Source organism: Citrobacter enshiensis (genome assembly GCF_029338175.1).
GTDB lineage: Bacteria > Pseudomonadota > Gammaproteobacteria > Enterobacterales > Enterobacteriaceae > Citrobacter_D > Citrobacter_D enshiensis.
Map to the genome: position 1 here is coordinate 3,218,969 of NZ_CP119862.1, position 115,343 is coordinate 3,334,311.

109 protein-coding genes, 5 tRNA genes, 1 pseudogene and 1 riboswitch (2 of these 116 running past the window's edge) are annotated in these 115,343 nt (G+C 53.8%); of the genes and pseudogenes, 50 read left to right on the plus strand and 65 right to left on the minus strand.

The window, feature by feature from the left end:
* On the plus strand, window positions 1-812 hold the 3' portion of the coding sequence (ldtB, locus tag P2W74_RS15475) for a L,D-transpeptidase (protein WP_276292309.1). It extends 109 nt beyond the left edge of the window; the window shows 812 of its 921 coding nt (coding positions 110-921); its start codon lies beyond the left edge, outside the window; the stop codon is at window positions 810-812.
* Between the two features lie 72 nt (window positions 813-884).
* Here ldtB and P2W74_RS15480 read toward each other — a convergent pair whose 3' ends face one another.
* Both P2W74_RS15480 and mntR read right to left on the minus strand, forming a co-directional pair.
* Window positions 885-1,994: an anion transporter gene (locus tag P2W74_RS15480; protein WP_276292310.1), complete on the minus strand. Its 1,110-nt coding sequence runs from the start codon at window positions 1,992-1,994 to the stop codon at window positions 885-887.
* Window positions 1,991-2,464: a manganese-binding transcriptional regulator MntR gene (gene mntR, locus P2W74_RS15485; RefSeq protein WP_276292311.1), complete on the minus strand. Its 474-nt coding sequence runs from the start codon at window positions 2,462-2,464 to the stop codon at window positions 1,991-1,993. The genes P2W74_RS15480 and mntR overlap by 4 nt, the downstream gene beginning before the upstream one ends.
* Window positions 2,465-2,650: 186 nt before the next feature.
* Here mntR and mntS point away from each other — a divergent pair, with 186 nt between their 5' ends.
* On the plus strand, window positions 2,651-2,779 hold the full coding sequence (mntS, locus tag P2W74_RS15490; protein ID WP_276292312.1) for a manganase accumulation protein MntS: 129 nt from the start codon (window positions 2,651-2,653) through the stop codon (window positions 2,777-2,779).
* A 268-nt stretch (window positions 2,780-3,047) separates the two neighbouring features.
* The gene (locus P2W74_RS15495) at window positions 3,048-4,631 is read left to right on the plus strand and encodes a phosphoethanolamine transferase (protein WP_276292313.1); all 1,584 of its coding nucleotides are present in this window, start codon (window positions 3,048-3,050) and stop codon (window positions 4,629-4,631) included.
* A gap of 99 nt (window positions 4,632-4,730) precedes the next feature.
* Here the strand turns inward: P2W74_RS15495 and ompX are convergent, their stop codons facing one another.
* A complete protein-coding gene (ompX, locus tag P2W74_RS15500) occupies window positions 4,731-5,246 on the minus strand; it encodes an outer membrane protein OmpX (protein ID WP_276292314.1) in 516 nt (171 codons plus the stop codon).
* A gap of 354 nt (window positions 5,247-5,600) precedes the next feature.
* Here ompX and rhtA point away from each other — a divergent pair, with 354 nt between their 5' ends.
* The 6 genes from rhtA to ybiO all read left to right on the plus strand — a co-directional run bounded on the left by rhtA (window position 5,601) and on the right by ybiO (window position 12,261).
* Window positions 5,601-6,488 carry a threonine/homoserine exporter RhtA gene (gene rhtA / locus P2W74_RS15505; RefSeq protein WP_276292315.1) on the plus strand — a complete coding sequence of 296 codons (888 nt, stop codon included), beginning with the start codon at window positions 5,601-5,603 and terminating at the stop codon, window positions 6,486-6,488.
* 300 nt (window positions 6,489-6,788) lie between these two features.
* On the plus strand, window positions 6,789-7,292 hold the full coding sequence (gene dps, locus P2W74_RS15510) for a DNA starvation/stationary phase protection protein Dps (RefSeq protein WP_195296856.1): 504 nt from the start codon (window positions 6,789-6,791) through the stop codon (window positions 7,290-7,292).
* 365 nt (window positions 7,293-7,657) lie between these two features.
* Window positions 7,658-8,404 (plus strand): glutamine ABC transporter substrate-binding protein GlnH, encoded by a 747-nt coding sequence (gene glnH, locus P2W74_RS15515; RefSeq protein WP_276292316.1) that lies wholly within the window; start codon window positions 7,658-7,660, stop codon window positions 8,402-8,404.
* Window positions 8,405-8,530: 126 nt separating this feature from the next.
* Window positions 8,531-9,190 (plus strand): glutamine ABC transporter permease GlnP, encoded by a 660-nt coding sequence (gene glnP / locus P2W74_RS15520; protein ID WP_276292317.1) that lies wholly within the window; start codon window positions 8,531-8,533, stop codon window positions 9,188-9,190.
* Window positions 9,187-9,909 carry a glutamine ABC transporter ATP-binding protein GlnQ gene (gene glnQ / locus P2W74_RS15525; protein WP_276292318.1) on the plus strand — a complete coding sequence of 241 codons (723 nt, stop codon included), beginning with the start codon at window positions 9,187-9,189 and terminating at the stop codon, window positions 9,907-9,909. The genes glnP and glnQ overlap by 4 nt, the downstream gene beginning before the upstream one ends.
* A 120-nt stretch (window positions 9,910-10,029) precedes the next feature.
* On the plus strand, window positions 10,030-12,261 hold the full coding sequence (gene ybiO, locus P2W74_RS15530; protein WP_276292319.1) for a mechanosensitive channel protein: 2,232 nt from the start codon (window positions 10,030-10,032) through the stop codon (window positions 12,259-12,261).
* A 5-nt stretch (window positions 12,262-12,266) separates the two neighbouring features.
* Here ybiO and rlmF read toward each other — a convergent pair whose 3' ends face one another.
* Window positions 12,267-13,193, minus strand: a complete 927-nt coding sequence (gene rlmF / locus P2W74_RS15535; protein ID WP_203358392.1) for a 23S rRNA (adenine(1618)-N(6))-methyltransferase RlmF — start codon at window positions 13,191-13,193, stop codon at window positions 12,267-12,269.
* Window positions 13,194-13,480: 287 nt separating this feature from the next.
* Between rlmF and mcbA the strand changes: the two genes are divergently transcribed.
* The 5 genes from mcbA (at window position 13,481) to ybiJ (ending at window position 17,949) form a co-directional block, all read left to right on the plus strand.
* Window positions 13,481-13,741, plus strand: a complete 261-nt coding sequence (gene mcbA / locus P2W74_RS15540; protein ID WP_203358393.1) for a DUF1471 family periplasmic protein McbA — start codon at window positions 13,481-13,483, stop codon at window positions 13,739-13,741.
* Between the two features lie 304 nt (window positions 13,742-14,045).
* The gene (locus P2W74_RS15545) at window positions 14,046-16,331 is read left to right on the plus strand and encodes a catecholate siderophore receptor Fiu (RefSeq protein ID WP_276292320.1); all 2,286 of its coding nucleotides are present in this window, start codon (window positions 14,046-14,048) and stop codon (window positions 16,329-16,331) included.
* Window positions 16,332-16,376: 45 nt separating this feature from the next.
* The gene (gene ybiX, locus P2W74_RS15550) at window positions 16,377-17,054 is read left to right on the plus strand and encodes a PKHD-type hydroxylase YbiX (RefSeq protein WP_276292321.1); all 678 of its coding nucleotides are present in this window, start codon (window positions 16,377-16,379) and stop codon (window positions 17,052-17,054) included.
* An 82-nt stretch (window positions 17,055-17,136) separates the two neighbouring features.
* A complete protein-coding gene (locus P2W74_RS15555; protein WP_276292322.1) occupies window positions 17,137-17,403 on the plus strand; it encodes a DksA/TraR family C4-type zinc finger protein in 267 nt (88 codons plus the stop codon).
* A gap of 285 nt (window positions 17,404-17,688) precedes the next feature.
* Window positions 17,689-17,949 carry a DUF1471 family protein YbiJ gene (gene ybiJ / locus P2W74_RS15560; RefSeq protein WP_276292323.1) on the plus strand — a complete coding sequence of 87 codons (261 nt, stop codon included), beginning with the start codon at window positions 17,689-17,691 and terminating at the stop codon, window positions 17,947-17,949.
* A 110-nt stretch (window positions 17,950-18,059) separates the two neighbouring features.
* On the opposite strand, the gene ybiB is transcribed toward ybiJ, so the two are convergent.
* The 3 genes from ybiB to rhlE form a co-directional block, all read right to left on the minus strand.
* Window positions 18,060-19,028 (minus strand): DNA-binding protein YbiB, encoded by a 969-nt coding sequence (gene ybiB, locus P2W74_RS15565; RefSeq protein WP_276292324.1) that lies wholly within the window; start codon window positions 19,026-19,028, stop codon window positions 18,060-18,062.
* A 30-nt stretch (window positions 19,029-19,058) separates the two neighbouring features.
* Complete coding sequence (dinG, locus tag P2W74_RS15570; protein ID WP_276292325.1) at window positions 19,059-21,209, minus strand: ATP-dependent DNA helicase DinG; 2,151 nt, start codon at window positions 21,207-21,209, stop codon at window positions 19,059-19,061.
* 105 nt (window positions 21,210-21,314) lie between these two features.
* Window positions 21,315-22,706 (minus strand): ATP-dependent RNA helicase RhlE, encoded by a 1,392-nt coding sequence (gene rhlE, locus P2W74_RS15575; protein ID WP_276292326.1) that lies wholly within the window; start codon window positions 22,704-22,706, stop codon window positions 21,315-21,317.
* Between the two features lie 228 nt (window positions 22,707-22,934).
* On the opposite strand from rhlE, the gene cecR reads away from it, so the two are divergent.
* The 5 genes from cecR to P2W74_RS15600 are packed head-to-tail and all read left to right on the plus strand — an operon-like array spanning window position 22,935 to window position 28,576.
* Window positions 22,935-23,612 (plus strand): transcriptional regulator CecR, encoded by a 678-nt coding sequence (gene cecR / locus P2W74_RS15580; protein ID WP_276292327.1) that lies wholly within the window; start codon window positions 22,935-22,937, stop codon window positions 23,610-23,612.
* Window positions 23,609-24,604, plus strand: coding sequence for a secretion protein HlyD (gene hlyD / locus P2W74_RS15585; protein WP_276292328.1), 996 nt, complete (start codon window positions 23,609-23,611; stop codon window positions 24,602-24,604). The genes cecR and hlyD overlap by 4 nt, the downstream gene beginning before the upstream one ends.
* Entirely contained in the window at window positions 24,597-26,333 is a 1,737-nt protein-coding gene (locus P2W74_RS15590; protein ID WP_203358403.1) for an ATP-binding cassette domain-containing protein, read from the plus strand. The genes hlyD and P2W74_RS15590 overlap by 8 nt, the downstream gene beginning before the upstream one ends.
* Entirely contained in the window at window positions 26,326-27,459 is a 1,134-nt protein-coding gene (locus tag P2W74_RS15595) for an ABC transporter permease (RefSeq protein ID WP_276292329.1), read from the plus strand. Before P2W74_RS15590 ends, P2W74_RS15595 begins: the two co-directional genes overlap by 8 nt.
* 10 nt (window positions 27,460-27,469) lie before the next feature.
* Window positions 27,470-28,576: an ABC transporter permease gene (locus P2W74_RS15600; protein WP_192611653.1), complete on the plus strand. Its 1,107-nt coding sequence runs from the start codon at window positions 27,470-27,472 to the stop codon at window positions 28,574-28,576.
* Here the strand turns inward: P2W74_RS15600 and P2W74_RS15605 are convergent.
* Window positions 28,538-28,948 (minus strand): YbhQ family protein, encoded by a 411-nt coding sequence (locus P2W74_RS15605; RefSeq protein ID WP_276292330.1) that lies wholly within the window; start codon window positions 28,946-28,948, stop codon window positions 28,538-28,540. The two genes, P2W74_RS15600 and P2W74_RS15605, sit on opposite strands and share 39 nt — an antisense overlap.
* A 133-nt stretch (window positions 28,949-29,081) precedes the next feature.
* Between P2W74_RS15605 and P2W74_RS15610 the strand changes: the two genes are divergently transcribed.
* Genes P2W74_RS15610 through P2W74_RS15620 form a run of 3 tightly spaced genes read left to right on the plus strand, consistent with a single transcriptional unit; the run spans window position 29,082 to window position 32,043 of the window.
* Window positions 29,082-29,843: an endonuclease/exonuclease/phosphatase family protein gene (locus P2W74_RS15610; RefSeq protein WP_276295203.1), complete on the plus strand. Its 762-nt coding sequence runs from the start codon at window positions 29,082-29,084 to the stop codon at window positions 29,841-29,843.
* Window positions 29,840-31,081, plus strand: coding sequence for a cardiolipin synthase ClsB (gene clsB / locus P2W74_RS15615; protein ID WP_276292331.1), 1,242 nt, complete (start codon window positions 29,840-29,842; stop codon window positions 31,079-31,081). The genes P2W74_RS15610 and clsB overlap by 4 nt, the downstream gene beginning before the upstream one ends.
* Window positions 31,081-32,043: a lysylphosphatidylglycerol synthase domain-containing protein gene (locus tag P2W74_RS15620; protein WP_276292332.1), complete on the plus strand. Its 963-nt coding sequence runs from the start codon at window positions 31,081-31,083 to the stop codon at window positions 32,041-32,043. Before clsB ends, P2W74_RS15620 begins: the two co-directional genes overlap by 1 nt.
* 48 nt (window positions 32,044-32,091) lie before the next feature.
* Here P2W74_RS15620 and P2W74_RS15625 read toward each other — a convergent pair whose 3' ends face one another.
* From P2W74_RS15625 to moaA, 6 genes are all read right to left on the minus strand, one after another.
* The gene (locus tag P2W74_RS15625; protein WP_192611648.1) at window positions 32,092-32,796 is read right to left on the minus strand and encodes a Bax inhibitor-1/YccA family protein; all 705 of its coding nucleotides are present in this window, start codon (window positions 32,794-32,796) and stop codon (window positions 32,092-32,094) included.
* Window positions 32,797-32,847: 51 nt separating this feature from the next.
* Window positions 32,848-33,300: a molybdopterin synthase catalytic subunit MoaE gene (gene moaE, locus P2W74_RS15630; protein WP_203358410.1), complete on the minus strand. Its 453-nt coding sequence runs from the start codon at window positions 33,298-33,300 to the stop codon at window positions 32,848-32,850.
* A 1-nt stretch (window position 33,301) separates the two neighbouring features.
* Complete coding sequence (moaD, locus tag P2W74_RS15635; protein WP_276292333.1) at window positions 33,302-33,547, minus strand: molybdopterin synthase sulfur carrier subunit; 246 nt, start codon at window positions 33,545-33,547, stop codon at window positions 33,302-33,304.
* The gene (gene moaC / locus P2W74_RS15640; protein ID WP_276292334.1) at window positions 33,540-34,025 is read right to left on the minus strand and encodes a cyclic pyranopterin monophosphate synthase MoaC; all 486 of its coding nucleotides are present in this window, start codon (window positions 34,023-34,025) and stop codon (window positions 33,540-33,542) included. The genes moaD and moaC overlap by 8 nt, the downstream gene beginning before the upstream one ends.
* A 2-nt stretch (window positions 34,026-34,027) precedes the next feature.
* On the minus strand, window positions 34,028-34,540 hold the full coding sequence (gene moaB, locus P2W74_RS15645) for a molybdenum cofactor biosynthesis protein B (RefSeq protein WP_203358413.1): 513 nt from the start codon (window positions 34,538-34,540) through the stop codon (window positions 34,028-34,030).
* Between the two features lie 20 nt (window positions 34,541-34,560).
* Complete coding sequence (moaA, locus tag P2W74_RS15650) at window positions 34,561-35,550, minus strand: GTP 3',8-cyclase MoaA (protein ID WP_276292335.1); 990 nt, start codon at window positions 35,548-35,550, stop codon at window positions 34,561-34,563.
* Window positions 35,538-35,683, minus strand: a riboswitch (molybdenum cofactor riboswitch). Its footprint overlaps the gene before it by 13 nt.
* A 266-nt stretch (window positions 35,684-35,949) precedes the next feature.
* Here moaA and yvcK point away from each other — a divergent pair.
* Window positions 35,950-36,858, plus strand: coding sequence for a uridine diphosphate-N-acetylglucosamine-binding protein YvcK (gene yvcK, locus P2W74_RS15655; RefSeq protein WP_271443855.1), 909 nt, complete (start codon window positions 35,950-35,952; stop codon window positions 36,856-36,858).
* A gap of 56 nt (window positions 36,859-36,914) precedes the next feature.
* Here yvcK and uvrB read toward each other — a convergent pair whose 3' ends face one another.
* Complete coding sequence (gene uvrB / locus P2W74_RS15660; RefSeq protein WP_276292336.1) at window positions 36,915-38,936, minus strand: excinuclease ABC subunit UvrB; 2,022 nt, start codon at window positions 38,934-38,936, stop codon at window positions 36,915-36,917.
* A gap of 583 nt (window positions 38,937-39,519) precedes the next feature.
* Here uvrB and P2W74_RS15665 point away from each other — a divergent pair.
* Window positions 39,520-39,672: pseudogene (locus P2W74_RS15665) on the plus strand (ABC transporter ATP-binding protein); the annotation flags it as partial.
* On the opposite strand, the gene bioD reads toward P2W74_RS15665, so the two are convergent.
* From bioD to bioB, 4 genes are read right to left on the minus strand one after another with little or no spacing between them, the layout of a single operon-like run.
* Window positions 39,638-40,336 carry a dethiobiotin synthase gene (gene bioD / locus P2W74_RS15670; RefSeq protein WP_276292337.1) on the minus strand — a complete coding sequence of 233 codons (699 nt, stop codon included), beginning with the start codon at window positions 40,334-40,336 and terminating at the stop codon, window positions 39,638-39,640. The pseudogene P2W74_RS15665 and the gene bioD overlap by 35 nt on opposite strands.
* A complete protein-coding gene (bioC, locus tag P2W74_RS15675; RefSeq protein ID WP_276292338.1) occupies window positions 40,329-41,084 on the minus strand; it encodes a malonyl-ACP O-methyltransferase BioC in 756 nt (251 codons plus the stop codon). The genes bioD and bioC overlap by 8 nt, the downstream gene beginning before the upstream one ends.
* The gene (gene bioF / locus P2W74_RS15680) at window positions 41,071-42,225 is read right to left on the minus strand and encodes an 8-amino-7-oxononanoate synthase (protein ID WP_276292339.1); all 1,155 of its coding nucleotides are present in this window, start codon (window positions 42,223-42,225) and stop codon (window positions 41,071-41,073) included. The genes bioC and bioF overlap by 14 nt, the downstream gene beginning before the upstream one ends.
* Complete coding sequence (gene bioB / locus P2W74_RS15685) at window positions 42,222-43,262, minus strand: biotin synthase BioB (RefSeq protein WP_276292340.1); 1,041 nt, start codon at window positions 43,260-43,262, stop codon at window positions 42,222-42,224. The genes bioF and bioB overlap by 4 nt, the downstream gene beginning before the upstream one ends.
* An 86-nt stretch (window positions 43,263-43,348) precedes the next feature.
* Between bioB and bioA the strand changes: the two genes are divergently transcribed.
* On the plus strand, window positions 43,349-44,638 hold the full coding sequence (bioA, locus tag P2W74_RS15690) for an adenosylmethionine--8-amino-7-oxononanoate transaminase (protein WP_276292341.1): 1,290 nt from the start codon (window positions 43,349-43,351) through the stop codon (window positions 44,636-44,638).
* Window positions 44,639-44,703: 65 nt separating this feature from the next.
* Window positions 44,704-45,180 (plus strand): kinase inhibitor, encoded by a 477-nt coding sequence (locus tag P2W74_RS15695; protein WP_276292342.1) that lies wholly within the window; start codon window positions 44,704-44,706, stop codon window positions 45,178-45,180.
* An 87-nt stretch (window positions 45,181-45,267) separates the two neighbouring features.
* Here the strand turns inward: P2W74_RS15695 and hutH are convergent, their stop codons facing one another.
* The 5 genes from hutH to hutI all read right to left on the minus strand — a co-directional run bounded on the left by hutH (window position 45,268) and on the right by hutI (window position 51,550).
* Complete coding sequence (hutH, locus tag P2W74_RS15700; RefSeq protein ID WP_276292343.1) at window positions 45,268-46,788, minus strand: histidine ammonia-lyase; 1,521 nt, start codon at window positions 46,786-46,788, stop codon at window positions 45,268-45,270.
* Between the two features lies 1 nt (window position 46,789).
* Window positions 46,790-48,475, minus strand: a complete 1,686-nt coding sequence (gene hutU, locus P2W74_RS15705) for a urocanate hydratase (protein WP_276292344.1) — start codon at window positions 48,473-48,475, stop codon at window positions 46,790-46,792.
* A 136-nt stretch (window positions 48,476-48,611) separates the two neighbouring features.
* Window positions 48,612-49,349: a histidine utilization repressor gene (locus tag P2W74_RS15710; RefSeq protein WP_276292345.1), complete on the minus strand. Its 738-nt coding sequence runs from the start codon at window positions 49,347-49,349 to the stop codon at window positions 48,612-48,614.
* A 39-nt stretch (window positions 49,350-49,388) separates the two neighbouring features.
* Window positions 49,389-50,330 (minus strand): formimidoylglutamase, encoded by a 942-nt coding sequence (gene hutG / locus P2W74_RS15715; RefSeq protein ID WP_276292346.1) that lies wholly within the window; start codon window positions 50,328-50,330, stop codon window positions 49,389-49,391.
* Window positions 50,327-51,550: an imidazolonepropionase gene (gene hutI, locus P2W74_RS15720; protein ID WP_276292347.1), complete on the minus strand. Its 1,224-nt coding sequence runs from the start codon at window positions 51,548-51,550 to the stop codon at window positions 50,327-50,329. The genes hutG and hutI overlap by 4 nt, the downstream gene beginning before the upstream one ends.
* A 229-nt stretch (window positions 51,551-51,779) precedes the next feature.
* Here hutI and P2W74_RS15725 point away from each other — a divergent pair, with 229 nt between their 5' ends.
* A complete protein-coding gene (locus P2W74_RS15725; RefSeq protein WP_276292348.1) occupies window positions 51,780-53,063 on the plus strand; it encodes a putative acyl-CoA thioester hydrolase in 1,284 nt (427 codons plus the stop codon).
* An 87-nt stretch (window positions 53,064-53,150) separates the two neighbouring features.
* Here P2W74_RS15725 and pgl read toward each other — a convergent pair whose 3' ends face one another.
* Window positions 53,151-54,146, minus strand: a complete 996-nt coding sequence (pgl, locus tag P2W74_RS15730; protein ID WP_276292349.1) for a 6-phosphogluconolactonase — start codon at window positions 54,144-54,146, stop codon at window positions 53,151-53,153.
* A gap of 162 nt (window positions 54,147-54,308) precedes the next feature.
* On the opposite strand from pgl, the gene P2W74_RS15735 reads away from it, so the two are divergent.
* Entirely contained in the window at window positions 54,309-55,127 is an 819-nt protein-coding gene (locus P2W74_RS15735) for a pyridoxal phosphatase (RefSeq protein WP_276292350.1), read from the plus strand.
* Here P2W74_RS15735 and modC read toward each other — a convergent pair whose 3' ends face one another.
* The 4 genes from modC to P2W74_RS15755 all read right to left on the minus strand — a co-directional run bounded on the left by modC (window position 55,128) and on the right by P2W74_RS15755 (window position 57,967).
* On the minus strand, window positions 55,128-56,186 hold the full coding sequence (modC, locus tag P2W74_RS15740) for a molybdenum ABC transporter ATP-binding protein ModC (protein ID WP_276292351.1): 1,059 nt from the start codon (window positions 56,184-56,186) through the stop codon (window positions 55,128-55,130).
* Window positions 56,187-56,188: 2 nt separating this feature from the next.
* Window positions 56,189-56,878: a molybdate ABC transporter permease subunit gene (modB, locus tag P2W74_RS15745; protein ID WP_192611625.1), complete on the minus strand. Its 690-nt coding sequence runs from the start codon at window positions 56,876-56,878 to the stop codon at window positions 56,189-56,191.
* Window positions 56,878-57,651 (minus strand): molybdate ABC transporter substrate-binding protein, encoded by a 774-nt coding sequence (gene modA / locus P2W74_RS15750; protein ID WP_276292352.1) that lies wholly within the window; start codon window positions 57,649-57,651, stop codon window positions 56,878-56,880. Before modA ends, modB begins: the two co-directional genes overlap by 1 nt.
* A gap of 166 nt (window positions 57,652-57,817) precedes the next feature.
* Window positions 57,818-57,967, minus strand: coding sequence for an AcrZ family multidrug efflux pump-associated protein (locus P2W74_RS15755; protein WP_203358432.1), 150 nt, complete (start codon window positions 57,965-57,967; stop codon window positions 57,818-57,820).
* 128 nt (window positions 57,968-58,095) lie between these two features.
* Between P2W74_RS15755 and modE the strand changes: the two genes are divergently transcribed.
* From modE to gpmA, 7 genes are all read left to right on the plus strand, one after another.
* On the plus strand, window positions 58,096-58,884 hold the full coding sequence (gene modE, locus P2W74_RS15760) for a molybdenum-dependent transcriptional regulator (RefSeq protein ID WP_276292353.1): 789 nt from the start codon (window positions 58,096-58,098) through the stop codon (window positions 58,882-58,884).
* A 67-nt stretch (window positions 58,885-58,951) separates the two neighbouring features.
* Window positions 58,952-60,424 carry a molybdate ABC transporter ATP-binding protein ModF gene (modF, locus tag P2W74_RS15765; protein WP_276292354.1) on the plus strand — a complete coding sequence of 491 codons (1,473 nt, stop codon included), beginning with the start codon at window positions 58,952-58,954 and terminating at the stop codon, window positions 60,422-60,424.
* A gap of 205 nt (window positions 60,425-60,629) precedes the next feature.
* Window positions 60,630-61,646 (plus strand): UDP-glucose 4-epimerase GalE, encoded by a 1,017-nt coding sequence (gene galE / locus P2W74_RS15770; RefSeq protein ID WP_276292355.1) that lies wholly within the window; start codon window positions 60,630-60,632, stop codon window positions 61,644-61,646.
* A 9-nt stretch (window positions 61,647-61,655) separates the two neighbouring features.
* Window positions 61,656-62,702 (plus strand): galactose-1-phosphate uridylyltransferase, encoded by a 1,047-nt coding sequence (gene galT, locus P2W74_RS15775; protein WP_276292356.1) that lies wholly within the window; start codon window positions 61,656-61,658, stop codon window positions 62,700-62,702.
* A 3-nt stretch (window positions 62,703-62,705) separates the two neighbouring features.
* A complete protein-coding gene (galK, locus tag P2W74_RS15780) occupies window positions 62,706-63,854 on the plus strand; it encodes a galactokinase (RefSeq protein WP_276292357.1) in 1,149 nt (382 codons plus the stop codon).
* Entirely contained in the window at window positions 63,848-64,888 is a 1,041-nt protein-coding gene (gene galM, locus P2W74_RS15785) for a galactose-1-epimerase (RefSeq protein ID WP_276292358.1), read from the plus strand. Before galK ends, galM begins: the two co-directional genes overlap by 7 nt.
* Before the next feature lie 205 nt (window positions 64,889-65,093).
* A complete protein-coding gene (gene gpmA / locus P2W74_RS15790) occupies window positions 65,094-65,846 on the plus strand; it encodes a 2,3-diphosphoglycerate-dependent phosphoglycerate mutase (RefSeq protein WP_276292359.1) in 753 nt (250 codons plus the stop codon).
* A 45-nt stretch (window positions 65,847-65,891) separates the two neighbouring features.
* On the opposite strand, the gene P2W74_RS15795 is transcribed toward gpmA, so the two are convergent.
* From P2W74_RS15795 to aroG, 3 genes are all read right to left on the minus strand, one after another.
* Window positions 65,892-66,668, minus strand: coding sequence for an ABC transporter ATP-binding protein (locus P2W74_RS15795; RefSeq protein ID WP_276292360.1), 777 nt, complete (start codon window positions 66,666-66,668; stop codon window positions 65,892-65,894).
* On the minus strand, window positions 66,665-67,732 hold the full coding sequence (locus P2W74_RS15800) for a FecCD family ABC transporter permease (RefSeq protein WP_276292361.1): 1,068 nt from the start codon (window positions 67,730-67,732) through the stop codon (window positions 66,665-66,667). Before P2W74_RS15800 ends, P2W74_RS15795 begins: the two co-directional genes overlap by 4 nt.
* A gap of 166 nt (window positions 67,733-67,898) precedes the next feature.
* Window positions 67,899-68,951: a 3-deoxy-7-phosphoheptulonate synthase AroG gene (aroG, locus tag P2W74_RS15805; RefSeq protein ID WP_276292362.1), complete on the minus strand. Its 1,053-nt coding sequence runs from the start codon at window positions 68,949-68,951 to the stop codon at window positions 67,899-67,901.
* A 373-nt stretch (window positions 68,952-69,324) separates the two neighbouring features.
* Between aroG and zitB the strand changes: the two genes are divergently transcribed.
* Window positions 69,325-70,266, plus strand: a complete 942-nt coding sequence (zitB, locus tag P2W74_RS15810; protein ID WP_276292363.1) for a CDF family zinc transporter ZitB — start codon at window positions 69,325-69,327, stop codon at window positions 70,264-70,266.
* On the opposite strand, the gene pnuC is transcribed toward zitB, so the two are convergent.
* The 18 genes from pnuC to cydA form a co-directional block, all read right to left on the minus strand.
* Window positions 70,263-70,982, minus strand: coding sequence for a nicotinamide riboside transporter PnuC (gene pnuC, locus P2W74_RS15815; protein ID WP_276292364.1), 720 nt, complete (start codon window positions 70,980-70,982; stop codon window positions 70,263-70,265). The two genes, zitB and pnuC, sit on opposite strands and share 4 nt — an antisense overlap.
* Window positions 70,983-71,009: 27 nt before the next feature.
* The gene (gene nadA, locus P2W74_RS15820) at window positions 71,010-72,053 is read right to left on the minus strand and encodes a quinolinate synthase NadA (protein WP_276295204.1); all 1,044 of its coding nucleotides are present in this window, start codon (window positions 72,051-72,053) and stop codon (window positions 71,010-71,012) included.
* A gap of 246 nt (window positions 72,054-72,299) precedes the next feature.
* Window positions 72,300-72,375 (minus strand) — tRNA-Lys (locus tag P2W74_RS15825).
* A 49-nt stretch (window positions 72,376-72,424) separates the two neighbouring features.
* Window positions 72,425-72,500: transfer RNA gene (locus P2W74_RS15830), tRNA-Lys, on the minus strand.
* Window positions 72,501-72,646: 146 nt separating this feature from the next.
* Window positions 72,647-72,722, minus strand: a tRNA-Lys gene (locus P2W74_RS15835).
* A 3-nt stretch (window positions 72,723-72,725) separates the two neighbouring features.
* Window positions 72,726-72,801 (minus strand) — tRNA-Val (locus P2W74_RS15840).
* A gap of 127 nt (window positions 72,802-72,928) precedes the next feature.
* Window positions 72,929-73,004, minus strand: a tRNA-Lys gene (locus tag P2W74_RS15845).
* Between the two features lie 164 nt (window positions 73,005-73,168).
* Entirely contained in the window at window positions 73,169-73,963 is a 795-nt protein-coding gene (cpoB, locus tag P2W74_RS15850) for a cell division protein CpoB (RefSeq protein ID WP_276292365.1), read from the minus strand.
* A gap of 9 nt (window positions 73,964-73,972) precedes the next feature.
* A complete protein-coding gene (pal, locus tag P2W74_RS15855) occupies window positions 73,973-74,491 on the minus strand; it encodes a peptidoglycan-associated lipoprotein Pal (protein WP_162383422.1) in 519 nt (172 codons plus the stop codon).
* A gap of 34 nt (window positions 74,492-74,525) precedes the next feature.
* On the minus strand, window positions 74,526-75,818 hold the full coding sequence (tolB, locus tag P2W74_RS15860) for a Tol-Pal system beta propeller repeat protein TolB (protein ID WP_192611609.1): 1,293 nt from the start codon (window positions 75,816-75,818) through the stop codon (window positions 74,526-74,528).
* 132 nt (window positions 75,819-75,950) lie between these two features.
* Window positions 75,951-77,225, minus strand: coding sequence for a cell envelope integrity protein TolA (gene tolA, locus P2W74_RS15865; RefSeq protein WP_276292366.1), 1,275 nt, complete (start codon window positions 77,223-77,225; stop codon window positions 75,951-75,953).
* 64 nt (window positions 77,226-77,289) lie between these two features.
* Window positions 77,290-77,718, minus strand: coding sequence for a colicin uptake protein TolR (tolR, locus tag P2W74_RS15870; RefSeq protein WP_276292367.1), 429 nt, complete (start codon window positions 77,716-77,718; stop codon window positions 77,290-77,292).
* Window positions 77,719-77,721: 3 nt separating this feature from the next.
* Window positions 77,722-78,414, minus strand: a complete 693-nt coding sequence (gene tolQ / locus P2W74_RS15875; RefSeq protein WP_276292368.1) for a Tol-Pal system protein TolQ — start codon at window positions 78,412-78,414, stop codon at window positions 77,722-77,724.
* Entirely contained in the window at window positions 78,411-78,815 is a 405-nt protein-coding gene (gene ybgC / locus P2W74_RS15880) for a tol-pal system-associated acyl-CoA thioesterase (protein WP_192611606.1), read from the minus strand. Before ybgC ends, tolQ begins: the two co-directional genes overlap by 4 nt.
* 274 nt (window positions 78,816-79,089) lie before the next feature.
* The gene (gene ybgE, locus P2W74_RS15885) at window positions 79,090-79,383 is read right to left on the minus strand and encodes a cyd operon protein YbgE (RefSeq protein ID WP_276292369.1); all 294 of its coding nucleotides are present in this window, start codon (window positions 79,381-79,383) and stop codon (window positions 79,090-79,092) included.
* A complete protein-coding gene (gene cydX, locus P2W74_RS15890; protein ID WP_071828905.1) occupies window positions 79,383-79,496 on the minus strand; it encodes a cytochrome bd-I oxidase subunit CydX in 114 nt (37 codons plus the stop codon). Before cydX ends, ybgE begins: the two co-directional genes overlap by 1 nt.
* 14 nt (window positions 79,497-79,510) lie before the next feature.
* Window positions 79,511-80,650 (minus strand): cytochrome d ubiquinol oxidase subunit II, encoded by a 1,140-nt coding sequence (gene cydB / locus P2W74_RS15895; protein WP_276292370.1) that lies wholly within the window; start codon window positions 80,648-80,650, stop codon window positions 79,511-79,513.
* 15 nt (window positions 80,651-80,665) lie between these two features.
* Window positions 80,666-82,234 (minus strand): cytochrome ubiquinol oxidase subunit I, encoded by a 1,569-nt coding sequence (gene cydA, locus P2W74_RS15900; protein WP_276295205.1) that lies wholly within the window; start codon window positions 82,232-82,234, stop codon window positions 80,666-80,668.
* Between the two features lie 1,591 nt (window positions 82,235-83,825).
* Here cydA and glmS point away from each other — a divergent pair.
* From glmS to cobO, 10 genes are all read left to right on the plus strand, one after another.
* Window positions 83,826-84,275, plus strand: a complete 450-nt coding sequence (gene glmS, locus P2W74_RS15905) for a methylaspartate mutase subunit S (RefSeq protein WP_276292371.1) — start codon at window positions 83,826-83,828, stop codon at window positions 84,273-84,275.
* A complete protein-coding gene (gene glmL, locus P2W74_RS15910; RefSeq protein WP_203358450.1) occupies window positions 84,275-85,663 on the plus strand; it encodes a methylaspartate mutase accessory protein GlmL in 1,389 nt (462 codons plus the stop codon). Before glmS ends, glmL begins: the two co-directional genes overlap by 1 nt.
* Window positions 85,664-85,681: 18 nt before the next feature.
* On the plus strand, window positions 85,682-87,127 hold the full coding sequence (locus tag P2W74_RS15915; RefSeq protein WP_162382523.1) for a methylaspartate mutase subunit E: 1,446 nt from the start codon (window positions 85,682-85,684) through the stop codon (window positions 87,125-87,127).
* Window positions 87,127-88,368, plus strand: a complete 1,242-nt coding sequence (locus P2W74_RS15920; RefSeq protein WP_276292372.1) for a methylaspartate ammonia-lyase — start codon at window positions 87,127-87,129, stop codon at window positions 88,366-88,368. The genes P2W74_RS15915 and P2W74_RS15920 overlap by 1 nt, the downstream gene beginning before the upstream one ends.
* A gap of 3 nt (window positions 88,369-88,371) precedes the next feature.
* Window positions 88,372-89,742, plus strand: coding sequence for an acyclic terpene utilization AtuA family protein (locus tag P2W74_RS15925; RefSeq protein WP_271443609.1), 1,371 nt, complete (start codon window positions 88,372-88,374; stop codon window positions 89,740-89,742).
* Window positions 89,739-90,056, plus strand: coding sequence for a DUF4387 domain-containing protein (locus tag P2W74_RS15930; RefSeq protein ID WP_162382520.1), 318 nt, complete (start codon window positions 89,739-89,741; stop codon window positions 90,054-90,056). The genes P2W74_RS15925 and P2W74_RS15930 overlap by 4 nt, the downstream gene beginning before the upstream one ends.
* A 166-nt stretch (window positions 90,057-90,222) precedes the next feature.
* Window positions 90,223-91,515 (plus strand): dicarboxylate/amino acid:cation symporter, encoded by a 1,293-nt coding sequence (locus P2W74_RS15935; RefSeq protein ID WP_276292373.1) that lies wholly within the window; start codon window positions 90,223-90,225, stop codon window positions 91,513-91,515.
* A gap of 85 nt (window positions 91,516-91,600) precedes the next feature.
* Complete coding sequence (gene glsA, locus P2W74_RS15940; RefSeq protein WP_203358454.1) at window positions 91,601-92,602, plus strand: glutaminase A; 1,002 nt, start codon at window positions 91,601-91,603, stop codon at window positions 92,600-92,602.
* A 121-nt stretch (window positions 92,603-92,723) separates the two neighbouring features.
* Window positions 92,724-94,376, plus strand: a complete 1,653-nt coding sequence (locus P2W74_RS15945; RefSeq protein WP_276292374.1) for a class I fumarate hydratase — start codon at window positions 92,724-92,726, stop codon at window positions 94,374-94,376.
* A 10-nt stretch (window positions 94,377-94,386) separates the two neighbouring features.
* Window positions 94,387-94,989, plus strand: coding sequence for a cob(I)yrinic acid a,c-diamide adenosyltransferase (gene cobO / locus P2W74_RS15950; protein ID WP_276292375.1), 603 nt, complete (start codon window positions 94,387-94,389; stop codon window positions 94,987-94,989).
* Between the two features lie 49 nt (window positions 94,990-95,038).
* On the opposite strand, the gene P2W74_RS15955 is transcribed toward cobO, so the two are convergent.
* On the minus strand, window positions 95,039-95,944 hold the full coding sequence (locus tag P2W74_RS15955; RefSeq protein WP_276292376.1) for a LysR substrate-binding domain-containing protein: 906 nt from the start codon (window positions 95,942-95,944) through the stop codon (window positions 95,039-95,041).
* Between the two features lie 408 nt (window positions 95,945-96,352).
* Here P2W74_RS15955 and cobA point away from each other — a divergent pair, with 408 nt between their 5' ends.
* Window positions 96,353-97,141 carry a uroporphyrinogen-III C-methyltransferase gene (gene cobA / locus P2W74_RS15960; RefSeq protein ID WP_276292377.1) on the plus strand — a complete coding sequence of 263 codons (789 nt, stop codon included), beginning with the start codon at window positions 96,353-96,355 and terminating at the stop codon, window positions 97,139-97,141.
* Here the strand turns inward: cobA and P2W74_RS15965 are convergent.
* The 9 genes from P2W74_RS15965 to sdhC all read right to left on the minus strand — a co-directional run bounded on the left by P2W74_RS15965 (window position 97,120) and on the right by sdhC (window position 108,071).
* A complete protein-coding gene (locus P2W74_RS15965; RefSeq protein ID WP_276292378.1) occupies window positions 97,120-98,013 on the minus strand; it encodes a PocR ligand-binding domain-containing protein in 894 nt (297 codons plus the stop codon). The genes cobA and P2W74_RS15965 overlap by 22 nt on opposite strands.
* A 250-nt stretch (window positions 98,014-98,263) precedes the next feature.
* Window positions 98,264-99,133, minus strand: coding sequence for a succinate--CoA ligase subunit alpha (sucD, locus tag P2W74_RS15970; protein WP_276292379.1), 870 nt, complete (start codon window positions 99,131-99,133; stop codon window positions 98,264-98,266).
* The gene (gene sucC, locus P2W74_RS15975; protein ID WP_276292380.1) at window positions 99,133-100,299 is read right to left on the minus strand and encodes an ADP-forming succinate--CoA ligase subunit beta; all 1,167 of its coding nucleotides are present in this window, start codon (window positions 100,297-100,299) and stop codon (window positions 99,133-99,135) included. Before sucC ends, sucD begins: the two co-directional genes overlap by 1 nt.
* Before the next feature lie 114 nt (window positions 100,300-100,413).
* Complete coding sequence (gene odhB, locus P2W74_RS15980) at window positions 100,414-101,634, minus strand: 2-oxoglutarate dehydrogenase complex dihydrolipoyllysine-residue succinyltransferase (protein WP_203358461.1); 1,221 nt, start codon at window positions 101,632-101,634, stop codon at window positions 100,414-100,416.
* A gap of 14 nt (window positions 101,635-101,648) precedes the next feature.
* Window positions 101,649-104,450, minus strand: a complete 2,802-nt coding sequence (gene sucA, locus P2W74_RS15985) for a 2-oxoglutarate dehydrogenase E1 component (protein WP_276292381.1) — start codon at window positions 104,448-104,450, stop codon at window positions 101,649-101,651.
* Between the two features lie 377 nt (window positions 104,451-104,827).
* Complete coding sequence (gene sdhB, locus P2W74_RS15990) at window positions 104,828-105,544, minus strand: succinate dehydrogenase iron-sulfur subunit SdhB (RefSeq protein ID WP_276292382.1); 717 nt, start codon at window positions 105,542-105,544, stop codon at window positions 104,828-104,830.
* A 15-nt stretch (window positions 105,545-105,559) separates the two neighbouring features.
* A complete protein-coding gene (sdhA, locus tag P2W74_RS15995) occupies window positions 105,560-107,326 on the minus strand; it encodes a succinate dehydrogenase flavoprotein subunit (RefSeq protein ID WP_276292383.1) in 1,767 nt (588 codons plus the stop codon).
* Window positions 107,326-107,673, minus strand: a complete 348-nt coding sequence (gene sdhD / locus P2W74_RS16000) for a succinate dehydrogenase membrane anchor subunit (RefSeq protein ID WP_276292384.1) — start codon at window positions 107,671-107,673, stop codon at window positions 107,326-107,328. The genes sdhA and sdhD overlap by 1 nt, the downstream gene beginning before the upstream one ends.
* A complete protein-coding gene (gene sdhC / locus P2W74_RS16005) occupies window positions 107,667-108,071 on the minus strand; it encodes a succinate dehydrogenase cytochrome b556 subunit (RefSeq protein ID WP_162382505.1) in 405 nt (134 codons plus the stop codon). The genes sdhD and sdhC overlap by 7 nt, the downstream gene beginning before the upstream one ends.
* A gap of 379 nt (window positions 108,072-108,450) precedes the next feature.
* Here sdhC and P2W74_RS23830 point away from each other — a divergent pair, with 379 nt between their 5' ends.
* The 3 genes from P2W74_RS23830 (at window position 108,451) to P2W74_RS16015 (ending at window position 111,251) form a co-directional block, all read left to right on the plus strand.
* A complete protein-coding gene (locus tag P2W74_RS23830; RefSeq protein ID WP_442870729.1) occupies window positions 108,451-108,510 on the plus strand; it encodes a hypothetical protein in 60 nt (19 codons plus the stop codon).
* Between the two features lie 255 nt (window positions 108,511-108,765).
* Window positions 108,766-110,049 carry a citrate synthase gene (locus P2W74_RS16010; protein ID WP_203358465.1) on the plus strand — a complete coding sequence of 428 codons (1,284 nt, stop codon included), beginning with the start codon at window positions 108,766-108,768 and terminating at the stop codon, window positions 110,047-110,049.
* Between the two features lie 152 nt (window positions 110,050-110,201).
* The gene (locus tag P2W74_RS16015; protein WP_276292385.1) at window positions 110,202-111,251 is read left to right on the plus strand and encodes an AbrB family transcriptional regulator; all 1,050 of its coding nucleotides are present in this window, start codon (window positions 110,202-110,204) and stop codon (window positions 111,249-111,251) included.
* Between the two features lie 9 nt (window positions 111,252-111,260).
* On the opposite strand, the gene P2W74_RS16020 is transcribed toward P2W74_RS16015, so the two are convergent.
* The 5 genes in view from P2W74_RS16020 to P2W74_RS16040 are tightly spaced (at most 53 nt apart) and all read right to left on the minus strand, a layout consistent with a single transcriptional unit that may run on beyond the window.
* Window positions 111,261-112,121: a hypothetical protein gene (locus tag P2W74_RS16020; RefSeq protein ID WP_276292386.1), complete on the minus strand. Its 861-nt coding sequence runs from the start codon at window positions 112,119-112,121 to the stop codon at window positions 111,261-111,263.
* A gap of 53 nt (window positions 112,122-112,174) precedes the next feature.
* Window positions 112,175-112,966, minus strand: coding sequence for an endonuclease VIII (nei, locus tag P2W74_RS16025; RefSeq protein ID WP_276292387.1), 792 nt, complete (start codon window positions 112,964-112,966; stop codon window positions 112,175-112,177).
* Between the two features lie 14 nt (window positions 112,967-112,980).
* Entirely contained in the window at window positions 112,981-113,625 is a 645-nt protein-coding gene (gene pcp / locus P2W74_RS16030) for a pyroglutamyl-peptidase I (RefSeq protein WP_276292388.1), read from the minus strand.
* Window positions 113,626-113,640: 15 nt separating this feature from the next.
* The gene (locus P2W74_RS16035) at window positions 113,641-114,636 is read right to left on the minus strand and encodes a DUF979 domain-containing protein (protein WP_276292389.1); all 996 of its coding nucleotides are present in this window, start codon (window positions 114,634-114,636) and stop codon (window positions 113,641-113,643) included.
* Window positions 114,633-115,343, minus strand: partial view of a DUF969 domain-containing protein gene (locus tag P2W74_RS16040; protein ID WP_276292390.1) — the 3' portion only. Its footprint extends 18 nt past the window's final position; the window shows 711 of its 729 coding nt (coding positions 19-729); its start codon lies off the right edge, out of view; its stop codon occupies window positions 114,633-114,635. The genes P2W74_RS16035 and P2W74_RS16040 overlap by 4 nt, the downstream gene beginning before the upstream one ends.

Genomic DNA, 115,343 nt, shown 5'->3' on the forward strand with positions numbered 1-115,343 from the left:
TTGGTCAAAACCAGGTCATCACTGTCCCGGAAGGCAATACCCAGCCGCTGGAGTATTTTGCTGCCCAATACCAGATGGGTCTTTCCAACATGCTGGAAGCTAACCCGGGCGTGGATACCTTCCTGCCGAAAGGCGGTACGGTGCTGAACATTCCGCAACAGTTGATCCTGCCGGATACCGTGCATGAAGGTATTGTCATCAACAGTGCTGAAATGCGTCTGTACTACTACCCGAAAGGCACCAACACCGTTATCGTGCTGCCGATTGGTATTGGCCAGTTAGGTAAAGATACGCCGATCAACTGGACCACCAAAGTGGAACGTAAAAAAGCAGGCCCGACCTGGACGCCGACGGCAAAAATGCACGCCGAATACCGTGCTGCGGGTGAACCGCTGCCTGCGGTCGTGCCTGCCGGTCCGGATAACCCGATGGGTCTGTACGCACTGTACATTGGCCGCCTGTATGCCATCCACGGGACTAATGCCAACTTTGGTGTTGGTTTGCGCGTGAGCCACGGTTGTGTGCGTCTGCGTAACGAAGACATCAAATTCCTGTTTCAGAATGTACCGGTCGGTACGCGCGTTCAGTTCATTGATGAACCAGTGAAAGCCACCACCGAGCCAGACGGCAGCCGCTACATTGAGGTGCATAACCCGCTGTCGACCACTGAAGCTCAGTTTGAAGGCGGCGAGATCGTACCGATTACGCTGAACAAGAGCATTACAAGCATCACCGGTCAGCCTGACGTCGATCAGTCAGTCGTTGAACAGGCAGTACAGAACCGTTCTGGTATGCCGGTTCGTCTGAACTAATTCCATGAAAAAGGCCCGATAGCACTATGCTTATCGGGCCTTTAACACGCCAGCCAACATCCTGCCTAAGCGCTATCTCAACAGCAACAACCCATACCCTACCAACGCCGCCCATACCAACATCGGTAACGAATACAGATGGAAACGCCACCAGATGCGTCGGTCGTTTGCCATGCGTAATGCAATCAGATTTGCCAACGAGCCAGGTAACAGACCGAAACCGCCGATATTGACCGCCCATGCCAGCAACAGCGTAGGCGGTACATAGTTCAACAGTAGAATCGTCGTGGGCACGTTGCTGATAAATTGCGACAGTCCGATAGCCGTCAACCAAAGTCCAGGCCCGGAAAGCGTGCCGATATGGCCTGAAATCGCCTGCAACGCGGGAAGCTGGGTTAATAAATGCACGTCGATAAACATCGCCATAAACACCAGCAGCAACGTCCAGTCCACGCTGAGCACCACGCGACGCGCCAGTATCAGAAATCCTGCCGCCACAATTGCCAGTCCCCACAGCTCCTGCTTCAGCTCCAGCGCACTCAGAAAGACGATGTACAGTCCGAGACAGCTCCACACCAGCCGCGGCTGCCAGTCTGGCGAGCGCGTCCCGGTATGGTATTGCAGCGCTTTCGCCGGAAAACAGAACCAGCACAGCACCAGTAAGGTCAGCATCATTGCGACAGCGAGCGGCAGCATCTGCCAGGTAAAGGCGGTAAATGACAGGCCAGAACGCCCCCACAGCAGAATATTTTGCGGGTTGCCAATGGGGGTGAGCAGTGAACCGGCATTCACCGCCAGCGCTTCAAAAATGATCAGCCGATTAACCGGAATCGCGCACAGTTTTTTGAGGGTAATGGTGAGAGGGACTACGATAAACAACGCCACATCGTTGGTCAGAAACGTCGACAGTCCAGCGGCCGCCAGCACCATGAACATCGCCAGACGACGCTCGGTGGCAAACCGGCGGGTCATCCTGCGCCCCAGCACATCGAAGTAGCCGCTCAGTTCAACCCCTTTTGTCAGCAGCATTAAACCGCTGAGGGTAATAATGGTATGCCAGTCAATGGCAGCGAGCCAACGACGAGGCGAAAATGGCACACAAAGACTTAAGCCAATCCCGATAATCATCAACAACTGAAAAAAGCGATCGCGCCTGAGCGCTCGCAAAAAGGGAAGACTCATTCAGATGCGGTTCCGATTTTTTGTGTAAAGAACCGAAATGCCTCCAGCGTTTCCTGGCTCACGTGGTGCTCCATTCCCTCTGCATCACGGCGCGCGATATCCGCACTCACGCCCAGCACCAGCAGAAAATTTTCAACGATCTGATGTCGCTCACGGCTCTCCTGCGCCAGTTTCTCCCCTTCCGGGGTCAGGAACACCCCTCGCCAGGGGATCATTTCAATCAGTCCAACCGAGGCCAGTCGTTTAAGCATTTTGGCGACGGTGGGTTGTGAAACACCCAGTCGGGCCGCCATATCGACCTGACGCGCCTCCCCGACCTCGATGATTAAGTCGGAAATCAGCTCGACATAGTCATCAATCAGTTCACGACGGTGCGCTTCCCTGACCTGACGAAACCCCTCGACGTGTTCCTCGACATTCACTAATTGCGTCACTTTTTTTGTTGTTGGCGTACCTGCGCGACGACTCATTCTGCTTCCCCATGACTGTGACGCGTTGACTGTATCTGATGTAAGAAAATGCATTGTAAACCAGAGTTGCCCTGGCACAAAAAATTAACGTTTTAGCAATAGCTATATAATATAGCCTGTGCTATATCTGTATGTAATACAGTCATCCCTCAAGGATTGATGGGATCGAGAAGTCAGGAGGTTTATATGAACGAATTCAAGAGGTGCATGCGCGTGTTTAGTCACTCTCCCTTTAAGGTACGGTTAATGCTGATCTCAATGCTGTGCGAAATGATCAACGGCAAACCAGAGCAGGATAAACCCTCCTCACACTAACGCGGCGTCGCGGTACGCCGCTTCCTTATTCTTCTCTCCACCACAGTTAATTTTATCGTTTCAGCGCAAATACCCCTTCTTTTTGTCTGATTTGCTATCCCCTTCGCAAAACATTTTCGCTGTAGTAGTTGACCTAAACATGAGCAAGCTCTATCTTCTTGCAGCCCTGCATATATTGCGGCACGCAGATATCCTCTTCACGCACTCTCAGGCAGGCATTAACCCTTTGCGCCAGGGTAAGCACATGGCGTTTTTGTAATAGTGGCATATGAATTTAACCCTCAAAGACTCGCTTATTGCCCGCAGCCGGGTCATTAACCCGTGGACGGCCTTTTACTTTTTACAATCTTTGCTGATTAACCTCGCACTGGGTTACCCCTTTAGCCTGCTCTATAGCGCGGCCTTTACCTGCATATTGCTGCTGCTCTGGCGTAGCGCGCCGCGTACGCAAAAGGTGCTGGTCGGCGTGTGTTCACTGATCGCCGCCATGTATTTCCCGTTCGGTCAGGCATACGGTTCGCCCAACTTCAATACCTTGCTGGCGATGCATTCGACCAACGTGGAAGAGTCGACCGAGATCCTGACGATCTTCCCGTGGTACAACTACCTGGTGGGCGTCTTCATCTTTGCGCTGGGCGTGATTGCCATTCGTCGTAAAAAAGAGACCGAAAAGAAACCCTGGAATACGCTCAACAGCCTGTGCCTGCTGTTTAGCATCATCACGTTCTTTGTTGCCCCCGTACAAAACCTGGCATGGGGCGGCGTCTTTAAACTGAAGGATACGGGTTACCCGGTGTTCCGCTTCGTCAAAGACGTTATCGTTAATAACAATGAGGTGATAGACGAACAGGCGCGGATGGCGAAACTGGCCGGTATGAAAGACACCTGGACCGTGACAGCGGTCAAACCCAAATACCATACCTATGTGGTGGTGATTGGTGAAAGTGCGCGCCGGGACGCGCTGGGGGCGTTTGGCGGCCACTGGGATAACACCCCCTTCGCCAGCACGGTCAACGGCAATATTTTTATGGATTACGTTGCTGCGAGCGGATCTACACAAAAATCGCTTGGCCTGACGCTTAACCGTGTGGTGGACAATCAACCGCAGTATCAGGATAACTTTGTGACGCTGGCCAACCGAGCCGGTTTCCAGACATGGTGGTTCTCTAATCAGGGGCAAATTGGCGAGTACGACACCGCTATCGCCAGTATTGCGAAACGTGCTGACGAAGTGCATTTCCTGAAAGACGGCAACTTTGAAGCGAACAAAAATGCGCGTGACGAAGCGCTGTTAAAAATGACCGCCCAGGTACTCGAAACCGAGCATACGCAGCCGCAGCTTATTGTCCTGCATTTAATGGGATCTCATCCGCAGGCCTGCGATCGTACGCAAGGTAAATACGCGGAATTCGTGCAGTCAAAAGAGACGTCCTGCTATCTCTACACCATGACGCAAACTGACGACCTGCTACGCCAGCTGTACGACCAGCTGCGCAATAGCGGCAGCAGTTTCTCGATGGTCTATTTCTCCGATCACGGTCTGGCGTTTAAAGAGCGTGGAAAAGAGGTGCAATATCTGGCGCATGATGATCAGTTCCAGCAGAACTTCCAGGTGCCGTTTATGGTGATCTCCAGCGATGATAAAGCCCACCGCAAAATCAAAGCGCGCCGTTCCGCCAATGACTTCCTGGGCTTTTTCGCACAATGGACCGGGATCAGCGCAAAAGAGATCACGACCCAATACCGTTTCATCTCTGAGCAGAAGGCTGGGCCGACTTTCATCACCAACTTCAAGTTACAGAAGGTGGATTACAACCATCTTGGCACTGACATCTTCGACACCAAATCGTGATGACCGAACGGGGGGATGAGATATCCCCCCGTCGTTTTCGCCATTTTCAGACAAAAAAAATCCGCCCCAAGAGGCGGATTTTTCATATCACCGTCGTGATTAGAAGCGGTAACCAACACCCGCGATCCAGGTACCAACATCAACGCTACGAATACGGCTCTGCTCGTAGGAGAAGTCCAGAGCAACGTTTTCGATCGGGTTGAACTGAACACCGGCACCGTAGGAGAAACCGTAGTCACTGGTGTCGTTTTTGTCAGTCGGTAAATTCGTTTCCTGGAATTTACCGTAGCCAACACCAACTACACCGTAGATGCTTGCCCAGTCGTTCAGACGGTAAGCCGGACCTGCGGTGAGGCCGTAATACTGGGTTTTGTTGTAATCGCCTGCACTGTTGGTACGACTTTTTTCGGTGTAGGTGAAGGAACCAATTACGCCCAGCGGGTTGTTGTCCTGCTCGTAACGATACTTCAGGTTAAAACCGCCCATTTTGTTGGCCTGGCCCTGAGCATCGCTCTGAGCGTAACCACCAGTAACGGTAGAAGTAGCAGCTACAGCAGTACCTGCGGAGATAGCCAGTACAGCGGCCAGTGCTGAAAGACATGCAATTTTTTTCATAACCACCTCAAATGTGCTTCAAGTAAATCCTAAGCTTTAAATATATCAAATATTGATGAGAAACTCTTTGCGATTCGCGATGTCTAACGAAGCCTTTCATGTAACAAAACGTTTCCAAAGCTCGCTATCTCTTTCAAATAACATCACTTTTTCGCATGATTGCACCATTATTACGCGCAAAATATGGCACTTTCATCCAGATTAATCCTAATCACGCAGATTATTAATCCATCAACAAACATCCATTTTACGGATTTTCTGGATTTTTTTTTCAACGAATACTCAACCGCCCGAGGGTTATTTCCATTACACTCCCCCTTTTACTTTTCTACACATTTATTGACAGGAGAAAGGATGCCGGGGTCGTCACGAAAAACGCCAGTCTGGTTACCCATCTTGGTTTTACTTATTGCCATGTCCTCTATTCAAAGCGGGGCTTCTTTGGCGAAAACGCTATTCCCTCTCGTTGGCGCACCGGGCGTTACTGCACTGCGCCTCGCGTTGGGTACGTTAATCCTTATCGCGTTCTTTAAACCCTGGCGTTTGCGTTTTGCAAAAGAACAGCGCCTTCCTCTGGTGTTTTATGGGCTGTCGCTGGGGGGAATGAACTACCTCTTTTATTTGTCGATCCAGACGGTACCGCTGGGTATCGCCGTTGCGCTGGAATTCACCGGTCCCCTTGCGGTGGCCCTGTTTTCTTCACGCCGTCCCGTTGATTTTATTTGGGTGGCGCTGGCCGTCCTTGGGCTCTGGTTTCTGTTACCGCTGGGGCAGGATGTGTCTCATGTTGATCTCACCGGCGCGGTACTGGCGCTTGGGGCTGGTGCCTGCTGGGCGGTCTATATTCTCACCGGACACCGCGCGGGAGAGGAACACGGCCCCGCCACCGTCGCGGTAGGCTCACTCATTGCCGCAATGGTTTTTGTGCCACTTGGCGTAATCCAGGCAGGTGATGCCCTGTGGCACTGGTCGATTATCCCATTAGGTCTGGCTGTGGCTGTCCTTTCCACAGCACTGCCCTACTCGCTGGAGATGATTGCGCTGACACGCCTGCCCACGCGCACATTTGGCACGCTAATGAGTATGGAGCCTGCCCTGGCCGCCGTGTCCGGGATGATTTTCCTGGGGGAGACGCTGACGCTGGTACAGACGCTGGCCTTAGGTGCCATCATTGCGGCATCAATGGGCTCAACGCTCACCCTGCGTCGTGAAACCAAAATTGAGCAGGTCGATATTAATTGATATTACCGTTCTGCATGATGTGCATCATCATGCAGAATATTCTCCTGGCTGAACCCTCTGATATTCATTTATTCCTGGCGTTCTCATTGGCATATTTATTCTCATTTTCATTTCCTGACAAAAATAAACAACAGACACGCAACAAAAGAATCACCACATTGATTTTTAACTGTTTTTTTATTTCCCGCCATCCGCGCTATTAATGCAATAGGTACAACCAAAAAAGCAGGCGTTAAATCTGCTGCTATACTTAGTTTCGTTAATTACCTGGGACACAAAATATCAAGAGGATATGAGATTATGAGTACCGCTAAATTGGTAAAAACGAAAGCGTCTAATCTGCTTTATACCCGTAACGATGTCTCTGACAGCGATAAGAAAGCGACAATCGAGCTGTTGAATCGTCAGGTGATCCAGTTTATTGACCTGTCACTGATAACCAAGCAGGCCCACTGGAACATGCGCGGTGCCAATTTCATTGCCGTACATGAAATGCTGGATGGCTTCCGTACTGCATTGACCGATCACCTTGATACGATGGCTGAACGCGCAGTACAGCTGGGTGGCGTGGCATTAGGCACAACGCAAGTCATTAACAGCAAAACACCGCTGAAAAGCTACCCGCTGGATATCCATACCGTACAGGATCACCTGAAAGAGCTGGCCGATCGCTATGCAGTGGTCGCCAACGATGTGCGTAAAGCCATCAGCGAAGCGAAAGATGAAGACACCGCGGATATCTTCACTGCCGCCTCTCGCGATCTCGACAAATTCCTGTGGTTTATTGAATCCAACATCGAATAAGCACGTCATAAGTAATCCCTCTAATAACCCTCGCTCTGGCGGGGGTTTTGCACTTTTATAGTGCACCAAAGGATCCTCCCGCCCTGCAAAAGTGAATTAATTGTAATAATCACTTCACACAATCGTTAACGAGAGATTGTTTTAACAACAATTTTTACGCTAAATAGTCATACCGTTTGCACCAGGACAATTTTGCACTAATTCAGTGCCCCAAAATGGTGCGAAGCGTCGGCTTTGCCACACTCATTGTGCAACGACATAAAACACATGCCTGTTAAAACAATGAGTTGCAAAGTTGGCATGTTTTTTTCATAACACTGTTTGTTCTCGCAGGGGATCGCCCCGTGGATAAAAAAGGAAATGCTATGAAGTCTGTATTAAAAGTTTCACTGGCAGCACTTACCCTGGCTTTTGCGGTGTCCTCTCATGCCGCGGATAAGAAACTGGTTGTCGCAACCGACACCGCGTTCGTTCCGTTTGAATTCAAACAGGGCGACAAATACGTTGGCTTTGATGTGGACCTGTGGGCCGCCGTAGCAAAAGAACTGAAGCTGGATTATGAACTGAAACCGATGGATTTCAGCGGCATCATCCCTGCGCTGCAAACCAAAAATATCGATCTGGCGCTGGCGGGCATCACCATTACAGAAGAACGTAAAAAAGCGATCGACTTCTCTGATGGCTACTACAAAAGTGGTCTGTTAGTGATGGTGAAAACTGACAATAACGACGTAAAAAGCGTTAAAGACCTCGACGGTAAAGTGGTTGCCGTGAAGAGCGGAACCGGTTCTGTTGATTACGCGAAAGCCAACATCAAAACCAAAGACCTGCGTCAGTTCCCGAACATCGATAACGCGTATATGGAGCTGGGCACCAACCGCGCAGACGCTGTTCTGCATGATACGCCGAACATCCTGTACTTCATCAAAACTGCGGGCAACGGCAAGTTCAAAGCGGTCGGTGAGTCTCTGGAAGCACAGCAGTACGGTATTGCCTTCCCGAAAGGCAGCGATGAACTGCGCGAGAAAGTGAACAGCGCGCTGAAGACGCTGCGTGATAACGGCACTTATAACGAAATCTACAAAAAATGGTTCGGTACTGAACCTAAATAAAACAGCCTGAAAATCGGCTCGTCGTGCCCGGTGGCGCTCGCGCTTACCGGGCCTACGTTTTAGCCCCTGTCCGCATCCGGCAACATGGGCGTTTGAATAATTTCACCACGGTAACAGGAACGACATATGCAGTTTGACTGGAGTGCCATCTGGCCCGCCATTCCGCTTCTCATTGAAGGTGCCAAAATGACCTTGTGGATCTCGATCCTCGGTCTGGCCGGCGGTTTGGTTATCGGGCTGGCAGCAGGGTTTGCGCGCACCTATGGCGGTTGGATTGCCAACCACGTCGCGCTGGTCTTTATTGAGGTCATCCGCGGTACGCCCATCGTCGTGCAGGTGATGTTTATCTACTTCGCACTGCCAATGGCGTTTAACGATCTGCGAATTGACCCGTTCAGCGCCGCCGTCGTCACCATTATGATCAACTCAGGCGCCTACATCGCAGAGATTACGCGTGGGGCCGTGCTCTCAATACATAAAGGTTTCAGCGAAGCTGGACTGGCGCTTGGACTCTCTCGTACAGAGACCATTCGTCATGTCATTTTGCCACTTGCGCTGCGCCGCATGCTGCCGCCGCTGGGTAACCAGTGGATCATCAGCATTAAAGATACCTCACTGTTCATTGTGATCGGCGTGGCTGAACTCACCCGTCAGGGCCAGGAGATCATTGCCGGTAACTTCCGCGCACTGGAAATCTGGAGCGCCGTTGCGGTGTTCTACCTGATCATTACGCTGGTACTGAGCTTTATTCTGCGTCGTCTGGAAAGAAGGATGAAAATCCTGTGATTGAATTTAAAAACGTCTCTAAGCATTTTGGTCCAACCCAGGTGCTGCATAACATCGATCTGAACATCCGTCAGGGCGAAGTGGTCGTCATTATCGGGCCTTCCGGCTCCGGTAAATCCACCCTGCTGCGCTGCATCAACAAGCTGGAAGAAATCACCTCCGGCGATCTGATCGTCGATGGCCTGAAAGTCAACGATCCGAAGGTGGACGAGCGCTTAATCCGCCAGGAAGCCGGGATGGTGTTTCAGCAGTTCTACCTCTTCCCGCATCTGACGGCGCTGGAAAACGTCATGTTCGGTCCACAGCGCGTGCGCGGTGCGAAAAAAGAGGACGCGGAGAAACAGGCCAAAGAGCTACTGGCGAAAGTCGGGCTGGCGGAACGCGCTCATCACTACCCTTCAGAGCTTTCCGGCGGTCAGCAACAGCGCGTGGCGATTGCCCGTGCGCTGGCGGTGAAACCGAAGATGATGCTGTTTGATGAACCAACCTCTGCGCTCGACCCGGAACTGCGTCACGAAGTGCTGAAAGTGATGCAGGATCTGGCGGAAGAAGGCATGACGATGGTGATCGTGACGCACGAGATCGGCTTCGCCGAGAAAGTGGCCTCACGTCTGATCTTTATCGACAAAGGCCGCATTGCGGAAGACGGCAACCCACAAACCCTGATTGAAAATCCACCCAGTCAGCGTTTACAGGAATTTTTACAGCACGTCTCCTGATCCCCGCTCCCACCTCCCTTCTTTTGGAAGGGAGGTTCCCTGCGAATTTTCCCATTTCAAATCCCTCCTCCCCCATCCTCTATACTTATCTTTTTGTTTTACTTTCTCACTGGAGGAGTCATGCGGTGGATTCTGTTCATCCTCTTCATTCTACTGGGCGCTCCCGCCCATGCAGTCGTGATACCCGGCGTAACGACGGGCACGCCGTCTCAAGCGGGCGAGGCACCCACAACGGAACCTGATGTCGAACAAAAGAAAGCGGCCTATGCAGCGCTCGCGGACGTGCTGGAAAATGAGACGTCGCGTAAAGAATTGATTACGCAGTTACGGTCAGTCGCGAAGACGCCTCCCGCAGAGCCGGTGCCTAAAATCACGCCCCCTACGCTCACCGAAGAAAAAACCGTGCTGGAGAATGTCACTGACATCAGTCGCCAATACGGCGATGCCCTCTCCGGGAAGTTTGCCCAGCTCTATCGCAATATTACCGACGCCCCGCACAAACCCTTCAATTCACAATCGTTTACAAATGCCCTGACCCATTTTTTAATGCTGGCGGCCTCCGTCTTCACCTTTTACTGGGTGATCCGCCTGTGTACGCTGCCGCTGTACCGCAAAATGGGTCAGTGGGCGCGTAACAAAAACCGCGATCGCAGTAACTGGCTACAGCTACCCGCGATGATTGTCGGCGCCTTTATTATCGACCTGCTCCTGCTGGCGCTGACGTTATTTGTCGGGCAGATACTGAGCGACAAAATGAACGCCGGCAGCCGGACCATCGCGTTTCAGCAGAGTCTGTTTCTCAATGCGTTTGCGCTGATTGAATTTTTCAAGGCGATCCTGCGCCTGATATTTTGCCCTGGCGTGCCAGATCTGCGTCCATTTAATCTTCAGGATGCCGGAGCACGCTACTGGAACCGACGTTTAAGTTCGCTCAGCAGCCTGATTGGGTATGGGCTGATTGTCGCCGTCCCCATTATCTCCAACCAGGTGAATGTCCAGGTTGGGGCGATGGCCAACGTCATCATCATGCTGTGCATCACCTTATGGGCATTGTATCTGATCTTCAAAAACAAGCGGGAGATCACCGAGCATCTGCTGGATCTGGCGGAGCGTTCGCTGGCGTTTTTTAGTCTGTTTATCCGCGCTTTTGCCCTGGTGTGGCACTGGCTGGCCAGCGCCTATTTCATCGTGCTGTTTTTCTTTTCACTGTTTGATCCCGGCAATAGCCTGAAATTTATGATGGGTGCCACGGTGCGCAGCCTGATCATTATTGGCGCCGCCGCGTTTATCTCCGGGGTGTTCTCTCGCTGGATAGCCAAAACCATCACCCTGTCTCCCGATATGCAGCGGAACTACCCCGAGCTGCAAAAACGGCTCAATAACTGGCTCTCCATGGCGCTGAAAGTGGCGCGATTCCTGACGGTCTGTATTGCCGCCATGTTGCTGCTGAACGCCTGGGGATTGTTCGATTTCTGGAACTGGCTGCATTACGGCGCGGGTGAAAAAACGGTTGATATCCTGATCCGCATCGCGCTGATCCTGTTTTTCTCTGCCATTGGCTGGACCGTACTGGCCAGTCTGATAGAAAACCGTCTGGCCTCCGATGTCCACGGGCGTCCGCTGCCCAGCGCCCGCACGCGTACGTTGCTTACGCTGTTTCGTAATGCGCTGGCGGTGATCATCAGTACCATCACCATCATGATTGTGCTCTCGGAAATCGGGGTTAATATCGCGCCGTTACTGGCAGGTGCCGGGGCGCTGGGGCTGGCGGTTTCATTCGGCTCGCAAACGCTGGTGAAAGATATTATTACCGGGATCTTTATCCAGTTTGAAAACGGCATGAACACCGGCGATCTGGTGACGATCGGGCCATTAACCGGGACGGTGGAACGGATGTCTATTCGCTCAGTGGGGGTACGTCAGGATACCGGGGCTTATCATATTGTTCCGTGGTCATCGATTACCACCTTCGCCAACTTTGTACGCGGCATTGGTTCGGTCGTGGCGAACTATGATGTGGATCGTCATGAAGATGCCGACAAAGCGAACCAGGCGCTGAAAGACGCCGTCGCAGCGGTGATGGAAATAGAGGATGTGCGTGGTCTGATTATTGGCGAGCCGTCATTCTCCGGCATTGTGGGCTTAACCAATACGTCATTTACGCTGCGCGTATCGTTTACCACATTGCCGCTGAAGCAGTGGACTGTCCGCTTCGCACTCGACGCTCAGGTCAAAAAGCACTTTGACCTCGCCCATATCCGTACGCCGGTACAAACCTATCAGGTTCTACCGGCACCGACCGGGGGGACAGCGGCGGCAGAACCTCTACCGCCTGACGAACCGACGCTCTAGGCCGGTCAGCGTTTCTGCGTCATAAAGCGGCGACGCTGATCGTTATCCATAAAGGTCCAGGCGATAAAGCGACTCTGCTTTTGCCCCTGGGCCATCTCTTTTTTAACGACTTTGACCGCGCCAACATCCGTTAAGGCACGATACAGCGGGGGTAAATTCTCACCGCGCGAGACCAGCGTGGTAAACCACATCACCTGACGGCCAAACGCCTGGCTCTCCGCGATCATTTTTTTGATGAACGCCACTTCACCGCCTTCACACCATAACTCCTGCTGCTGCCCGCCAAAATTCAGCGCATCGTCTTTATCCTGCCCGAGGTTACGGCGTTTACGCTCGCTGCCAGCACGCGCAGAAGCGGCCGAATCATGGAACGGGGGGTTACACAGGGTGGCTTCAAACTGTTCATTTTTGTGAATAATGCCGTTGAAAATCGCCGTGGGATCTTTTTGTCGACGCAAACGGACAGACCGGGTTAACCCCGGATTACCCTTAATAATCGCCTGGGCGCTGGCAAGCGCCTCATCGCTGGTTTCGCTTCCGGTAAAGCGCCAGCCATATTCATGAGCCCCAATCAGCGGGTAAATACAGTTCGCCCCCACGCCCACGTCCAGTATGCTCGCCGTGGTTGGAATGGTCCCCGTCGTCTCACCGAGCAGATCCGCCAGATGGTGAATATAATCCGCGCGCCCCGGTACCGGTGGACACAAAAAACCGTCCGGAATATCCCAGCTCGTCACGGCGTAGAAATGCGCTAACAGCGCTTTGTTCAACGCCTTTACTGCCAGCGGGTTGGCAAAATCAACGCTTTGTTCGCCGCCTGGCGTGCGAACGAGGAATTGCGTCAGCTCGGGCGTGACCTGGCATAATGTCGCGAGATCGTAACGACTGTGGTGACGGTTACGGGGGTGTAATCCCGGTTTCTGGGGGGACATGGCATTCTCCTTTTAACAGCGGCGTAAGATACCCGTATAACGCAACGGGGTAAACATGCTTACACTGCGAAAACCTTTACTACTGCAGGCGGTTATCAACAAAACGCATAAATTTTACTGCCAGAGCTACCCAAATAAGAAATATTTATGTCCTTGATTTGTCAATATTCGTCAATATATATCGTTCAAAAAATAAGCAGATCTTCATCGATTTTTTGCGTTAATTGTCGTCCTCTGACGTCCTAAACTTATCAGGCACTACCTGTTGTTTCTCAGAGGAAGTCATCATGAAAAAATGCCTCACTTTACTTGCAGCCACCGTACTTACCGGCCTGACGTTTGCCTCATTTGCCGCACCGCCAATCACCAGTCCAGAAACCGGACAGCTAAGAGCGTCTGGTACCGTTTCCGCTTCAGGGGCAACTAACCTGAGCGATTTGGAAGATAAACTGGCAGAAAAAGCGCGTGAGCAAGGCGCTAAAGGTTTTGTGGTTAACTCAGCTGGCGGTAATAATCAGATGCACGGCACTGCAACCATCTACAAATAACGCTGTTACCTGCTCAACTGCATTCATCCTGGATGCAGTTTTCTTCCTCTCCTGCCGCCCTTTCGCTTCTTCAATATTCGCTTAATTTGTAAACACCTCGTGTGAAATTTGAAGACCATGTAAATAAATGTATTTATTTTTTTACGAATGAATGATAGAAAGTCGCGCCAAGTGATAATCCTTATCAAAATCATTATCACTTACGATTTCACACCGGCGAGACCTGCAGTGGCATGACATCCGCAGAGATGTCCCCTTCGCGGTGTGGAAATATCAATCAAATAATAAAAAGTCGCTTATTAACATGGATAAAAATCGCAACCTGCCTTCCAGTAGCTTCCATTCGCTCACGTTTTTTGCCGGTCTGTGCATCGGACTTTCACCTGTTGCACACGCTGTCGCCGCAGATGAACAGGCAAAGAAACAGGATGATACGTTAGTCGTGGAAGCCTCCACCCCGTCGCTTTACGCCCCGACGCAATCCGCCGACCCGAAATTCTCGCGCCCGGTGGCGGACACCACGCGCACAATGACGGTGATTTCAGAACAGGTGATTAAAGATCAGGGCGCCACCAATTTGACCGACGCCCTGAAAAACGTGCCCGGCGTTGGCGCTTTCTTTGCAGGCGAGAACGGTAACTCCACCACTGGCGATGCGGTTTATATGCGTGGCGCCGATACCTCAAACAGCATCTACATTGACGGCGTGCGTGACATTGGCAGCGTCACGCGCGATACCTTCAATACCGAACAGGTAGAAGTGATCAAAGGTCCGTCCGGGACCGATTACGGCCGTAGCGCACCGACGGGCTCGATCAATATGATCAGCAAACAGCCCCGTACCGACTCGGGCATTGATGCTTCTGCCAGCGTGGGGAGCGCGTGGTTCCGCCGCGGTACGCTGGATATTAACCAGGTGATAGGCGAAACCACCGCCGCGCGCCTGAACCTGATGGGTGAAAAAACGCACGACGCAGGCCGCGATAACGTTAAAAATGAACGTTACGGCGTCGCCCCTTCCGTCGCTTTCGGTCTGAGTACGCCTACTCGTCTGTATCTGAACTATCTGCACGTGACCCAGCACAACACGCCAGACGGGGGGATCCCGACCATTGGTTTACCGGGCTATTCCGCGCCTTCTGCGGGCACGTCCGCGCTCAACAGTTCTGGCAAAGTGGATACGCACAATTTTTACGGCACGGATTCTGACTACGACGATTCCACGACCGACACCGCCACGATGCGTTTCGAACATGACCTGACTGACAGCACCACCCTGCGTAACACCACACGCTGGTCGCGCGTCAAACAGGATTATCTGATGACCGCCGTGATGGGCGGCGCATCAAACATCACGCAGCCTGACAGCAACGTTGACTCCTGGACCTGGTCCCGCGTGGCGAATACCAAAGATGTCAGCAACAAGATCCTGACCAACCAGACCAATCTGACGTCAACGTTTTATACCGGCTCCATCGGACACGACATCAGCACGGGTATCGAATTTACCCGCGAAACTCAAACCAACTACGGTGTTAATCCTCTGACGCCGCCTCCGGTCAATATTTACAACCCAAATAGCAACGTCCACATTGGCGGACTGACCCGTAATGGCGCGAACGCCAACGGCCAGACCGACACCTTCGGCATCTACGCGTTCGATACCCTGCAAATCACTCGCGACGTTGAACTCAACGGCGGCATTCGACTCGATAATTACCGTACCGAGTACGATAGCGCCACCGCCTGTGGCGCCACTGGACGCGGCGCGGTGGTGTGCCCGGCGGGCGCAGCGAAAGGTTCCCCGGTCACGACAGTGGACACCGCGAAATCAGGTAACCTGGTGAACTGGAAAGCAGGCGCGTTGTACCATTTGACGGACAACGGCAATATTTATGTTAACTACGCCATTTCTCAGCAACCGCCAGGGGGAAATAACTTTGCCCTCGCCCAGAGCGGCAGCGGCAACAGCGCTAACCGTACTGACTTCAAACCGCAAAAAGCGAAAACCAGCGAAATTGGCACCAAGTGGGAAGTGCTGGATAAACGTCTGCTGTTAACCGCCGCGATTTTCCGTACCGATATCGAAAATGAAGTTGAACAGAACGACGACGGGACGTATTCCCAGTACGGGAAAAAGCGCGTAGAAGGGTATGAACTTTCCGTGGCCGGAAACATCACGCCGGACTGGCAGGTTATCGGCGGCTACACCCAACAACACGCCACCATCCGCGACGGAAAAGATGTCGCGCAGGATGGCTCCTCTTCCCTGCCGTATACGCCAGAACACGCCTTTACGCTGTGGAGCCAATATCAGGCCACCAATGATATCTCCGTCGGGGCTGGCGCGCGCTATATCGGCAGTATGCACCGGGGTTCCGACGGTGCGGTAGGCACGCCGTCTTATACCGAAGGCTATTGGGTCGCGGATGCAAAACTGGGATACCGCGTGAACCGCACTCTCGATTTCCAGTTGAACGTCTACAACCTGTTTGATACTGACTATGTCTCCTCGATTAACAAGAGCGGATACCGTTATCATCCGGGTGAACCGAGAACCTTCTTGTTCACAGCCAATATGCATTTCTGATTTGCATCGCGTGGGGCCCCGGCCCCACTTTTCGGAGAATCGCACATGATGTATCACATTCCGGGCGTTTTAACGCCGCAAGGCGTCGCGCAATGTCGACAACAACTCGAGCAGGCTGACTGGATCGATGGCCGGGCAACCACTGGCGCTCAGGGCGCTCAGGTTAAAAATAACCAGCAGGTTGATACCGGCAGCGAGCTGTATATCGCCTTACAGAAGGCGGTACTGTCAGCCATCAACCAGAGTGCCCTGTTTTTCTCGGCCGCCTTGCCGAAAACAATCTCCATGCCGCTGTTTAACCGCTATCAGAATAATGAAACCTATGGTTTTCACGTTGATGGCGCAGTACGCAGCCATCCGGAAAGCGGCTGGATGCGCACCGATCTTTCCGCCACCTTATTCCTGAGTTCACCGGAGAGCTATGACGGCGGGGAACTGATCGTTAACGATACTTACGGGCAGCATGCGGTGAAGTTACCGGCCGGCGATGTGGTGCTGTATCCCTCCAGCAGCCTGCATTGCGTCACTCCGGTAACGCGGGGAGTCCGCGTTGCATCATTTATGTGGGTCCAGTCGATGATCCGTGATGATAAGAAACGCGCCATGCTGTTTGAACTGGACAAAAATATCCAGTCGCTCAAAAGCCGCAACGGCGAAAGTGACGAGATCCTCTCTTTACTCAACCTCTACCATAATCTGCTGCGTGAATGGTCTGAAATCTGAGAAGACGCTGTCTTGACGGTGCGATTATTGCCCCCACATTCACTACAATTACCCTATGAAATGAATGTGGAGGTAACGGCTTATGGCATCCGGATGGGCAAATGACGACGCCGTGAATGAGCAGATCAACAATACCATTGAAGATGCTGTCGCACGCGTTCGCGGGGAATTACCCCAGGGGGAAAGTCTGCATGAATGCGAAGAGTGTGGCGATCCGATTCCCGAAGCCCGACGCAAAGCGGTTCCGGGCGTCAGGTTATGCCTCACCTGCCAGCAGGAGAAAGATTCAAGAAACGAAACATTCTCAGGATATAATCGCAGAGGATCGAAAGACAGCCAGTTACGTTGACTTATCTTTACCGAAAAAATCGCGTGACGCATTTTTCTTTACGCTCACGGTTTTTGGCGAACTGCGTAGCAAAATGTGCCGTTATCCTTCGCTCTGTAAACCGCAGCATCAGGAACTGTAAAGGCATAATCTGAATTTATTAATAATCAATAAGTTATTTGTCATTCAATATTTTTGATTAACGCCGTCAATTCTATTCGATTTTATCTCTCGCTAAATAACGTGATACTTATCACATCGACGGAACATCGTCTTACTAACAGAATAACCTGCGAGAAATTAACTATGAAAACCATCAAATATGCTGTTGCCGCTATCGCTCTGTCTGGACTCTCATTTGGCGTTTTCGCTGCCGAGCCGGTGACGGCTGCACAAGCACAAGACATGAATAAAATCGGTGTAGTTTCTGCGGAAGGCGCCACCACCCTGGACGGTCTGGAAGCGAAACTGGCTGAGAAAGCGGCGGCGGCTGGCGCCAACGGCTATAGCATTACCTCTGCATACAGCAACAACAAAATGAGCGGTACTGCGGTTATCTACAAATAATTTTTTGTCTGTATGCCAACAGACGCCCTGCTCCAACCCTCATAGACCTGTGTGTTACCCTTTGTTTGCCCGTCCTCCACTGGACGGGCTTTTTTTTTTACCTGAATCGGTTAAAAACTCTGAGCGACGCGTGCCAGACCTTCAGTCAGTGTCTCCACCTCTGCGGTTGCCACCAGACAGCAGGCCATTTGAATTTTCAACGCGTCAGGAACCGGTTCGCTACCCGCCAGACAGCGCTCAATCCAACGCGCCGTGGTTTCTGGATCTTTCGCGACAGGGAGTGGCACCGGCTCCTCGGGCATCTCACGTTGGCGATCCACAATCACCTGCACTCCACGCTTATCGATCAGGCTAATTTGCGGGCAGCGCTGCGGATTGGCGTACACTTCCCCTTCGGTGCCATGCATCAGCAGACTGCGTCCGCCAATGTCACCAAAGAACTTCGCCACACGTGGGACATATTCCGGATGAGAAACGCTGGCAAGACGTAAGGCGGCATCTTCTGCAAAAGGCGTCGCCAGCTTCGCCAGCGTGTGGGCACTGTTACGCACCCCCATTCGCCAGCGCATCGCCAGCTGTTTTTCCAGCGGCGGGCACAGTGTGCCGACGGGAATGAACACCGGTTGGTGTCCGTCGAGTTTTGCCTGCGCCTGACCGACGCTCAGGGTCGGCGTAATTCCCAACAGTTCAAAAATGGTTTCAGTCAATACGCGGGTCGGATCTTCGCTCACCCCGTGAACCACCACCGGAAAACCCAGTTTACGCAGCAGGATAGCCAACAGCGGCGTCAGGTTCGCCTGTTTACGCGCCCCGTTATAGCTGGGGATCACGATAGGCATCGGTTTTGCCACTGGCGGCGTCAGACGAATAGTGTGGTTCTGCATCGCCTCATAGAAGCCCAGCATTTCGGCTTCGCCCTCTCCTTTAATGCGCAGCGCAATCAGTACGCCGCCCATTTCCAGGTCAGGGACTTCCCCTTTTAGCATATGGGTATACAGGCCGCGCGCGGTGTCCTGGTCCAGATCGCGGGCATGATTTTTACCTCGCCCAACCTCTTTGATGATTTTGCGGTAATCCATCGAAAACTCCTTGCGGGGGTGCGCACACCATTAGCGCCGTCTGCGGCGAGTCGCTTTTGCTTTTGCTTTTGTTTTTACTATAACGTCTGGCACGACAGGTTGCTCTATCGGAAAAATGGGTAACGCATTCAGTAAACGCTTCCCATAATTTTTGGTCAACAGACGCTTGTCGTAAATCACCACTTCTCCCCAGCAGCCGTGGCTACGGATCAATCGCCCCACCTGCTGGATCAAATTAAACGACGCGCTGGGCAAACTCTGCACTTCAAAGGGGTAACGGTTCAGGCTTTTCAACCACTCCCCTTCGGTAATCACCACCGGACTGTCGATGGGCGGGAAAGCAATCTTGTGAATATGTACCTGGGTGAGCAAGTCGCCTTTCAGATCCAACCCTTCCGCAAAAGATTGCAGACCCACCAGCACACTGCGTTCGCCATTTTCCACCCGCTTGCGGTGCGACTCCACCAGCCGGTATCGCGGCTGATCGCCCTGAACTAATAACAGCAGGCGTAAATCCGTCACATGCTCAAGAAACCGTTGCATCGCCCTGCCACTGGCAAACAATACCAGCATGCCCTGGTGTTTTTTGCTCTCAAGCTCCTGACGAAAATAGGCCGCCATCTCCGCAATATGTTGCTCTTCGTTATCAATAAGCGGCTCATACTGCATTTGGGGGATGACGATTTTCCCCTGTTCAACATGGTTGAATGGCGAGTCGAGGGCCACGAAACGGTCGCCCGCTTTCTCTTTCAGTCCGCTCATCTCCTGCAAGCGAGAGAAACTGTTCAGCGAACGTAGCGTGGCTGATGTCACCACAATATGCGGCACGCTGCGCCAGAGCAGCCTTTCCAGCTGATCGCTGACGCGAATGCCGACACAGTGAAACCAGACATGCATTTGCCCGTCGCGCGTATCGCGGGTGGCCCATTTGGACACCGGCGCGCCTGACGATTGCGCCAGCGACGCCAGACGCCACAGCTTACTTTGCGCTTCGAACATGCCCAACGCACGGTTCATCTGCAAAATCACCCGATGCAGACGTACGATGTCGTGGGTTCCGGTTTTTTCGCAGAGATCGTTGAGAAACAGTTCCGCCAGCCCGCGCAACATTTCGGTGAGTTTCGCCAACCGCTGACAAATCTCCATCACCTCTGCGGGCAATTCGCCCATTGAGAAGCGGTGCTCTGCCTCCTGGGTGGCGGGCATATAAAGATTCAGAATCGCGTTCAGCGAGGCAATCAGTTCATACAGCTCTTCGCAGTGCGCGTTCAGACGCTCAGGGTTAGCCAGCGGCGGCGTGGTTTTCGGCCGAAACTGTTCCAGACAGGTCGCCACCAGTTTGGTAAACAGATCGAGTTGCAAGCGATACCAGGGCGCCGTGATTTCAGCACTCATTTCCAGCGCATCGCGTGCGACATCGGGCAGATGATGCCCTTCATCCAGCACCAGCAGCAGATTTTTCGGATCCGGCAAGACCGCTTCGCTCTCCATTGCCGCCATGACCAGCGCATGGTTTGCCACCACCACTTCGGCTTCCTGAATCTCACGGCGCGCCACAAAGAACGGACATTCGCGGTAATAGTGGCAGTTACGGTTGAGGCAGCTGGCTTTGTCGGTGCTCAGACGCTGCCACAGTGAATCATCAATGGCGATATCGGTATGATCGCGTAAACCATCCCACTTGTAACTGTCCAGATCGCCCTTCAGCCGGGCGCAGCGCTTTTGCTCTTCCTGATTGTTCGGTGTGAGTTCGTCGTCAAGAAACGCCAGCAGATCCTGCTGGTCAGGTTCGGTGCTGGCCAACGCCGCCAGATTGCGCGGACACACATACCGCCCGCGCCCAAACGCGGCGGTAAAACGGAGATCGGGAATAATTTTTCGCAGCAGGGGAAGGTCTTTGCTGTAAATCTGATCCTGCAAGGCGACGTTGGCGGTACTCACCACCAGCGTTTTTTGTTCTTCGCGCGCGATGGCGATACCGGGGATCAGGTACGAGAGGGTTTTCCCGACGCCGGTCGGCGCTTCAATCGCCAGATGCCGCCCGTCTTCCCCGGCAAGCGTTTTAGCAACATCAGCAATCATCTGCCGCTGCGGCGCACGGGGAATAAAGTCGGGGATCTGTTCCTGAAGCGCCTTATACCAGGCAGCAATTTGCGCTTTTAGCGCGGCGGTCAATGCCATGAGAAAACCTGAAATACTGTATAAACAGCCACTATTGTGGCACTTTCTTAGACGGGTCGCAAAAAGAAAAACCCGACCATTCGGTCGGGCTTCCCGTTTACTGCATTACTCTGCGGAAGACAGTCTGCGCGGACGGCGTGGCGGGCGCGGCTTATCGCCTGCCGGTTTCGCATCACCTGACCGGCGCGAAGGTTTGGCCCCGGCTTTTGGCGCACTACCTTCTGAACGACGCGGTTGCTGCTGACCACGGCCTGCACCGCCCTGACCTTGCCCCTGTGGGGATCGGCCGCGACCGCCGCCGCCGCCACCACCACGTTGCTGCTGGCGACCATTTTGAATCGGCTCCGCTTTAATGGAAGGGTCCGGCTCATAGCCCGGCATCGCGATACGCGGGATCTCTTTTTTCAGCAGTTTTTCGATGTCATGCAGCAGCTTGTGCTCATCAACACAGACCAGCGACAGCGCTTCACCGGTTGCCGCAGCACGCCCGGTACGACCGATACGGTGGACGTAATCTTCCGGCACGTTCGGCAATTCATAGTTCACCACGTGCGGCAGTTCTTCAATATCCAGTCCACGCGCCGCGATATCCGTGGCGACCAGCACACGAATGTCGCCGGATTTAAAATCAGCCAGCGCACGCGTACGCGCCCCTTGTGATTTATTGCCGTGGATGGCCGCGCTACGAATGCCGTCTTTATTCAACTGTTCCGCCAGATGGTTGGCGCCATGTTTGGTACGGGTGAAGACCAGCACCTGCCGCCAGTCGCCCTGACCAATCATCTGCGACAACAGTTCACGTTTGCGTTTCTTATCAACGAAATGCACGTGCTGAGTTACCTGCTCGGACGCCGTGTTACGACGCGCGACTTCGATTTCCAGCGGATTACGCAGCAGTTTTTCAGCCAGCGCTTTGATGTCGTCGGAGAAGGTCGCGGAAAACAGCAGGTTCTGACGTTTCGGAGGCAATTTAGCCAGTACGCGACGAATGTCGTGGATAAAGCCCATGTCCAGCATGCGGTCAGCTTCATCCAGCACCAGAATTTCAATCTGATCCAATTTGACGGCGTTTTGATGTTCCAGATCGAGCAAACGGCCTGGGGTTGCCACCAGCACGTCTACGCCGCCACGCAGTTTCATCATCTGCGGGTTGATGCTGACCCCGCCGAAGACCACCAGCGAACGAATGTTCAGGTATTTGCTGTAATCCCGTACGTTCTCGCCAATTTGCGCGGCCAGTTCGCGGGTCGGGGTCAGAATCAACGCACGTACCGGGCGACGTACCTTAGCATGCGGTTCATTGGAAATAAGATGTTGCAACAGCGGCAGCGTAAAGCCCGCCGTTTTACCCGTACCGGTTTGCGCACTGGCCATCAGGTCGCGGCCTTGCAGCACCGCAGGGATCGCCTGCTGCTGAATAGGGGTAGGTTCACGATAGCCCTGCTCTGCAACGGCGCGCAAAATATCAGGATTTAAACCCAGGGAATCAAAAGACATAACTACTCCGAACCGCCCCGACCGTTCCCGGTGTAGTTTTCAGGGAGATACTCGAAAAAGAGATGACAAAAACCACAATGTCATGAAGGGGCGGAGTGTAGCAGTTTTTGTGACGCACCGCATAAATTATCCCGGAGCATACAAGAAACAAAATAACGCCCGGACTGGACAAGCTGAAAAATCAGTCATAATGTTAATCAATCGATTGATTAATACTTAGGTCATGCCATGAATACCTCAACCATGACGACCAAAGGCGAACAGGCAAAAAGCCAGCTGATTGCCGCTGCCCTTGCGCAGTTCGGTGAATATGGCCTGCATGCCACCACCCGGGATATCGCCGCACAGGCCGGGCAGAATATCGCCGCCATTACCTACTATTTTGGCTCAAAGGACGATCTCTACCTCGCCTGCGCCCAGTGGATTGCCGACTTTATTGGCGGGCAGTTTCGCCCCCACGCCGAGGAGGCGGAACAGCTCTTCGCCCAGCCGCAGCCCGATCGCGGTGCGATGCGCGAGCTGATTCTGCGCGCCTGTAAGAACATGATTATGCTGCTGACGCAGGAAGACACGGTGAATCTCAGCAAATTCATCTCGCGCGAGCAGCTCTCCCCAACGGCGGCCTATCAACTGATACACCATCAGGTTATCGCCCCACTGCATACCCATCTGACGCGGCTGATTGCGGCCTATACCGGCAGTGATGCCGAAGATACCCAAACCATTTTGCATACCCATGCTCTGTTAGGGGAAGTGCTGGCGTTTCGCCTGGGGAAGGAAACGATCCTCAAGCGCACAGGCTGGTCGCAATTTGATGAGGAGAAAACCGCGCTGATTTACCAGACGATCACCTGTCATATCGATCTCATTCTGCAAGGTTTAACGCAAAGGAGTCTGGACTCATGAAGAAACCCGTCGTTATCGGACTGGCCGTGGCGGTGCTTGTCGCCGTGATTGCTGGTGGAACGTGGTGGTACCAAAGTCGGCAGGATAACGGGCTGACGCTGTACGGTAATGTGGACATTCGCACCGTCAATTTAAGCTTCCGCGTCGGCGGCCGACTCTCTTCACTGGCGGTTGACGAAGGCGATACCATCACCTCCGGGCAGGTGCTGGGCACGCTCGATAAAGCGCCGTATGAAAACGCATTAATGCAGGCCAAAGCGGGCGTTTCCGTCGCGCAAGCGCAGTATGATCTGATGCTGGCAGGCTATCGCGATGAAGAGATTGCCCAGGCCGCCGCCGCCGTCAAACAGGCGCAGGCCGCCTTTGACTACGCGCAGAACTTTTACCAACGTCAGCAGGGATTGTGGAAAAGCCGTACGATCTCCGCCAACGATCTGGAAAACGCCCGCTCCTCCCGTGACCAGGCGCAGGCAACGCTGAAATCAGCGCAGGACAAACTGAGCCAGTACCGCACCGGTAACCGCCAACAGGATATCGCCCAGGCGAAAGCCAGCCTTGAACAGGCGCAGGCGCAACTGGCGCAAGCCGAACTCGACTTGCGGGATACCACACTGGTCGCCCCCTCTGACGGGACGCTGTTAACCCGCGCCGTGGAGCCGGGCAGTATGCTGAATTCCGGCAGCACGGTTCTCACCCTCTCGCTGACGCGTCCGGTCTGGGTTCGCGCTTACGTCGATGAGCGTAACCTGAGCCAGGTACCGCCGGGTCGAGAAATTTTGCTCTATACCGATGGTCGTCCCGATAAGCCCTATCACGGCAAAATCGGTTTTGTTTCTCCGACCGCAGAATTCACCCCGAAAACCGTCGAGACACCGGATCTGCGCACCGATCTGGTCTATCGCCTGCGCATTGTGGTGACGGATGCCGATGATGCGTTACGCCAGGGGATGCCGGTGACGCTGAAGTTCGGTAATGAGGCGCGGCATGAATGACGCCGTCATTACGCTAAACGGACTGGTTAAACGCTTTGCGGGAATGGAAAAGTGCGCCGTGGCTCCGCTCGACTGCACGATTCACGCGGGCTATGTCACGGGGCTGGTGGGGCCGGACGGTGCCGGGAAAACCACCCTGATGCGGATGCTGGCGGGACTACTGAAGCCCGACGGCGGCCAGGCTTCAGTGATTGGGTTTGATCCGATTCGCGACGACAGCGCGCTGCATGCCGTGCTCGGTTATATGCCGCAAAAATTTGGCCTGTATGAAGATTTGACCGTCATGGAGAACCTTAACCTCTATGCCGATCTGCGCAGCGTCACCGGCGAGACGAGAAAAAAAACGTTTGAGCGTCTGTTGGAATTCACCTCGCTCGGCCCATTTACCGGGAGGCTGGCCGGTAAGCTCTCCGGCGGGATGAAACAGAAGCTGGGGCTGGCCTGTACGCTGGTCGGAGCGCCAAAGGTTCTGCTGCTGGATGAACCCGGCGTCGGCGTGGACCCGATTTCACGACGCGAGCTGTGGCAAATGGTGCATGAGCTGGCGGGCGACGGAATGCTGATTCTGTGGAGCACCTCGTATCTCGATGAAGCCGAACAGTGTCGCGACGTGCTGCTGATGAACGAAGGTGAACTTCTCTATCAGGGTGAACCGACGGCACTGACGCAAACCATGGCGGGCCGCAGTTTCTTAATCAGCAGTCCGCAGATAAACAACCGCAAGTTGTTGCAGCAGGCGTTAAAACTGCCGCAGGTCAGCGATGGCATGATTCAGGGAAAATCCGTCCGTCTGATCCTGAAAAAAGAGGCCACGGCTGACGATATTCGCAACGGCGAAGGGATGCCGGAAATCGCGATTGATGAAACTGCGCCTCGCTTTGAAGATGCGTTTATTGATCTGCTCGGCGGGGCGGGCACGTCAGAATCCCCGCTTGGCGCAATCCTGCATACGGTGGAGGGAACGCCCGGCGAGACAGTGATTGAAGCAAAGCAACTGACCAAAAAGTTTGGGGATTTTGCCGCAACCGACCAGGTGAATTTTGCCGTCAAGCGCGGAGAAATTTTTGGCCTGCTCGGCCCCAACGGCGCGGGGAAATCCACCACATTTAAAATGATGTGTGGTCTGCTGGTGCCGACCTCTGGTAAAGCGCTGGTCCTGGATATGGACCTGAAAGTCAGCTCGGGCAAGGCGCGTCAGCATTTGGGCTATATGGCACAAAAATTCTCCCTCTACGGCAACCTGACGGTGGAGCAAAACCTGCGTTTCTTCTCCGGCGTCTACGGCCTGCGGGGACGCGCGCAAAACGAAAAAATTGCGCGGATGAGCGAAGCCTTTGGCCTGAAAAGCATTGCGTCGCATGCCACTGATGAACTGCCTCTGGGATTTAAACAGCGCCTGGCGCTGGCCTGCTCGCTGATGCACGAGCCAGATATTCTCTTTCTCGATGAGCCGACCTCAGGCGTAGACCCTCTCACCCGCCGCGAATTTTGGCTGCATATCAATAGCATGGTCGAAAAAGGCGTAACGGTCATGGTCACCACCCACTTTATGGATGAAGCGGAATACTGTGACCGTATAGGGCTTGTGTATCGCGGGAAACTGATCGCCAGCGGCACCCCGGATGACCTGAAAGCGCAGACCGCCGACAACGACACGCCGGACCCGACGATGGAGCACGCGTTTATCACCCTCATTCACGACTGGGACAAGGAGCATACGCATGAGTAACACCGTACTCTCCTGGCGCCGGGTGCGCGCCCTGTGCGTTAAAGAAACGCGCCAGATCGTTCGCGATCCCAGCAGCTGGCTGATTGCGGTGCTGATCCCCCTGCTGCTGCTGTTTATTTTTGGCTACGGCATCAACCTCGACTCCAGCAAACTGCGGGTGGGGATCCTGCTTGAGCAGCAGAGTGAAGAGGCGCTCGACTTTACGCACACCATGACGGGCTCACCCTATATCGACGCCACCATCAGCGATAACCGTCATGAGCTTATCGAAAAGATGCAGGCCGGGCGCATTCGCGGTCTGGTGGTGATCCCGGTCGATTTCGCTCAGCAAATGGCGCGGGCCAATGATACCGCCCCGATTCAGGTGATCACCGACGGCAGCGAGCCGAACACGGCAAACTTTGTGCAAGGCTATGTCGAGGGTATCTGGCAGATCTGGCAAATGCAGCGGGCGGAAGATCGCGGGGAAGAGTTTAAACCGTTGATTGACGTACAGACCCGCTATTGGTTTAACCCGGCCGCCATCAGCCAGCATTTTATTATCCCCGGGGCGGTCACCATCATTATGACGGTGATCGGCGCCATCCTCACCTCACTGGTGATCGCGCGCGAATGGGAACGCGGCACCATGGAAGCGCTACTTTCCACCGAAGTCACCCGCGTGGAATTGCTGCTGTGCAAGCTGATCCCTTATTACTTCCTCGGGATGCTGGCAATGCTGCTCTGTATGCTGGTGTCAGTGTTTATTCTCGGCGTGCCCTATCGCGGTTCGCTATTGATCCTGTTTTTTATCACTAGCCTGTTTTTACTCAGCACATTGGGGATGGGACTGCTCATTTCTACCATCACCCGTAACCAGTTTAACGCCGCGCAGGTGGCGTTGAATGCCGCCTTTTTGCCCTCGATTATGCTGTCGGGGTTTATCTTCCAGATCGACAGCATGCCCGCGGTGATCCGCGCGGTGACGTACATTATCCCGGCGCGCTATTTCGTCAGTACCCTGCAAAGTCTGTTTCTGGCCGGTAATATCCCGGTGGTGCTGATGATCAACGTCCTGTTTTTAATCGCCTCGGCAGTCATGTTTATTGGTCTGACGTGGCTCAAAACCAAACGTCGGCTGGATTAGGGAGAAGAGCATGTTTCATCGCTTATGGACGTTAATCCGCAAAGAGCTGCAATCGCTGCTGCGCGAGCCGCAGACCCGCGCGATCCTGATTGTGCCCGTGCTGATTCAGGTTATTCTGTTTCCCTTTGCCGCCACGCTGGAAGTCACCAACGCCACCATCGCTATTTATAACGAAGACAACGGCAAGCATTCGGTCGAGCTGACCCAACGTTTTGCCCGCGCCAAAGCTTTTACGCATATTCTGCTGCTCAATAGCCCGCAAGAGATCCAACCGACCATCGATACCCAGAAAGCGCTGTTGCTGGTACGCTTCCCGGCGGATTTCTCGCGTAATCTGGATACCTTCCAGCAGGCGCCGATGCAGTTGATCCTTGACGGGCGAAACTCCAACAGCGCGCAAATCGCTGCCAACTATTTGCAGCAAATCGTCAAAGATTATCAGCAGGAGCTGATGGACGGTAAACCTAAACCCAACAACAGCGAGCTGGTTGTGAGAAATTGGTACAACCCGAATCTGGACTATAAGTGGTTCGTGGTGCCGTCACTGATCGCTATGATCACCACCATTGGCGTGATGATCGTAACCTCGCTTTCCGTTGCCCGCGAACGCGAGCAAGGGACGCTGGATCAACTGTTAGTGTCCCCTCTGACCACCTGGCAAATTTTTATCGGCAAAGCCGTCCCTGCGCTGATTGTTGCCACCGGTCAGGCCACTATCGTGCTGGGCATCGGCATCTGGGCGTACCAAATTCCCTTTGCTGGTTCGCTGGCCCTGTTCTACTTCACGATGGTGATTTACGGTTTGTCGCTGGTCGGTTTCGGGCTGTTGATCTCGTCGCTGTGCGCCACCCAGCAGCAGGCGTTTATCGGCGTGTTTGTCTTTATGATGCCAGCGATTTTGCTTTCGGGGTACGTTTCCCCGGTCGAGAATATGCCGGTCTGGTTGCAGAATTTAACGTGGATAAACCCTATCCGCCACTTTACGGATATCACCAAGCAGATTTACCTGAAGGATGCGAGTTTGAAGATTGTCTGGGGAAGTTTGTGGCCGCTACTGGTAATAGCAGCCACAACGGGATCAGCGGCGTATGCGATGTTTAGACGCAAAGTGATGTAACTTTTTCTCTTTCGCCAGTAACGAAACCACGGCGGGTCCGGCAAGGATTGCCAGCCCCGCAAAAGCCAACAGTACGTTGTTTTGCAAAACACGAGACAGCAACCACAGCACAATCATTGCCGCGCCGAAATACCAGGTTGTGGTGAGCTCTTCCAGTACATCCGCAACGTCACGCCAGCGCTGTTCATGGTGGCGTTGTAACGCCAGCATCAGCAAAACCGTCACGCCGTAAACCACGCAAAGCCCGAGCCCCACGTGTACCAGTGTACCGCTCATCCAGCCCATCACCAGCAACGCCACTACCAGTAAATGCAACACAATCTGCCAGCAACTTAGACCCGTTGTGACACGAACACGTTGTTGCCACCTCATGGCCATTCTCCTGAAGGATTTTTGTCTAATAACTCAGAGTACCGGACTTTACGGAAAATTCCGTAAGACCGCATCTTTTTGTGACGACGACTACACTATTTTTATTCAGGAAAGTGACGTGAACAGGAGAATTATGCCCGGACAAACGCAGCAATTTTCATTCAACGTGCTCACCATCAACACTCACAAAGGGTTCACGGCGTTTAACCAGCGTTTTATTTTGCCACAGCTGAGGGATGCGGTGCGGACCGTCAGTGCGGATATTGTCTGTCTGCAGGAAGTGATGGGTGCCCATAACGTTCACTCCGTGCACATTGCAAACTGGCCGGATGCCCCCCATTACGAGTTTCTCGCCGACACCCTGTGGCGTGATTTCGCTTACGGGCGTAATGCTGTCTACCCGGAGGGGCACCACGGCAACGCCGTGCTCTCTCGCTATCCCATTGAACATTATGAAAATCGTGACATCTCCGTTGGCAACAGCGAAAAACGCGGCGTGCTTTATTGCCGCATTATGCCGCCGCAGTTGAGCCGACCGATCCACGTCATGTGCGTACATCTGGGCTTGCGTGAAACCCATCGCCAGAAGCAGCTCAACATGCTGGCCGACTGGGTAAACAGCCTCCCCGTTGGCGAACCGGTGATTGTCGCCGGGGATTTTAATGACTGGCGACAACACGCTAACCGTCCGTTGAAAACCCGTGCGGGCCTGGAGGAGATCTTCACCCGCGCCCACGGTCGCCCGGCGCGAACGTTCCCGGTGCGCCTGCCGTTACTGCGCCTTGATCGCATTTATGTCAAAAACGCCAACGCCAGCGCTCCCATGGCGCTACCGCTACATCACTGGCGACATTTATCTGACCATGCGCCTCTGAGTGCGGAGATTCATCTATGAAATGCGGCTGGCGTGAAGGTAATCAGATTCAGTTACTGGAGAACGGCGATCGGTACTACCCTGCCGTGTTTGACGCCATCGCCCAGGCGGAGCAGAAAATTATTCTGGAAACCTTTATCTGGTTTGAAGATGAAGTGGGAAGACAACTGCACGCGGCCCTGCTCAATGCCGCCCAACGCGGCGTACACGCCGAGGTGTTACTGGACGGGTACGGCTCCCCGGATCTCAGCGACCCTTTTGTTGAAGCGCTGACGGCGGCAGGGATTATTTTTCGCTATTACGATCCCCGCCCCCGCCTGTTGGGTATGCGCACCAATCTTTTTCGCCGGATGCACCGAAAAATTGTGGTGATCGATGCCCGGATCGCCTTTGTTGGCGGGATTAACTACTCCGCCGAACATATGTCCGACTATGGCCCCGAGGCCAAACAAGATTACGCCGTTCGGGTTGAAGGGCCGATTGTGGCGGATATTCTGCAATTTGAGCTGGAGAACCTGCCGGGACAGAGCGCAGCACGCCGCTGGTGGCGCCGCCATCACCGCGCGGAAGAAAATCGCCACCCTGGCGAAGCGCAGGCGCTGTTTGTCTGGCGCGATAATGGCGAGCACCGCGACGATATCGAACGCCATTACCTGAAAATGCTCACTCAGGCAAAACGCGAAGTGATGATTGCGAACGCCTATTTCTTCCCGGGTTATCGCCTGCTGCATGCGATGCGCAACGCGGCCCGACGCGGCGTGCGCGTAAAGCTTATCGTGCAGGGTGAACCCGACATGCCGATTGTCAAAGTCGGCGCACGGCTGCTCTACAACTATCTGGTCAAAGGTGGCGTACAGATTTTTGAATATCACCGTCACCCTCTGCATGGCAAAGTGGCATTGATGGATGACCACTGGGCAACCGTAGGTTCCAGTAACCTTGATCCGCTCAGTCTGTCGCTCAATCTGGAAGCGAACATCATCATTCATGATCGGACCTTTAACCAGACGTTACGCGACAATCTCAGCACGATCATTGCCGATGATTGCAAACAAGTTGATGAATCGATGTTGCCTAAACGCACCTGGTGGAATCTCACCAAAAGCGTACTGGCGTTCCACTTTTTACGTCACTTCCCCGCGCTGGTCGGCTGGCTTCCGGCCCATACTCCGCATTTAACACGGGTTGAACCACCAGCCCAGCCAGCGATGGAAACTCAGGACCGGGTCGAAGCGCAAGATACGGGGGGCAAACCCTGATGGCTAAATTGCGTGCGCGCTGGCGGCGGGCTAAAAAAATCCTCACCTGGCTGTTTTTTATTGCCGTCATCGTACTGCTGGTGGTCTACGCCAGCAAAGTCAACTGGAGCGAGGTCTGGACGGTTGTCCGCGATTACAACCGGATTGCCATGGCAGGCGCTGTCGGGCTGGTGATCGTCAGCTACTTACTCTACGGCTGTTATGATTTGCTCGCGCGCCTCTACTGTGGGCACCGGCTGGCAAAGCGGCAGGTGATGCTGGTCTCTTTCATCTGTTACGCCTTCAATCTGACCCTCAGTACCTGGGTTGGCGGTATCGGGATGCGTTACCGACTGTATTCCCGTCTCGGCTTACCGGGCAGCACGATCACGCGGATTTTTTCACTCAGCATTGCCACCAACTGGCTGGGTTACATCGTGCTGGGGGGACTGATCTTTACCTTCGGCGTGGTGCAACTGCCTGACCACTGGTATGTCGATGAAAATACGCTGCGTATTCTGGGCGTGGCGTTGCTTGCGATCATTACGCTGTATCTGTGGTGCTGCGCCTTTGCGAAGCATCGACATCTAACCATCAAAAGACAAAAGCTGGTGTTGCCCTCCTGGAAGTTCGCCCTCGCACAGATGGCCATTTCCAGCATTAACTGGATGGTGATGGGGGCGATCATCTGGCTGTTAATGGGTCAGACCGTGAACTATTTCTTTGTGCTTGGCGTGTTACTGGTGAGCAGTATTGCAGGCGTCATTGTGCATATTCCGGCAGGGATAGGGGTACTGGAAGCCGTTTTTATCGCCCTTCTCGCGGGAGAACATACCTCTCAGGGCACGATTATCGCCGCCCTGCTCGCCTGGCGGGTGCTCTATTATTTTATTCCGCTGCTGCTGGCGCTGATCTGTTATCTGGTGCTGGAGAGTCGGGCGAAGAAATTGCGGGCAAAAAACGAAAAGGCGATGGCGAAGTGATTTTTTCCGGATGGCGTTCAGTACGAACGCCATCCGGCATAACAGCAATTAACGGCGATTACCGAAAATACGCAGCAGCATCAGGAACAGGTTGATGAAGTCCAGATACAACGTTAATGCGCCCAGTATGGAGTACTTGCGCAGGTTAGCGCTGTCACGGACGTCGATCTGCTCGCCAATGTTTTTCAGCTTTTGCGTGTCGTAGGCGGTCAGTCCGACAAACACAATCACCCCGATATAGGTCACCGCCCACATCAGCGCTTCGCTTTTCAGCCAGAAGTTGACTAACGACGCCAGAACAATACCAATCAGCGCCATAAACAGCATGTTGCCGAAACCGCTGAGATCGCGTTTGGTGGTGTAACCGTACAGGCTCATCGCACCAAACATGCCGCCCGAGACCACAAAGGTGCTGGCGATGGAAGAGTAGGTATAGACGATAAAAATGCTCGACAGCGTTAATCCCGTCAGCGCGGAATAAAGCATAAACAGCGTGGTCGCCATCCCGGCGCTGAGTTTATGCACCATCGCAGACAGCACAACCACCAACGCAAGCTGAGCGATAATCAAACCAAAGAAGGTGATTTTGCTGGAAAAGATAAACATCATCAGTTCAGGCGTATTGGCGGCATACCACGCAATAAACGCCGTCAGCAGTAAACCGCAGGTCATCCAGCCGTAGACTTGCGCCATGTAGGTTTGCAGGCCAGAACGCGCCTGAACGATAGAATCGGATCGTGGAAATCGGTCCATGATAATCTCCTGATTGAAAGTGATACCTGTCACTAAGCGTATCACATTATCTCACCAGCGTTTCGCCGCCTGTTGATCGCTATCACGCGCTTCGACCCAGCGGTCGCCCTCCGGCGTCGCCTCACGCTTCCAGAACGGCGCACGCGTTTTCAGATAATCCATAATGAACTGTCCGGCTTCAAACGCGCTGCTGCGATGCGCGCTGGTCACGCCGACAAAAACGATTTCATCGCCTGGCCACAATTCGCCGATGCGATGAATCACCGTCACACGCCCCAGCGGCCAGCGGCTACGCGCTTCATCGACGATATCCGCCAGCGCCTTTTCCGTCATGCCGGGATAGTGCTCCAGCGTCAGCGCCTTCACGCTGTCGCCAAGATTATGATTGCGGACTTTCCCGGTGAACGTAACGACGGCACCATCTTCATCGCGTTCCGCCAGCCAGGGATACTCTTCCCCTACGCTAAACGGGGCAGGCCCGACAATAATTCGCGTTTCAGCCATCTCAGCCTCCCGTCACTGGCGGGAAGAACGCCACTTCATCACCGTCAACCAACGGTTGATCAAAGCTGACTAATGTCTGGTTAACCGCAGCCAGCAGTTTGCCATCTTCCAGCGCCAGCGCCCAACGATCGCTTTGTGCCGCCAGATGCTGACGCAGCGCGTCCACCGTGGCGAAATTAGCTGGCAGCTCCAGTGCATCGGTATTGACCAGTTCGCGCACCTGCGCGAAGAAAAGCACCTTAATCATCGGCATCCACCTTAAAATCTCCCGACTTGCCGCCGCTTTTCGCCAGCAAACGTACCGGGCCAATCACCATGTCTTTTTGCACGGCTTTGCACATGTCGTAGATGGTCAACGCCGCAACAGATGCCGCGATCAGCGCCTCCATTTCCACGCCGGTCTTCCCGGTCAAACGGCAGACAGATTCGATACGCACACGGTTGTGCTCCGGTTCCGCCTGCAGTTGTACTTCCACTTTGCTCAACAGCAGTGGATGACACAGAGGGATCAGCTCCCAGGTGCGTTTGGCGGCCTGAATCCCGGCAATACGGGCGGTCGCAAAAACGTCGCCTTTATGGTGACTGCCAGCGATGATCATCGCCAGCGTTTCGCTATGCATCGTGACAAAGGCTTCCGCGCGCGCCTCGCGAACGGTTTCCGTTTTGGCGGAGACATCCACCATGTGCGCTTCGCCAGCGGCGTTAATATGGGTCAGTTGCGACATACTTATTTCTTCAAATGGGGGTGGAAATTGCACGGACGCGTGCGGGCATCCAGCTGCGGCGCAATAATATTGTCCCACGCGGTGCGACACGCTTTGGTGGAACCCGGCATGGCGAAAATTAGCGTTTTGTTGGCCACACCGGCCACCGCGCGAGACTGCAACGTCGCGGTGCCAATCTCTTCAAAAGAGAGCATGCGGAACACTTCGCCAAACCCTTCAACTTCCCGGTCAAACAGCGGCAGTAGCGCTTCCGGCGCCTGATCGCCTTCAGTCAGCCCGGTCCCACCGGTTATCAGCACCACCTGCACGTCGTCGCTGGCAATCCAGGCGGAAACCTGGGCGCGAATGGCGTAACGGTTTTCTTTTACGATCGCTTTATCGACCACTTTATGGCCAGCTTCCAGCGCGGAATCACGCAGAAAATGGCCTGACGTGTCATCTTCTTCGCCGCGACGGCTGGAAATCGTAAGAATAGCGATACGGGTTGGGATAAATTCAGTACTTACCTGACTCATCTGAAATCTCCTTTTAGCGTTTATCCACCAATGTACGATAAATTTTGCGTAATTCCGGTCTGGTTCTGATGCAGGAAATGGGTCTGTTTTTTCTCCAGCAGCGCGGCAGAAATGCGGTCTTCCAGCGCATGCTGTTGAGCGTCATCTTCCAGCAGATCGCGCAGACTGACGCCACCTTCGCCAAACAGGCACAGGTGGAGTTTACCCACTGACGACACGCGCAGACGGTTGCAGGTTGCGCAGAAATCTTTCTCATACGGCATGATAAGACCAATTTCACCGGCATAGTCAGGGTGACAGAACACCTGTGCCGGGCCGTCGCTGCGCTTGCGTAGCTGATGGAGCCAGCCGCGACGCAACAGTTCGTCACGCAGCACCTGACCAGAAATATGGTGTTTACGGAAGAGTTCGCTCCCTTCCCCCGTTTCCATCAGTTCGATGAAACGCAGTTGGATGGGGCGCGTCTGAATCCAGGCAAGGAAGGTGTCCAGCTGATGGTGATTCACATCACGCATCAGCACGGTATTAACTTTGACCTTTTCAAATCCGGCGTCAAAGGCGGCGTCGATTCCCGCCATCACCTGCTGAAATTTATCCTGCCCGGTAATGGCATGAAACTGACAGGCGTCGAGGCTGTCGACGCTAACGTTGATGCCGGTCAGCCCGGCGTCGCGCCAGTTCGCCGCATCACGCGCCAGGCGGTAGCCATTGGTGGTGACAGCAATCTGGCGGATCGCGGCATTTTCACGCACGGCGGCGATGATGTCGGTAAAGTCACGACGTAAGGACGGTTCGCCGCCCGTAAGACGCACTTTCTCGGTGCCCAGGTTCGCAAATGCACGCGTAACCCGGCGAATTTCATCGACGGTCAGGAAGCCATTATTGGTGACCCCGCCAGGCTTGTAGCCATCCGGCAGGCAGTAGGTGCAACGAAAGTTACACACATCGGTAATCGACAAACGTAAGTAGTAAAACTTACGCGCGAAAGCATCGGTAAGTTGTGAGCCCATGTACACCTTTCCAAATACGGGAGGCGGAGTCATTTCTTCCTGCGCCCTGGTGACAAGCACGTTTACGCGTTGTCACGGCCAAAGCACCGTATCAGTTGACCCAGGTGCAGAGGCTAGAGTGTTTATTGTGGTTATGCCGATACTAGCGTGTAAACGTTTTTTACGCCATCTACACTTACGCTGTATAATCATATATATAGCGTCACGATCGTGCACTTTCGCTACAGAATAAGCAAAAACCACAGTTTTGCATTGATATACATCATTTTGCTGTACCTTACCCCTCGCCATAAAGAGGTAGGAGGCAAGATTTTATTTCTACTCAGCCCACCAGGCTAATTGCTGAAAACCCGCGATTTGCGCTACTGTAATGCAGATCTTTTGACACCAGGAATTTATATGCGCAATCGCACGCTGGCAGACCTCGACCGTGTTGTGGCTCTCGGCGGAGGGCATGGATTAGGACGCGTTCTTTCTTCACTCTCGCCATTAGGTTCACGCCTGACCGGTATTGTTACGACGACAGACAACGGCGGCTCAACAGGACGTATTCGCCGTTCAGAAGGCGGTATTGCCTGGGGCGATATGCGTAATTGTCTGAACCAGTTAATTACTGAACCCAGCGTCGCTTCGGCCATGTTTGAGTATCGTTTTGGCGGTAATGGCGAACTTTCCGGGCATAACCTCGGAAATTTGATGTTAAAGGCGCTGGATCACCTTAGCGTACGGCCTCTTGAGGCCATCAATTTAATTCGTAATTTGCTGAAAGTGGATGCGCATTTAATTCCGATGTCGGAACTGCCGGTAGATCTGATGGCGATCGACTCCCAGGGGCATGAAGTGTACGGCGAGGTCAATATCGACCAGTTGTCCATGCCGCCGCAAGAGTTGATGCTGTCGCCGAAAGTCCCTGCCACCCGCGAGGCCGTGCAAGCCATTAGCGAAGCGGATCTGATTTTGATTGGGCCGGGCAGTTTTTACACCAGCCTGATGCCTATCCTGCTGCTGGACGACCTGGCGCAGGCGTTACGCCGTACCCCTGCGCCGATGGTGTATATCGGTAACCTGGGGCGCGAGTTGAGTTTGCCCGCCGCCAGTTTATCCCTTGTCGATAAGCTCGCCATTATGGAGCAGTATGTCGGGAAGAAAGTGATTGATGCGGTCGTGGTCGGGCCGAAAGTTGATGTCTCAGCCATCACCGACAGAATTGTGATTCAGGAGATTCTGGAGGCCAGCGACATTCCGTATCGCCATGATCGTCAGTTGCTGCACTGCGCACTGGAGAAAGCGGTACAAGCGCTCGGTTAAATCGGTAGGCCTGATGGCGACGCTAACGCGTCTTATCAGGCCTACAGCGAAGTACCCTAAGACGCCGCAATAAACAATTCGCGTAACTGGTGCAACTGATCGCGGATCTGCGCGGCTTCTTCAAATTCCAGATTCTGCGCATGTTGCATCATTTGCCCCTCCAGCTCATGAATTTTTTGCTGCAATGCTTTCGGCGTCATGTCCAGCTCAACCACTTCAGACTTCGCCCCTGCGCGAGACTTCCCTCTCCCCTTCGCTTTTGTCTTCGCGATGTTCTGACCCAGCGCCAGAATATCGACCACTTTTTTGTTCAGCCCCTGCGGGATGATGCCGTGTTCTTCGTTGTACTGTTGTTGCTTCTCTCTGCGACGTTCCGTCTCGCCAATGGCCTTCGCCATCGACGCCGTGATTTTATCGCCGTAGAGAATGGCTTTGCCGTTAATATTGCGCGCCGCGCGCCCGATGGTCTGTATCAGCGAACGTTCAGAACGCAGGAAGCCCTCTTTGTCGGCATCGAGTATCGCTACCAATGAGACTTCCGGCATATCCAGCCCTTCACGCAACAGGTTGATCCCCACCAGCACGTCAAACTCGCCCAGACGCAGATCGCGAATAATTTCCATACGCTCAACGGTGTCGATATCGGAGTGCAGGTAGCGCACGCGTTCGCCGTGTTCTTCCAGATATTCCGTCAGGTCTTCCGCCATCCGTTTGGTCAGCGTGGTCACTAACACACGCTCGTTGATCGCCGCGCGAATACGAATTTCGGAAAGTAAATCATCTACCTGCGTCGTCACCGGACGGACTTCAATGACCGGATCCAGTAGCCCGGTTGGTCGCACCACCTGATCCACAACATCGTCACCGGATTTCTCCAGCTCATAGTTACCTGGCGTTGCGGAAACGTAGATGGTTTGTGGTGCCAGCGCTTCGAACTCTTCAAATTTCAGCGGACGGTTATCCAGCGCTGACGGCAAACGAAATCCGTACTCGACTAGCGTCTCTTTACGCGCTCTGTCGCCGCGGTACATCCCGCCAATCTGTGGAATCGTCACGTGGGATTCATCCACCACCAGCAGGCCGTCAGCAGGCAGATAGTCAAACAGCGTCGGCGGCGGCTCGCCCGGCCCGCGCCCGGAAAGATAACGGGAGTAGTTTTCGATACCGGAGCAATACCCCAGCTCGTTCATCATTTCCAGATCGAATTGGGTACGCTGTGTTAAACGCTGTTCTTCGAGCAGTTTGTTGTTCGCCAGCAGGTTTTTACGCCGCTCCGCCAGCTCGACTTTAATCTCTTCCATCGCCTGCACAATACGTTCACGCGGGGTGACGTAGTGCGTCTTAGGGTAGATGGTATAGCGCGTAATCGTTGACTCCACCTGCCCGGTCAACGGATCAAACAGCGACAAACGTTCCACCTCTTCATCGAACAATTCGACGCGTAGTGCGATGTCGTCAGACTCCGCCGGGAAAATGTCGATCACTTCGCCGCGCACACGGAACGTCCCGCGTTGGAAAGCCTGATCGTTTCGGGTGTATTGCAATTCCGCCAGACGGCGCAAAATGGCGCGCTGGTCGATGATCATCCCCACCGTCAGGTGCAGCATCATTTTCAGGTATAAATCGGGATCGCCCAGACCATAGATGGCGGAAACAGAGGCCACCACCACCACATCCCGCCGCTCCAGCAGCGCTTTGGTGGCCGACAGGCGCATCTGTTCAATGTGTTCGTTCACCGAGGCATCTTTCTCAATAAACGTGTCGGAACTGGGCACATAGGCTTCGGGCTGGTAGTAGTCGTAGTAAGAGACGAAATATTCCACCGAGTTCTCCGGGAAGAACTCTTTCATTTCGCCGTACAACTGCGCCGCCAGCGTTTTATTCGGCGCCAGCACCATTGTGGGGCGCTGCAAATCCGCAATCACGTTGGCAATGGTGAACGTTTTTCCTGAACCCGTGACGCCCAGCAAAGTCTGGTGCGCCAGACCATCTTCCAGCCCGACCTCCAGACGACGTATCGCCTCAGGCTGATCGCCAGAAGGTTTAAATGCGGAATTCAGTTTGAACGGTTTACTCATGAGCAGCTACCTGAAGGAATGGGCGGGCAGGTGTGTAATTTTACTCGGGATGGCTAAGATTGCCAGTAAAATATACTGGATGAAAAAACAGTAGCACGGTAAAGTATTTCTGTTACGCGAGCAAAAACCACGTCATCACAGTGCAAAATTTAGCCCCTGGCGAGATAAAAAACCACCCGATGTCGGTTATCCCCAGACCTATGACTTTTTTAACATTTGTCAAGCAGTGTAATACGCGTTTTATGGCAATCCATGACACTTTTCTTTCAGCCATTGCTTTTATTTAACATTCTGTTTTATAACGGATATTTCTTTAAGCCGTCTTTCGCATCAATTCAGCCGCAGGCCGCGTATTCTCTCGCTTACGTTATGTTTTCTAACTCTAATGCACAAGGTTATCCACAGGAATAGTGGATAACTGCTTCCAGCCCGTATGGACTGCCGCCTGGCAAAATCGACCTTCTGGTGATTTTCGTCAGACTAAAAAAAAATTATCGCTAATTTTTGATTTTTATCAGCTAACAGCACGACCCCACCCAGACGAGATCTTGCTCGCATTTTCACCATTTTGTTTATTGCACTGCTTTTACTGGTGGAACAACGTCTGCGGTTTATTCGCCGGGCCGCCGACCGCTTTTGCCTCCTGCACCGGGGACGCAACGTGGCGCAGGGGCAACTGACCCAGCGAAACAACAGGCTTCTTAATCAGTGGATAGCGCCAGTTCCAGAGCGCTGAGATCGAGGTAATGACCTGTCGGGGCGTATTCCGGCGACTCGGCCAGCCAGGGGATTTCCCCTAACAGCGGCGCCGGGATCACGCGCAATAACGTCGCCATATACTCCTGATGACGTTTCCCTGGCGGCGTCACGTCGTTGGCAACCCAGCCTGCGAGCGTCAAACCCGCGTGCTGTACCGCCTGCGCTGTCAGCATGGCATGGTTGATACATCCCAGTTTGACGCCCACCACCAGAATCACCGGCAGTTGCTCGGCCTGGACCCAGTCAGCAAAGGTCAGCGTCGTTGAGAGCGGCGTAAACCAGCCTCCTGCCCCCTCAACCAACACCCAGTCAGCCTCGGCTTCTAACGCCCGTAAACCGTCAGACATCACCGTCGCGAGAATGGGCCTTCCCTCATCGGCGCTGATAATATGCGGCGATGTCGGCTCGGCAAAGGTATATGGATTGATGTCCTGATATGCCAGCCTCAGAGTACTGTTGCGCTGTAATGCCTGCGCATCGCCGTTGCGTAAACCATCTGGCGTCATCTCACTGCCCGACGCCACAGGTTTGTAACCTACCGTACGGTATCCCCGCAGAGCGGCGGCCTGCAGTAGCGCACAACTGGCAACGGTTTTCCCGACTTCGGTGTCAGTCCCGGTGACAAAATAACGCTTAGTCACGTTCAATCACTCCCAAAAAAAGATGATAAGTCAGCGGGTATTTCCCCTGCTGTTGCGGCCAGGCCAGTTGCAGTTGCTGGAGCTGGCTGCGGGTGAGCACCCGCTGTTCGCGCCCTTCGTGCAGATGGGTCGCCCCAATACCTTTGAGTGAACGCATCGCGCTCAGCGCATCGTCAAACCAGAGCGTGATAGCCTGAATCCGGTGCCGGGCGCGCCAGTCACTCAGGGCGTTTTCGATGGCAACGCCGTCTAAAAAGTGGTTTGCATGCGCCCGATTGTCGACCGCCTGCCACGCCTGACGCAGCTCCGGCAACGACCCTTGCGCCAGGGTGGTAAACGCCACCTGTCCGCCGGGGCGTACCACGCGATACAGCTCCGACAACGCCTGGGGTAAATCACTGCACCATTGCACCGCAAGGTTGCTCCAGGCCAGATCGAAGCTCGCCGTGGGTTGCGAAATCGATTCAATATCCGCCATCAAATAATGATCTGCGGCCTGTTGACGACACGCCTCCTCGAGCATTTTCGCCGAGAGGTCGAGCGCCGTTACTTCGCAGCCCTGCGTTCGCCAGTAGCGGCTCATGCGTCCCGGCCCGCAACCGGCATCCAGTACCTGTGAAAACGCGCGATCCGGCAACAGCCCAAGTAACGCATCCGCGCTCTGGCGCTGCAGTTCGGCATGTTGTTCATACTGCGTCGCTGCTCGTCCGAACGCCGCCGCGATGGCCTGCTTATCAAACTGCGCCATGCAGCACCTCCAGCAAACGATCGATGTCCTGTTTTTCATGCGCCTGAGTCAGCGTCAAACGGAGCCGCGCGGTGCCCGCCGGAACGGTAGGCGGGCGGATCGCGCTCGCCCAGCATCCCTGACTGCGCAATGTTTCCGCCAGCTGTAATGCGCGCGCGTTATCACCGACGATCAGCGGCTGGATTGCACTGTGTGAAGGCGCCAGGGCGAACGCCGTGGTATCCACGCCCGCACGAAAATGTTCAATCAATGACGCCAGTTTTTCTCTGCGCTGGCGGCCTTCATCGCTACGGATCACCGCCAAAGCGGCGCGTAACGCCTGGGCCTGAGCGGGCGGCATACTGGTGCTGTAGATCAGGTGACAGGCAAACTGCAGCAGATACTCTGCCACACTGTCGGAACAGAGAATGGCCGCCCCGCTGACGCCAAACCCTTTGCCGAACGTCACCACCAGCAGTTCAGGTTTCACCTGCTGCTGCCAGCAACTCCCTCGCCCCTCATCACCGGTAACGCCAATACCGTGCGCATCATCCACCAGCAGCCACGCACGGTGCTGTTGCGCGGTACGCTGAATCTCGACAAGCGGCGCGCTGTCACCATCCATGCTGAATACCCCTTCGGTCACCACCAGTTGTTGACCAGACGTCGGGGCGGCCAGCAAACGCGACAGATGTTCAGGGTTGTTATGCGTAAAACGACGCAGTTGCGCCGGACTGAGGCTGGCGGCCTCCAGCAGTGATGCGTGGCTGAGCCGGTCGGCCACGATGCGATCGTCTTTTGCCATCAGTGCGGCAATGACGGCCTGGTTTGCCGCAAAACCGGAGATGAATAACAGCGCACGCGAATACCCCAGCCACTGCGCCAGCTCTTCCTCCAGCGCCTGATGGGCAACGGAATAGCCGCTGACATGACCCGAGCCGCCGCTTCCCACCCCAAAACGCTCCGCGCCTTGCTGCCAGGCGCAGATAATCTGCGGATGGTGACTCAGCCCCAGGTAGTCATTGCTGGAAAAATTGAGATATTGACGATCGCCTGCAGAGAGCCAGCGCCCGGCGCCCTGCACCACCGCGTGACGGCGGCGCAACGCATCGGCAGAACGACGCGCTGTCAGCGCATCGTCGATTTTTTGCTGCCAGGTCATACGGTTGCCGCGTTGTAGTAATCGTCAGTGTCCGGAGTTATCAGCGCCTGTTCGAGGCGTTGCTGCTGTTCGTTGTCACCGGCCAGCACGGCCGTTTGCTGCGGGTTCAGCCCCAGCTTACGGAACAACTGCAGGTCTTTATCCTCTTCCGGGTTTGGTGTGGTCAGCAGCTTACAGCCGTAGAACACCGAGTTTGCGCCCGCCATAAAGCACATTGCCTGGGTCTGTTCGTTCATCTGTTCACGGCCCGCGGAGAGACGTACAAACGAGGTGGGCATCATGATACGCGCCACCGCAATGGTGCGAATAAAATCAAACGCGTCTACGTCGTCATTATCAGCCAGCGGCGTCCCTTTCACCTTCACCAGCATGTTGATAGGCACGCTTTCCGGTGGTGTCGGCAGGTTGGCTAATTGCAGCAACAGTCCGGCCCGATCGTTTACCGTTTCACCTAACCCCACGATACCGCCAGAGCAGACCTTAATGCCCGCCTCGCGGACTTTGTCCAGCGTGTCGAGACGCTCCTGATACGAACGGGTGGTGATAATGTTGCCGTAGAACTCAGGCGAGGTGTCGAGGTTGTGGTTGTAATAGTCCAGACCTGCGTCAGCCAGTCGCTTCGCCTGGGTGTCGTTGAGCGTGCCCAGCGTCATGCACGCTTCCAGCCCCAGCTCTTTCACGCCCTGCACCATCTGTTCCAGATACGGCATATCGCGTTCATGTGGATTCTTCCATGCCGCCCCCATGCAGAAGCGGGTCGATCCGGCATTTTTCGCTTTACGCGCAGAGTCCAGAACCTGTTCAACTTCCATCAAACGTTCTGACTCCAGGCCCGTTTTGTAGCGGGAACTCTGTGGGCAGTATTTGCAGTCTTCCGGGCAGGCGCCGGTTTTAATCGACAACAGCGTACTCACTTGCACCTGCTGTGGGTCAAAATGTTGACGGTGAACCTGTTGCGCTTCGAACAGCAAATCCAGCAACGGTTTTTCAAATAATTCGGTGACTTGCGACATTGTCCAGCGAGCGTGGTGAGCCATCGGGCCTCTCCAAAGGGTGTTGTTAATTTTTGATTCGGTGTAGACTCGTAAACCTAAATCTTTTTAATTTGGTTTACAAGTCGATTATGACAACGGACGATCTTGCCTTTGACCAACGCCACATCTGGCATCCCTACACGTCAATGACCTCTCCGCTCCCGGTGTATCCGGTGGAGCGCGCCGAAGGTTGCGAACTGATTTTGTCCAACGGCGAACGCCTGGTTGACGGCATGTCCTCCTGGTGGGCGGCGATTCATGGCTACAATCACCCACAGCTCAACGCAGCAATGAAAATGCAGATCGACAGCATGTCGCACGTTATGTTCGGCGGTATCACCCATGCCCCTGCCATCAACCTGTGCCGTAAACTGGTGGCGATGACCCCAGAGCGACTTGAGTGCGTTTTTCTGGCGGATTCCGGTTCGGTCGCGGTGGAAGTGGCGATGAAAATGGCGCTGCAATACTGGCGAGCATTAGGCGAATCCCGCCAGCGCTTCCTGACGTTTCGTAACGGCTATCACGGGGATACGTTCGGCGCGATGTCCGTCTGTGACCCGGATAACTCGATGCATAGTCTGTGGAAGGGCTATCTGCCGGATAATCTGTTCGCTCCCGCGCCGCAAAGCCGGATGGACGGTGAGTGGGATGAACGGGATATGGTGGCATTCGCCCGTTTGATGGCCGCGCACCGCAAGGAGATTGCGGCGGTGATTCTGGAGCCGATAGTCCAGGGCGCGGGCGGCATGCGGATGTATCACCCTGAATGGCTGCGCCGCATCCGCAAAATGTGCGACCGCGAAGGCATTCTGCTGATTGCCGATGAGATTGCGACCGGATTCGGCCGTACGGGTAAACTGTTTGCCTGCGAACACGCCGACATCACGCCGGACATTCTGTGTCTGGGGAAAGCGCTGACCGGCGGGACCATGACCCTCTCAGCAACGATAACCACCCGTAATATCGCTGAAACTATCAGCAACGGCGAAGCCGGATGTTTTATGCATGGCCCGACCTTTATGGGCAACCCACTGGCCTGTGCCGTGGCGACCGCCAGCCTGTCACTGCTGGAAACCGGAGAGTGGCAACACCAGGTCGCCACCATCGAAACGCAGTTACGCGCTGAATTAACCCCTGCCGCGCAGTCGCCGTGGGTGGCGGATGTGCGCGTGCTTGGCGCTATTGGCGTAGTGGAAACCACGCATCCGGTGAATATGGCGGCGCTCCAACGCTTCTTTGTGGAACAAGGGGTGTGGGTACGCCCGTTCGGTAAACTGATTTATCTGATGCCGCCTTACCTTATTCAGCCTGAGCAACTGCGTAAACTGACGCAGGCAGTGAATGACGCCGTGACGCAGGAAACATTTTTTATCCATTAATCGGCGGTAAGCCCGTCTGATACTGACTACACTTTTTTGCGGATCAGCAGATTGACGGAGGGTGCATGATACTTATCAGCCACGACCTGCGCGACGGGGAAAAACTGCCCCATCGTCAGGTATTCAACGGGATGGGCTATGACGGAGATAATATCTCTCCGCACCTGGCCTGGGACGATGTCCCCGCCGGGACGAAAAGCTTTGTCGTGACCTGTTACGATCCCGACGCGCCCACCGGCTCGGGTTGGTGGCACTGGGTTGTCGCCAACTTACCTGCCGACACGCGCGTTTTACCGCAAGGCTCAGGCTCCGGTCTGGCACCGCTGCCGGAAGAAGCGATTCAGACGCGCACGGATTTTGGCAAAGCGGGCTACGGTGGCGCTGCGCCGCCAAAAGGGGAAACGCACCGCTATATCTTTACGGTGCATGCCCTGAATGTGGAACGCATTGAGGTCGATGAAGGCGCCAGCGGTGCGATGGTCGGGTTTAATGTCCATTTCCATTCGCTCGCCAGCGCGTCAATTACCGCGATGTTTAGTTAAGTGTCGTTTTGCCGGGTGGCGGCGCAAGCGCCTTACCCGGCCTACTGGTTATACAGGTCGGATACACGTTAGCGCCATCCGTCATTGTTACAAGAACTCAGGCACCAGGCGCAATAATTCACCCCGTGCCAGTAGCGCAGTGGCGCACTCGATATCCGGGGAGAAGAAACGATCCTGGGTGTAGTGCGGAACCTGTTCACGTAATGCCTGACGCGCCTGCTCCAGCAGTGGACTGGAGGTTAATCCTTCACGCAAATCAATCCCCTGACAGGCTGCCAGCCACTCCACGGCGATCACGCCTCGCGTATTGGCGGCCATTTCCCACAACCGACGACCCGCTGCTGGCGCCATAGAGACATGGTCTTCCTGGTTCGCCGATGTCGGCAGACTGTCGACACTGTGCGGATGCGCCAGCGCTTTGTTCTCGCTGGCCAGCGCCGCCGCCGTCACCTGAGCTATCATAAAGCCGGAGTTAACCCCGCCATTTTTCACGAGGAACGGCGGTAGCTGCGACATGTGTTTGTCCATCATCAACGCAATGCGTCTTTCCGACAGCGCGCCAATCTCCGCGATCGCCAACGCCAGATTATCCGCCGCCATCGCCACCGGTTCCGCATGGAAATTGCCGCCGGAAATCACATCGCCCTCTTCGGCAAACACCAGCGGGTTGTCCGAAACCGCGTTGGCTTCAACAAGCAGAACGTCCATGACCTGACGCAGTTGCGTCAGACACGCGCCCATCACCTGCGGCTGACAGCGCAGAGAGTACGGGTCCTGCACTTTTTCGCAGTTATGGTGGGAGTCAGAAATCGGGCTGCTTTCAGTCAGCACGTGGCGGTAAAGCGCTGCGGCGTCTATCTGACCGCGTTGCCCACGCGCGGCATGAATGCGCGCATCAAACGGGCGACGTGATCCGAGTACAGCTTCTGTGGTCAGCGCCCCGCACACTACGGCGGAGGCAAATAGCTCTTGCGCCTCAAACAGACCGCGCAGGGCAAACGCGGTAGACGCCTGGGTGCCGTTAAGCAGCGCCAGCCCCTCTTTTGCCGCCAGCGTGACAGGCTCCAGACCCGCTTTACGCAGCGCGTCCTTCGCCGGGAGCCACTCACCCTGCCAGCGCGCTTTGCCCTCACCGAGCAGCGTAAGCGACATGTGCGCCAACGGCGCTAAGTCGCCTGACGCCCCCACCGATCCTTTTGCCGGAATCAGCGGGTAGACCCCGGCATTGACCAGTGCGATCAGCGCTTCAATCACACTCAGACGAATGCCTGAAAATCCACGGGCCAGGCTGTTGATTTTCAGCACCATCATCAGACGCACCATCGCGTCGTCCAGCGGTTCGCCAACCCCTGCGGCATGTGAAAGCACCAGCGAGCGCTGCAAATTTTGCAAATCTTCGTTAGCGATGCGCGTCTGCGCCAGCAGGCCGAAACCGGTGTTGATCCCGTAAGCCGTGCGCCCTTCAGCCACAATGTTATTCACACAGGCGACGCTGGCATTAATACCATCAATCGCACAGGCATCCAGACTCAGTTGCACAGGCTGCTGCCAGACGTCGCGCAGTTGTTCAAGGCTCAGTTGGCCCGGCGTTAACATAAGCGTATTCATATCAACGATTTCCTTGAGTAGCCGCGATCATAGGTAAGTTTAGTCCCTGCTCGACGGCGCATTCGACGGCGATGTCATAACCGGCATCGGCATGGCGCATAACACCCGTTGCCGGATCGTTGTGCAGTACCCGGGCGATGCGTGCTGCCGCCTCATCGGTGCCGTCACAGACGATCACCATCCCGGAATGCTGGGAGAAGCCCATTCCCACGCCGCCACCGTGATGCAGCGAAACCCAGGTTGCGCCGCTGGCGGTGTTGAGCAGCGCATTCAATAGCGGCCAGTCGGAGACTGCATCGGAGCCGTCGCGCATCGCTTCGGTTTCACGGTTCGGGCTGGCGACGGAGCCGGAATCAAGATGGTCACGACCAATCACAATCGGCGCGGAGACTTCGCCGCTGCGCACCATTTCGTTAAACGCCAGCCCCAGCTTTTGCCGCCACTCCAGTCCGACCCAGCAGATACGCGCGGGAAGTCCCTGGAAGTTGATGCGCTCACGGGCCATATCCAGCCAGTGATGCAAATGTTTATCGTCTTTGACGACCTCTTTCACTTTGGCATCGGTTTTATAAATATCCTGCGGATCGCCGGAAAGCGCCACCCAGCGGAACGGGCCAATCCCACGGCAGAACAGTGGTCGAATATAGGCCGGAACAAAGCCTGGGAAATCAAACGCCTTTTCAACGCCCATCTCTTTGGCCATTTGGCGAATATTGTTGCCGTAGTCAAACGTCGGGACACCCATTTCGCTAAACGCCAGCATTGCCTGGACGTGCGTCGCCATTGAGCGTTTCGCCGCCAGTACCGTACCTTGCGGGTCAGAAATCGCTTTCTGCTGGTACTCTTCCCAGCTCCAGCCGGAGGGCAGATAGCCATGCAGCGGATCGTGGGCGCTGGTCTGGTCAGTCACCATGTCCGGGCGTACGCCGCGTTTTACCAGTTCGGGTACGATGTCCGCCGCATTGGCGCACAGGGCGATAGAGACGGCTTTACCTTCACGGGTGTATTTTGCAATACGCGCCAGCGCGTCATCCAGGGACTCAGCCTGTTCATCGACATAGCGGGTACGCAAACGGAAATCGATACGGCTCTGCTGGCATTCAATGTTCAGTGAACAGGCACCGGCCAGCGTCGCGGCCAGCGGCTGAGCGCCGCCCATCCCACCAAGCCCGGCGGTCAGAACCCAGCGCCCCGCCAGGTTGCCCTGATAGTGCTGGCGTCCGGCTTCAACAAATGTTTCATAGGTGCCCTGCACGATCCCCTGGCTACCAATGTAGATCCAGCTTCCGGCCGTCATTTGGCCGTACATGGCCAGACCTTTCGCATCCAGCTCGTTGAAGTGCTCCCAGGTCGCCCAGTGCGGAACCAGGTTGGAGTTGGCGATCAACACGCGCGGCGCATTTTCATGGGTTTTAAATACGCCCACCGGTTTACCAGATTGCACCAGCAGGGTTTCATCGTCATTCAGTTGGGTCAGCGCCTTAACGATGGCGTCGTAACATTGCCAGTCGCGCGCGGCGCGCCCAATCCCGCCATACACCACCAGCTCGTGGGGATTTTCAGCAACATCGGGATCAAGGTTATTCATTAACATGCGCAGCGGCGCTTCGGTCAGCCAGCTTTTGGCTGTTAGGGTCGTCCCTCTTGGGGCACGGATATCCTGCTCACGATATTTGCTTTGGGGCATGTCAGATTCCTCACGAACGCTCAGATAAGTCACTAACATATACTTGTCTATACAAGCTATCGCAAGGACGCAATTAACAGAAATGATACATTTTTGTTATATTGCGTCAGCAATCACGGTTTTCGCTGTTGTCCGGTCAGGACATAAAATGGCCTTGCAGGCGATAACGCGCCCCCGGAAAGAGTAAACGCGCATGGGAGACGATCTGCGTTGCAGACCAGGTGGTACGACGGATCAGCAGGCACGGGTCATGTTCTTTGATATTTAACAAGGCGCACTCTTCCGCCGTGGCGCGCACCGCCTCAACAATATGCTCCCCTTCCGTCAGCGGGGCGATCAGCGACAAATACGCATGCGGCGTTGTCTGCTGGTAATCCTGAGAGAGATACTCCGGCACCACCTCTGCATTCACACAGCGATCCTCAATTTGCACCGGCAGAGCATCTTCGTAGTGCACCATGATGGAATGGAAAATGGGCGTCCCTTCTTTGACGTTGAGCGCCGCCGCCTGCAACGCCGTCGCCTGGGTGCTCTCCAGTGTCAGCACTTCACAACGGTGCTGGTGGTGACGGGCGATGATTTCGTCCGCAATACTGCGGATTTCAAACAGCGCGGATTGTCCTTTCGGCTCCGCGACAAATGTCCCGACGCCCTGCAGGCGCACCAGCAACCCCTCATCGGTTAGCTCCCGCAGCGCCCGGTTGATGGTCATTCGACTGAAACCATACTGCGCCACCAGCTCCGCTTCCGATGGAATACGGTCATGGGGTTGCCAGATCCCGCTGGCGATTTTTTCGCTGATGGCCTGTTTGACCTTTTCATAAAAGGGCGCAGGCGCGCTGGCCGTGGCAGAACGTGAGCGAGAGGGAAACATGCAAGAGCCTTCCTTATGCGTATAAAAGTGGGTCTGGTGTTAGTGCCACCAGTGCGCGATTTGCCAGCCAAGCCGCGCCGCAACTCGCGCTGCTTTGCCATCATCGTCAAAGCGGGGGTTAAATTCAACCATATCCACCGCCTGGAGTTTACCGCTTCGACAAACAGGTTCCACCAGACGCATCACAGTGGCCAGCGGCACCCCCAGTGCGGCGGGGGCGGAAACCGCAGGCATTTCCCAGACCGGAAGCACGTCGAGATCGATAGTCAGATAGATTTTGTCCACGCTGGCGATAAACTGCGACAGCTGTGATTGTGCGTCGCCGCAGTCCAGATCCTCAACGACCATCACCTTACGCCGTTGCGCTTCATCCCACAGGGCAGCGGTATTTGCCGCCCGACTCACGCCAAAGCAGGCATAATGAAACCCGCGCTCCTGCGCCTCGCAGAGCTGGGCCAGTTGCCGAAACGGCGTGCCGGACGTTGCCCTTTCCGCCTGGCGAAGATCCAGATGCGCATCCAGATTGAGGATCCCAATGCGCGCATCCGGGAACGCATCCAGAACGCCAGCCCCATGACCAAATGCGGTTTCATGCCCACCGCCTAACACCAGGGTACGCATATTGGCCTGCTGACACTGTCGTACGGCGTCACGCAAGGCGTGTTGTGCCGCTTCCAGATCGGGGGCCTGCGCGATGATATTACCTAAATCCACCAGCCGGTCATGCCCCTGATGCGCCGCCAGATTCGCCAGCGCTTTTCGCAGCGCATCCGGTGCGCCCGCCGCACCAGGACGCCCCTGATTACGCTTTACGCCTTCATCGCAGGCAAACCCCAGTAACGCGATGTTCTGCGGGTATGAGGATGGGGAGAATGTCGGGCTGAGCGTGATTGTCTGGAACAGGCGAAGCGCATTGGCGGCTTCAGCGCGGTCGTCACGCCCCTGCCACAAAGAACGAGGAGTCGGTTGCCATTGCGTCATTTTATCTGCCCTCTGAAAACGCGTTGATACAGCGGGTTACGGCCCGGCTCGTACAGGATTTCAACCGGAAGCGCCGCATCCCAGACCACAAAATCAGCCACATAGCCCGCTTTGAGCTGCCCATGCGTTGCCTGTCGCCCAAGCGCGCGCGCAGCATGGCGTGTGACGCCTGCCCATGCCTCTTCCGGCGTTAAACCAAACTGAACGCAGGCCATGTTCATCGCCAGATGCAGACTAATGAACGGGCTGGTGCCCGGGTTAAAATCGGTGGCGACGGCCATCGGCACCTGGTAGCGGCGCAGCAGTTCAACCGGCGGACGCTGCGTCTCTTTGAGAAAATAAAACGCCCCCGGCAGCAGGACGCCAACGGTACCGCTTTGGCGCATCGCCGCCACGCCCGCTTCGTCCAGATATTCGATATGATCGGCAGACAGACCGTGATAGCGGCTGACCAACTGCGCGCCGCCCAGCAAAGAGAGTTGCTCAACGTGGCCCCTAACCGGGATCCCTAGCGCCTGCGCGGCCTGAAAAACACGCTCGCTTTGCGCCAGGTTAAAACCGACGCTTTCACAGAACAGATCCACGGTCTCAAACAGCCCCTTTTCCCATAACAGAGGAAGCATCGACTCGCACACCTGCGTAATGTAACCATCAGGATCGTCGCGATATTCCGCTGGCGTGGCGTGCGCCGCCAGTAACGTCGGGCTAATTTCCACGGTGTTCTCAGACGCCAGCGCCGCGATAACCTGCAGCATCTTCTCTTCTGTGGGTAAATCCAGACCGTAGCCAGACTTTATCTCCAGCAGCGTGACGCCTTCTTTCACAAGACGCGCCATTCTGGCCCGTGCGATGGCAAGCAGATCGTCAGCGGAGGCTTTTCGCGTCGCCGCCACGGTCGAATTAATACCGCCGCCCTGCGCGCTAATCTGTTGATACGAAACCCCGTTCAGCCGCTGTTCCCATTCTGCGGCGCGGTTGCCGCCAAAGATCAGGTGCGTATGGCAGTCTACCAATCCCGGCGTGACCAGACGACCCTGCATATCAAACGTCTTGCCCTGTACCGCGTCTAATGATGACTCGGGGACAATGTCCAGTATGTTGCCCTGACGCACCACCAGCGCATGACCCTCTACCATGCCATACGGCGTGTTGCGTTCGGGATCCATGGTCGCCAGCCGGACATTACGCCAGATAACGTCATCAGGTAAAAGTTGCCGCATTCCATCCACCACTTGTCATAGATTGTATAGACATTTATTTTTATTCCAGCGCTATTGTCAACCGGGGGGACGATAAATGTTGCTTATTTGTGACGTGTCTGCCCAATCCACGGGGCATCAGCTTCCTAATATGAACTTTTTGCCTTTTCGCCTTCCCGTTTCGCTCAACTTAGTATAAAAAAGCAGGCTTCAACGAAATTAATTTAACTTTCAAAGCCCGGAGCAACCCGTGAACACATTATCGGTTTCCCGTCTGGCGCTGGCACTGGCTTTTGGCGTGACGCTGACCGCCTGTAGCTCTACGCCGCCCGATCAAATCCCTTCCGATCAGACTGCGCCTGGAACATCCTCGCGTCCGATCCTGTCGGCGAATGAAGCACAGAACTTTGTTGCTGCTCATTATTTCGCTTCACTGACGCCGAATACGGCACCGTGGTCACCTTCTTCTATTTCTCTGCCAGCACAGCCTGACTTTGTGGTCGGCCCGGCAGGCACGCAGGGCGTCACGCATACGACGATTCAGGCTGCGGTAGATGCTGCAATTACCAAACGTACCGATAAGCGTCAGTTTATCGCGATCATGCCAGGCGAATATCAGGGTACCGTGTACATTCCGGCCGCACCTGGCAGCCTGACGCTGTACGGTATGGGCGAGAAGCCGATTGATGTGAAAATTGGATATGCCATTGACGGCGATATGAGCATTGCTGACTGGCGTCGTACGGTAAACCCAGGCGGTAAATATATGCCGGGTAAACCCGCGTGGTATATGTTTGACAGCTGCCAGAGCCAACGTAACGCGAACATTGGCGTCATGTGTTCAGCGGCTTTCTGGTCACAGAATAACGGCCTGCAATTGCAGAACCTGACTATCGAAAACAATCTCGGTGACAGCGTAGACGACGGTCACCACCCAGCCGTTGCCCTGCGCACCGACGGCGACAAAGTTCAGATCAACAATGTGAACCTTCTCGGTCGTCAGAACACCTTCCTGGTGACCAACAGCAGTGTGCAAAACCGTCTGCAAAACGATCGTCAGCCGCGCACGCTGGTAACCAACAGCTACCTTGAAGGAGACGTGGATATTGTTTCTGGTCGTGGTGCCGTGGTGTTTGACAACACGGACTTCCGCGTTGTGAACTCCCGTACCCAAAAAGAAGCCTACGTATTTGCCCCGGCAACGCTGTCCAACGTCTTCTACGGCTTCCTTGCCACCAACAGCCGTTTCACGGCAAGTGGCGACAATGTCGCGCAACTGGGCCGCTCGCTGGATGTCGATACCAACACCAACGGTCAGGTGGTGATCCGCGATAGCGTGATCAATGAAGGCTTTAATATGGCTAAACCGTGGGCCGATACCGCGATTTTTAAGCGCCCGTTTACAGGCAATACCGGCACAATGGATGATAAGGGTGAAGTTCAGCGCAACCTGAACGACACCAACTTCAACCGCCTGTGGGAGTACAACAACCGCGGGTTAGGCAGCAAAGTGGTTGCTGAGCCGAAGCAGTAATCGCAGTCATTGCCCGGTAAGCGCATACGCTACCGGGCAATATACCGGATAATGGCCGAAACGCCGTATCCGGCCTACCCAACAGAATTAGTACGCGTTAACCACCACCCACATTGGCCCCTGACCCACCGCATAGCGCGCTTTTTCGCTTAGCAGCCCCTGCTCTCCGACAATGTCATACACCGCAATATGATGTGACTTTTGCCCGGCGGCGATCAGATATTTCCCCTGATGATCAACATTGAAGCCACGCGGCTGGGTTTCCGTCGGCTGGAAGCCTTCTTTGGTCAGCACGCTACCATCCTCAGAAACGCTGAACACCGTGATCAGACTGGCAGTACGATCGCAGGCATACAGATGACGGCCATCCGGCGTAATGTGAATGTCTGCCGCCCAGCGTGTGTCGGAGAAATCAGCAGGCATCATATCCAGCGTTTGTACACACTCCACGTTGCCATGAGGATCTTTGAGTTCCCAGACATCCACGGAACTGTTCAGCTCATTCACGCAGTAGGCGTATTGCTGGTTCGGGTGGAATGCCATATGGCGCGGGCCTGCGCCTTCAACCGTCGTCACTTCCGCCGGTTCCTGCGCTACCAGCTTGCCGTCGTCGCTGAGCGTAAACAGGCAAATGCGATCCTGTTTGAGCGCCGGAACCCACAAGGTACGATTATCCGGCGAGATATTCGCAGAGTGGCATCCCTCGAGCCCTTCAACGACATCCACTACCTCAACAGGCAGCCCATCTTCCAGACGCGTCACGCTGACGTTTCCGGCATTGTAAGATCCAACAAAGACAAAGCGGCCCTGGCGATCGGTGGAAATATGCGTCGGACTGCCCGGCAATGCGGACTGTGCTGCAAACGTCAGTGAACCGTCGTCTGGCGCAATGCGATACGCCAGTACGCGAAACTCCGGACGCACGCCAACGTAGAGATAACGCTTATCCGGACTGACCACCATCGGCTGAACCTGGCCGGGTACGTCAACCACCTGCACAAGCGTCAACACGCCTTCATGATTCAGGCTCCAGACGTGAATTTGCTGGCTTTCAGGGCTGGCGGTATAAACTGTTTGCTTCATGAATGCTCCTTTGCTTTGGCAACTGGCTGCAATAACCGGATACAGCTTAACGTAGTCGCTTTTAACGATGAATTCTGAATTAACGCTCAGAATTTTGCCCGACTCTCTTCTCGGTGTACCATTCTCTCAGACAAAACTCTCAACCTTAACCTGGAAATATCTATGACCGCTCGCGTGATTGCTCTGGATTTAGACGGTACCTTGCTGACCCCGAAAAAGACCTTGCTCCCCTCCTCTCTTGAGGCACTTTCGCGCGCCAGAGAAGCCGGGTATCAACTTATCATTGTCACCGGTCGCCATCACGTTGCGATTCACCCTTTTTATCAGGCACTGGCGCTGGATACACCTGCAATTTGCTGTAACGGCACCTATTTGTATGATTATCATGCAAAAAGTGTACTGGAATCGGATCCAATGCCAGTGGATCAGGCGCTGCAGTTAATCGATATGCTTGATGAGCACCAGATCCACGGGCTGATGTACGTTGATGATGCCATGCTCTATGAGCGCCCTACCGGGCACGTGGTGCGTACCACTAACTGGGCGCAAGCCCTGCCGCCGGAGCAACGCCCGACGTTTACTCAGGTGCCTTCGCTGGCACAGGCTGCACATGAGGTGAATGCCGTCTGGAAGTTCGCCCTGACTGACGAAGATATCCCTAAGTTGCAACAGTTTGGTCAGCACGTCGGACAGACTCTGGGTCTGGAGTGCGAATGGTCGTGGCACGATCAGGTCGATATTGCACGTAAAGGGAACAGCAAAGGGAAACGCCTGACGCAGTGGGTTGAGGCCCAGGGAGGCTCAATGCAAGACGTGATTGCATTCGGCGATAACTTTAACGATATCAGCATGCTGGAAGCCGCTGGCACCGGCGTCGCTATGGGCAATGCCGAGGACGCGGTGAAAGAACGGGCCAATGTTGTCATCGGCGACAACACCACCGACAGCATTGCGGCGTTTATCTATTCTCATCTGCTGTAATCAGGCGGTAATTGACACGCTCTTGATTTGCGCATACAGCCACAGGCCAGGTTTGATACCTAACTCATCCCTGGCCCACGGGCTGATCCTCGCCCACAGGGTCTTGCCCCCAATCTCCAGTTGTACTTCAACCTGTCCTTTGTCGTCATAACACTGCGCCACTTTTGCCCGCAAAATATTACGGATACTGGTTTGCTGCGGCGGTTGCAGCACCAGTGACACATCCGAGGCCTGAATGCGAATGCGCATCGCGGTTTGCAGCGGCTCATCAAGCTTGCTCACCCACAGATGCTGATCCCCGAGGGCCAGCGCCGTCATCGCATAATGCGGATGGTGTTCCAGCACGCTGACTTTCAGAATACTGCTCTGCTGCTCCTGCGGCAGCCACGGATGCATGACATTGCTTCCCCATACCTCCTCCAGCGCGCCAAAGGCTTTCACCTGACCGTTTTCCAGCACCATGACTTTATCCGCCAGGTGCAAGATCTCATCAAGGGAGTGGCTGACATACAGCATGGGAATATGGATTTCACGCGCCAGGCGTTGCAGATAAGGCAGCAGCTCGCGCTTACGCGGAATATCCAGCGAGGCCAGCGGTTCATCCAGCAACAGCAGTTCTGGCGCCGTCAGCAACGCCCGCCCGATGGCCACGCGTTGCTTCTCGCCGCCGGAGAGACTTCCCGGCAAACGGTCCAGCAGCGGTTCAATACCTAACAAGGCCACCAGTTTATCAAACTGCCCGGCCATGCTTTTCGCCATACCGTAACGAAGATTGCCGCGCACTTTATAATGCGGGAACAGGCGAGCATCCTGAAAAACATACCCCACGCGCCGTTTTTCCGGGGTTAAACAAATGCCGTTTTCGACATCGTTCAGCACCCGACCGTTGAGCACAATGCGCCCGGTTTGCGGGCGCGTCAGACCACTGATGGCATTAATGAGCGACGTTTTCCCGGCGCCGGAAACACCAAAAATCGCGGTGATCCCGCTGGCAGGCAACGTTTCGTTGAGCGTCAGGCAATGTGTGCCTAATGTCTGGGAGAAGTTGAGTTCCAGCATCGTTATCTCCCCGTCCGTTCACGGCTAATACGAGCCAGCCATTCCGAAACCAACAGGGAAATCAGCGCCAGCACGATGGAAATCAGACACAGTCTCGCCGCCGCGCTTTCCCCTCCGGGCGTCTGGATCAGGGTATACATCGCGGACGGAATGGTGCGCGTTTCACCGGGGATATTGGAAACAAAGGTAATGGTTGCACCAAACTCGCCGAGCGAACGGGCAAACGCCAGCACCGTACCAACAATGATACCCGGCAGAGTGAGCGGTAACGTAATGGTCAGAAACACGCGCCAACGGCCTGCGCCGAGCGTACGGGCGGCCTGTTCCAGTTTGACATCTACCCCCTCCAGCGCCAGGCGAATGGCCCGCACCATCAACGGGAAGGACATGACGGCGGCCGCCAGCACCGCGCCGCGCCAGCTAAATGCAAAAGTGATGCCGAACACATCATACAGCCACTGGCCGATAAATCCGCGTCGCCCCATCGCAACCAGCAGGAGATACCCCACCACCACGGGCGGTAACACCAACGGAAGATGCAGTACGCTATCGAGCAGGGCTTTGCCTGGAAACGTGCACCGGACAAGTAACCAGGCAAAAAAGATCCCAAACGGCAGGCTAAACAGCACGGCCAGGGAAGAGACTTTCAGGCTCAGTAAGACAGCCTGCCATTCTGGATCGGTCAGTATCATTACTTCGTCGTAAATCCATAACGTTTAAAAATGTCAGAAGCCTGCGGTCCTTTCAGGTAGTCATAGAACGCGCTGACCGTGGCGTTTTTGTGTCCATCGACAATCGCTACCGGATATTCTACTTTTTTATGTGAATCTTCCGGGAAGGTACTCACTACCTTCACACCTTTACTGGCAACAGCATCAGAGCCGTAAACAATCCCCAGCGGCGCTTCGTTACGTTCCACTAACGCCAGCGCGCCGCGAACATCTTCAGCCGGTGCCAGTTTCGCCGCCAGAGTATCCCATGCGCCCAGTTTTTGCAGCGCCTCTTTAGCGTAGATGCCAGCAGGAACGTGCTCGGGGTCGCCAACGGCCAGACGTCCGCCGTTCAGCAGTTGCGTCCAGGGGGTTTTGCTGTCGATGGTGAATGCTTTCTGCTCGCTTGCTTGCGGCGCGACAACCACCAGGCTGTTACCCAGCAGCGTTTGACGCGAACCGGTATCTATCGCTTTTTTATCTACGGCGTAATCCATCCATTTCTGATCGGCAGAGATAAACAGATCGGCAGGCGCGCCCGCCTCAATCTGGCGTGCCAGCGTTGAAGAAGACGCAAAAGAAGAGACGACGTCAACGTTCTTCTCTTTTTTGTACTGTGCGGCAATATCCTGCATCGCGTTGGTCAGTGACGCCGCCGCAAAGACGATGATTTTCCCTTCATCCGCCAGCGTTTGACCAGCAACGGTTAAAGTTAATGTTGCCCCGGCAAACAGGCGTAACCATGTACGAGCCATCTGTAACTCCTTTTGAATATCGTTATGTAGTCACAAATATAACGATATTACCAACATTTGCCCAGCGGTTATTCACGCCCATGAGAGATGACACAAAGAAAATATCGGCAGGGAAAGCAGGATCTTGAGAAAACAAAAACGCCCGACTGAGCGGGCGTTTGGGGAATTAATGGTTCTGTCTGGGCTGGTCTTTTTTACCGATACCGGAGAAAATGTTGAACACTTCTCCCAGGCCGTAGATCATTCCGAGGATGACGGCCATGACTACAGGTACCATGATTACGGCGAATACCAGACTTTTCAATAACTCTAACATGGTCAACTCCAGATATAATCCTTCAGTTATTCTAACCTTATAAACGAGAAAAGCACTCCCCTTTTGTGCTATCGGCTTTGCGCGCCCGCCGTTTTCCGTCACAATAGTCCTTTTGCCAGGATCTTGTTATGCAAGCCGAAATCCTTCTCACCCTGAAACTTCAGCAAAAATTGTTTGCGGACCCACGACGCATTTCTCTGCTTAAGCACATTGCGCTTTCCGGCTCCATTAGTCAGGGAGCGAAAGATGCGGGCATCAGTTACAAAAGCGCCTGGGATGCAATTAACGAGATGAACCTACTCAGCGAGCAGACGCTCGTAGAGCGCGCAACGGGCGGGAAAGGCGGCGGTGGCGCGGTGTTGACGCGCTATGGTCAACGACTGATCCAGCTTTACGATTTGCTGGCGCAGATTCAGCAAAAAGCCTTCGATGTGCTGAGCGACGACGATGCTTTACCGCTCAATAGTCTGCTGGCGGCAATCTCCCGTTTTTCGCTGCAAACCAGCGCCCGCAACCAGTGGTTTGGCACGATCACCTCTCGCGATCACGATCAGGTACAGCAGCACGTCGACGTCCTGTTAGCGGACGGCGAAACGCGACTGAAAGTGGCGATCACCGCGCAAAGCGGCGAACGTCTGGGCCTGAATGAAGGTAAAGAAGTGCTGATCCTTCTGAAAGCCCCCTGGGTGGGTATTACCCAGGACGATGCCACCGCACAGGCAGCCGACAATCAGCTTCAGGGCACCATCAGCCATATCGAACGCGGCGTCGAACAGTGTGAAGTGCTGATGACGCTTCCGGATGGTCAGACTTTATGCGCGACACTGCCGATTGAAGAAGCGGCCAGACTGGAACAAGGCGCTAACGTGACGGCCTGGTTTAACGCGGACAACGTGATTATCGCTACGTTGTGCTAAGCACATTGACATTGTTTCACGAAAGACGTATCCCTGTGGTTCATCGCTGCAAAAAATGGGATATAAAATGTCATCGTTGCATATTTCGCAAGGCACGTTTCGTCTGAGCGATACCAAAACGCTTCAACTGAACACGTTTACGTTGAATGCGGGTGATAGCTGGGCGTTTGTGGGCGCCAACGGCAGTGGAAAATCCGCGCTGGCGCGAGCACTGGCGGGTGAACTTCCCTTATTAAAAGGCGAACGCCAGTGCGGGTTTACGCGCAGGACTCGCCTCTCATTTGAACAGTTGCAGCAACTGGTCAGCGATGAATGGCAGCGGAACAACACCGATCTACTCAGCCCTGGCGAAGAGGATACCGGGCGCACAACGGCGGAAATTATCCAGGAAGAGGTCAAAAACCCCTCCCGTTGCGCGGCGCTCGCCGCGCAGTTTGGCATCTCCGGGTTACTCACCCGACGTTTTAAATACCTCTCCACCGGCGAAACGCGCAAAACCCTGCTCTGCCAGGCGCTGATGTCTGAACCCGATTTGCTGATCCTCGACGAGCCGTTTGACGGGCTTGATGTGGCTTCCCGCCGCCAGTTAGCGGACCTTCTCGACACCCTGCATCAATCGGGCTACACGCTCGTGCTGGTCTTAAACCGTTTCGATGAGATCCCTGACTTTGTGCAATTTGCTGGCGTCCTCGCAGACTGCACGCTGACAGAAACCGGCGAAAAATCCGCTCTGTTACAACAGGCGCTGATCGCCCAACTCGCCCACAGCGAGCAACTGGCTGGTATGCAATTACCGGAGCCCGATGTCCCCTCTGCACGCCACACCCTGCCGGAGACAGAGGCGCGGATTGTGCTGAAAGACGGCGTCGTTTCCTACAACGATCGCCCTATCCTCAACCGCCTGAGCTGGCAGGTAAATCCGGGTGAGCACTGGCAAATTGTTGGTCCTAACGGCGCAGGGAAATCGACGCTGCTCAGCCTGGTCACCGGCGATCATCCCCAGGGCTACAGCAACGATCTGACGCTGTTTGGCCGTCGTCGCGGCAGTGGTGAAACCCTGTGGGATATCAAAAAACACATTGGTTATGTCAGCAGCAGTCTGCACCTTGACTACCGTGTCAGTACCACGCTACGTAATGTGATCCTGTCAGGTTTTTTTGATTCTATAGGCATCTATCAGGCTGTCTCGGACAGGCAGCGCAAGCTGGTGCAGCAGTGGCTGGATATTCTTGGAATGGATAAGCGCACCGCCGACGCGCCGTTCCATAGCCTCTCCTGGGGACAACAGCGGCTGGCGCTGATTGTACGTGCGCTGGTGAAACACCCCACGCTGCTGATCCTCGATGAGCCACTGCAGGGGCTGGACCCGTTGAATCGTCAGCTTGTCCGCCGCTTTGTCGATGTGCTGATTGGTGACGGAGAAACCCAACTGCTGTTTGTCTCTCACCACGCCGAAGACGCGCCAGACTGCATCACCCATCGTCTGGAGTTTGTGTCGGATGGCGACGGGTATCGCTACCGGCAGACAGCACTGCATTGATTTTCATCCGTGGGCGCGTCAATGCGCCCTTTTTTCGGATAAACACCGCAGCCGTTCCTTAATCCTATGATTTACAATGATGTCATTGATTGAAAACATAAAGATACCGAAGTGTAAACGATTCCACTAATTTATTCCGTGTCACACTTTTCGCAACTTTGTTATGCTATGTTTATTCCATACCATAGGCTTAACGGAGCGAATTATGAGAGTTTTGGTTACAGGTGGTAGCGGTTACATAGGAAGCCATACTTGCGTACAGTTACTGAAAAACGGTCACGACGTCATCATCCTTGATAACCTCTGCAACAGTAAGCGCAGTGTACTGCCCGTTATTGAACGTTTAGGCGAAAAGCATCCGACTTTCGTTGAAGGCGATATCCGCAACGAAGCGCTGATGACCGAAATCCTGCACGATCACGCGATTGATACCGTGATTCACTTTGCTGGTCTGAAAGCCGTTGGCGAATCCGTCGCTAAACCGCTGGAATATTATGACAACAATGTTAACGGCACCCTGCGTCTGATCGGCGCCATGCGCGCTGCCGGCGTCAAAAACTTCATCTTCAGCTCCTCCGCCACCGTTTACGGCGACCAGCCGAAAATTCCTTATGTCGAAAGCTTACCGACCGGTACGCCGCAAAGCCCATATGGCAAAAGCAAACTGATGGTCGAACAGATCCTCACCGATCTGCAGAAAGCACAACCGGACTGGAGCATCGCGCTGTTGCGTTACTTCAACCCGGTCGGCGCGCATCCGTCAGGCGATATGGGCGAAGACCCGCAGGGCATTCCGAATAACCTGATGCCTTACATAGCCCAGGTGGCAGTAGGTCGTCGCGACTCTCTCGCTATCTTTGGCAACGACTACCCGACCGAAGACGGCACCGGCGTGCGCGACTACATCCACGTGATGGATCTCGCCGACGGGCACGTCGCCGCAATGGAAAAACTGGCCGGTAAACAAGGCGTACACATTTATAACCTTGGCGCAGGTGTCGGCAGCAGCGTGCTGGACGTCGTCAACGCCTTCAGCAAAGCCTGCGGCAAACCGGTGAACTACCATTTTGCCCCACGTCGCGAAGGCGATCTTCCCGCCTACTGGGCTGATGCCAGCAAAGCAGACCGCGAACTGAACTGGCGCGTCACCCGTACGCTTGACGAAATGGCGCAAGATACCTGGCACTGGCAGTCACGCCATCCGCAGGGATATCCGGATTAAGGAACAATCATGACGCAATTTAACCCTGTCGATCATCCACATCGCCGCTTTAACCCGCTCACCGGGCAATGGATTCTGGTGTCGCCGCATCGTGCGAAACGCCCCTGGCAAGGGGCGCAGGAAACGCCGTCTAACGACGTCCTGCCTGCTCACGATCCGGACTGTTTCCTGTGCGCAGGCAACACCCGTGTGACCGGTGATAAAAACCCCGACTACACCGGGACCTACGTTTTTACCAACGACTTTGCCGCCTTAATGTCCGACACGCCGGACGCGCCGGAGAGCCACGATCCACTGATGCGTTGCCAGAGCGCGCGCGGCACCAGTCGGGTGATCTGTTTTTCTCCGGATCACAGCAAAACCTTACCCGAATTGAGCGTTCCGGCACTGACGGAAATCGTTAAAACCTGGCAGGAACAAACGGCCGATCTAGGGAAAACGTATCCGTGGGTGCAGGTTTTCGAGAACAAAGGTGCGGCAATGGGCTGTTCTAACCCGCATCCACACGGCCAGATCTGGGCGAACAGCTTCCTGCCCAATGAAGCCGAACGTGAAGATCGTTTGCAAAAGGCCTACTTCGCTGAACAGGGTTCCCCAATGTTGGTGGATTACGTTCAGCGTGAACTGGCCGATGGTAGCCGCACCGTCGTGGAAACCGAGCACTGGTTAGCGGTCGTCCCCTACTGGGCAGCCTGGCCGTTTGAAACCTTGCTGTTGCCAAAAGCGCATGTATTACGCATGACCGATCTGACCGATGACCAGCGCGCCGATTTGGCGCTGGCGTTGAAAAAACTGACCAGTCGTTATGACAACCTGTTCCAGTGCTCATTCCCCTACTCAATGGGCTGGCACGGCGCGCCATTTAACGGCGAAGAGAACGAACACTGGCAACTGCACGCACACTTTTATCCGCCGCTGCTGCGCTCCGCGACCGTGCGTAAATTTATGGTCGGTTACGAAATGCTGGCGGAAACCCAGCGTGATCTGACGGCAGAACAAGCGGCAGAACGCCTGCGTGCGGTCAGCGACATCCATTTTCGCGAATCCGGAGTTTAAAAAATGAGTCTGAAAGAGAACACACAATCTCTGTTTGCAGAAATTTTTGGCTACCCTGCCACCCATACGATTCAGGCGCCAGGTCGCGTCAACCTGATCGGCGAACATACCGATTACAACGACGGTTTCGTGCTGCCCTGTGCTATCGACTATCAGACGGTGATTAGCTGTGCGACGCGCGACGATCGTAAAGTCCGCGTCATTGCCGTCGATTATGACAATCAGATCGACGAGTTTTCCCTCGACGCCCCCATCGTCACCCACGACAGCCAGCAATGGTCAAACTACGTACGCGGCGTGGTAAAACACCTGCAAAAACGTCACGCGGGTTTCGGCGGCGCTGATTTGGTCATTAGCGGTAACGTGCCGCAGGGCGCGGGGTTAAGCTCTTCCGCCGCGCTGGAAGTGGCCGTGGGCACCGTGTTCCAGCAGCTTTATCATCTGCCGCTGGATGGCGCGCAAATCGCGCTCAACGGTCAGGAAGCAGAAAATCAATTTGTTGGCTGCAACTGCGGCATCATGGATCAACTGATCTCCGCGCTGGGCAAGAAAGACCATGCCTTGCTTATCGACTGCCGTTCACTGGGCACCAAAGCGGTATCGATGCCAAAAGGCGTGGCGATCGTTATTATTAACAGCAACTTTAAACGTACGCTGGTGGGCAGTGAATACAACACTCGCCGCGAACAGTGCGAAACGGGCGCACGCTTCTTCCAACAGCCTGCTCTGCGCGATGTCAGCCTTGACGCCTTCAACGCCGTAGCCAGTGAGCTGGATCCGGTGGTGGCAAAACGCGTTCGTCACGTCCTGACCGAAAACGCGCGCACCGTTGAAGCAGCAAACGCGCTGGAAAACGGTGACCTGAAACGGATGGGTGAGCTGATGGCAGAATCTCACGCCTCCATGCGTGATGATTTTGAAATCACCGTGCCGCAGATCGATACACTGGTTGAGATCGTCAAAGCGACCATCGGCGAAAATGGCGGCGTACGTATGACCGGCGGCGGCTTCGGCGGTTGCATTGTCGCGCTGATCCCGGAAGCGTTGGTACCTGCCGTACAGCACGCCGTTGCTGAGCAGTACGAAGCAAAAACCGGTATCAAGGAAACCTTCTACGTCTGCAAACCTTCACAAGGAGCCGGACAGTGCTAAATGAAACCCCAGCGCTGGCACCCGATGGTCAGCCGTTTCGCCTGCTGACTCTGCGCAACAGCGCAGGGATGGTGGTCACGCTGATGGACTGGGGAGCCACGCTTCTTTCCGCCCGGATCCCCCTGAGCGACGGGAGTGTTCGCGAAGCCTTACTGGGCTGCACCAGCCCAGAACAGTATCCCGAACAATCGGCATTTCTCGGCGCATCGGTCGGTCGTTATGCTAACCGCATCGCCGATAGCCGCTACAGCTACGCGGGTGAAACGGTCAGTTTGCTGCCAAGTCAGGGCGAGAACCAGCTGCATGGCGGACCTGACGGTTTTGATAAACGTCGCTGGCAGGTGGTCAACCAGAACGATTGTCAGGTGTTGTTTGCGTTGACGTCTGAGGATGGCGACCAGGGCTTCCCGGGGCGTCTGTGCGCCACCGCGCAATATCGCCTGACCGAGGACAATCGTATTTCGATCACCTATCGCGCTGCTGTGGATAAGCCCTGCCCGGTTAATCTGACCAACCACGTTTATTTCAACCTGGACGGCGACGCGACGGATGTCCGCAATCATAAGCTACAGATTCTGGCTGATGATTATCTGCCGGTTGATGAAGGGGGTATCCCACGCGAAGGACTGAAATCCGTCGTCGGCACCTCATTCGATTTCCGCCATGCGAAAACGATCGCCAGTGCGTTTCTGGCTGATGACGATCAACGCAAAGTGAAGGGATATGACCACGCATTTTTGTTGCAGGCCAGGGGCGATGCCCGTACCCCCTGCGCGCATCTGTGGTCACAGGATGAAAAGTTGCAGATGAAGGTGTACACCTGTGCGCCAGCGCTGCAATTTTATTCCGGTAACTACCTCGGCGGCACGCCTTCCCGTGGACCAGACGCCTATGCCGACTGGCAAGGTCTGGCGCTGGAAAGTGAATTCCTGCCGGACAGTCCAAACCATCCTGAATGGCCGCAGCCAGACTGTATTCTTCGCCCGGGCGAGGAGTATGTGAGCCTGACGGAATATCAGTTTATCCCCGCCTGATTAAGCGCCCTCCGAAAGGAGGGCGGTTTTATCTCCATCCTGCTCAAATCCCCATCATCTGAAGACAAAATCGCAACCATGAGTTCACAAGAACCTTACACTGCGTCACTATTTTCGCTATGGTTATGCGTAAGGATTGCCGCTGAGGCATCACGGCAATATAATGAGAATTATTATCATTAAATGAAGATTGAGGAGTAAGCATATGGCTGTAACTAAGCTGGTTCTGGTACGTCATGGTGAAAGTCAGTGGAACAACGAAAACCGCTTCACCGGCTGGTACGATGTTGATCTGTCTGAGAAAGGCGTGGGCGAAGCAAAAGCAGCAGGTAAACTGCTGAAAGATGAAGGCTATAGCTTTGATTTTGCTTATACCTCTGTGCTGAAACGTGCCATCCACACCCTGTGGAACGTACTCGACGAACTGGATCAGGCCTGGCTGCCGGTAGAGAAATCCTGGAAACTGAACGAGCGTCACTACGGTGCGCTGCAGGGTCTGAACAAAGCTGAAACCGCAGAGAAATACGGCGATGAGCAGGTGAAACAGTGGCGTCGTGGCTTTGCGGTAACACCGCCAGAGCTGACCAAAGACGATGAACGCTTCCCGGGCCACGATCCGCGTTATGCCACATTGACCGACAAAGAGCTGCCGGTCACCGAAAGCCTGGCGCTGACCATTGATCGTGTCATCCCTTACTGGAACGAATCCATTCTGCCGCGCATCAAAAGCGGTGAGCGCGTCATTATCGCCGCTCACGGTAACTCCCTGCGCGCGCTGGTGAAATACCTGGATAAGATGGGTGAAGATGAAATTCTTGAACTGAATATCCCGACCGGCGTACCGCTGGTGTATGAGTTCGACGAAAACTTCAAGCCAATCAAACGTTACTACCTGGGTAATGCTGACGAGATCGCAGCAAAAGCGGCGGCCGTTGCGAATCAGGGCAAAGCGAAGTAATCCATTTGCCGGGTAGCCATTTGTCATCTATTGGCTATCCGGTGCTTATACCCCGATAACCCCATCCAGTATCACCTGCGCCCTCCCCTGCGAGCACCGTTCCACGCGACCACGCACGTTGTACACCTGCGCCAGACGTTCTGCGGTAATCACCGCTTGCGGCGCGCCGCTCGCCACCAGCTTACCGTCTTTGAGCATCACAATATGTTCGCCATAGCGTAATGCCATATTCATATCGTGCACCACCACCAGCGTCACCAGCTGACGCGATCGCGTCTCCTGAACAATCCGTTCCATAACGTGCAACTGATAATTCAGATCCAGTGCGCTGAGTGGCTCATCCAGTAGCAGAAGCTCAGGACGGCGGATCAGTGACTGCGCCAGTCCGACCAATTGCCGCTGACCGCCGGAGAGCTGATCAAGATAATGCAGCGCGAGGTGCGAAATGCCCAAATGTTCAAGTAGTACCAGTACCTGCGACTGATCCTGCGAAGCGTCATTCCCGCCCGCTGCGCGTTGTGCGACCACCACAGACTCCAGCACCTGCAAATGCACGCCCTGCGGCAATGACTGAGGTAAAAACACCACCTTCTTCGCGCGCTGGGCAAACGGCAGCGACATCAGATTTTCATCACCCAGAAGCACTTCCCCGCGGGCTTTCGTTAAGCCAGCCAGAGCGCGTAACAATGTCGACTTTCCACAGCCGTTAGGCCCCAGTAGCACCGTAATTTTGCCGCGCGGCAGTTCAGGAATGCTCAGATCGCCAATCACGGGGCGCTTCGGATAACCGGCATTCAGCCCCCGAAGCGTCAGCCCGTTCATAGCGCGCCTCCCCGGCGACGAAGAATGATGCTCAGAAAAAACGGTACGCCCACCAGCGAAGTCACAATCCCCACCGGAATGATCACGCCAGGCACCATATTTTTGGAGGCGACCGACGCCAGAGAAAGCACAAGCCCTCCTGTCAGCACGCTGCCGGGCAGATAAAAACGGTGATCTTCCCCGAACAGCATTCGCGCAATATGCGGTGCCACCAGACCGATAAAACCAATCGGCCCAACAAACGCGACCGAAAGCGCGGAGAGCAGACTAATGCGCAATAACGCGGCCAGACGTAAACGCCGAACGTCAATTCCGAAGCTCATCGCCCTCTCTTCTCCCAGCCGCAATGCCGTCAGTTGCCAGGCACTGCGCATTGACCAGCACGAGACAACGACGAAAACCACCGCCAGCACGCCAAGCTTTTCCCATGAGGCGCGGGTCAGGCTGCCCATCGTCCAGAAGACCAGTCCCTGCAACGTATCTTCATCCGCCACAAACTGCAGCATTGAAACCAGCGCATTGAAGGTAAACACCAGGGCAATACCGAACAGCACAACGCCCGACGTCGCAACTCGCGTCCAGCGGGTGATGCCATCCAGTAACAGCGCGGAAAGCAAGGCAAACGCAAAGGCATTGGCGGGGATAAACCAGGCTGCGGGAATGCCCGGTATCCCGATGCCCAGCACAATCGCCAGCGCCGCGCCAAACGCTGCAGCAGACGAAACCCCGAGTGTAAAAGGGCTCGCCAGCGGGTTGTTCAAAATGGTTTGCATTTCGGCACCCGCCAGCCCAAGCGCCATGCCGATCAGTAGCGCCATCAGCGCATACGGCAAGCGAATATCCCAGACAATCACGCGGGCCCCGGCATTCGCGCGGGCAGGATGCAGCAATGTTTCCCAGAGTTCACTGAGCGGTAAACCCGACGCGCCAAGGGTGGAATCGAGCACCAACGAAGCAAGGATCGTCAGAACAATCGCCAGCGCCAACAGTAAGCGTTGACGCACAACCTGTCGGTAGAGGCGCGTAATGGCGTTCGGGGAGGTCACATTAACGGAGAGCGACATGGTACTTCATCACGATGCGTTTCATTCTGCGGGTAGATCTTTTTCTTACGGGGCCGGAAGCGTGATTATACCGTACTTACCTATCGTTATATATTTTTTTATATTCCGAAGCGGAGACACAAAAAAAGCCGACTGTCAGAGTCGGCTTAGATGCAGATAAGCAGAATTATCCGCGGCGCGCTTTCACCGCGTTCGACAACTTACGCAGCAGCGAGTCGGTGTCTTCCCAACCAATGCAGGCATCGGTAATGCTTTTACCGTAAGTCAGCGGTTCACCGCCTTCCAGGTTTTGATTACCTTCAACCAGATGGCTCTCCACCATCACGCCAATGATCGCCTTTTCTCCGCCGGCAATTTGCTGGCAGACATCCGCGCAGACATCCATCTGCTTTTTGAACTGCTTGCTGGAATTGGCGTGGCTAAAATCAATCATCACCTGCGCAGCCAACCCTGCTTTCCCAAGTCCCTCTTTCACGGCTGCGACGTGATGCGCGCTGTAGTTCGGTTCTTTCCCGCCGCGCAGAATGATATGGCAGTCGCCATTTCCGCTGGTATTCACAATTGCGGAGTGACCCCATTTGGTGACGGAAAGGAAACAGTGCGGCGCCCCTGCGGCGTTGATAGCGTCAATGGCGACCTTGATCGTGCCATCGGTGCCATTTTTGAATCCTACCGGGCAGGAAAGTCCTGAAGCCAGCTCACGGTGAACCTGAGATTCGGTAGTACGCGCCCCAATGGCGCCCCAGCTCATCAGGTCGGCAAGGTATTGTGGGGTGATCATGTCAAGGAACTCACCGGCAGCCGGTAAACCGCTATCATTGATATCCAGCAATAACTTACGGGCGATACGCAGACCATCGTTGATCTGGAAGCTGTTATCCATGTGCGGATCGTTGATCAGCCCCTTCCAGCCCACGGTGGTGCGCGGTTTTTCAAAATAGACGCGCATGACGATCTCAAGCTCGTCTTTTAATTCTTCACGCAGTGCCAGCAGGCGAGCCGCATACTCTTTGGCCGCCGCCGGATCATGAATTGAACACGGTCCAATCACGACCAGCAGACGATCGTCATTGCCTTTCAGAATTTTATGAATCGCTTTACGGGCATGCGCTACCGTGTTGGCAGCGTTTTCAGTAGCGGGGAATTTTTCCAGGAGTGCGACCGGCGGTAATAACTCGTTGATCTCTTTAATGCGTAAATCGTCGTTCTGATAATTCATGATTATTCCAGCGTTGCCATACTTATATAAATGAATGCAATCCCTCCAATCTATATCTTCATCCCGAAAGTGTAAACTGGGTTTTACACTTTGCATGAATTAATCCTGAAATCAGTAGAAAAACGCCATAAAGTAGCGAAAATCGAGATCCAGCCTACAATTTTCAACTTCAATTGCTCTTATTAAAATTATTTTCCAGATTCTATGCTGAGCTAAATCACCTTTCCGCAGTCGTTAGCGCCCTTCTGCTGAGTCCCCAAAACCTGAAAATAGGGCTGATACCGGGAGAGTAAAAGCTCTCCTTTTTATTTTGTCAGTCAAAAATCCGTATGATGTCATACAGTAATGATGAGAATAACAAAGGGATGACACTATGGCGCACTCACATACTCCTGATTCACCTCACCTGCCGGAAGATAAAAATGCCCGTCGGTTGCTGTTCGCATTTTGTGTCACCGCCGGATTTATGCTGGTTGAGGTGGCGGGCGGAATGATCTCCGGCTCGCTGGCACTGTTGGCGGATGCCGGTCACATGCTTACCGATGCCGCCGCCCTGCTCTTTGCACTACTGGCCGTACAGTTTTCCCGGCGACCGCCCACGATCCGCCATACCTTCGGCTGGCTAAGACTCACGACACTGGCCGCGTTTGTTAATGCCATCGCGCTGGTGGTGATCACCATTTTGATAGTCTGGGAGGCCATTGAACGTTTCTATACACCGCAACCCGTTGCGGGCGGCATGATGATGGTCATCGCCGTCGCTGGGCTGATGGCCAATGTGCTCTCATTCTGGATACTGCACCGTGGCAGTGAAGAAAAAAACCTCAACGTCAGGGCCGCTGCCCTGCATGTGATGGGCGACTTACTGGGATCGGTCGGGGCAATCATTGCTGCACTGATTATCATCTGGACGGGCTGGACGCCTGCCGACCCGATCCTCTCAATCCTGGTTTCCCTGCTGGTACTAAGAAGTGCATGGCGTTTGTTGAAAGACAGCGTCAACGAACTCCTGGAGGGCGCTCCGGTTTCCCTGGATATTGCCGCTTTACAGCGCCATCTCAGCAGGGATATCCCGGAAGTACGTAATGTGCACCATGTGCATGTCTGGATGGTCGGCGAAAAACCGGTGATGACGATGCATGTGCAGGTGATCCCACCGCACGATCATGATGCGTTGCTGGCGCGCATCCAACATTTTCTGATCCATCATTACCAGATTGAACACGCCACCATACAGTTAGAGTATCAACCTTGTAACGGCCCGGATTGCCATCTGAACCAGAGGCAATCCGGGCATATACATCACCACCATTAATGGGAAAGTGCGCGTGAGCCTCGGTCGCGCGCGCTGTTGATCCACATCCGACTGCCGTTCAGGGCAATAAATGTCAGGATCAGGTATTCCAGCGACATCGCGTAGACCCCCTGTAGCGCGAAGATCACAACACTGATGACGTTGATAACCACCCACAAGAGCCAGTTCTCAACGTATTTGCGCGTCATCAGGATCATCGCCACAATCGACAGCACCATCATGCAGGAGTCCCAGAAAGGGAAGGCATCAGGCTGTAGCTCAGGCGCAGCAACCTGCAATCCCAGCGTCTGCATAATATTCACAGCCATTTTTGTCAGGAAGGCGAATACAGGGTCGATGAATACCGTCATCAGACCAATGGCGACCACGCAGCCAGCCAGCCAGCTCAGCGCTTTTGGCAACGGCAGCCAGCGAATTTTCAGTTCCGCTTCATGTTGACTCGTTTGTCGGGACCAGGCATACCAGCCATAGATATTGGCGGCAAAGAAAAAAACCTGTAACAGCAGGCTGGCATAGAGTTGGATCTGAAAAAAGATAATGGCGAACAGCGTAACGTTAATCAGACCAAAGAAGTAATTACTGATCTTCTCCAGGCTCGCCAGCCCGATACACAATAAACCGGCGACAGTCCCCACAGCCTCAATCCACGACAGAGCGTACCCTCCCGCGCCGATTGGAATATGAACCAGAATGTTCTGCGTGCTAAAAAAATCCATCTTTTCCCCCAGAGCAAAACGTTATGATTAAGCTCGTAGTGTAGCCGCAAATTCCAGCATGCGGTTTAACGGCAATAAAGCGCCTTCTCGCAGCGTTTCGTCAACATGGATTTCATGGGACGCTCCGCCTTGTTCCAGGCCTTCAGCAATCGCTTTAAGGCCGTTCATCGCCATCCACGGACAATGAGCGCAACTACGACAGGTCGCACCTTCTCCCGCCGTCGGCGCTTCGAGCAGTTCTTTCTCAGGAACCGCCTGCTGCATTTTGTAGAAAATGCCCCGGTCGGTCGCCACAATCAGCTGCTGATGCGGCAGCGTTTTCGCCGCATTGATGAGCTGACTGGTTGACCCCACCGCATCGGCCATATCAACAATCGACTGAGGTGATTCAGGATGTACCAGCACGGCGGCATTTGGGTAAAGCCCCTTCATGCGGGTTAAGGCCTGGGTTTTAAACTCGTCGTGCACAATACAGGCGCCCTGCCAGCATAGCACGTCGGCGCCGGTCTGCTTCTGTACGTAGTTGCCCAGGTGGCGATCCGGTGCCCAGATGATTTTTTCACCTAAACTATCAAGATGCTCAATAAGTTCAACGGCGATGCTGGATGTCACCACCCAGTCCGCCCGCGCTTTTACCGCTGCTGACGTGTTGGCATACACCACCACGGTGCGATCCGGATGGGCATCACAAAAGGCGCTGAAAGCATCGATCGGACATCCCAAATCCAGCGAACATTCCGCCTGCAGGGTCGGCATCAGGATGGTTTTTTCCGGGCTGAGGATTTTAGCGGTTTCCCCCATAAACCGAACCCCTGCCACCAGCAGGGTCGACGCCGGATGTTTCGCGCCAAAGCGTGCCATCTCAAGCGAATCCGAAATACAGCCGCCGGTTTCTTCGGCCAGTTGCTGGATTTCCGGGTCGGTGTAATAGTGGGCGACCATCACGGCGTCCCGCTCTTTCAGCAGACGTTTGATTTTCTCACGGTAGAATTGTTTTTCATCCACACTCAGCGGCGCTGGCTTCGGTGGAAACGGATAGATTGCGGCTTCTGGATCAAACATCACGCTCATCATGCTTTCTCGTTTTACTGGCTTAACGAAATTGCCGGTCATTAGCGCACTAAGCGCATTAATCGGACACAAGTGTTTTGTATGCTAAACAAGATAGCTGAAACAGTGGGAAAAGTCGTGGAGATTTTGAGCGTGGGAGTACGTATATGACATCGGGTGGTGCTGTCGCTTACCCGAACCAGCTGCAGGTTCGAATCGTCTAAATTGCAGATAGCAAAAAGGCGCCTTTAGGGCGCCTTTTTACACTGGTGGGGCGTGCAGGATTCGAACCTGCGACCAATTGATTAAAAGTCAACTGCTCTACCAACTGAGCTAACGCCCCCATATGGGGTTTACTACTTTAATTCTTTTTCAGGAACCCACCTCGATATTGGTGGGGCGTGCAGGATTCGAACCTGCGACCAATTGATTAAAAGTCAACTGCTCTACCAACTGAGCTAACGCCCCATTCGGGTGTTACCTGAAAAATTTTACTCGGTTACCAATTTAAAATTGGTGGGTCGTGCAGGATGACTCGGCTTCGCCTCGCCCTACGGGCCGTTGCTGATGCAACGTTATCCTTCACGCTTAACATCTGAGTTCGATGTTAAAATTGGTGGGTCGTGCAGGATTCGAACCTGCGACCAATTGATTAAAAGTCAACTGCTCTACCAACTGAGCTAACGACCCGAGTGGTGGGTGATGACGGGATCGAACCGCCGACCCCCTCCTTGTAAGGGAGGTGCTCTCCCAGCTGAGCTAATCACCCGATACTACGCTGGATACTGCTTTAAGTGGTGGGTCGTGCAGGATGACTCGGCTTCGCCTCGCCCTACGGGCCGTTGCTGACGCAACGTTATCCTTCACGTTTTACTACCACAACCTATTTCAGTAATTGGTGGGTCGTGCAGGATTCGAACCTGCGACCAATTGATTAAAAGTCAACTGCTCTACCAACTGAGCTAACGACCCACTTTTGCGCTGCTTTTGGTTTGTTTGATATCCCGTGGCAACGGCGGCATATATTACTGATTTCAGATTTCAGCGCAACAAAAATTTCGATATAGATCACTCAACTGCTTAGGAATCACACGACACGACCAGAAATAACGCGATTTCTGGTCGCGGGGTGTGCATTACATCGCGCTGAGACGTTTTTGCGCTTGTTTCGCGCCATCGGTACCAGGGTATTTACTGATGACCTGCTGGTAAACGGCTTTGGCTTTTGCCGTATCGCCTTTGTCCTGCATGATGACGCCGACTTTGAACATCGCATCAGCAGCCTTCGGAGACTTCGGATAGTTTTTCACTACCGAGGCAAAATAGAACGCAGCATCATCTTTTTTACCCTTGTTGTAATTCAACTGCCCCAGCCAGTAATTGGCATTCGGCTGATACGTTGAGTCCGGGTATTGTTTGATGAAGTTCTGAAACGCCACAATCGCGTCGTCCTGACGCGCGTTATCATGCACCAGGGCAATTGCCGCGTTGTAATCCGTATTCGCGTCTCCGCTTGAAGCAGGCGCGCCTGTCGTTGCCGCTCCAGCATCAGGAGCAGGAGCAGGCGTTGCCGTTGCTGCTCCACTTTGATCGCCTGCAGCAGGTTGCGCCGTTGCACTACCGCTGCCCAGACTGTCTATCTGCAACAGGATCTGTTTCTGACGCTCAACCACCTGATTCAGTTGATACTGGCTTTCCTGAATTTGGCCACGCAGGGAATCAATATCAGTCTGATTATCGGAAAGTTGTTGCTGGAGTTGGGTTAAAAGCTGGCTATGAGCATTAGAAATACGCTCGAGTTGAGTGACGCGGTCTTCGACCGAGCCAGAGCCGACACTACTGATTGGCGCCTGAGCAAAAGCGGCCCAGGGGGCCGCTATGCCAACCAGTAACGACAGACTCAACAGGTGATGTCTGAAGTTACTGCTCATGTCATTCTCTTAGTAAACCAGTACGGCACGACGGTTTTTGGAGTAAGCCGCTTCGTCATGACCCAGTACTGCAGGTTTTTCTTTACCGTAAGAAACGATGGAGATCTGGTCAGCAGAAACGCCTTTACCCTGCAGGTACATTTTAACGGCGTTAGCACGACGTTCGCCCAGGGAGATGTTGTACTCAGGAGTACCACGTTCGTCCGCGTGACCTTCTACGGTGACTTTATAAGACGGGTTGCTACGCAGGAAGTTTGCGTGCGCATCCAGCATTGCAGCGAAATCAGAACGGATATCGTACTTGTCCAGATCGAAGTAAACGATGTTGTTCTGCTGCAGCTGTTGCATCTGCAGACGCGCTTGCTCTTCAGAGGACATGTTGCCGCTGCCATTAGCATCCATACCAGTGCCAGCGCCCATCATGCCTTCGCTGCCGTCATTGCTGGCGTTCTTGTTAGAAGAACATGCCGCGATTGCCATAACAGGCAGAGCGATCATCAGCCCCTTCAGCACTTTGTTCAGTTGCATTTCAATGATTCCTTTATTAATCAATTATTTATTATCACAGATACGGCGACCAGGCAGGGAATTTAACCTGACCATCAGTTGCCGGAAGACGCGCCTTGAAACGCCCATCTGTAGAAACCAAATTCAGCACGGATCCCATCCCCTGAGAAGAGCTGTAGATTACCATAGTGCCGTTAGGTGCCAGACTTGGCGTTTCATCCAGGAACGTTGACGACAGAACTTGTACGCCACCCGCTACCAGATCTTGTTTGGCAATGTGTTGTTGCCCACTATTTGAGCTTACCATTACCATAAATTTGCCGTCACTGCTCACATCAGAATCCTGGTTTTGCGATCCTTCCCAGGTAATGCGTTGCGGAGCACCGCCGTTGACATTGACTTTATACACCTGCGGACGACCGGCCTGGTCAGAGGTAAATGCCAGGTTCTGGCTGTCCGGGAACCAGGTCGGTTCAGTGTTGTTGCTGCGACCATCCGTCACCTGGCGGATCTGGCCAGAGCCAATGTCCATCACATACAGGTTCAGACTACCGGTTTTAGACAAGGCAAACGCCAGTTTGCTGCCGTCCGGAGAGAATGCTGGCGCACCATTGTGACGCGGGAAAGAGGCAACCTGACGAACCGCACCGTTAGACAGCGTCTGGATGACCAGCGCAGAACGGCCGCTTTCAAAGGTGACGTACGCCAGTTTGGAACCGTCCGGAGACCATGCCGGAGACATCAGCGGCTGCGGAGAACGGTGAACCACGAACTGGTTGTAGCCATCATAGTCAGACACGCGCAGTTCATACGGGAACTGACCGCCATTGGTCTGAACCACATAAGCGATACGGGTACGGAACGCGCCCTTAATACCGGTCAGTTTTTCGAACACTTCGTCACTTGCAGTATGACCGGCATAACGCAGCCACTGCTTGTTCACTTTGTAAGAGTTCTGCGCCAGAACGGTACCCGGCGCACCGCCGGTGTCAACCAGCTGATACGCAACATTGTAGGAACCGTCCGGATTCGGCGTCACCTGACCGACCACGACAGCATCAATGCCCAGAGCAGACCATGCCGCAGGCTGAACTTCCTGAGCGGTACCCGGCTGCTGAGGCAGGCGAGAACGGTCCAGCGGATTAAATTTACCGCTGTTGCGCAGGTCAGCACCCACGATACCACCGATATCTTCAGGAGCCGCCCCCGGTCCCGCCCACTGGAATGGCACAACGCCAATAGGACGACCGGAATCTACACCACTGTCGATCACAATGCGGACTTCAGCGTGCAGAACCGACGCCCACAGTATGAGAAAACCAAATGCTACTCGTAATGCCTGCTTCATCATATCTCCCTTATCTGGACAGATAGCCCACGATAATTTAGCAGAATGTTAACAAACTCAAATACACAAAACTACCAGAACCCAGCGACAACCGGTGTCTGATATTGACCGATGTGACGGCCAACATCGCGATTACGGTTTGAAGTCCAATGGTGCGTTTTTGAACACTTCATATACTGCCTGGCTTGGCGGTTTCGGGATCTTCGCAAGTTTAGCTGCTGCAAGCGCAGCCTGACAAAGCGCGGGATCGCCACCTTCAGACTGAATATCCAGTAACATGCCGTCGGAAGCCAGCTTTATGCGCAGCGTACAGGTTTTCCCTGTATAGGACGAGGCGTCATAAAACTTACTTTCAATGGCAGTTTTAATCTGCCCGGCATAGTTGCTGATATCCGCACCTGATGCGCCATTATTTTTAGTATTACCACTTCCGGCAGGGGAAGCATTGCTGCCTTTCGCCCCACCGCCGGATTTCGGCGCATTCTTACCAGAGCTTAAATCGCCCAGTAGATCGTCGACACCGGAAGCTGCTGCGGCTTTTTCAGCCGCCGCTTTTTTAGCGGCAGCGGCTTTATCTGCAGCTGCTTTCTTATCGGCTGCAGCTTTTTTATCTGCAGCAGCCTTCTCAGCCGCGGCTTTCTTGTCCGCTGCGGCTTTATCTGCAGCCGCTTTCTTATCAGCTGCGGCTTTTTCAGCAGCGGCAGCTTTCGCAGCAGCTGCTTTTTCAGCTTTCTCAGCGGCGGCCTTCTCTGCTGCAGCTTGCTTAGCGGCTTCTGCCTGTGCTTTTTTCGCCGCCTCAGCGGCAGCCTTAGCAGCCATCACCTCGGCGACTTTCTTCGCATCAGCAGCGGCTTTTGCGGCGGCATCAGCCTCCGCTTTTTTCTGTGCGTCTGCGGCCGCTTTCTTCGCTGCTTCTGCGGCTTGTTTCGCCTGAGCATCCGCCCTGGCCTTCGCGTCTGCTGCGGCTTTCGCTGCAGCTTCCTCAGCCTGCTTCTGTTGCTCCTGCGCTTTCGCCGCCGCGGCTTCAGCCTGTTTTTGCTGCTCCGTCTGTTCGCGCACTTTTTCCTGCGCAGCTAAACGTTCTTTCTCTAGTTGCTTCAAACGCTCTTGTTCAGCCGCCTGTTTCTCACGAAGCTCTTCGGCTTGCTGCTGCGCTTGTTTTTCACGCTGCTGCTCAGCACGTTTCGCACTCGCCTGTTGCTGCTGCTGACGATCGTACTGTTGAACAATAGCGCCAGGATCAACCATGACGGCGTCAATGGAAGAACCACCACCGCCACCAGCTGAAGCATCAATGTGCTCATCGAACGAACTCCAGATCAGTACCGCAAATAAAATGACATGCAGCACCGCTGAAATAATTATCGCCCGTTTGAGCTTGTCGTTTTGTTCGGTTGCCTTTGACACTCTCGGTTCCCAAAAAACTGTTCGTCTGTTACTCGCTATATTGCAAGCCAGAGGGACGCAGACTTCAGATTGGCTGCGTCATTAAGCCAACCGACTTCACGCCCGCACTGTGTAACAAGTTCAGTGCTTTAATTATTTCATCGTAAGGCACATCTTTCGCGCCACCGATTAAGAAGACCGTTTTCGGATTGGACTCCAGGCGACTCTTCGCCTCTGCAATAACCTGCTCTGGCGGTAACTGATCCATACGGTCTTTTTCAACCACCACGCTGTATTGCCCAATACCGGAAACTTCAATAATGACCGGAGGTTCGTCATTGCTGCTAACGGCCTGCGACTCGGTCGCATCCGGCAGATCGACTTCCACACTCTGGGTAATGATTGGCGCTGTCGCCATAAAGATCAGCAGCAGCACCAGCAGAACGTCGAGCAACGGTACAATATTGATTTCGGACTTAAGTTCGCGACGATTTCGTCCACGCGCTCTGGCCATGGTTTACCCCTTGTTACTCTCGGTGCTGGTAAACGCCTGGCGGTGCAGAATCGCGGTGAACTCTTCCATAAAGTTGTCGTAATTCAGTTCCAGCTTGTTCACGCGCTGATTCAGACGGTTGTAGGCCATAACGGCTGGAATGGCAGCAAACAGACCGATGGCCGTTGCAATCAATGCTTCCGCGATACCTGGCGCAACCATCTGCAGGGTTGCCTGTTTTACCGCACCCAGCGCGATAAATGCGTGCATAATCCCCCAGACCGTACCAAACAGACCGATATACGGGCTGATAGACCCCACCGTACCGAGGAAGGGAATATGCGTCTCTAATGTTTCCAGTTCACGGTTCATCGAGATACGCATCGCACGGGATGCCCCTTCAACCACCGCTTCTGGCGCATGATTGTTCGCACGATGCAGTCGCACAAACTCTTTGAACCCGCTGTAGAAGATTTGCTCCGAACCGGCCAGGCTATCACGGCGCCCCTGACTTTCCTGATACAGGCGAGACAGTTCGATTCCGGACCAGAATTTATCTTCGAACGCTTCAGCTTCACGCCCAGCCGCGTTAAGAATACGAGTTCGCTGGATAATGATAGCCCAGGATGCGATCGAAAAACCAATCAAAATCAACATGATAAGTTTAACCAGAAGGCTTGCCTTCAGGAACAAATCAAGGATATTCATGTCAGTCACTGCTTAAACTCCGCGACAATAGACTTGGGAAGCGCACGAGGCTTCATTTTGAGTGGATCAACGCAAACAATCAGAACTTCTGCTTCATTCAGCACGGTGTTCTCTGCGTTGACAATGCGTTGCGTGAATACCAAAGAGGTGCCACGCATTGACGTAATTTCTGTTTGGATTTCGAGCATATCGTCAAGTCGCGCTGGCGCAAAATATTCCAGGGTCATTTTGCGTACCACAAAGGCGACTCGTTCAGCCAGCAACACCTGTTGGCTGAAGTGATGATGGCGCAGCATCTCTGTGCGTGCTCTTTCATAAAAAGCGACGTAACTGGCGTGGTAAACCACACCACCGGCATCGGTGTCTTCATAGTAGACGCGAACCGGCCATCGAAATATATACTTATTCATTCCTGCAGCCTCTTTGTTGGCTTCGTCCACTCACACCAGTCACTTACTCCAGTAAGCTCCTGGTGATTCGCGCACTTGCCGCCGCGATGCATCAAGAATGCTGTTGTATATAGCGTCGTATTCACTTTACATCCCGGTAATGCAACAAAAGTTAGAGATTTTAAACGTTGCTACTATACGCGCGCTATTGAGGCTTGGGAATGGGGGGAAGTTAAGGGAGCGTAAAAAATTATGGGCTTATGCAAGCCCATAAATATTTAAGGATGTTTCTTATTCAAAAGAAGAAGAAAAACAGGCCGGTGATAAGCACGATATCGGCAATCAATGGAGAGAAAAGCCCCTGCCAGTGAACCGCGCGGGGACGAAATCCCACACCGTGAATCACACCTGCACAGACCGCCCACATCAACAGAAAACCATGCCAGATTTCCAGCTCACTGGTTTTTGCTGCGAAGCGTGATGGGTCCCAGAATATGCAGCCAGCCAACACGATTGCCAGCACAAAGGAAAGCGCCCGCAAGGGGCGCTTATCCATTACCGCATATAACATCGCGATAATGTTGGTCATCAGCTTTCTTCTTGTCCGGCTTTGCCTGCTTCAACGTGCTCAAGCGCCAGCGCTGTGATTATCCCAAATGCACAGGCAAGAAGCGTTCCCAAAATCCAGGCGAAATACCACATTTTAAGCTCCTTACTTAGTACAGAGAGTGGGTGTTGCGTTCAATATCTTCTTTGGTGATGCGGCCGAACATCTTCCAGTAACACCAGCCGGTGTAGAGCAGGATGATTGGTACAAACACCGCCGCAACCCAGGTCATCAGATTCAATGTTCTCTGGCTGGAGGTGGCGTCCCACATCGTCAGACTTGCGTTCATCATCGTGCTGGATGGCATCACAAACGGGAACATTGCGATACCGGCAGTCAGGATGATGCAGGCCAACGTCAGTGAGGAGAAGACGAACGCCCAGGCCCCTTTCTCCATACGAGACGTCAGGATGGTCAACAGTGGCAGAACCACGCCCAGCGCCGGAACCAACCACAGGATAGGTGCATTGTTAAAGTTCACCATCCATGCGCCCGCTTCTCGAGCTACTTCTTTGATCATCGGGTTAGAGGCGGCATGGTGATCCAGTGCGGAAGTCACAACATAACCGTCAATACCGTATATCACCCAGACACCTGCCAGAGCGAAGCAGACCAGAGTCACCAGTGCCGCAACCTGTGAAGTCGTACGTGCACGCAGATGGAGTTCACCCACGGTACGCATCTGCAGATAAGTCGCGCCCTGGGTGATAATCATCCCCACGCTCACGATACCTGCCAGCAGACCAAACGGATTCAGCAACTGGAAGAAGTTGCCGGTGTAGTACAAACGCATGTACTCATCCATGTGGAACGGAACCCCTTGCAGCAGGTTGCCGAATGCCACACCAATTACCAGCGGCGGAACGAAGCTACCGATGAAGATGCCCCAGTCCCACATGTTGCGCCAGCGCATGTCTTCAATCTTCGAGCGGTAATCGAAACCGACCGGACGGAAGAACAATGACGCCAGTACAAGGATCATCGCCACATAGAAACCGGAGAACGCAGCGGCATACACCATCGGCCATGCGGCGAACAATGCGCCACCCGCGGTGATCAGCCAAACCTGGTTACCGTCCCAGTGTGGGGCGATGGAGTTAATCATAATTCGACGCTCGGTATCATTACGACCGAGGAAACGGGTGAGCATGCCCACCCCCATGTCGAAACCGTCGGTGACCGCAAAACCGATCAGCAGAATGCCAACCAGCAGCCACCAGATAAAACGCAATACTTCATAATCGATCATTTGACGACTCCTGTCTTAGCGTGCCGGCTGAGAAGTCACAGTGGACTGCTCGTAGTGATAACGACCGGTTTTCAGGCTGCTCGGGCCACGGCGTGCGAACTTGAACATCAGGTACAGTTCAGCCACCAGGAACAGGGTGTACAGGCCGCAAATCAACAGCATCGAGAAGATGAGGTCGCCGGCAGTCAGCGAAGAGTTCGCCACGGCTGTCGGTAACACTTCACCAATTGCCCACGGTTGACGACCGTACTCTGCGACGAACCAACCGGACTCAATGGCAATCCACGGCAGCGGAATCGCATACAGTGCCGTGCGCAGCAGCCATTTTTTCTCGCCGATACGGTTGCGAATGACAGTCCAGAAGGACACCGCGATAATCGCCAGCATCAGAATGCCGCACGCCACCATGATACGGAAAGCGAAGTACAGTGGAGCAACACGGGGTATAGAGTCTTTCGTTGCCAGCTGAATTTGCGCTTCGGTCGCGTCGGTGACGTTGTCCGTATAGCGTTTCAGCAGCAGACCATACCCCAGATCTTTCTTCACGCTGTTGAACTGGTCGCGAACGGCCTGATCGGTTGAGCCAGCACGCAGTTCTTCCAGCAGCTGATACGCTTTCATCCCGTTACGGATACGCTCTTCATGCTGCACCATCAGATCTTTCAGACCAATGACCTGTGTATCAACAGAGCGGGTGGCAATGATGCCCAGCGCATAAGGAATTTGAATCGCAAAATGGTTTTCCTGCGCATCCTGGTCCGGAATACCGAACAGCGTAAAGGATGCCGGTGCAGGCTGGGTTTCCCACTCGGCTTCAATGGCGGCAAGTTTGGTTTTCTGCACGTCACCCATTTCGTAACCGGATTCATCACCCAGAACGATAACAGAGAGAATGGCAGCCATACCAAAGCTGGCAGCGATAGCAAAAGAGCGTTTAGCGAACGCGAAGTCACGGCCGCGCAGCATATAGTAAGAGCTGATACCCAGAACGAACATCGCGCCACAAACATAACCAGATGCGACAGTGTGAACGAATTTCACCTGTGCAACCGGGTTAAGCACCAGTTCAGAGAAGCTCAGCATCTCCATGCGCATGGTTTCAAAGTTGAAATCCGCTGCAATTGGGTTCTGCATCCAGCCGTTCGCAACCAGAATCCACAGTGCGGACAGGTTAGAACCCAACGCCACCAACCAGGTGACACACATATGCTGGACTTTACCCAGACGGTCCCAGCCGAAGAAGAACAGACCTACAAAGGTGGATTCGAGGAAGAAGGCCATCAAACCTTCGATCGCCAGCGGCGCACCGAAGATATCCCCTACATAGTGGGAATAGTAAGACCAGTTAGTCCCAAACTGGAACTCCATGGTCAGACCGGTAGCCACACCCAGAGCGAAGTTGATACCAAACAACTTGCCCCAGAACTTGGTCATATCTTTATAAATCTGTTTGCCGGAAAGGACGTAGACCGTTTCCATGATGGCCAGCAAAAACGCCATACCGAGCGTCAGTGGCACAAACAGGAAGTGGTACATCGCGGTCAAGGCAAACTGTAAGCGCGACAGTTCGACTATATCTAACATCATGACTCCTTGCTCATCGCATGAAGACTCCGAGAGTGAACCCCGTTAGAAAGGGTCACACGCATGCCCCAATACAAATTTATTTGCGCGCTTTCTTCGTTACTGTTTTGTCGTGAGAGGAAACAGCAACGATGAAAGGTTACAAACATGTTAATGAAAAACTCAAATTGATCCCGCAATTATATTACGCCGCAAAATCCTTACAATAAACAGGTTTTTATTGAGTTAGATTTACGTTTTTCGACAGTGATCAATTTATAGCGAAGTTATCACTTTTCTACCAATTTGATCGCGGACAATTTATCGCGTTTTAGTGTGCTTTTCCAAGGATTAAACATTGATTTATATCAAAATCCATAAAACCTGTTAACAATGTGTATTATGAGTAACCTTGGTAAAAACAATGTTACACACATGTATCAAAGTTGAAGCCAATGATTACCAAACAAACGCGCGTGTATAAAAAAACCGTATTTTAATTAACGTATCAGCGCGGTTAACCCGTTCCCGGACTTAACTTTTCAGCGTAGTCAATTGACGGTTATTTTCCATAGCCGAAATTCATCACAAAAAACAATCACAATAATTTCACTTTTAATCTCATTTTAATTAACACTAAGCCGTTATTATTCTGTTAACAACAAATCTGCACCAGGTATCGCTTTTGTCTGATTGCTTGCTATTCATGCAAGTTATTGGTTGAACATTCGTGACTGTGCAGGCAGAAACGCCTCTGCTTCACTTTCCCTCCCCCGCTGACGAAACAAATCTGTCCATCCATACGTGTTTCCACACAGCCGATGATCGCTTTGGCACGGCGTCACAGACCTCGTTCAGAAGGATGATACAGACGCAGGATACGTTCTTCCCTACCCTCTGCCATTTTTAATGCCCAGTGCAAGCATCCTTCAGGCGGCGAAGGGAAACGTTTTCCGCGGGAAATCTGCCCGAAGAAGCCGAACGTCTCCCGTGGATTTAAAAGAATGGCAGGGTAATTAGCGATTGCCGCAACGCGTTTAATACGGGCGATGATAAATTTACTTTGATCACACGCAGGAAACAGCATTAAGTAGTATCTCATATGATTATTATTGTTGGGGAATGATACATAGCTCGCAAATATAAATCCACGATTACCCCAAATGGTATAATCGATCACAAATCAGATAAAACAAATTATTATCATTTTTATCCTTTCATTAACAACAATCAAAATGCTTAACGCCTCATCGTTTATATTTCGTTACGCACCTCACAATTTCATCTCCGCGCATATTTAAGCAACGAAGTAATTTCATACACAGCAAATAAGATTTCGGTCACAAAGATGACATCTTACTTAATTAATGGTTTTTGTAATTAAATAAAAACACGCCCCAAAAAACAAACGTAAGATGCTGATATAAAAGATTTTATTTAATAACAAAATCCAAAACAATCGTTTTCAGAAGGATATTTTGAAAATAGATCAATTGCTTCATTTTTAGCTTAAACAGACACTCCTGGGCTATTAACAGGTTACGACAACCTGCGTTCTAAATATTAAAAACGAATCTTACTTTTTTACCAACAGCCCTACAGAGGATTACTCATGAAAAAATCTACACTTGTTATTGGCGTCATTGGTGCTGACTGCCATGCGGTAGGCAATAAAGTTTTGGATCGCGTTTTTACTAACCATGATTTTCGCGTAATCAATCTGGGGGTGATGGTAAGCCAGGATGAATATATCGATGCCGCGATTGAAACCGGTGCCGATGCAATTGTGGTGTCATCTATTTACGGTCACGGTGATATCGACTGCCTCGGTTTACGTGAGCGCTGCATCGAACGTGGCATCGGCGAAATTCTGCTCTATGTCGGCGGTAACCTGGTCGTCGGTAAGCACGATTTCTCCGAGGTAGAAGCGAAGTTTAAAGAGATGGGCTTTAACCGTGTCTTCGCACCAAGCCACGATCTGGAAGATGTCTGCCAACTGATCACCAATGATATTCAACAGCGCAATGGTGTTGAACAACGTTGTCTCGAAGAGGCTATCTGATGCAAACAGTCTCTGTCGATATCGGATCGACGTGGACCAAGGCCGCCCTCTTCGATTACGAAGGGGACGCGTTAACCCTGGTAAACCATGTCCTGACGCCAACCACCACGCATCATCTGGCAGAAGGTTTTTTTGCCAGCCTGAATCAGGTGCTAAATGTTACCGATGCTCGCCCGTTACTGAAAAGTGGTGAAGTGCAGTTGAAGTATTCCTCATCGGCCAAAGGTGGACTCGCCGTTGCCGCAATGGGGCTTGTACCGTCTATTACGCTGGAATCTGCGAAAGTCACCGCTCACTCTGCGGGGGCAAAAATCGCGCAGTATTACTCGTACAAACTCAACCGGCATGACATCCAGGCACTGGAATCGTCGCCGCCGGACATCCTGCTGTTTTCTGGCGGCACGGATGGTGGCGAAGAAAGCTACGGCCTGGCGAATGCGCGTGCGCTGGCTGAGTCGAATGTCAACTGCGCCATTATTTACGCCGGAAACCGGGATATTCAGGACGAAGTACAGTCTATTTTGGCGCAGAAGGATCTGACCATCGTAGACAACATTCTGCCAGATCTCGATCACCCAAATCCGTATGCCGCCCGTCAGGCCATTTGCGATCTGTTTTTATCACGCATCGTGAAAGGCAAAGGACTGGACGTCATTGTGGACGCGACCGGTGAAGAGCCGATGCCAACGCCCTGGACTGTCTTTGAGCTGGTGAAAGCGATAAGCGATTACGACAGCGCGTGGAAAGAGTTCATGTTGATCGACATGGGCGGCGCCACGACGGATGTCTACTCTGCCAGCGCTAACACGCTCTCCCCTGACACCGTACTGCATGGCGTACCGGAACCTTTCGTCAAGCGTACCGTTGAAGGCGATCTGGGTATGCGCGTCTCCGCCGTCGTGGTGGGTGAAAGTACCCAGGAAATGGTGAATGTCGTATTTGCACAACAACCGGCACGTCAGGAAGCCTTTTACGGCTATCTGCGTCACCTGGTGGCACACCCGGATTACCTGCCGCACAACGAAGAAGAAAAATACTTCGACACCCTGCTGGCGGGACTCTGTGTAGGTTACGCCGCCGAGCGACACGCCGGAACCAAAAAACAGGTCTGTACCTGCGTGGGAAACGTCGACTTACAGATGGGTCGCGATCTCACCACCGTACGCAAAATCGTTGGTTCTGGCGGATGGCTCTCACGCGCCAGCCAGTTCGATATTCACAACTGGCTTAAATACCGGGAACTGGATGACGACGGCAGAAGGATCCTGTTGCCGAACCAGTTCGAATATTACCGCGATTCCTATGGCCTGCTTCCTCTACTGGCTAACGTTGCCAGGTTGTACCCGCAAGCCGCTGCTCGCACCAGCATTCAATGTTTAACCCTATAAAACATAAGGCTACAAAGAATGGAACTCCGAAATAAAAAGTTAACCCATGATGAATTCATGACCGAGCGCGCCGAGGTTATCAAGACCTGGCATACCGGCAAGGACGTCGAAAACTTTGAAGATGGCGTTAAATACCAACAGACTATTCCTGAGAGTAAACGCTTTTCTCACGCACTGCTGAAAGCCGATCAGGAAGGCAAAACCCTGAGTCAGCCGCGTGCGGGCGTTGCGTTAATGGATGAGCACATTGAACTGCTCAAAACATTGCAGCAAGAGTGCGACCTTCTGCCGACCACTATCGATGCGTATACCCGTCTGAACCGCTATGAAGAAGCGGCTATCGGGATTCAAAAATCCATTGAAGCGGGTACGTCAAAACTGAACGGGTTACCGGTTGTTAACCACGGGGTTGCAGCCTGCCGTCGTCTGACCGAAACGCTGGAAAAACCACTGCAGATTCGTCACGGTACTCCGGATGCTCGTCTGCTGGGCGAAATCTCCATGGCCAGTGGATTCACCAGCTATGAAGGCGGCGGTATCTCCTACAACATCCCTTACGCCAAGCGCGTCACGCTGGAAAAATCCATCCGCGACTGGCAGTACTGCGACCGTATGATGGGGATGTATGAAGAACACGGTATTCGTATCAACCGTGAACCGTTCGGCCCGCTGACCGGCACCCTGATTCCACCGTTTATGTCCCACTCAGTGGCGATTATCGAAGGCCTGCTGGCGCTGGAACAGGGCGTTAAATCGATTACCGTCGGTTACGGTCAGGTTGGTAGCCTGACGCAGGACATCGCAGCAATTCAGTCCCTGCGCGAACTGTCTCACGAATACTTCCAGAATTATGGCTTCGACGATTACGAACTGAGTACGGTATTCCACCAGTGGATGGGCGGCTTCCCGGAAGATGAATCCAAAGCGTTCGCCATCATCTCCTGGGGTGCAGCGGTCGCAGGCATGTCCGGTGCCACTAAAGTAATCACCAAGAGTCCGCACGAAGCATGGGGTATCCCGACGGCTGCGGCAAACGCGCAAGGGCTTAAAGCCTCTCGCCAGATGCTCAACATGGTCTGCGACCAGAAATTCCCGCAGTGCGCTGCCGTGGAACAGGAAGTGGATCTGATCAAGAGCGAAGTCCGCGCGGTGCTGAAAAAAGTCTTCGAACTGGGCAACGGCGACATTGCACGCGGCACAGTGCTGGCCTTTGAAGCAGGTGTTCTGGACGTACCTTTCGCGCCGGCCTCCTGTAACGCAGGCAAAATCCTGCCGGTACGCGATAACTCAGGCGCGATTCGTATCCTCGAAGCCGGTGCGGTTCCACTGCCGAAAGACATTCTCGCCCTGCACCACGACTACGTCGCAGAGCGTGCGAATTTCGAAGGACGTAAACCTTCCTTCCAGATGGTTATCGATGACATTAACGCCGTATCCCACAGCAAATTAATAGGAAGACCATAATGAAAATTAAACAGGCCCTTTTCACCGCTGGCTACTCCTCATTTTATTTTGACGATCAGCAGGCGATCAAAGATGGTGCAGGTCATGATGGGTTCATTTACACCGGCGATCCGGTAACACCAGGCTTTACTTCCGTCCGTCAGGCCGGTGAGTGTGTCTCCGTGCAACTGATTCTGGAAAACGGTGCGGTCGCGGTCGGTGACTGTGCGGCTGTACAGTACTCTGGTGCGGGCGGTCGTGACCCCCTGTTCCTTGCGGAAAATTTCATTCCATTCCTGAATGACCACATTAAACCGCTGCTGGAAGGCCGCGATGTGGATGCGTTCCTGCCGAACGCCCGCTTCTTCGACCAGTTGCGCATTGACGGCCAACTGCTGCATACCGCAGTACGTTACGGCCTGTCTCAGGCACTGCTGGACGCCGCCGCGCTGGCATCCGGTCGCCTGAAAACGGAAGTCGTTTGCGACGAATGGCAGCTGCCATGCGTTCCGGAAGCGATTCCTTTATTTGGTCAGAGCGGCGACGACCGTTATATCGCCGTCGACAAAATGATCCTCAAAGGTGTTGATGTTCTGCCTCATGCGCTGATCAACAACGTCGAAGAGAAACTGGGTCTTGAAGGCGAAAAACTGCGTGAGTATGTGCGCTGGTTGTCTGACCGCATCCTGAGCCTGCGTACCAGCCCGCGCTACCACCCGACGCTGCATATCGATGTGTACGGCACGATTGGTCTGATTTTCGATATGGACCCGGTACGCTGCGCAGCGTATATCGCCAGCCTGGAACAAGAAGCACAGGGCCTGCCGCTGTACATTGAAGGTCCGGTCGATGCGGGTAACAAACCCGATCAGATCCGTCTGTTGACCGAGATCACCAAAGAGCTGACCCGTCTGGGTTCCGGCGTGAAAATTGTGGCCGACGAATGGTGTAACACCTACCAGGATATCGTGGACTTCACCGATGCAGGCAGCTGCCACATGGTGCAGATTAAAACCCCGGATCTGGGCGGTATTCACAACATCGTTGATGCAGTGCTGTACTGCAACAAGCACGGAATGGAAGCCTATCAGGGCGGTACCTGTAACGAAACCGAGATCAGCGCCCGCACCTGTGTGCATGTCGCACTGGCTGCACGTCCAATGCGCATGCTGATCAAACCGGGTATGGGCTTCGATGAAGGTCTCAATATCGTGTTCAACGAAATGAACCGTACCATCGCGTTGTTGCAGACAAAGGATTAAGAAATGGCTCGCACATTTAAGATCTTATCGCCGACGGCTATTCTGGGTTATGGCTTCCCGGAAGAGAGTTTTCGCAAAGCCATGGAAGAGTCACCGGATCTTATTGCTGTTGACGCGGGGTCCTCTGATCCAGGCCCTCACTACCTGGGAGCCGGTAAACCGTTTACCGACAGGGCGGGCGTGAAACGCGATCTGCGGTATATGATCACAGCTGGCGTGAAAAACAATATTCCGGTGGTGATTGGTACTGCCGGTGGATCCGGCGCGGCGCCGCATCTGGAATGGTGTCGCCAGATAATCCTGGAGATTGCGCAGGAAGAGAAGCTGACCTTCTCGATGGCGTTAATCCCGTCGGATGTTGAAAAAGACGTCGTTCATCAGGCGTTGGATAACGGGAAAATTACCGCCCTCGACTTCGTGCCGGAACTCACTCACGAAGCCATTGACGCGAGCACCTACATCGTCGCGCAAATGGGCGTCGAACCTTTCCAGCGTGCGCTGGAAGCCGGTGCGCAGGTTGTGCTTGGCGGACGGGCATACGACCCGGTCTGCTTCGCCGCCCTGCCCATCATGCAAGGTTTCGATGAAGGGTTGGCTCTGCACTGCGGGAAGATCCTTGAATGTGCTGCCATTGCTGCAACGCCTGGCTCCGGCTCAGACTGCGCGATGGGGATTATCGATGACAACGGTTTCACGCTGAAGACATTTAATCCGAAGCGTAAATTTACCGAAACCTCGGCCGCTGCTCACACCCTGTATGAGAAGTCAGATCCGTACTTCTTGCCAGGTCCCGGCGGAGTGCTGAACCTGAAAGGCTGTAGCTTTAAGGCTGTGAACGAGGGCGAAGTCTACGTCAGCGGTTCACGCCATGAAGAGACGCCTTATGCACTGAAACTGGAAGGTGCGCGTCAGGTGGGGTTCCGTTGCATGACCATCGCCGGAACACGCGATCCGATCATGATCGCGGGCATTGACACCATTCTTGAAGAGGTGAAAGCCAGCGTGGCGAGCAACCTCTCTCTGAATGATGACAGTATCCGCATCACGTTCCATCTGTACGGTAAAAACGGTGTCATGGGTCTTCATGAACCCATGCAGTCAGCCGGGCACGAACTGGGGATCTTGTTGGACGTAGTTGCGCCAACACAGGATATTGCCAACAGCGTTTGCTCGCTGGTGCGCTCTACCCTGCTGCATTACGGTTATGAAAACCGCATTGCAACGGCGGGCAACCTCGCCTTCCCGTTCTCGCCGTCTGATATTCCAAGCGGGCCGGTGTATGAGTTCTCAATCTACCATCTGATTGAGGCAAGCGACGCACTGCGTTTTGATTTCCACATCGAACAGGTGACGCCAGAAGGAATCCAGGCATGAAACAGTCAATTTGTTCACTGGCGCAGGTAATCCGTTCCAAAAACGCCGGACCGTACGAACTGGTTTTAGATATTTTATTTAAAACTCGTGAAGATTATCAGCGTGTAAAAGAATCGGGGCAATTAACACCACAGCTTATCGCTGAGTTATATCACGTTGAGCCTGACTTTATTCATCGCATTGTCTGGTTTGATCCAGCTAACGCGGTAAAAATCGTCATGCCGCGCGATATTATCTCCGGCAATGTGGGGGACAATGATGTTTATGGTGCCCAGCAGCATGCGCCATTACTCAGTATCCATTTTGATTTTTAATAAATAACACAACAACAACCATTGAAGTACTGGATTCTGCTGTATCGCAGTACTTCGCATAATTCATGCGGTTGGTCATAACAGGCGAGCATCTGAGCGTTTTTCTGCGCCCAGGTGCTTGCTAACCCTACACATTAATTACCAACCATTATCCGATGGAGTAAACATGAAGAAAATTAGTTTAACAAAGATGATCATATTAGGCCTGATACTCGGGATGATTGCCGGGGTGGTCATAAATAATGTGGCATCAGTTGACACAGCAAAGTCGTATTCACAAGACATCTCCATTTTCACCACTATATTCTTACGAATGGTGAAAATGATTATCGCTCCTCTGGTTATTTCTACCCTCGTGGTCGGTATTGCCAAAATGGGCGATGCGAAAACCCTGGGACGTATATTCTCAAAAACGTTTTTCCTCTTTATTCTCGCGTCCCTGGTCTCCATTGCGTTGGGTCTGGTCATTGTTAACATTTTCCAACCCGGTGTCGGCATTAACTTTGTTCCTCATGACGTCGGGGCTGTGGCCGCCGTTAAGTCTGAGCCGTTCACGCTGAAAGTCTTTATCTCACACGCTGTTCCTACCAGTATTGTGGATGCGATGGCGCGTAACGAAATCCTGCAGATTGTCGTGTTCTCCATCTTCCTCGGTTGCAGCCTGGCGGCGATCGGTGAAAAAGCAGATCCGATCGTGAAAGTGCTCGATTCTCTGGTACACGTGATGCTGAAACTGACCGGTTATGTGATGCTGTTTGCACCGCTGACCGTGTTTGCCGCCATCTCCGGACTGATCGCTGAACGCGGTCTGGGCGTGATGGTCAGCGCCGGTATCTTTATGGGCGAGTTCTACCTGACGCTGGGTATGCTGTGGGCAATTCTGATTGGTCTCTCAACGATGCTCATCGGTCCGTGCATCGGTCGTCTGACCAAATCTATCCTCGAGCCTGCCCTGCTGGCCTTCACCACTTCCAGCTCTGAAGCGGCCTTCCCAGGTACGCTGAACAAACTGGAAAAATTCGGCGTATCTTCCAAGATTGCCAGTTTCGTTCTGCCTATCGGTTACTCCTTTAACCTGGTCGGCTCCATGGCCTACTGCTCGTTTGCGACCGTATTCATCGCGCAGGCCTGTAACATCGAACTGAGCATGGGTGAGCAGATCACCATGCTGTTAATCCTGATGCTGACCTCAAAAGGCATGGCTGGCGTACCGCGTGCGTCAATGGTGGTTATTGCCGCAACCCTCAACCAGTTCAACATTCCTGAAGCAGGTTTGATCTTGCTGATGGGCGTCGATCCGTTCCTCGACATGGGCCGCTCCGCGACCAACGTCATGAGTAACGCCATGGGTGCTGCGATTGTCAGCCGCTGGGAAGGTGAACACTTCGGTGAAGGTTGCCGTGGTAAAGCCCCGGAACAACAACGTCCTATTACCGAAACCGAAGCTGCTCTTTCCTGATTTTATATAACCCGATGCACAGGGCCGACTCCGGTCGGCCTTTTTTCCAACAACAACACCAACACTAACTTCACCAGGATCCTTTATGAATCTAAAACTTCTTAGCGTCAGTGTGTTTTCGGCAAGCTTACTCTGCAGTGCTGCCGTTTGGGCCCAACCCGCTCCGGATTACGCCCAAATCATAGAGCAAGCGCATCAAAAATATAAAAATAATAACGACGGAAAAGTTGCCGACTACATCCCAGCATTGGCGACCTACAGCCCGAAATTTTACGGTATCGCGATCGCGACCGTAGATGGAAAAATCTACAAAGTCGGTGATTCCAGCAAAGCGTTTCCAATGGAGTCGCTGAGCAAGGTCTTCACAATGGCGTTGGCGATGGAGCAGCATGGAACGCAGGTTGTACTGGATAAACTCGGCGCCAATGCCACCGGTTTACCGTTCAACTCCGGTCTGGCAGTTGAGCTGACGCAGGGCGCACCGGAAAACCCGCTGGTGAACGCAGGTGCCATGAGTACCGTTAGTCTGATTGAAGCGAAAGACAAAACGGAACGCTGGAACAAAATTCTCAATTACATGAATGACTGGGCAGATGCGAAGCTGGTCGTCAACCAACCGGTATTCAAATCGGAAATGGACACCAACCAGCATAACCAGGCGCTGGCGAAATTGATGGAATCGTACAACAGTTTCTACGGCAACACCGATGAAGCCGTCGAGATTTATACCCGTCAGTGTTCAGTCGATCTCAACGTCGAGCAGCTCGCCAAAATGGGTGCCGTACTCGCCAACAACGGTAAATCACCGTTCAACGGCAAACAGTTGCTGAACGAGAAGTATGTTCCGCAGGTGCTGGCAGAAATGGCCATTGCCGGTCTCTATGATGGCAGCGGCAAGTGGCTGTACACCGTAGGTATTCCGGCGAAAAGCGGTGTCGGCGGCGGTATGGTCGCCGTTGTCCCTGGTGAGTACGCAATTGCCGTTTACTCTCCGCCGCTGGATCAAGCCGGTAACAGCGTTCGCGCACAGAAAACGATCGAAGATGTCGCTCACGCGACGCAGGCTAACGTCTTTTTAGGCCAGTAAGAAAATGCCGGATGGCGACGCTTCGGCGTCTTATCCGGCCTACAACGGATAGCGTACACGTAGGCCGGATAAGGTGCATGCACCGCCATCCGGCAAAATAACCACAAGGTGAGAAGTTAACATGTCTAAACCATTTGTCTGGCAAGAACCGTTTCTTCAACAAAAAGATAATACAGAATACGAATTGCTGAGTAATAAATACGTTTCAGTAACGGAGTTAGACGGTGAAGAGGTCATCAAAGTCGCACCAGAGGCACTGACATTGCTGGCTCAGCAGGCATTTTATGAAGCCTCTTTTTTCCTGCGCGCCGGACATCTGAAACAAATCGCCAGTATTCTGCATGACCCACAGGCCAGCAGTAATGATAAATACGTTGCTCTGCAGCTGTTGCGTAATGCTGAGGTTTCCGCCAAAGGCGTGCTGCCTAACTGTCAGGACACCGGCACCGCAACCGTTGTGGCAAGCAAAGGGCAAAATGTCTGGACGGGCTGTAATGACGCCGAAGCGTTAAGCAAAGGGGTCTATACCACCTTCACAGAGAACAATTTGCGTTACTCGCAAAATGCCCCGCTGGACATGTACACCGAGGTGAATACCCAGACCAACCTGCCAGCACAAATCGATATCAGCGCGACGCCGGGCAGCGAATACCGTTTCCTTTTCGTCAACAAAGGCGGTGGTTCAGCCAACAAAGCGGCGCTGTATCAGGAAACTAAATCTATTCTGCAGCCCGAAAAACTAAAGGATTTCTTGATCGAAAAAATGAAGTCGCTGGGAACGGCTGCTTGCCCGCCGTACCACATCGCGTTTGTGGTGGGTGGATTGTCTGCCGACCAGGCGCTGAAGGTCGCGAAACTGGCCTCGACAAAATACTACGATAACCTGCCAACCAGCGGAAACGAGCTGGGTCAGGCATTCCGTGACACCGCGCTGGAAACCACATTGCTCAACGCCAGCCGTGAGTTTGGTATCGGCGCACAGTTTGGTGGCAAATATTTCGCGCATGACATCCGCGTCATTCGTCTTCCACGCCACGGCGGCTCCTGCCCTATCGCAATGGCGCTCTCCTGCTCGGCCGATCGCAACATTAAAGCGAAAATTAACAAACACGGCATCTGGCTGGAGAAACTGGAACACAATCCGGGCAAATACATTCCTGACTCTCAGCGTGTAGAAAATAGCGCGCAGACTGTTCGCCTTGATCTTAATCGCCCTCTGCGTGAGATCCTGCATGACCTTTCTGCATTGTCCATTGGTACGCGGGTGACCCTGAATGGCCCAATCGTCGTTGCCCGCGATATCGCGCACGCCAAAATTAAAGAACGCCTGGACAACGGCGAACCCATGCCGGAGTACATGAAACACCATATCGTCTACTATGCCGGTCCGGCGAAAACACCGGAGAACAAGGCCTGCGGTTCACTCGGCCCAACCACCGGCGGTCGTATGGATGGCTACGTTGACGCGTTCCAGGCCGCAGGCGGCAGTTTGATTATGTTGTCCAAAGGCAACCGCAGCAAGCAGGTGACTGATGCCTGTCATAAGCATGGCGGATTCAACCTCGGCAGCATCGGCGGCGCGGCAGCCTTACTGGCACAGCAATATGTGAAGAGCTTACGTTGCCTCGAGTACCCCGAACTGGGAATGGAAGCCATCTGGATGATGGAAGTCGAAAATCTGCCCGCATTTGTACTGGTCGACGACAAAGGCAATAACTTCTTCAGCCAGTTTGAGCAGCAACATCGCTGCACAACCTGCCCTGCCGGGCATTAAGGAGCACACAATGGAAGCGCGATCCAATACCGAAAGGCACCGTCAGCGGCAGCAGAAACTGAAAGAACAGGTTGATACCCGTGTGGCAGCAGCAACCGAACAGAAAGGCATCCTGATCGTCTTTACTGGCAACGGCAAAGGCAAATCGACGGCGGCATTTGGTACGGCAACACGCGCTGTCGGCCATGGAAAAACGGTTGGCATCGCGCAATTTATTAAAGGCCAGTGGGATAATGGCGAATACAACACCCTGCAACCACTTGGCGTTGAATTCCATATTATGGGTACCGGATTCACCTGGGAAACGCAAAACCGGGAATCTGATATTCAGGCGGCGCAGGGTGTCTGGCAGGAGAGCAAACGCATGCTGGCCGATGCGCATTACGATCTGGTGGTGCTGGATGAGTTGACCTATATGCTGGCCTATCACTATCTGGACACTGAGGAGGTGATCGCCGCAATCGTCAATCGTCCTGCTCACCAGACCGTTATAGTCACCGGGCGCGGCTGCCATAGCCAGTTACTGGAGCTTGCCGATACGGTCAGTGAAGTTCGTCCGGTAAAACATGCTTTCGACAGCGGCATTCAGGCGCAGGCCGGAATTGATTGGTAAATGCAGGGGCGGCGCCAGTGCGCCGCCCTCCAACGTAAGCAGAGCGGCGTCAAACTCCCCTCGAAACCACCGATTTTTCTAACAACCAGCTGCGGAAGGCCTGTAAATGCCGGGATTCCGCTTTTTCTTCCCGCCAGGTCATGATGAAACGGTTCCCCGTCCGCATCGGCACATCGCAGGGAATGACCATCTCGCCATTATCAAGATCGCGCTGAATGGCAAATCGCGGGAGTAGCGCAACACCAAGATTAGAGCGCACCGCAGCAATCAGCATCGACAGTAAATCAAAACGTGGACCTTTGTTCACCTGCGCGTTGCTGATATCAGACAGTGCAAACCACTCCTGCCAGCCTTTGATACGCGTACTTTGGTGCAACAAGGGAAACTCATTGAGCAGATCGTTTACCGACACTTTTTGACCTGGCTCCATGAGCAAATGTCGGCTACACACCGGCAAAATTTCCTCTTCAAAAAGATACTCTACCGCAGACCACGGCGAGCAAAAATCTTCCCGCATGATGGCCGCGTCATACTCGCGGTTGAGAAAATCACCAATATTTGCCAAAGAGTGGATATTTACGATGATATCAGGATTAAGATTATTGAACTCACGCAAATTCGGGATCAGCCAATGCGTGCTAAACGTCGGGTTTACCGCTAACTCGATAACTTGTACGGTCGGCTGCCAGGTCATTATTGTTGTCGTATCGCGTTCAAGTTTGTTCAGCGTTTCTTTTACGATACTTAAATAATGTTTACCCGCTGCATTTAAAAAAATACGCTTTTTAGCATGATTGAAAAGCGAGGTGTTGAGAAAATCTTCCAGTGCGTTCACTTGTCGAAACACGGCGCTCTGGGTTAATGCCAACTCTTCTGCTGCCCGGGTATAACTTTCATGACGTGCCACCACTTCAAAAGTCACCAGTAGCTCAGTTTTCGGTATTTTTCCTCTCATAACATCTTCCATATGCAGCGTGCAAAAAAAAGTTTAAGTTATTAAAACAATGTAAACGCTCCAGAATAATCCCGAGAGTTATATTTTATTTCCATCACTGTTGTCTTTGATCCATTCCATGATTTACTCACACTAATAGCGAATAAATATTCACCAATAATACTCAAGCACACCCCTAAACACAATTTAAATGCGGTTAATTCCAGGCAAATAGTGCCAATAACTTCTTAATAATTTTTCAAGACAACTTGTTTATTGAAGAAAAAACTTTGCGAGTTCAATCAATATTATCTCCGCATTATTTCAGGAAAATTGAGCGCTATGACTTACAGGCAAACGACGACTTTTTATCATTCTGCCATTTTAGTCTCCGCTATTTTCTACGTTAGACGTGATAAAGGACACAGTGTGAAAACTTCCGGAAAAGTTTGGCTCGTTGGGGCAGGCCCTGGTGATATATCGTTGCTTACCCTCAAAGCGATGCAGTGCATTCAACACGCCGATGTGGTGATCTACGATCGGCTGGTTAACCCCAAAATACTGGAATGGGTCTCTCCTGACTGCCTGCTCATTAATGTCGGCAAAAATCCAGGCTTCCATTGCGTTCCACAGCATGAAATCAATGCGCTGCTCGTTCAGCATGCCGAAACACATGAAAACATTGTTCGCCTGAAAGGCGGCGATCCTTACGTCTTTGGTCGCGGCGCTGAAGAGGTCGAAAGCCTGGTCGATGCCGGTATTCCCTTTGAAGTCGTTCCCGGTATCAGCTCGGCGATTGGTGGTCTTGCCTGCGCAGGCATTCCGGTCACGCATCGCGACATGGCTTCCGGTTTTCATGTCGTCACCGGTCACACCCGTGAAGGTAATCAACAGCAAGACTGGCGACAGCTGGCCAAGCTCAACGGGACGTTGGTCATCGTTATGGGCATCGCCAATTTGCCGTTTATTTGTGAAGAATTACTTATGGGTGGAAAATCTCCGGAGACGCCCGCAGCCATTGTGATGTCGGCGACAAGGGAGAATCAGCGTCGATTAACCTGCACGCTCGGTACGCTGCTTAGCAAAGCGCAGGAGGCCAACATTGTTCCCCCTGCGTTGATCGTTATTGGCGACGTTGTCACTCTGAGCGATCGATTGTCGTTCATTCCCAACATCGTTAAACTGCCGAAAAATCTCTATTGCGAAAGCTGTTCGTAACGAAAAGACTGCGGTGAACGTTGATGTACAGCCCGGAAAACACGGCAAAAGTAACTGGTTTGCGCGTATTGAAGTTTCCGGGCAATGCTCTCAATTGAATGACCTGGGTCGCGAAGCAGCTCACTTGCACGGTGCATTTTCTTCTGATTAACCCAGGTTTTGAAATTAACGCCCTGCTGCTTCTTAAAAAAGCGACTAAAATAATTTGCGCTTAAGCAGACCTGGGCCGCCACAGACTCTAACGTTAGCTCGCCATAGAGATTTTCATCAATATAACGCAAGGCCGCCGCCAGTTTCCTTTCATGACGTGAAAGTTCAGAGTAAGAAAAAGGAGCTTCGCCGCTATGCGACTCGAGAGTCGATGGATATTTACTTTCTGTTAAAGTAATATTATTAACAATGAAATTAAGTAAATTCGCTGATGCAACCAGGTGATTATTATCCATAATAGCAACCTGCCGCCAGGCTTCGTTTATTTCAGCATTCTGCGCCCACAAACTTTCATCCTGAATGACAATTGTTTTATATTCCTGATATTTCGCCCGCACCTGCCCACAAATGATAAAACCGAGCAAGCTCCCTTCACGAATGAGCGGCATCGAAAATAAGCTCAATCCCGCATGGCAGCTGAGTATTTTCGGTTTCGATTCCTTAAGCCCTTCATAGGCACAGTATTTTTCGCACTGCAGGCAGCCTGGCCGGTATTGCTCATTGGCACGCATCAACGAACAAAAGGAATTAAAATGATGACAACTTGAAAGCGCATTTCCGTGTATATCAACGACCACGGCAGCCAGCCCAGTCGCACTGGAGAAGACATCAGCGAGTGAGTAAAAACGATCTAAGTATTCATCCTGATTATGCACGGTCATGCATTTCCCCAACGGTTATTCTCTGTAAGTGGGTAATATGCAGAATTTGGCGTAATGAAAAAATGATGCTAACCGCAAAAAATTATCTCGTTTACTCAGGTAAATATGATCAAAACGCAAGAAGTTCAATAAAGAAATAGCATAAAAAAAGGCCATCATCAGATGGCCAACCATGTCGAAACGGACCAACCCTTCGCCATTCACCTACGGGAAAATGAATGGCTTGGGTTGTTTTACTCTTGTATCACTTTTACTTAATAACGCTTTTCAGTGCTTCGCCGATATCGGCCAGGCTGCGAACGGTTCTTACGCCAGCCGCTTCCAGAGCAGCGAACTTCTCGTCCGCCGTGCCTTTGCCGCCCGCGATGATCGCGCCTGCGTGACCCATACGTTTGCCTTTCGGCGCGGTCACACCGGCAATGTAGCCAACAACCGGTTTGGTCACATGATCTTTAATGTATGCTGCGGCTTCTTCTTCCGCGCTACCGCCGATTTCACCGATCATCACGATCGCTTCGGTCTGCGGATCTTCCTGGAACAGTTTCAGGATGTCGATAAAGTTAGAGCCCGGGATCGGGTCGCCGCCGATACCCACACAGGTGGACTGGCCGAAACCGTAGTCAGTGGTCTGCTTAACCGCTTCATAGGTCAGCGTACCGGAACGGGAAACGATGCCCACTTTACCTGGTTTGTGAATGTGGCCCGGCATGATACCGATTTTGCATTCGCCTGGGGTGATGACGCCCGGGCAGTTCGGCCCGATCATGCGCACGCCAGCTTCATCAAGCTTCACTTTTACCGTCAGCATGTCCAGTGTCGGGATGCCTTCAGTGATGGTGATGATCAGTTTGATGCCTGCATCGATTGCTTCCAGAATGGAGTCTTTGCAGAACGGTGCCGGAACGTAGATAACCGATGCAGTCGCACCTGTCGCTTCTACCGCTTCACGCACGGTGTTAAAGACCGGCAGACCCAGATGTTCAGTACCGCCTTTACCTGGCGTAACACCGCCAACCATCTGCGTACCGTAAGCCATTGCCTGCTCAGAGTGGAAAGTCCCCTGGCTACCGGTAAAACCCTGACAGATAACCTTGGTATTTTTATCAATTAATACGGACATTATTTCCCCTCCACTGCGGCAACAACCTGCTGAGCTGCATCCGTCAGACTTTTCGCTGCAATAATATTCAGGCCGCTGTCAGCCAGTTTCTTCGCGCCGAGTTCGGCGTTGTTACCTTCCAGACGAACGACAACCGGAACGTTTACACCCACTTCTGCCACCGCACCGATAATACCGTCAGCGATCAGGTCGCAGCGCACGATACCACCGAAGATGTTAACCAGAACGGCTTTCACATTGTCGTCGGACAGGATGATTTTGAACGCTTCGGTCACGCGCTCTTTGGTTGCGCCGCCGCCCACGTCGAGGAAGTTTGCCGGTTCGCCGCCGTGCAGTTTAACGATGTCCATGGTGCCCATTGCCAGGCCCGCACCGTTAACCATGCAACCGATGTTGCCATCCAGTGCGACGTAGTTCAGTTCCCACTGTGCCGCCTGCGCTTCACGCGGATCTTCCTGAGACTGGTCGCGCATTTCGCGCAGGTCAGCCTGGCGGAACAGTGCGTTACCGTCAGCGCCCAGTTTGCCATCGAGGCAGATCAGGTCGCCCTGCTTAGTGATAACCAATGGGTTGATTTCGATCAGCGCCAGGTCGCGCTCCAGGAAGATGGTCGCCAGACCCATGAAGATTTTGGTGAACTGCTGAACCTGTTTACCTTCCAGACCCAGTTTGAACGCCAGCTCGCGCCCCTGATACGGCATCGGGCCAGCCAGCGGATCCAGTGCGATTTTGTGGATCAGGTGCGGGGTTTCTTCCGCCACTTTCTCGATTTCCACGCCGCCTTCGGTAGAGGCCATGAAGACCACGCGACGGGAGCTACGGTCAACAACCGCGCCCAGATAGAGTTCTTTATCAATATCAGTGGCTGCTTCAACCAGAATCTGGTTAACCGGCTGACCGTGCGCATCCGTTTGGTAGGTCACCAGACGTTTACCCAGCCAGTGCTCAGCAAAAGCGCGGATCTCTTCTTTGCTCTTAACCACTTTCACACCGCCCGCTTTGCCGCGGCCGCCAGCGTGAACCTGACATTTGACTACCCACGGACCCGCACCGATTTTAGAAGCGGCTTCTTCTGCTTCACGCGGAGTAGTACAGGCATAACCCACCGGCGCCGGTAAGCCATAGCGGGCAAAAAGTTGTTTTGCCTGATATTCATGTAAGTTCATGTGTTCTGTCCATCCTTCAGTAATCGTTATCTTTAAACCTGTAGACTGGTACGGTATTCATGCCGGATGGCGCTCCGCTTAACCAGCCTACAGGGCAGGTGATACTCTTGTTTACTACACGTCCAGCAGCAGACGTGTCGGATCTTCCAGCAGCTCTTTAATGGCCACCAGGAAGCCTACTGACTCGCGACCATCGATCAGACGGTGGTCGTAAGACAGCGCAAGGTACATCATCGGCAGGATCTCAACCTTACCATCGACAGCCATCGGTCTGTCTTTGATCGCGTGCATGCCCAGGATTGCGCTCTGCGGCGGGTTGATGATCGGCGTAGACATCAGGGAACCGAACACACCACCGTTGGTGATGGTGAAGTTACCGCCGGTCAGATCCTCAACGGTCAGTTTGCCGTCGCGACCTTTCACTGCCAGTTCTTTAATTTTCTTCTCAACGTCAGCCATACCGAGGGCATCGACATCACGCAGCACCGGTGTTACCAGACCGCGCGGCGTAGATACCGCCATGCTGACATCAAAGTAGTTGTGGTACACCACGTCATCGCCATCAATAGAGGCATTGACTTCCGGATAACGTTTCAGCGCTTCAACTACCGCTTTCACGTAGAAAGACATAAAGCCCAGACGGATACCGTGACGTTTTTCGAATGCGTCGCCGTACTGCTTACGCAGATCCATAATCGGCTTCATGTTGACTTCGTTGAAGGTTGTCAGCATGGCGGTCGAGTTTTTCGCTTCCAGCAGACGCTCGGCCACGCGCTTACGCAGACGGGTCATCGGAACACGTTTTTCACTGCGCGCGCCGAGAGCTGGTTGTGCAGCAGGGGCCGCAACTGGCGCTTTAGACTCGGCTTTCGCAGGCGCTTTCGCCAGATGCTTTTCAACATCTTCACGGGTAATACGCCCGCCGACGCCGGTGCCTTTAATAGCGCTGGCTTCGAGGTTGTGCTCACCGAGCAGGCGACGGATCGCCGGACTCAGCGCATCATTGTTTTGCTCAGACAGAGAAGCCTGCTGACGCTGCGCCGGGGTAGACGCTTGCTCATCAGACTTGGCGTTGGTTTCTTTCCCTGCGCTGTTGCCTTCACGCAGGCGACCCAGGATCTGGCGAGAAGTCACGGTGGTGCCTTCATCTTCCAGTACTGCATCCAGAATGCCGTCCGCCGATGCCGGTACTTCCAGTACCACTTTGTCAGTTTCGATTTCTACCAGCACTTCGTCGCGAACAACCGCGTCGCCTGGTTTTTTATGCCAGGTTGCAACGGTCGCGTCTGCTACAGACTCAGGCAGGTCGGGAACAAGAATATCTACGCTACTCATTTTGTATCCTTTAATTAATCGACGTTCAGCGCGTCATTGACCAGATCTTGTTGCTGTTTCTGGTGAACGGACATATACCCTACCGCCGGAGAGGCGGAGGCCGGGCGACCTGCATAACGCAGAGCAGACCCAAATGGAATCACTTCACGGAAATGATGCTGGCTGCAATACCATGCGCCCTGGTTGAGCGGCTCTTCCTGGCACCAGACAAAATCATGTACGTGAGCGTACTGTTTTAATACTTCCTGCATCGCCTGATGCGGGAAAGGATAGAGTTGTTCGATGCGCACAATGGCCACATCTTTTTGATTGTTCTTGCGACGCTGTTCCAGCAGATCGTAATAAACCTTACCAGAACACATCACCACGCGCTTCACGCCTTGCGGATCGAGGTCATCAACTTCGCCGATAGCCGGCATGAAGGTGCCATTTGCCAGTTCATCAAGTGAAGAGACGGCCAGCGGGTGACGCAGCAGCGACTTCGGCGACATCACCACCAGCGGACGGCGCATACCGCGCAGCGCCTGACGACGCAACATGTGGTACACCTGAGCCGGGGTCGATGGGACGCAAACCTGCATGTTCTGCTCAGCGCAGAGTTGCAGATAACGTTCCAGACGCGCGGAGGAGTGCTCCGGCCCCTGACCTTCGTAACCGTGCGGCAGGAGCATGACCAGACCACACATACGTCCCCACTTCTGCTCACCGGAGGAGATGAACTGGTCGATAACCACCTGCGCGCCGTTGGCGAAGTCACCGAATTGCGCTTCCCAGATAGTCAGCGTGCGGGGCTCAGCCGTGGCATAACCGTATTCGAATGCCAGTACCGCTTCTTCAGAGAGCACGGAGTCCCAGACACGGAAAGTGCCCTGGCCGTTATGAACGTGCTGCAACGGGGTATAGGTGGAACCATTGGACTGGTTATGAACCACCGCATGACGGTGGAAGAACGTACCACGGCCCGCATCTTCACCGGACAGACGCACCGGGATACCTTCATCGACCAACGTCGCGTACGCCAGTGTTTCTGCGCCGCCCCAGTCAAACAGTTTCTCGCCTGATGCCATCGCCTGACGGTCACCGTAAATTTTGGCTACGCGAGACTGCATCTCAACTGCATCCGGCACGGTGCTGATACGTTTGGCCAGTTCCTGCAGGCGCTTCATTTCAACCTTGCTCGGGTAATTTTCATCCCATTCATGGTTGAGGTACGGCGACCAGGTAAAGGAGTGCATATTCATCGGACGCCACTCTTTCACCACACATTCGCCAGCATCCAGCGCGTCGCGGTACAGATTGACCATTTCGGTCGAGTCTTCCTGCGAAGCGACTTTATCCTGCTCGAGTTTGTCGGCATAGATTTTACGCGGCGTCGGATGTTTTTTGATTTTCTGATACATCAACGGCTGCGTTGCACTCGGCTCATCGGCTTCGTTATGGCCATGACGACGGTAGCAGAACAGGTCGATGAAGACATCGCGTTTAAAGGTGTTACGGAAGTCCAGCGCCAGACGGGTCACAAACGCGACCGCTTCCGGGTCATCCGCGTTAACGTGGAAGATCGGCGCCTGTACCATTTTACCGATGTCGGTGCAGTACGGGGTAGAACGCGCATCCAGCGGGTTAGAGGTGGTGAAGCCCACCTGGTTGTTGATAACGATGCGAACGGTACCGCCCACTTCGTAACCCCGCGCTTTTGACATGTTCAGGGTTTCCTGAACCACGCCCTGCCCGGTCACTGCCGCGTCACCGTGAATGGTGATTGGCAGGACTTTATTGCTGCTCGGCTCGTCGAGTCTGTCCAGACGCGCACGCACGGAACCGATAACCACCGGGCTGACGATTTCCAGATGCGACGGGTTAAACGCCAGCGCCAGGTGAACCAGACCGCCTTCGGTTTCGATATCAGACGAGAAGCCCATGTGGTACTTCACGTCGCCGGTGCCGAGATGTTCTTTATGTTTGCCCGCAAATTCGTCGAACAGATCCTGCGGTTTTTTACCCAGAACGTTAACCAGCACGTTCAGACGACCACGGTGCGCCATACCCAGCACCACTTCACGCGTGCCGCTGTTACCCGCGTGGCGGATCATCTCTTTGAGCATTGGAATTAACGCATCGCCGCCTTCGAGCGAGAAACGTTTTGCGCCTGGGAATTTCGCGCCCAGATAACGCTCAAGACCTTCCGCTGCGGTCAGTTCGCTCAGGAAGCGTTTCTTCTCTTCGCCGCTAAAGGCTGCACGACCCGATTCGATACGCTGTTGCAGCCAGCGTTTCTCTTCGGTGCTGGTGATGTGCATATACTCGGCGCCAATCGGGCCGCAGTATGTCTGCTTGAGTGCTGAAATCAGTTCGCCCAGCTTCATTGTCTCTTTGCCGCCAGCAAAAGAACCTACGTTAAAGCTTTCCTGGAAATCGGCCTCAGTCAGATCGTGGAAAGAAGGATCCAGATCTGCCACGTTTTCTTGCTTCCACAGTCCCAGCGGGTCGAGGTTTGCGTGCTGGTGACCGCGGAAACGATAAGCGTTGATAAGCTGCAGGACTTTAACCTGCTTAGCATTGGTGTCAGGGTCGGAAATCGTAGAAGAGTAACGTGAGGCATCCTTCGCCAGACGACGGAAATAATCACGCGTTGTTGAATGGAATTGATCCGGTTTGACTCCGGTGCCAGGTAACTGCTGGAACATAGAACGCCAGTTGGCGTCTACTGAGTCAGGATCGGTTAAGAAGTCTTCATAGAGCTGTTCTATCCAGCTCTGGTTTGCGCCAGAGAGGTAAGAAGAGTCCAACCAGGCTTTCATTGCGCCGTTCTGCATCGTGATCCCTTAAGCATTCTGTATGCTTATTTCGCCGTGGATACTAACCACGCACAACCGGTGTGCGTGCCGGGGTTCACTTGTTGCGGACTGTCGTGTGATCTGCGTCCGCTAAGGAACCTTTAAAAACTGTCTAATAATCGTCGCTGTTCAGGCTGCGACTACGTTGCAACCGTCCCTCACACCGGTCACATAGTTAACTATGCTCCCGGTGATTCGTTCCGTTCGCGCCTTGTCTCGCGCTGAACATCTCGATTATTGCTATCAATCTGGCAGTTTTTAGAGGTTTCCTGCACTTACTTGCCTGATGGCGCTTTGCTTACCGGGCCTACAGAAAAGTAGGCCGGATACGCGAAGCGCCATCCGGCGTTAACTACTTACGCACTGCGATGCAGCAACATCGACTTAATATGACCGATAGCGCGCGTCGGGTTAAGCCCTTTCGGACAGACACTGACGCAATTCATGATGCTGTGGCAGCGGAATACGCTGAAAGCATCACTCAACCCTTCCAGACGGCTATCGGTTTCAGTATCGCGGCTGTCGATCAGGAAGCGATACGCAGCAAGCAGACCCGCCGGGCCGATAAATTTGTCAGGATTCCACCAGAATGACGGGCAGGATGTTGAACAGCATGCACACAGAATGCACTCGTACAACCCATCCAGTTTTTCACGCTGCTCAGGCATTTGTAAATGCTCGCGAGCGGGTGGATTTTGCCCATTATTCAATAGGTAAGGCTTAATCTTCTCATATTGTGCATAGAATTGCCCCATGTCTACCACCAAATCGCGAACAACCGGTAAGCCAGGCAGGGGACGGATCACAATTTTCTTACCCGGCTGGTGCAACGCCGAGATCGGGGTGATACAGGCCAGACCATTTTTACCGTTCATGTTCAGACCATCAGAGCCACACACCCCTTCACGGCAGGAGCGACGGAACGACAGACTTGGGTCTTTTTCTTTCAGCTGGATTAACGCATCCAGCAGCATCATGTCACGCCCTTCTTCGCCTTCCAGGCTGTAATCCTGCATATGCGGAGCGTCATCAACATCCGGGTTATAGCGATAAATCGAAAACTCGAGTTTCATTGTCCTGTCTCCGCATTAATAAGTACGAATCTTCGGCGGGAATGCCGGGCGCAGTTTCGGTTCCATATTGACTTGACGTCGCGTCATGGATTCCGACTCTGGCAGGTACAGGGAATGGCACAGCCAGTTTTCATCATCACGTTCCGGGAAGTCGAAGCGGCTATGCGCGCCACGGCTTTCAGTACGGAAGTTGGCAGATACTGCGGTGGCGTACGCGGTTTCCATCAGGTTATCCAGCTCCAGGCACTCGACGCGCTGGGTGTTGAACTCGCTGGAGGTGTCATCCAGACGGGCATTTTTCAGACGCTCGCGAATCGCCTTCAGCTGTTCAAGACCTTTGGCCATCGCATCACCTTCACGGAAAACCGAGAAGTTATGCTGCATACATTCCTGCAACGCTTTACGAATCGCGACCGGATCTTCGCCGTCACGATTGCCGTTCCAGCGGTTCAGACGTTCCAGAGAGGCGTCGATTTCCTCTTCGGTCGCATCCTGCAGGTCACCCTGTTCTGCAATCGATTCCTGCAGATGCAGGCCAACCGCACGACCGAACACCACCAGGTCGAGCAGCGAGTTGCCGCCCAGACGGTTGGCACCGTGAACCGATACGCAGGCGATTTCGCCCACCGCAAACAGCCCAGGAATCACCACGTCTTCGCCCTGCGCGTTCACAGTCAGCGCCTGACCGGTCACTTTGGTCGGGATACCGCCCATCATATAATGGCAGGTTGGGATGACCGGAATCGGCTCTTTCACCGGGTCAACGTGAGCGAAGGTACGGGACAGCTCAAGAATGCCCGGCAGACGGGATTCGAGAACGTCTTTACCCAGATGGTCGAGTTTCAATTTAGCGTGCGGGCCCCACGGACCGTCGCAGCCGCGACCTTCACGGATTTCGATCATGATGGAACGCGCCACCACGTCACGACCCGCCAGGTCTTTCGCATTCGGGGCATAACGCTCCATGAAGCGCTCGCCGTGTTTGTTCAGCAGATAACCGCCTTCACCGCGGCAGCCTTCGGTGACCAGCACGCCCGCACCGGCGATACCGGTTGGGTGGAACTGCCACATTTCCATATCCTGCACCGGTACACCGGCACGCAGGGCCATACCGACGCCGTCACCGGTGTTGATATGCGCGTTAGTGGTGGACTGATAGATACGACCTGCGCCGCCGGTCGCCAGCACGGTGGCGTTGGCTTTGAAGTAAACCACTTCACCGGTTTCGATACACAGCGCGGTACAACCGACCACTGCGCCATCGGCGTTTTTCACCAGATCCAGCGCGTACCACTCAGAGAAAATGGTGGTGTGGTTTTTCAGGTTCTGCTGATACAGCGTGTGCAACAGCGCGTGACCGGTACGGTCAGCCGCCGCTGCGGTACGTGCCGCCTGCTCGCCGCCGAAGTTTTTCGACTGGCCGCCAAACGGACGTTGATAAATAGTGCCATCATCGAGGCGAGAGAACGGAAGCCCCATATGGTCCAGCTCCAGAATCGCTTCCGGGCCGGTTTTACACATATATTCAATCGCGTCCTGGTCACCAATATAGTCCGACCCTTTTACGGTGTCGTACATGTGCCATTCCCAGTTATCTTCATGGGTATTACCCAGCGCAACGGTAATGCCGCCCTGCGCGGATACGGTATGGGAACGGGTTGGGAAGACTTTAGACAGCAGCGCACAGGTCTGGCCGCTTTGGGAAATTTGCAGCGCCGCACGCATACCTGCGCCGCCTGCGCCAATCACTACAGCATCAAATTCTCTTACTGGCAGTTTCATTACACACCCCACACCACAACAAATCCATAAATGACGTAAACCACCAGCGCAACAACAATGGCCAGTTGCAACACAAGGCGCACAGCCAGCGGTTTAACGTAGTCGGTCAACACCTGCCACATGCCGATCCAGGCATGGATTAAGATGGAAAACAGAGCCAGCAGGGTGAAGACTTTGGTGAATGCCGATGAGAAGAAACCCGTCCAGATTTCCCAGGTCAGCTCGCCGCTTGTGGCGAAAAAGCCGACCATGTAGATGATGTATAACGTCAGAACGATAGCGGTAGCACGGACCAGGATGAAGTCATGTACGCCGTTGCGTCCCAATGCGGAGGCGTTGCTTACCATACGAGGACTCCTGCGAGAAGTGAAAGCACGACAGTGATAACAAAAGAGATTTTGGCGGAGCGTTTACCCGCTTCGAATGTTTCTTCCAGATAGCCAAAATCCATCATCATGTGGCGAACTCCGACCACGACGTGATACGCCAGCGCGGTGAGAATGCCCCACATAATCAATTTAACGAAGAAGCTCCCCATGATGGCGGACGCCTGCTGGAATCCTTCAGGGGAAGAGAGGCTGGTACCCAATAACCACAACAGTATCCCGACCGCCACAAAGGTGATCACTCCGGAAACGCGATGGAGAATGGACGCTATCGCCGTGATTGGGAACCGGATCGTTTGCAGATCCAAATTGACAGGTCTTTGTTTTTTCACATTTCTTATCATGAATAACGCCCACATGCTGTTCTTATTATTCCCTTTGGACTTCGGGTACAGAGAGGATCCTGTAGCCTGAAAGACGGCGGGATTTCCTTCCTCCGGTCTGCGTGCGGGTCAGACAGCGTCCTTATCTATAACTGTGCGTCATGTAAAACACTGCTTCCAGATGCTAAAACGACACGTTACAACGCTGGGTGGCTCGGGATTGCAGGGTATTCCGGAGACCTGGCGGCAGTATAGGACGTTCACAAAATCATTACAATTAACCTACATATAGTTTGTCGGGTTTTATCCCGAACAGTGACATAGGTCACGATAACAACATTTATTTAATTTTTAATCATCTGATTTGACAACCATTAAACAAAGTTGTTACAAACGACACCAGAAAAAGCATATAATGCGTAAAAGTTATGGGGTCACTCTTTCACCTGACATTAAGTTATGTAACAGTGTATAGGTATTGACCGATTCCTTCAGGACAGTTATTAGTGATAAACAGGTTTAATAATTCGGATTGCTAAGTACTTGATTTGCTGCTTATTCGCCATGAATTAACCGTTTTACCTGCAAGCGCCCATAGCTCTGTACCCAGGTCTTCCCCCCTCTTTCCAGAGCGGCGAGCCAAATAACAAACTGGTAACGGTTCATTGATGTACGAAGGCAAATGTGAGTTCCGGCAGTCTTAAGCAATAAGGCGCTAAGGAGACCGTAAATGGCTGATACAAAAGCAAAGCTCACCCTAAATGGTGATGCAGCTATTGAACTGGATGTGCTGAAGGGCACGCTGGGTCAAGACGTTATTGATATTCGTAGCCTTGGTTCAAAAGGTATGTTCACTTTTGACCCAGGTTTTACCTCTACCGCATCCTGCGAATCCAAAATTACGTTCATCGACGGCGATGAAGGTATTTTGCTGCATCGCGGCTTCCCGATCGATCAGTTGGCGACCGAATCCAACTATCTGGAAGTGTGTTATATCCTGCTGTACGGCGAGAAGCCGAGCCAGGAAGAGTACGACGAGTTCAGAACTACTGTTACCCGCCATACGATGATCCACGAGCAAATTACTCGCCTGTTCCACGCCTTCCGTCGCGATTCTCATCCGATGGCCGTTATGTGTGGGATCACCGGTGCGCTGGCGGCGTTTTATCACGACTCCCTGGACGTGAATAACCCGCGTCACCGTGAAATTGCTGCCTTCCGTCTGCTGTCCAAAATGCCGACCATGGCGGCAATGTGCTACAAATATTCTATCGGCCAGCCGTTCGTTTATCCGCGCAACGACCTCTCCTATGCCGGTAATTTCCTGAACATGATGTTCTCCACGCCGTGTGAAAACTATGAAGTTAACCCGGTGCTGGAACGTGCAATGGACCGTATCCTGATCCTGCATGCCGATCACGAACAGAACGCGTCAACCTCTACCGTGCGTACCGCCGGTTCTTCTGGTGCTAATCCATTTGCCTGCATCGCAGCCGGTATCGCCTCCCTGTGGGGACCGGCGCACGGCGGCGCGAACGAAGCGGCGCTGAAAATGCTGGAAGAAATCAGCTCTGTTCAACACATACCGGAATTTGTTCGCCGCGCGAAAGACAAGAACGATTCTTTCCGCCTGATGGGCTTCGGTCACCGTGTTTACAAAAACTACGATCCGCGTGCGACCGTGATGCGCGAAACCTGCCACGAAGTACTGAAAGAGCTGGGCACCAAAGATGACCTGCTGGAAGTGGCGATGGAGCTGGAACACATTGCACTGAACGACCCGTACTTCATCGAGAAGAAACTCTACCCGAACGTAGACTTCTACTCCGGCATCATTCTGAAAGCGATGGGTATTCCGTCCTCCATGTTCACGGTGATCTTCGCGATGGCGCGTACCGTAGGCTGGATTGCGCACTGGAACGAAATGCACACCGACGGCATGAAAATTGCGCGTCCTCGTCAGCTGTATACCGGCTACGAACAGCGCGATTTTAAATCCGCGATCAAGCGTTAATTTTCACGCTCAGCAAAACGCGCCTACGGGCGCGTTTTTTTATGTCTTCACCGCCCGGCCCCCGCGTTTTTATTGATTACTGGTATTTTTTTCTCCGCCCGCTTTCTCTATGCTGTATCGATACATCTCACAAAAATACCAGGGAGCATGAAATGCCCGTTTTGCAGTGGAGTTCGTTATTTCTGCTCTCTCTCCTGCTCTCGCTGATTTTTCTCTTCTTGCATCTCCCGGCGGCACTTCTGCTCGGTCCCATGATCGCAGGCATTGTATTCAGTATGAAAGGCGTCACTCTCCGCCTTCCCCGTTCCGCTTTTCTTGCTGCGCAGGCAATTCTTGGCTGTATGATTGCGCAAAACATGACCGGTTCGATATTGACCACCCTGGCGGTGAACTGGCCGGTTGTGCTGGCCATCCTGTTAGTCACGCTGCTCTCCAGCGCGGCGGTTGGCTGGCTGTTGGTGCGCTATAGCGGCTTACCAGGCAACACCGGCGCGTGGGGTTCGTCTCCCGGCGGGGCAGCGGCGATGGTCGCCATGGCCCAGGATTACGGCGCAGATATTCGACTGGTGGCATTTATGCAATACCTGCGGGTACTGTTCGTTGCAGGCGCAGCGGTCTTAGTCACGCGTATTGCGCTGGGCGACGGTGCCGAAGCGGTCAGCCAACAGATTGAATGGTTCCCGCCGCTCAGCCTGAACCTGTTAACCACCCTGCTGCTTGCTGCGGTCGCGGGAATTGCCGGGCGCGTGTTGCGCATTCCTTCCGGCACCATGCTGCTGCCGATGCTGGCGGGCGCGGTGCTGCATTCAGGTGGGATCATTGAAATTGAATTACCGGAATGGTTGCTGGCGGCGGCTTACATGGCGATCGGCTGGCGTATTGGGCTGGGTTTCGACAAACAGGTGTTCTTTATGGCGCTGCGCCCGCTGCCGCAAATTCTGGCCTCTATCTTTGCTCTATTGGCAATTTGCGCAGCAATGGCATGGGGACTCGCCCACTACATGCAGATTGATTTTATGACCGCTTACCTTGCCACCAGCCCCGGAGGGCTGGATACGGTGGCGGTGATCGCCGCTGGCAGCAATGCCAACATGGCGCTGATCATGGCGATGCAGACCCTGAGGCTGTTTAGCATTTTGCTAACCGGTCCCGCCGTGGCCCGGTTTATTTCAACCCATGCGCCGAAACAGCCGCTGTCATGACGAGACGTATTAATCCGGAAATTCGGTTTCCGTGACGGTGGTTCCCGCCGTGGCCGACTCCAGTAAAAACTCCGTCGTCCCTCCCGGAAAACTCTGCGTAATATGCAAAACGTTATCCCCTTGCCATTGATATTCCACACGTTCGGTATCGCCTAGGTTTTCAACGGCAAGGTTTTTGCCTGGGGTCAACGTCGGCAGCAGATTTTTGCTATCTGACCGAGCTTTGCGGTGCGCCGCGTAGGCCTGTTTCATCGACATATTGGGGTAAAAACAGCGCGTCATTGCCCCATGTTCATACACATATTCCATATCCCGTGGCCCCGACTCACACTTGCGGATATCCGGTTTTGTGGCCTGTTCATTGCCGTCGCGAGTGTAAGTAACGATTTTATCTTCATATAAAAAGGCCAGTTTGCTGCCAAAATCGAGTAACTCAACGCCCGCAACCGGGCACTCTCCCTGGGGCGATGCGGTCTCCAGAATAGTCAGCTTATCGGGAAGTTTCAGACCGACACTGGCAAACAGGGATGTATAGAGTTCGACAGTGCTATTGCTGTGATAATACTTAATGGGCGTCTGAACGTAGGGGCTCCAGGATAAGCGACACACAGTGCCGAACAGCATTTCATGGCCTTTGAAGGCGATCGGCTTGTCGGTGAATGTCTGTTGGTAAAACGCGTCAGGGCGGTTTTTATCCCCCATCAGCGATTCCCGACTGACCGACTCATAGTGCCATTGCGTGCCATCAAGCCTTTGCGTCAGTTTCTCAACCGGTGAGTTGATGGGTAACGGGCTGTCGCTGGCATAAACAGTGGTAACACCAGTCGAGATGAAAAGTAATGCAACACCATAAAAACGCCGAAAATCCATTTTCTCTCCTACTCAAATGCCAGACAAGCGGTGTGCAAGGGTAACGTGTCGCACTACCGTTGACAATGCGGGCACCAGTAAAACGGTCGTGACGAAAGCATCGTTTTTTCGATGATACCGCCGCAGCGCTCACAGGCTTCGCCGTCGCGATGAAAGACCTTAAAGCGAAACAGCGCGCCGTGATGCTTGTTGTCATCCACCTGACCCCGGGTGGTATAAGACAGACGCGGGATATCGAGCAACGCATGAGATAACGCCACGCGCTGCAGGTCGCTGAGATCTTTCGCTTTGTGCTGTCCGGTCAATCCCACCTGCCAGAGGATCTCCACCCGCAGATAGTTTCCCAGTCCGGCGAGAAACGCCTGATCCAGCAGAAGTCCGGAAAACTGGCGATTGCGAAAACGCGGTGAAAGCAGTCGGGCTTCAACGGCCTCGGGCGTTAAATGTGGATCCAGAACATCCGGCCCGACCCGTTGCAGAAACGGATGCGTGGTCAGCTGTTCAGGGGTCAGCATATCGATATCGGACGCGCTATACAGCAGGATGGTTTTGTCCGCCGTTTGCAACCTGACGCGCAGCACCCGCGAGGTCTGTGGAAGCGTGCCGGTATCGACCACCCGCCACACGCCATAAAGCTGATTGTGGCTGTAGAGGGTAAGTCCTGAAGAGAAGTGGGTCAGCAACGCTTTTCCCCGCGTTTCCATACGGGTGACGGTTTGCCCAATCAGCGATGACTGATACGGTTTTAACCGATCAAAAGCAAACCAGACGTCCGTCAGCGGTTTGCCTTTGATCGCCGCCTCCAGGTTATCCGCCGCGCGGCGGATCTCCGGGCCTTCTGGCATGGTTGTGTCCTTACTTAATGGGTTGCGCCGCCCGTTACGGCGATATCATTTTCTACGTGTAACGCCGTGGTAATGGCGATTTCCAGCGCCTGACGCACCGTTGCCGCTGCCATGCTTGGCGCGCCGGGGTGTGCCGCCGCCTGTTCTGGCAAATAAGGGATATGGATAAATCCGCCCTTCACCTCCGACCTGGCGCTCAGTTTATGCAGCAGGCCATACATCACGTGGTTGCAGACAAACGTCCCCGCTGTTTGCGACACCGAGGCCGGAACGCCCGCTTCACGCATCGCCGCCACCATCGCTTTGATGGGCAGCGAACTAAACCAGGCCGCTGGCCCCTGCGCCACTATCGGCTCATCAACCGGCTGCCTGCCACGGTTATCCGGGATACGGGCATCATCGACGTTGATGGCCACCCGCTCAACCGTAATATCCGCACGTCCCCCCGCCTGACCGACAGCCAGCACCAGCGAAGGCGACAACGCATCAATGGCGGCGTTAAGTACCGTTAGCGATTCGCCAAACACGCACGGCAGTTGACGCGCCACCACGCGACATCCTGCGATGATAGCATTGTCGAGCCGGGAGACCACTTCCCAGGAAGGGTTAACCTGCTCGCCGCCAAAGGGTTCAAATCCGGTAATTAAGACGGTTTTCATGGATTGCGCCCCTCCTTACAGGAACATCAGGAAATACATCAGGAACACGTTGACCAACAGCAGCAGCACGCCGGTCGGCACCTGCGCTTTGATGACCGCGTTTTTATCCGGCAGTTCCAGCAGCGCTGCCGGTACGATGTTGAAGTTGGCCGCCATCGGCGTCATCAGCGTTCCGCAGTAGCCGGAGAACATGCCGATGGCCGCCATCACCGCCGGATTGCCACCGTGCTGCAACACCAGAATCGGAATGCCAATTCCCGCCGTCACAATCGGGAAGGCGGCAAACGCATTGCCCATCACCATGGTCAGCAGCGCCATACCGATTGTGTAAACCGCCACGGCCACAAAGCGACTGTCAACGGCAAGGTAGTGTTGGGTGAGATACGAAATCCCACTGCCAACGCCCGCCGCCGTAAACAGTAACCCCAACGTGGCGAGAATTTGCGGCAGGATGAAGGCCCAGCCAATAGAATCCAGAAGACGACGTGCCTCCTGAATCGGCTGATGGACACTCTCATGGGTCATTTTTATCGCCATCCCCAGGCCGATCACTGTCCCTGCGGTCATCGAAAACAGCGTGACCAGCGTGGAATGATTGCCGGGGCCAAACAGCGCATCCTGCAATCCGGGTATGTGGTTGAACATCAGTACGCCTATCACCGTCACCACCGGGATCGCCAGCGCCGGATAAAACAGGCGGTTGCCCAGACGGGTGGCGCTCTCCTGACGCTGCTCGCGGGTACGCTGGTGATAGCTGCCCAGTTTCACGCCGCCAAAACCGGCAATCAGGGCCATCAGTACCACCGCCACGCCGACCGCGATATGCACCGTACGTTTGTCGCCAACGAATGAATATGTCCAGTCGCCCAATAAAAACAGCAGGCCATAAACGCCCCAGAACAATCCGGTCGTTAAACGGCGCGGATTGGCTTTATCCCGCCAGGACATCACGGCGACCAGCAGCAACACCACGCCGGCCAGCCAATAGAGATAGCTTTGCTGAAAATTCATTTCGCCTCTCCTTTGCTGACCGCGACGGTATTCACTTTCGCCATTTCTCGCTGCAGATAGCTGTCCAGACGCCATAGCCTTGTTGCGTGGATCAGGAAAGCACATATCGCCGTCGGGATCCCCCACAGGGCAATGTGCAACGGCTCAGTCTGGATCCCTCCCGACTCCAGCATAAAATTGTGCATGAAAATAATGGCGCCAAAGGCCACGAAAATGTCTTCACCAAAGAACAGCCCAACGTTGTCGGTCGCCGCCGACATCGCCCGCAGGCGGTAACGCACCGCGCCGGGAAGCGCGCCGTAATTTTTTTCTGCCGCCCCTTCCGCCATCGGTGCCAGCAGCGGGCGCACCATTTGCGGATGACCGCCGAGGCTGGTCAGCCCCAGCGCAGCGGTGGCTTCACGAATGAACAGATAAACGATCAGCAGGCGTCCCGCCGTGGCGCTGTGGATTTTGGCGATCCACGCCTGCGCGCGTTCTTTCAGCCCGTGGCGCTCCAGCAGACCAATAACGGCCAGCGGGATCAGCAGGATAAACGGCAGATTACGGGTGTTGAGGAAACCTTCACCCAGTTTTTCAAAGATCGTGGCGATCGGCATATGCGCCGCCAGTCCGGTGACGATCCCGGCAACGATGACCACCAATACCGGGTTAAAGCGTAAGAGAAAGCCAACCACAATGACGGCGATCCCCATCAGTGGCCAGAG

Excerpts from the sequence above, each read along its gene's own strand:
- P2W74_RS15480 (WP_276292310.1), bottom strand. The coding sequence starts at position 1,994 with ATGAGTCTTCCCTTTTTGCGAGCGCTCAGGCGCGATCGCTTTTTTCAG.
- mntR (WP_276292311.1), bottom strand. The coding sequence starts at position 2,464 with ATGAGTCGTCGCGCAGGTACGCCAACAACAAAAAAAGTGACGCAATTA.
- mntS (WP_276292312.1), top strand. The coding sequence starts at position 2,651 with ATGAACGAATTCAAGAGGTGCATGCGCGTGTTTAGTCACTCTCCCTTT.
- P2W74_RS15495 (WP_276292313.1), top strand. The coding sequence starts at position 3,048 with ATGAATTTAACCCTCAAAGACTCGCTTATTGCCCGCAGCCGGGTCATT.
- ompX (WP_276292314.1), bottom strand. The coding sequence starts at position 5,246 with ATGAAAAAAATTGCATGTCTTTCAGCACTGGCCGCTGTACTGGCTATC.
- rhtA (WP_276292315.1), top strand. The coding sequence starts at position 5,601 with ATGCCGGGGTCGTCACGAAAAACGCCAGTCTGGTTACCCATCTTGGTT.
- dps (WP_195296856.1), top strand. The coding sequence starts at position 6,789 with ATGAGTACCGCTAAATTGGTAAAAACGAAAGCGTCTAATCTGCTTTAT.
- glnH (WP_276292316.1), top strand. The coding sequence starts at position 7,658 with ATGAAGTCTGTATTAAAAGTTTCACTGGCAGCACTTACCCTGGCTTTT.
- glnP (WP_276292317.1), top strand. The coding sequence starts at position 8,531 with ATGCAGTTTGACTGGAGTGCCATCTGGCCCGCCATTCCGCTTCTCATT.
- ybiO (WP_276292319.1), top strand. The coding sequence starts at position 10,030 with ATGCGGTGGATTCTGTTCATCCTCTTCATTCTACTGGGCGCTCCCGCC.
- rlmF (WP_203358392.1), bottom strand. The coding sequence starts at position 13,193 with ATGTCCCCCCAGAAACCGGGATTACACCCCCGTAACCGTCACCACAGT.
- mcbA (WP_203358393.1), top strand. The coding sequence starts at position 13,481 with ATGAAAAAATGCCTCACTTTACTTGCAGCCACCGTACTTACCGGCCTG.
- P2W74_RS15545 (WP_276292320.1), top strand. The coding sequence starts at position 14,046 with ATGGATAAAAATCGCAACCTGCCTTCCAGTAGCTTCCATTCGCTCACG.
- ybiX (WP_276292321.1), top strand. The coding sequence starts at position 16,377 with ATGATGTATCACATTCCGGGCGTTTTAACGCCGCAAGGCGTCGCGCAA.
- P2W74_RS15555 (WP_276292322.1), top strand. The coding sequence starts at position 17,137 with ATGGCATCCGGATGGGCAAATGACGACGCCGTGAATGAGCAGATCAAC.
- ybiJ (WP_276292323.1), top strand. The coding sequence starts at position 17,689 with ATGAAAACCATCAAATATGCTGTTGCCGCTATCGCTCTGTCTGGACTC.
- ybiB (WP_276292324.1), bottom strand. The coding sequence starts at position 19,028 with ATGGATTACCGCAAAATCATCAAAGAGGTTGGGCGAGGTAAAAATCAT.
- dinG (WP_276292325.1), bottom strand. The coding sequence starts at position 21,209 with ATGGCATTGACCGCCGCGCTAAAAGCGCAAATTGCTGCCTGGTATAAG.
- rhlE (WP_276292326.1), bottom strand. The coding sequence starts at position 22,706 with ATGTCTTTTGATTCCCTGGGTTTAAATCCTGATATTTTGCGCGCCGTT.
- cecR (WP_276292327.1), top strand. The coding sequence starts at position 22,935 with ATGAATACCTCAACCATGACGACCAAAGGCGAACAGGCAAAAAGCCAG.
- hlyD (WP_276292328.1), top strand. The coding sequence starts at position 23,609 with ATGAAGAAACCCGTCGTTATCGGACTGGCCGTGGCGGTGCTTGTCGCC.
- P2W74_RS15590 (WP_203358403.1), top strand. The coding sequence starts at position 24,597 with ATGAATGACGCCGTCATTACGCTAAACGGACTGGTTAAACGCTTTGCG.
- P2W74_RS15595 (WP_276292329.1), top strand. The coding sequence starts at position 26,326 with ATGAGTAACACCGTACTCTCCTGGCGCCGGGTGCGCGCCCTGTGCGTT.
- P2W74_RS15600 (WP_192611653.1), top strand. The coding sequence starts at position 27,470 with ATGTTTCATCGCTTATGGACGTTAATCCGCAAAGAGCTGCAATCGCTG.
- P2W74_RS15605 (WP_276292330.1), bottom strand. The coding sequence starts at position 28,948 with ATGAGGTGGCAACAACGTGTTCGTGTCACAACGGGTCTAAGTTGCTGG.
- P2W74_RS15610 (WP_276295203.1), top strand. The coding sequence starts at position 29,082 with ATGCCCGGACAAACGCAGCAATTTTCATTCAACGTGCTCACCATCAAC.
- clsB (WP_276292331.1), top strand. The coding sequence starts at position 29,840 with ATGAAATGCGGCTGGCGTGAAGGTAATCAGATTCAGTTACTGGAGAAC.
- P2W74_RS15620 (WP_276292332.1), top strand. The coding sequence starts at position 31,081 with ATGGCTAAATTGCGTGCGCGCTGGCGGCGGGCTAAAAAAATCCTCACC.
- P2W74_RS15625 (WP_192611648.1), bottom strand. The coding sequence starts at position 32,796 with ATGGACCGATTTCCACGATCCGATTCTATCGTTCAGGCGCGTTCTGGC.
- moaE (WP_203358410.1), bottom strand. The coding sequence starts at position 33,300 with ATGGCTGAAACGCGAATTATTGTCGGGCCTGCCCCGTTTAGCGTAGGG.
- moaD (WP_276292333.1), bottom strand. The coding sequence starts at position 33,547 with ATGATTAAGGTGCTTTTCTTCGCGCAGGTGCGCGAACTGGTCAATACC.
- moaC (WP_276292334.1), bottom strand. The coding sequence starts at position 34,025 with ATGTCGCAACTGACCCATATTAACGCCGCTGGCGAAGCGCACATGGTG.
- moaB (WP_203358413.1), bottom strand. The coding sequence starts at position 34,540 with ATGAGTCAGGTAAGTACTGAATTTATCCCAACCCGTATCGCTATTCTT.
- moaA (WP_276292335.1), bottom strand. The coding sequence starts at position 35,550 with ATGGGCTCACAACTTACCGATGCTTTCGCGCGTAAGTTTTACTACTTA.
- yvcK (WP_271443855.1), top strand. The coding sequence starts at position 35,950 with ATGCGCAATCGCACGCTGGCAGACCTCGACCGTGTTGTGGCTCTCGGC.
- uvrB (WP_276292336.1), bottom strand. The coding sequence starts at position 38,936 with ATGAGTAAACCGTTCAAACTGAATTCCGCATTTAAACCTTCTGGCGAT.
- bioC (WP_276292338.1), bottom strand. The coding sequence starts at position 41,084 with ATGGCGCAGTTTGATAAGCAGGCCATCGCGGCGGCGTTCGGACGAGCA.
- bioF (WP_276292339.1), bottom strand. The coding sequence starts at position 42,225 with ATGACCTGGCAGCAAAAAATCGACGATGCGCTGACAGCGCGTCGTTCT.
- bioB (WP_276292340.1), bottom strand. The coding sequence starts at position 43,262 with ATGGCTCACCACGCTCGCTGGACAATGTCGCAAGTCACCGAATTATTT.
- bioA (WP_276292341.1), top strand. The coding sequence starts at position 43,349 with ATGACAACGGACGATCTTGCCTTTGACCAACGCCACATCTGGCATCCC.
- P2W74_RS15695 (WP_276292342.1), top strand. The coding sequence starts at position 44,704 with ATGATACTTATCAGCCACGACCTGCGCGACGGGGAAAAACTGCCCCAT.
- hutH (WP_276292343.1), bottom strand. The coding sequence starts at position 46,788 with ATGAATACGCTTATGTTAACGCCGGGCCAACTGAGCCTTGAACAACTG.
- hutU (WP_276292344.1), bottom strand. The coding sequence starts at position 48,475 with ATGCCCCAAAGCAAATATCGTGAGCAGGATATCCGTGCCCCAAGAGGG.
- P2W74_RS15710 (WP_276292345.1), bottom strand. The coding sequence starts at position 49,349 with ATGTTTCCCTCTCGCTCACGTTCTGCCACGGCCAGCGCGCCTGCGCCC.
- hutG (WP_276292346.1), bottom strand. The coding sequence starts at position 50,330 with ATGACGCAATGGCAACCGACTCCTCGTTCTTTGTGGCAGGGGCGTGAC.
- hutI (WP_276292347.1), bottom strand. The coding sequence starts at position 51,550 with ATGCGGCAACTTTTACCTGATGACGTTATCTGGCGTAATGTCCGGCTG.
- pgl (WP_276292349.1), bottom strand. The coding sequence starts at position 54,146 with ATGAAGCAAACAGTTTATACCGCCAGCCCTGAAAGCCAGCAAATTCAC.
- P2W74_RS15735 (WP_276292350.1), top strand. The coding sequence starts at position 54,309 with ATGACCGCTCGCGTGATTGCTCTGGATTTAGACGGTACCTTGCTGACC.
- modC (WP_276292351.1), bottom strand. The coding sequence starts at position 56,186 with ATGCTGGAACTCAACTTCTCCCAGACATTAGGCACACATTGCCTGACG.
- modB (WP_192611625.1), bottom strand. The coding sequence starts at position 56,878 with ATGATACTGACCGATCCAGAATGGCAGGCTGTCTTACTGAGCCTGAAA.
- modA (WP_276292352.1), bottom strand. The coding sequence starts at position 57,651 with ATGGCTCGTACATGGTTACGCCTGTTTGCCGGGGCAACATTAACTTTA.
- P2W74_RS15755 (WP_203358432.1), bottom strand. The coding sequence starts at position 57,967 with ATGTTAGAGTTATTGAAAAGTCTGGTATTCGCCGTAATCATGGTACCT.
- modE (WP_276292353.1), top strand. The coding sequence starts at position 58,096 with ATGCAAGCCGAAATCCTTCTCACCCTGAAACTTCAGCAAAAATTGTTT.
- modF (WP_276292354.1), top strand. The coding sequence starts at position 58,952 with ATGTCATCGTTGCATATTTCGCAAGGCACGTTTCGTCTGAGCGATACC.
- galE (WP_276292355.1), top strand. The coding sequence starts at position 60,630 with ATGAGAGTTTTGGTTACAGGTGGTAGCGGTTACATAGGAAGCCATACT.
- galT (WP_276292356.1), top strand. The coding sequence starts at position 61,656 with ATGACGCAATTTAACCCTGTCGATCATCCACATCGCCGCTTTAACCCG.
- galK (WP_276292357.1), top strand. The coding sequence starts at position 62,706 with ATGAGTCTGAAAGAGAACACACAATCTCTGTTTGCAGAAATTTTTGGC.
- gpmA (WP_276292359.1), top strand. The coding sequence starts at position 65,094 with ATGGCTGTAACTAAGCTGGTTCTGGTACGTCATGGTGAAAGTCAGTGG.
- P2W74_RS15795 (WP_276292360.1), bottom strand. The coding sequence starts at position 66,668 with ATGAACGGGCTGACGCTTCGGGGGCTGAATGCCGGTTATCCGAAGCGC.
- P2W74_RS15800 (WP_276292361.1), bottom strand. The coding sequence starts at position 67,732 with ATGTCGCTCTCCGTTAATGTGACCTCCCCGAACGCCATTACGCGCCTC.
- aroG (WP_276292362.1), bottom strand. The coding sequence starts at position 68,951 with ATGAATTATCAGAACGACGATTTACGCATTAAAGAGATCAACGAGTTA.
- zitB (WP_276292363.1), top strand. The coding sequence starts at position 69,325 with ATGGCGCACTCACATACTCCTGATTCACCTCACCTGCCGGAAGATAAA.
- pnuC (WP_276292364.1), bottom strand. The coding sequence starts at position 70,982 with ATGGATTTTTTTAGCACGCAGAACATTCTGGTTCATATTCCAATCGGC.
- nadA (WP_276295204.1), bottom strand. The coding sequence starts at position 72,053 with ATGAGCGTGATGTTTGATCCAGAAGCCGCAATCTATCCGTTTCCACCG.
- cpoB (WP_276292365.1), bottom strand. The coding sequence starts at position 73,963 with ATGAGCAGTAACTTCAGACATCACCTGTTGAGTCTGTCGTTACTGGTT.
- pal (WP_162383422.1), bottom strand. The coding sequence starts at position 74,491 with ATGCAACTGAACAAAGTGCTGAAGGGGCTGATGATCGCTCTGCCTGTT.
- tolB (WP_192611609.1), bottom strand. The coding sequence starts at position 75,818 with ATGAAGCAGGCATTACGAGTAGCATTTGGTTTTCTCATACTGTGGGCG.
- tolR (WP_276292367.1), bottom strand. The coding sequence starts at position 77,718 with ATGGCCAGAGCGCGTGGACGAAATCGTCGCGAACTTAAGTCCGAAATC.
- ybgC (WP_192611606.1), bottom strand. The coding sequence starts at position 78,815 with ATGAATAAGTATATATTTCGATGGCCGGTTCGCGTCTACTATGAAGAC.
- ybgE (WP_276292369.1), bottom strand. The coding sequence starts at position 79,383 with ATGACCAACATTATCGCGATGTTATATGCGGTAATGGATAAGCGCCCC.
- cydX (WP_071828905.1), bottom strand. The coding sequence starts at position 79,496 with ATGTGGTATTTCGCCTGGATTTTGGGAACGCTTCTTGCCTGTGCATTT.
- cydB (WP_276292370.1), bottom strand. The coding sequence starts at position 80,650 with ATGATCGATTATGAAGTATTGCGTTTTATCTGGTGGCTGCTGGTTGGC.
- cydA (WP_276295205.1), bottom strand. The coding sequence starts at position 82,234 with ATGTTAGATATAGTCGAACTGTCGCGCTTACAGTTTGCCTTGACCGCG.
- glmS (WP_276292371.1), top strand. The coding sequence starts at position 83,826 with ATGAAAAAATCTACACTTGTTATTGGCGTCATTGGTGCTGACTGCCAT.
- glmL (WP_203358450.1), top strand. The coding sequence starts at position 84,275 with ATGCAAACAGTCTCTGTCGATATCGGATCGACGTGGACCAAGGCCGCC.
- P2W74_RS15915 (WP_162382523.1), top strand. The coding sequence starts at position 85,682 with ATGGAACTCCGAAATAAAAAGTTAACCCATGATGAATTCATGACCGAG.
- P2W74_RS15920 (WP_276292372.1), top strand. The coding sequence starts at position 87,127 with ATGAAAATTAAACAGGCCCTTTTCACCGCTGGCTACTCCTCATTTTAT.
- P2W74_RS15925 (WP_271443609.1), top strand. The coding sequence starts at position 88,372 with ATGGCTCGCACATTTAAGATCTTATCGCCGACGGCTATTCTGGGTTAT.
- P2W74_RS15930 (WP_162382520.1), top strand. The coding sequence starts at position 89,739 with ATGAAACAGTCAATTTGTTCACTGGCGCAGGTAATCCGTTCCAAAAAC.
- P2W74_RS15935 (WP_276292373.1), top strand. The coding sequence starts at position 90,223 with ATGAAGAAAATTAGTTTAACAAAGATGATCATATTAGGCCTGATACTC.
- glsA (WP_203358454.1), top strand. The coding sequence starts at position 91,601 with ATGAATCTAAAACTTCTTAGCGTCAGTGTGTTTTCGGCAAGCTTACTC.
- P2W74_RS15945 (WP_276292374.1), top strand. The coding sequence starts at position 92,724 with ATGTCTAAACCATTTGTCTGGCAAGAACCGTTTCTTCAACAAAAAGAT.
- cobO (WP_276292375.1), top strand. The coding sequence starts at position 94,387 with ATGGAAGCGCGATCCAATACCGAAAGGCACCGTCAGCGGCAGCAGAAA.
- P2W74_RS15955 (WP_276292376.1), bottom strand. The coding sequence starts at position 95,944 with ATGAGAGGAAAAATACCGAAAACTGAGCTACTGGTGACTTTTGAAGTG.
- P2W74_RS15965 (WP_276292378.1), bottom strand. The coding sequence starts at position 98,013 with ATGACCGTGCATAATCAGGATGAATACTTAGATCGTTTTTACTCACTC.
- sucD (WP_276292379.1), bottom strand. The coding sequence starts at position 99,133 with ATGTCCGTATTAATTGATAAAAATACCAAGGTTATCTGTCAGGGTTTT.
- sucC (WP_276292380.1), bottom strand. The coding sequence starts at position 100,299 with ATGAACTTACATGAATATCAGGCAAAACAACTTTTTGCCCGCTATGGC.
- odhB (WP_203358461.1), bottom strand. The coding sequence starts at position 101,634 with ATGAGTAGCGTAGATATTCTTGTTCCCGACCTGCCTGAGTCTGTAGCA.
- sucA (WP_276292381.1), bottom strand. The coding sequence starts at position 104,450 with ATGCAGAACGGCGCAATGAAAGCCTGGTTGGACTCTTCTTACCTCTCT.
- sdhB (WP_276292382.1), bottom strand. The coding sequence starts at position 105,544 with ATGAAACTCGAGTTTTCGATTTATCGCTATAACCCGGATGTTGATGAC.
- sdhA (WP_276292383.1), bottom strand. The coding sequence starts at position 107,326 with ATGAAACTGCCAGTAAGAGAATTTGATGCTGTAGTGATTGGCGCAGGC.
- sdhD (WP_276292384.1), bottom strand. The coding sequence starts at position 107,673 with ATGGTAAGCAACGCCTCCGCATTGGGACGCAACGGCGTACATGACTTC.
- sdhC (WP_162382505.1), bottom strand. The coding sequence starts at position 108,071 with ATGTGGGCGTTATTCATGATAAGAAATGTGAAAAAACAAAGACCTGTC.
- P2W74_RS16010 (WP_203358465.1), top strand. The coding sequence starts at position 108,766 with ATGGCTGATACAAAAGCAAAGCTCACCCTAAATGGTGATGCAGCTATT.
- P2W74_RS16015 (WP_276292385.1), top strand. The coding sequence starts at position 110,202 with ATGCCCGTTTTGCAGTGGAGTTCGTTATTTCTGCTCTCTCTCCTGCTC.
- P2W74_RS16020 (WP_276292386.1), bottom strand. The coding sequence starts at position 112,121 with ATGGATTTTCGGCGTTTTTATGGTGTTGCATTACTTTTCATCTCGACT.
- nei (WP_276292387.1), bottom strand. The coding sequence starts at position 112,966 with ATGCCAGAAGGCCCGGAGATCCGCCGCGCGGCGGATAACCTGGAGGCG.
- pcp (WP_276292388.1), bottom strand. The coding sequence starts at position 113,625 with ATGAAAACCGTCTTAATTACCGGATTTGAACCCTTTGGCGGCGAGCAG.
- P2W74_RS16035 (WP_276292389.1), bottom strand. The coding sequence starts at position 114,636 with ATGAATTTTCAGCAAAGCTATCTCTATTGGCTGGCCGGCGTGGTGTTG.